The organism is Martinezella multihospitum, assembly GCF_900094585.1.
Classification (GTDB): domain Bacteria; phylum Pseudomonadota; class Alphaproteobacteria; order Rhizobiales; family Rhizobiaceae; genus Rhizobium; species Rhizobium multihospitium.
The window spans coordinates 634,530-746,874 of sequence record NZ_FMAG01000001.1 but is presented as its reverse complement, the minus strand read 5'-3'; the positions used below and the strand labels follow the sequence as shown (position 1 = coordinate 746,874).

107 protein-coding genes (1 of these 107 running past the window's edge) are annotated in these 112,345 nt (G+C 60.3%); 61 read left to right on the top strand and 46 right to left on the bottom strand.

The features are described 5' to 3' along the window. The 5 genes from GA0061103_RS03380 to melA form a co-directional block, all read right to left on the bottom strand. Positions 1-750: the beginning of an ABC transporter ATP-binding protein gene (locus GA0061103_RS03380; protein ID WP_092707073.1), read on the bottom strand. 921 nt of this gene lie to the left of the window's left edge; 750 of the gene's 1,671 nt are visible here — the first part of the coding sequence; it begins with the start codon at positions 748-750; its stop codon lies off the left edge, out of view. A 13-nt stretch (positions 751-763) separates the two neighbouring features. Continuing rightward, positions 764-1,891 (bottom strand): ABC transporter permease, encoded by a 1,128-nt coding sequence (locus GA0061103_RS03375; RefSeq protein WP_092707071.1) that lies wholly within the window; start codon positions 1,889-1,891, stop codon positions 764-766. Beyond that, positions 1,891-2,901 (bottom strand): ABC transporter permease, encoded by a 1,011-nt coding sequence (locus GA0061103_RS03370; protein WP_092707069.1) that lies wholly within the window; start codon positions 2,899-2,901, stop codon positions 1,891-1,893. Before GA0061103_RS03370 ends, GA0061103_RS03375 begins: the two co-directional genes overlap by 1 nt. A gap of 157 nt (positions 2,902-3,058) precedes the next feature. Then, complete coding sequence (locus tag GA0061103_RS03365) at positions 3,059-5,146, bottom strand: ABC transporter substrate-binding protein (RefSeq protein WP_092707067.1); 2,088 nt, start codon at positions 5,144-5,146, stop codon at positions 3,059-3,061. 134 nt (positions 5,147-5,280) lie between these two features. After that, positions 5,281-6,747 carry an alpha-glucosidase/alpha-galactosidase gene (gene melA / locus GA0061103_RS03360; protein WP_092707065.1) on the bottom strand — a complete coding sequence of 489 codons (1,467 nt, stop codon included), beginning with the start codon at positions 6,745-6,747 and terminating at the stop codon, positions 5,281-5,283. Between the two features lie 211 nt (positions 6,748-6,958). Between melA and GA0061103_RS03355 the strand changes: the two genes are divergently transcribed. Beyond that, positions 6,959-7,861, top strand: a complete 903-nt coding sequence (locus GA0061103_RS03355; RefSeq protein ID WP_092707063.1) for a helix-turn-helix transcriptional regulator — start codon at positions 6,959-6,961, stop codon at positions 7,859-7,861. 197 nt (positions 7,862-8,058) lie between these two features. Then, on the top strand, positions 8,059-10,302 hold the full coding sequence (locus GA0061103_RS03350) for a glycoside hydrolase family 2 protein (RefSeq protein ID WP_092707061.1): 2,244 nt from the start codon (positions 8,059-8,061) through the stop codon (positions 10,300-10,302). A 21-nt stretch (positions 10,303-10,323) separates the two neighbouring features. Here GA0061103_RS03350 and GA0061103_RS03345 read toward each other — a convergent pair whose 3' ends face one another. Beyond that, a complete protein-coding gene (locus GA0061103_RS03345; protein WP_092707059.1) occupies positions 10,324-11,235 on the bottom strand; it encodes a GntR family transcriptional regulator in 912 nt (303 codons plus the stop codon). Between the two features lie 319 nt (positions 11,236-11,554). On the opposite strand from GA0061103_RS03345, the gene GA0061103_RS03340 reads away from it, so the two are divergent. The 4 genes from GA0061103_RS03340 (at position 11,555) to GA0061103_RS03325 (ending at position 16,392) form a co-directional block, all read left to right on the top strand. After that, on the top strand, positions 11,555-12,574 hold the full coding sequence (locus GA0061103_RS03340; protein WP_092707057.1) for an aldo/keto reductase: 1,020 nt from the start codon (positions 11,555-11,557) through the stop codon (positions 12,572-12,574). A 178-nt stretch (positions 12,575-12,752) separates the two neighbouring features. Continuing rightward, positions 12,753-13,742, top strand: a complete 990-nt coding sequence (locus GA0061103_RS03335) for an ABC transporter substrate-binding protein (protein ID WP_092707055.1) — start codon at positions 12,753-12,755, stop codon at positions 13,740-13,742. A gap of 95 nt (positions 13,743-13,837) precedes the next feature. Beyond that, a complete protein-coding gene (locus tag GA0061103_RS03330; protein WP_092707053.1) occupies positions 13,838-15,388 on the top strand; it encodes a sugar ABC transporter ATP-binding protein in 1,551 nt (516 codons plus the stop codon). A gap of 32 nt (positions 15,389-15,420) precedes the next feature. Beyond that, on the top strand, positions 15,421-16,392 hold the full coding sequence (locus GA0061103_RS03325; protein ID WP_092707051.1) for an ABC transporter permease: 972 nt from the start codon (positions 15,421-15,423) through the stop codon (positions 16,390-16,392). A gap of 276 nt (positions 16,393-16,668) precedes the next feature. On the opposite strand, the gene GA0061103_RS03320 is transcribed toward GA0061103_RS03325, so the two are convergent. From GA0061103_RS03320 to GA0061103_RS03305, 4 genes are all read right to left on the bottom strand, one after another. Next, positions 16,669-17,676 (bottom strand): acyltransferase family protein, encoded by a 1,008-nt coding sequence (locus GA0061103_RS03320; protein ID WP_092707049.1) that lies wholly within the window; start codon positions 17,674-17,676, stop codon positions 16,669-16,671. Beyond that, a complete protein-coding gene (locus tag GA0061103_RS03315; protein ID WP_092707047.1) occupies positions 17,673-18,965 on the bottom strand; it encodes an O-antigen ligase family protein in 1,293 nt (430 codons plus the stop codon). The genes GA0061103_RS03320 and GA0061103_RS03315 overlap by 4 nt, the downstream gene beginning before the upstream one ends. Before the next feature lie 8 nt (positions 18,966-18,973). Beyond that, a complete protein-coding gene (locus GA0061103_RS03310; RefSeq protein WP_092707045.1) occupies positions 18,974-20,248 on the bottom strand; it encodes a polysaccharide biosynthesis/export family protein in 1,275 nt (424 codons plus the stop codon). 84 nt (positions 20,249-20,332) lie between these two features. Continuing rightward, a complete protein-coding gene (locus GA0061103_RS03305; RefSeq protein WP_092707043.1) occupies positions 20,333-21,013 on the bottom strand; it encodes a sugar transferase in 681 nt (226 codons plus the stop codon). A 729-nt stretch (positions 21,014-21,742) separates the two neighbouring features. On the opposite strand from GA0061103_RS03305, the gene GA0061103_RS03300 reads away from it, so the two are divergent. Next, positions 21,743-22,033 carry an exopolysaccharide production repressor protein gene (locus tag GA0061103_RS03300; RefSeq protein ID WP_092707041.1) on the top strand — a complete coding sequence of 97 codons (291 nt, stop codon included), beginning with the start codon at positions 21,743-21,745 and terminating at the stop codon, positions 22,031-22,033. A 101-nt stretch (positions 22,034-22,134) separates the two neighbouring features. Next, positions 22,135-23,145 (top strand): glycosyltransferase family 2 protein, encoded by a 1,011-nt coding sequence (locus GA0061103_RS03295; RefSeq protein ID WP_092707039.1) that lies wholly within the window; start codon positions 22,135-22,137, stop codon positions 23,143-23,145. Between the two features lie 12 nt (positions 23,146-23,157). Here the strand turns inward: GA0061103_RS03295 and GA0061103_RS03290 are convergent, their stop codons facing one another. Both GA0061103_RS03290 and GA0061103_RS03285 read right to left on the bottom strand, forming a co-directional pair. After that, positions 23,158-24,102, bottom strand: coding sequence for a polysaccharide pyruvyl transferase family protein (locus tag GA0061103_RS03290; RefSeq protein ID WP_092707037.1), 945 nt, complete (start codon positions 24,100-24,102; stop codon positions 23,158-23,160). Between the two features lie 86 nt (positions 24,103-24,188). After that, positions 24,189-25,148 carry a glycosyltransferase family 2 protein gene (locus GA0061103_RS03285; RefSeq protein ID WP_092707035.1) on the bottom strand — a complete coding sequence of 320 codons (960 nt, stop codon included), beginning with the start codon at positions 25,146-25,148 and terminating at the stop codon, positions 24,189-24,191. 649 nt (positions 25,149-25,797) lie between these two features. Here GA0061103_RS03285 and GA0061103_RS03280 point away from each other — a divergent pair. The 8 genes from GA0061103_RS03280 to GA0061103_RS03245 all read left to right on the top strand — a co-directional run bounded on the left by GA0061103_RS03280 (position 25,798) and on the right by GA0061103_RS03245 (position 35,376). Next, a complete protein-coding gene (locus GA0061103_RS03280) occupies positions 25,798-26,952 on the top strand; it encodes an acyltransferase family protein (RefSeq protein WP_245304642.1) in 1,155 nt (384 codons plus the stop codon). Positions 26,953-26,956: 4 nt separating this feature from the next. Beyond that, positions 26,957-27,763: an endo-1,3-1,4-beta-glycanase ExoK gene (gene exoK / locus GA0061103_RS03275; protein ID WP_092708581.1), complete on the top strand. Its 807-nt coding sequence runs from the start codon at positions 26,957-26,959 to the stop codon at positions 27,761-27,763. A gap of 106 nt (positions 27,764-27,869) precedes the next feature. Further along, positions 27,870-29,078, top strand: coding sequence for a glycosyl transferase family 1 (locus GA0061103_RS03270; protein WP_092707033.1), 1,209 nt, complete (start codon positions 27,870-27,872; stop codon positions 29,076-29,078). Then, positions 29,075-30,073 (top strand): glycosyltransferase family 2 protein, encoded by a 999-nt coding sequence (locus GA0061103_RS03265; RefSeq protein WP_092707031.1) that lies wholly within the window; start codon positions 29,075-29,077, stop codon positions 30,071-30,073. The genes GA0061103_RS03270 and GA0061103_RS03265 overlap by 4 nt, the downstream gene beginning before the upstream one ends. Continuing rightward, positions 30,070-31,008, top strand: coding sequence for a glycosyltransferase family 2 protein (locus GA0061103_RS03260; protein WP_092707029.1), 939 nt, complete (start codon positions 30,070-30,072; stop codon positions 31,006-31,008). The genes GA0061103_RS03265 and GA0061103_RS03260 overlap by 4 nt, the downstream gene beginning before the upstream one ends. Continuing rightward, positions 31,005-32,030 carry a glycosyltransferase family 2 protein gene (locus GA0061103_RS03255; protein WP_092707027.1) on the top strand — a complete coding sequence of 342 codons (1,026 nt, stop codon included), beginning with the start codon at positions 31,005-31,007 and terminating at the stop codon, positions 32,028-32,030. Before GA0061103_RS03260 ends, GA0061103_RS03255 begins: the two co-directional genes overlap by 4 nt. A gap of 4 nt (positions 32,031-32,034) precedes the next feature. After that, the gene (gene galU / locus GA0061103_RS03250) at positions 32,035-32,940 is read left to right on the top strand and encodes a UTP--glucose-1-phosphate uridylyltransferase GalU (RefSeq protein ID WP_092707025.1); all 906 of its coding nucleotides are present in this window, start codon (positions 32,035-32,037) and stop codon (positions 32,938-32,940) included. A gap of 84 nt (positions 32,941-33,024) precedes the next feature. Beyond that, positions 33,025-35,376: a polysaccharide biosynthesis tyrosine autokinase gene (locus tag GA0061103_RS03245; protein ID WP_092708578.1), complete on the top strand. Its 2,352-nt coding sequence runs from the start codon at positions 33,025-33,027 to the stop codon at positions 35,374-35,376. Here GA0061103_RS03245 and GA0061103_RS03240 read toward each other — a convergent pair. From GA0061103_RS03240 to cbiE, 5 genes are all read right to left on the bottom strand, one after another. After that, on the bottom strand, positions 35,373-36,269 hold the full coding sequence (locus tag GA0061103_RS03240; RefSeq protein ID WP_092707023.1) for a DMT family transporter: 897 nt from the start codon (positions 36,267-36,269) through the stop codon (positions 35,373-35,375). The genes GA0061103_RS03245 and GA0061103_RS03240 overlap by 4 nt on opposite strands. A gap of 130 nt (positions 36,270-36,399) precedes the next feature. Then, entirely contained in the window at positions 36,400-36,960 is a 561-nt protein-coding gene (locus GA0061103_RS03235) for an NADPH-dependent FMN reductase (protein ID WP_092707021.1), read from the bottom strand. A gap of 269 nt (positions 36,961-37,229) precedes the next feature. Next, positions 37,230-37,667 carry a nickel-responsive transcriptional regulator NikR gene (gene nikR / locus GA0061103_RS03230; protein ID WP_092707019.1) on the bottom strand — a complete coding sequence of 146 codons (438 nt, stop codon included), beginning with the start codon at positions 37,665-37,667 and terminating at the stop codon, positions 37,230-37,232. Between the two features lie 79 nt (positions 37,668-37,746). Further along, complete coding sequence (cobM, locus tag GA0061103_RS03225) at positions 37,747-38,505, bottom strand: precorrin-4 C(11)-methyltransferase (protein ID WP_092707017.1); 759 nt, start codon at positions 38,503-38,505, stop codon at positions 37,747-37,749. 19 nt (positions 38,506-38,524) lie between these two features. Next, complete coding sequence (cbiE, locus tag GA0061103_RS03220; protein WP_092707015.1) at positions 38,525-39,766, bottom strand: precorrin-6y C5,15-methyltransferase (decarboxylating) subunit CbiE; 1,242 nt, start codon at positions 39,764-39,766, stop codon at positions 38,525-38,527. Here cbiE and GA0061103_RS03215 point away from each other — a divergent pair. Beyond that, positions 39,750-40,520, top strand: coding sequence for a cobalt-precorrin-6A reductase (locus GA0061103_RS03215; RefSeq protein ID WP_092708575.1), 771 nt, complete (start codon positions 39,750-39,752; stop codon positions 40,518-40,520). The genes cbiE and GA0061103_RS03215 overlap by 17 nt on opposite strands. Here the strand turns inward: GA0061103_RS03215 and GA0061103_RS03210 are convergent. The 6 genes from GA0061103_RS03210 to GA0061103_RS03185 all read right to left on the bottom strand — a co-directional run bounded on the left by GA0061103_RS03210 (position 40,484) and on the right by GA0061103_RS03185 (position 45,788). Further along, positions 40,484-41,248 carry a precorrin-3B C(17)-methyltransferase gene (locus GA0061103_RS03210; RefSeq protein WP_092707013.1) on the bottom strand — a complete coding sequence of 255 codons (765 nt, stop codon included), beginning with the start codon at positions 41,246-41,248 and terminating at the stop codon, positions 40,484-40,486. The two genes, GA0061103_RS03215 and GA0061103_RS03210, sit on opposite strands and share 37 nt — an antisense overlap. Continuing rightward, positions 41,245-41,982 carry a precorrin-2 C(20)-methyltransferase gene (locus GA0061103_RS03205; RefSeq protein WP_092707011.1) on the bottom strand — a complete coding sequence of 246 codons (738 nt, stop codon included), beginning with the start codon at positions 41,980-41,982 and terminating at the stop codon, positions 41,245-41,247. Before GA0061103_RS03205 ends, GA0061103_RS03210 begins: the two co-directional genes overlap by 4 nt. Next, positions 41,979-42,611: a precorrin-8X methylmutase gene (locus GA0061103_RS03200; protein WP_092707009.1), complete on the bottom strand. Its 633-nt coding sequence runs from the start codon at positions 42,609-42,611 to the stop codon at positions 41,979-41,981. The genes GA0061103_RS03205 and GA0061103_RS03200 overlap by 4 nt, the downstream gene beginning before the upstream one ends. Before the next feature lie 2 nt (positions 42,612-42,613). Continuing rightward, positions 42,614-44,041 (bottom strand): precorrin-3B synthase, encoded by a 1,428-nt coding sequence (gene cobG, locus GA0061103_RS03195; RefSeq protein ID WP_092707007.1) that lies wholly within the window; start codon positions 44,039-44,041, stop codon positions 42,614-42,616. Between the two features lie 69 nt (positions 44,042-44,110). Continuing rightward, complete coding sequence (gene cobF, locus GA0061103_RS03190) at positions 44,111-44,887, bottom strand: precorrin-6A synthase (deacetylating) (RefSeq protein ID WP_092707005.1); 777 nt, start codon at positions 44,885-44,887, stop codon at positions 44,111-44,113. Positions 44,888-44,951: 64 nt separating this feature from the next. Continuing rightward, on the bottom strand, positions 44,952-45,788 hold the full coding sequence (locus GA0061103_RS03185) for an AraC family transcriptional regulator (RefSeq protein WP_092707003.1): 837 nt from the start codon (positions 45,786-45,788) through the stop codon (positions 44,952-44,954). Positions 45,789-45,907: 119 nt separating this feature from the next. Between GA0061103_RS03185 and GA0061103_RS03180 the strand changes: the two genes are divergently transcribed. Beyond that, positions 45,908-47,104 (top strand): MFS transporter, encoded by a 1,197-nt coding sequence (locus GA0061103_RS03180; protein WP_092707002.1) that lies wholly within the window; start codon positions 45,908-45,910, stop codon positions 47,102-47,104. A 123-nt stretch (positions 47,105-47,227) separates the two neighbouring features. Here the strand turns inward: GA0061103_RS03180 and GA0061103_RS03175 are convergent, their stop codons facing one another. After that, positions 47,228-48,478 carry a D-amino acid dehydrogenase gene (locus tag GA0061103_RS03175; protein ID WP_092707000.1) on the bottom strand — a complete coding sequence of 417 codons (1,251 nt, stop codon included), beginning with the start codon at positions 48,476-48,478 and terminating at the stop codon, positions 47,228-47,230. 31 nt (positions 48,479-48,509) lie between these two features. After that, on the bottom strand, positions 48,510-49,643 hold the full coding sequence (alr, locus tag GA0061103_RS03170; RefSeq protein ID WP_092706998.1) for an alanine racemase: 1,134 nt from the start codon (positions 49,641-49,643) through the stop codon (positions 48,510-48,512). Between the two features lie 124 nt (positions 49,644-49,767). Between alr and GA0061103_RS03165 the strand changes: the two genes are divergently transcribed. Beyond that, positions 49,768-50,232, top strand: coding sequence for an Lrp/AsnC family transcriptional regulator (locus GA0061103_RS03165; RefSeq protein ID WP_092706996.1), 465 nt, complete (start codon positions 49,768-49,770; stop codon positions 50,230-50,232). A 34-nt stretch (positions 50,233-50,266) separates the two neighbouring features. Here GA0061103_RS03165 and GA0061103_RS03160 read toward each other — a convergent pair whose 3' ends face one another. Next, on the bottom strand, positions 50,267-52,066 hold the full coding sequence (locus GA0061103_RS03160) for a PAS domain-containing sensor histidine kinase (protein ID WP_092708572.1): 1,800 nt from the start codon (positions 52,064-52,066) through the stop codon (positions 50,267-50,269). 277 nt (positions 52,067-52,343) lie between these two features. Then, positions 52,344-53,228, bottom strand: coding sequence for a LysR substrate-binding domain-containing protein (locus GA0061103_RS03155; RefSeq protein ID WP_092706994.1), 885 nt, complete (start codon positions 53,226-53,228; stop codon positions 52,344-52,346). Positions 53,229-53,467: 239 nt separating this feature from the next. Between GA0061103_RS03155 and GA0061103_RS03150 the strand changes: the two genes are divergently transcribed. After that, positions 53,468-54,787: an MFS transporter gene (locus GA0061103_RS03150; RefSeq protein WP_092706992.1), complete on the top strand. Its 1,320-nt coding sequence runs from the start codon at positions 53,468-53,470 to the stop codon at positions 54,785-54,787. Between the two features lie 131 nt (positions 54,788-54,918). Here the strand turns inward: GA0061103_RS03150 and GA0061103_RS03145 are convergent, their stop codons facing one another. After that, on the bottom strand, positions 54,919-55,968 hold the full coding sequence (locus GA0061103_RS03145; protein WP_092708569.1) for an ornithine cyclodeaminase: 1,050 nt from the start codon (positions 55,966-55,968) through the stop codon (positions 54,919-54,921). Between the two features lie 144 nt (positions 55,969-56,112). Here GA0061103_RS03145 and GA0061103_RS03140 point away from each other — a divergent pair, with 144 nt between their 5' ends. Beyond that, the gene (locus tag GA0061103_RS03140) at positions 56,113-56,550 is read left to right on the top strand and encodes an Lrp/AsnC family transcriptional regulator (protein ID WP_092706990.1); all 438 of its coding nucleotides are present in this window, start codon (positions 56,113-56,115) and stop codon (positions 56,548-56,550) included. Positions 56,551-56,586: 36 nt separating this feature from the next. On the opposite strand, the gene GA0061103_RS03135 is transcribed toward GA0061103_RS03140, so the two are convergent. Then, positions 56,587-56,844, bottom strand: coding sequence for a hypothetical protein (locus GA0061103_RS03135; RefSeq protein WP_092706988.1), 258 nt, complete (start codon positions 56,842-56,844; stop codon positions 56,587-56,589). Between the two features lie 247 nt (positions 56,845-57,091). Between GA0061103_RS03135 and GA0061103_RS03130 the strand changes: the two genes are divergently transcribed. Then, positions 57,092-57,439, top strand: coding sequence for a hypothetical protein (locus GA0061103_RS03130; protein ID WP_092706986.1), 348 nt, complete (start codon positions 57,092-57,094; stop codon positions 57,437-57,439). A gap of 89 nt (positions 57,440-57,528) precedes the next feature. On the opposite strand, the gene hutC is transcribed toward GA0061103_RS03130, so the two are convergent. Then, positions 57,529-58,284, bottom strand: a complete 756-nt coding sequence (gene hutC / locus GA0061103_RS03125) for a histidine utilization transcriptional repressor HutC (protein ID WP_092706984.1) — start codon at positions 58,282-58,284, stop codon at positions 57,529-57,531. A 193-nt stretch (positions 58,285-58,477) separates the two neighbouring features. Between hutC and GA0061103_RS03120 the strand changes: the two genes are divergently transcribed. The 6 genes from GA0061103_RS03120 to solA all read left to right on the top strand — a co-directional run bounded on the left by GA0061103_RS03120 (position 58,478) and on the right by solA (position 64,310). Beyond that, positions 58,478-59,317: a transporter substrate-binding domain-containing protein gene (locus tag GA0061103_RS03120; RefSeq protein ID WP_092706982.1), complete on the top strand. Its 840-nt coding sequence runs from the start codon at positions 58,478-58,480 to the stop codon at positions 59,315-59,317. A 101-nt stretch (positions 59,318-59,418) separates the two neighbouring features. Beyond that, complete coding sequence (locus GA0061103_RS03115; RefSeq protein WP_092706980.1) at positions 59,419-60,144, top strand: ABC transporter permease; 726 nt, start codon at positions 59,419-59,421, stop codon at positions 60,142-60,144. Between the two features lie 10 nt (positions 60,145-60,154). After that, positions 60,155-60,859 (top strand): ABC transporter permease, encoded by a 705-nt coding sequence (locus GA0061103_RS03110; protein WP_092706978.1) that lies wholly within the window; start codon positions 60,155-60,157, stop codon positions 60,857-60,859. 22 nt (positions 60,860-60,881) lie between these two features. Next, a complete protein-coding gene (locus GA0061103_RS03105) occupies positions 60,882-61,658 on the top strand; it encodes an ABC transporter ATP-binding protein (RefSeq protein ID WP_092706976.1) in 777 nt (258 codons plus the stop codon). Then, positions 61,655-63,160 carry an HAL/PAL/TAL family ammonia-lyase gene (locus tag GA0061103_RS03100; protein WP_092706974.1) on the top strand — a complete coding sequence of 502 codons (1,506 nt, stop codon included), beginning with the start codon at positions 61,655-61,657 and terminating at the stop codon, positions 63,158-63,160. The genes GA0061103_RS03105 and GA0061103_RS03100 overlap by 4 nt, the downstream gene beginning before the upstream one ends. Before the next feature lies 1 nt (position 63,161). Continuing rightward, positions 63,162-64,310, top strand: a complete 1,149-nt coding sequence (gene solA, locus GA0061103_RS03095) for an N-methyl-L-tryptophan oxidase (protein WP_092706972.1) — start codon at positions 63,162-63,164, stop codon at positions 64,308-64,310. A 20-nt stretch (positions 64,311-64,330) separates the two neighbouring features. On the opposite strand, the gene GA0061103_RS03090 is transcribed toward solA, so the two are convergent. Continuing rightward, the gene (locus GA0061103_RS03090; RefSeq protein ID WP_092706970.1) at positions 64,331-64,825 is read right to left on the bottom strand and encodes a cytochrome b; all 495 of its coding nucleotides are present in this window, start codon (positions 64,823-64,825) and stop codon (positions 64,331-64,333) included. A gap of 208 nt (positions 64,826-65,033) precedes the next feature. Beyond that, positions 65,034-66,449, bottom strand: a complete 1,416-nt coding sequence (locus GA0061103_RS03085; RefSeq protein WP_092706968.1) for an aldehyde dehydrogenase family protein — start codon at positions 66,447-66,449, stop codon at positions 65,034-65,036. Between the two features lie 95 nt (positions 66,450-66,544). On the opposite strand from GA0061103_RS03085, the gene GA0061103_RS03080 reads away from it, so the two are divergent. Together GA0061103_RS03080 and GA0061103_RS03075 are read left to right on the top strand one after the other, a co-directional pair. Continuing rightward, positions 66,545-67,459, top strand: a complete 915-nt coding sequence (locus tag GA0061103_RS03080) for a LysR family transcriptional regulator (RefSeq protein WP_092706966.1) — start codon at positions 66,545-66,547, stop codon at positions 67,457-67,459. Between the two features lie 94 nt (positions 67,460-67,553). Next, positions 67,554-68,171 (top strand): O-methyltransferase, encoded by a 618-nt coding sequence (locus GA0061103_RS03075; protein ID WP_092706964.1) that lies wholly within the window; start codon positions 67,554-67,556, stop codon positions 68,169-68,171. 50 nt (positions 68,172-68,221) lie between these two features. Here GA0061103_RS03075 and GA0061103_RS03070 read toward each other — a convergent pair whose 3' ends face one another. Then, on the bottom strand, positions 68,222-68,980 hold the full coding sequence (locus GA0061103_RS03070) for an alpha/beta fold hydrolase (RefSeq protein ID WP_092706962.1): 759 nt from the start codon (positions 68,978-68,980) through the stop codon (positions 68,222-68,224). 50 nt (positions 68,981-69,030) lie between these two features. Then, positions 69,031-70,803, bottom strand: coding sequence for a cytochrome c biogenesis protein DipZ (locus tag GA0061103_RS03065; protein WP_092706960.1), 1,773 nt, complete (start codon positions 70,801-70,803; stop codon positions 69,031-69,033). A gap of 358 nt (positions 70,804-71,161) precedes the next feature. Here GA0061103_RS03065 and GA0061103_RS03055 point away from each other — a divergent pair, with 358 nt between their 5' ends. The 3 genes from GA0061103_RS03055 (at position 71,162) to GA0061103_RS03045 (ending at position 74,386) form a co-directional block, all read left to right on the top strand. After that, on the top strand, positions 71,162-72,214 hold the full coding sequence (locus GA0061103_RS03055) for an alpha/beta fold hydrolase (protein ID WP_092706956.1): 1,053 nt from the start codon (positions 71,162-71,164) through the stop codon (positions 72,212-72,214). Between the two features lie 112 nt (positions 72,215-72,326). Further along, positions 72,327-73,067 carry a response regulator gene (locus GA0061103_RS03050; protein WP_092706954.1) on the top strand — a complete coding sequence of 247 codons (741 nt, stop codon included), beginning with the start codon at positions 72,327-72,329 and terminating at the stop codon, positions 73,065-73,067. Next, positions 73,064-74,386 carry a sensor histidine kinase gene (locus GA0061103_RS03045; protein WP_208603476.1) on the top strand — a complete coding sequence of 441 codons (1,323 nt, stop codon included), beginning with the start codon at positions 73,064-73,066 and terminating at the stop codon, positions 74,384-74,386. The genes GA0061103_RS03050 and GA0061103_RS03045 overlap by 4 nt, the downstream gene beginning before the upstream one ends. Before the next feature lie 52 nt (positions 74,387-74,438). Here the strand turns inward: GA0061103_RS03045 and GA0061103_RS03040 are convergent, their stop codons facing one another. Beyond that, positions 74,439-74,669 (bottom strand): hypothetical protein, encoded by a 231-nt coding sequence (locus GA0061103_RS03040; RefSeq protein WP_092706952.1) that lies wholly within the window; start codon positions 74,667-74,669, stop codon positions 74,439-74,441. A gap of 178 nt (positions 74,670-74,847) precedes the next feature. Between GA0061103_RS03040 and GA0061103_RS03035 the strand changes: the two genes are divergently transcribed. The 6 genes from GA0061103_RS03035 to GA0061103_RS03010 all read left to right on the top strand — a co-directional run bounded on the left by GA0061103_RS03035 (position 74,848) and on the right by GA0061103_RS03010 (position 78,499). Continuing rightward, the gene (locus GA0061103_RS03035) at positions 74,848-75,264 is read left to right on the top strand and encodes an organic hydroperoxide resistance protein (protein ID WP_092706950.1); all 417 of its coding nucleotides are present in this window, start codon (positions 74,848-74,850) and stop codon (positions 75,262-75,264) included. Between the two features lie 118 nt (positions 75,265-75,382). Beyond that, a complete protein-coding gene (locus GA0061103_RS03030) occupies positions 75,383-75,526 on the top strand; it encodes a hypothetical protein (protein WP_167376515.1) in 144 nt (47 codons plus the stop codon). 52 nt (positions 75,527-75,578) lie between these two features. Continuing rightward, complete coding sequence (gene minC / locus GA0061103_RS03025; protein ID WP_092706946.1) at positions 75,579-76,310, top strand: septum site-determining protein MinC; 732 nt, start codon at positions 75,579-75,581, stop codon at positions 76,308-76,310. 29 nt (positions 76,311-76,339) lie between these two features. Further along, on the top strand, positions 76,340-77,155 hold the full coding sequence (gene minD / locus GA0061103_RS03020) for a septum site-determining protein MinD (protein WP_047631741.1): 816 nt from the start codon (positions 76,340-76,342) through the stop codon (positions 77,153-77,155). After that, complete coding sequence (minE, locus tag GA0061103_RS03015) at positions 77,152-77,412, top strand: cell division topological specificity factor MinE (RefSeq protein WP_075856156.1); 261 nt, start codon at positions 77,152-77,154, stop codon at positions 77,410-77,412. The genes minD and minE overlap by 4 nt, the downstream gene beginning before the upstream one ends. A 307-nt stretch (positions 77,413-77,719) precedes the next feature. Further along, positions 77,720-78,499, top strand: a complete 780-nt coding sequence (locus GA0061103_RS03010) for a polysaccharide deacetylase family protein (protein ID WP_092708564.1) — start codon at positions 77,720-77,722, stop codon at positions 78,497-78,499. Between the two features lie 12 nt (positions 78,500-78,511). Here the strand turns inward: GA0061103_RS03010 and GA0061103_RS03005 are convergent, their stop codons facing one another. After that, entirely contained in the window at positions 78,512-79,120 is a 609-nt protein-coding gene (locus GA0061103_RS03005) for a TetR/AcrR family transcriptional regulator (RefSeq protein WP_092706944.1), read from the bottom strand. Positions 79,121-79,231: 111 nt separating this feature from the next. Between GA0061103_RS03005 and GA0061103_RS03000 the strand changes: the two genes are divergently transcribed. The 3 genes from GA0061103_RS03000 to GA0061103_RS02990 all read left to right on the top strand — a co-directional run bounded on the left by GA0061103_RS03000 (position 79,232) and on the right by GA0061103_RS02990 (position 83,726). Next, entirely contained in the window at positions 79,232-79,921 is a 690-nt protein-coding gene (locus tag GA0061103_RS03000; RefSeq protein ID WP_092706943.1) for a PspA/IM30 family protein, read from the top strand. Positions 79,922-79,958: 37 nt separating this feature from the next. Continuing rightward, positions 79,959-80,240 (top strand): YiaA/YiaB family inner membrane protein, encoded by a 282-nt coding sequence (locus tag GA0061103_RS02995; protein ID WP_092706941.1) that lies wholly within the window; start codon positions 79,959-79,961, stop codon positions 80,238-80,240. 90 nt (positions 80,241-80,330) lie between these two features. After that, on the top strand, positions 80,331-83,726 hold the full coding sequence (locus GA0061103_RS02990; RefSeq protein WP_092706939.1) for an acyl-[ACP]--phospholipid O-acyltransferase: 3,396 nt from the start codon (positions 80,331-80,333) through the stop codon (positions 83,724-83,726). A 97-nt stretch (positions 83,727-83,823) separates the two neighbouring features. On the opposite strand, the gene GA0061103_RS02985 is transcribed toward GA0061103_RS02990, so the two are convergent. The 3 genes from GA0061103_RS02985 to GA0061103_RS02975 are packed head-to-tail and all read right to left on the bottom strand — an operon-like array spanning position 83,824 to position 87,067. Then, positions 83,824-84,837, bottom strand: coding sequence for a sensor histidine kinase (locus tag GA0061103_RS02985; protein ID WP_092706937.1), 1,014 nt, complete (start codon positions 84,835-84,837; stop codon positions 83,824-83,826). After that, entirely contained in the window at positions 84,837-85,541 is a 705-nt protein-coding gene (locus GA0061103_RS02980; RefSeq protein WP_092706935.1) for a response regulator transcription factor, read from the bottom strand. The genes GA0061103_RS02985 and GA0061103_RS02980 overlap by 1 nt, the downstream gene beginning before the upstream one ends. 17 nt (positions 85,542-85,558) lie before the next feature. Beyond that, positions 85,559-87,067 carry a DUF4153 domain-containing protein gene (locus GA0061103_RS02975; RefSeq protein ID WP_092706933.1) on the bottom strand — a complete coding sequence of 503 codons (1,509 nt, stop codon included), beginning with the start codon at positions 87,065-87,067 and terminating at the stop codon, positions 85,559-85,561. Positions 87,068-87,761: 694 nt separating this feature from the next. Between GA0061103_RS02975 and GA0061103_RS02970 the strand changes: the two genes are divergently transcribed. The 3 genes from GA0061103_RS02970 (at position 87,762) to GA0061103_RS02960 (ending at position 91,310) form a co-directional block, all read left to right on the top strand. Continuing rightward, a complete protein-coding gene (locus tag GA0061103_RS02970) occupies positions 87,762-89,570 on the top strand; it encodes a diguanylate cyclase (RefSeq protein WP_092706931.1) in 1,809 nt (602 codons plus the stop codon). Between the two features lie 106 nt (positions 89,571-89,676). Continuing rightward, positions 89,677-90,750, top strand: a complete 1,074-nt coding sequence (locus tag GA0061103_RS02965; protein WP_092706929.1) for a serine hydrolase domain-containing protein — start codon at positions 89,677-89,679, stop codon at positions 90,748-90,750. Further along, complete coding sequence (locus GA0061103_RS02960; RefSeq protein ID WP_245304641.1) at positions 90,681-91,310, top strand: GNAT family N-acetyltransferase; 630 nt, start codon at positions 90,681-90,683, stop codon at positions 91,308-91,310. The genes GA0061103_RS02965 and GA0061103_RS02960 overlap by 70 nt, the downstream gene beginning before the upstream one ends. A 3-nt stretch (positions 91,311-91,313) precedes the next feature. Here the strand turns inward: GA0061103_RS02960 and GA0061103_RS02955 are convergent, their stop codons facing one another. After that, entirely contained in the window at positions 91,314-92,135 is an 822-nt protein-coding gene (locus GA0061103_RS02955) for an AraC family transcriptional regulator (protein WP_092706925.1), read from the bottom strand. 294 nt (positions 92,136-92,429) lie between these two features. Between GA0061103_RS02955 and leuA the strand changes: the two genes are divergently transcribed. After that, a complete protein-coding gene (gene leuA, locus GA0061103_RS02950) occupies positions 92,430-94,103 on the top strand; it encodes a 2-isopropylmalate synthase (protein ID WP_092706923.1) in 1,674 nt (557 codons plus the stop codon). A 79-nt stretch (positions 94,104-94,182) separates the two neighbouring features. Here the strand turns inward: leuA and GA0061103_RS02945 are convergent, their stop codons facing one another. From GA0061103_RS02945 to GA0061103_RS02930, 4 genes are all read right to left on the bottom strand, one after another. Then, entirely contained in the window at positions 94,183-95,808 is a 1,626-nt protein-coding gene (locus GA0061103_RS02945) for a saccharopine dehydrogenase family protein (RefSeq protein WP_245304640.1), read from the bottom strand. Continuing rightward, positions 95,805-96,224: a thiol-disulfide oxidoreductase DCC family protein gene (locus tag GA0061103_RS02940; RefSeq protein ID WP_092706919.1), complete on the bottom strand. Its 420-nt coding sequence runs from the start codon at positions 96,222-96,224 to the stop codon at positions 95,805-95,807. The genes GA0061103_RS02945 and GA0061103_RS02940 overlap by 4 nt, the downstream gene beginning before the upstream one ends. Before the next feature lie 228 nt (positions 96,225-96,452). Beyond that, complete coding sequence (locus GA0061103_RS02935; RefSeq protein ID WP_092706917.1) at positions 96,453-96,707, bottom strand: GCG_CRPN prefix-to-repeats domain-containing protein; 255 nt, start codon at positions 96,705-96,707, stop codon at positions 96,453-96,455. 173 nt (positions 96,708-96,880) lie between these two features. Further along, positions 96,881-97,783: a phosphatase PAP2 family protein gene (locus GA0061103_RS02930; RefSeq protein ID WP_245304639.1), complete on the bottom strand. Its 903-nt coding sequence runs from the start codon at positions 97,781-97,783 to the stop codon at positions 96,881-96,883. A gap of 402 nt (positions 97,784-98,185) precedes the next feature. Here GA0061103_RS02930 and GA0061103_RS02925 point away from each other — a divergent pair, with 402 nt between their 5' ends. The 6 genes from GA0061103_RS02925 to GA0061103_RS02900 all read left to right on the top strand — a co-directional run bounded on the left by GA0061103_RS02925 (position 98,186) and on the right by GA0061103_RS02900 (position 103,171). Then, positions 98,186-99,136 (top strand): helix-turn-helix domain-containing protein, encoded by a 951-nt coding sequence (locus tag GA0061103_RS02925; RefSeq protein ID WP_092706914.1) that lies wholly within the window; start codon positions 98,186-98,188, stop codon positions 99,134-99,136. A 156-nt stretch (positions 99,137-99,292) separates the two neighbouring features. Next, positions 99,293-100,801: an aldehyde dehydrogenase gene (gene adh, locus GA0061103_RS02920; RefSeq protein WP_092706912.1), complete on the top strand. Its 1,509-nt coding sequence runs from the start codon at positions 99,293-99,295 to the stop codon at positions 100,799-100,801. An 80-nt stretch (positions 100,802-100,881) separates the two neighbouring features. After that, complete coding sequence (locus GA0061103_RS02915; protein WP_208603475.1) at positions 100,882-101,274, top strand: DUF779 domain-containing protein; 393 nt, start codon at positions 100,882-100,884, stop codon at positions 101,272-101,274. 94 nt (positions 101,275-101,368) lie between these two features. After that, positions 101,369-101,965: a DJ-1/PfpI family protein gene (locus GA0061103_RS02910; RefSeq protein ID WP_092706908.1), complete on the top strand. Its 597-nt coding sequence runs from the start codon at positions 101,369-101,371 to the stop codon at positions 101,963-101,965. Positions 101,966-101,985: 20 nt separating this feature from the next. Next, on the top strand, positions 101,986-102,336 hold the full coding sequence (locus tag GA0061103_RS02905) for a ribbon-helix-helix domain-containing protein (protein ID WP_004124790.1): 351 nt from the start codon (positions 101,986-101,988) through the stop codon (positions 102,334-102,336). Positions 102,337-102,589: 253 nt separating this feature from the next. Next, entirely contained in the window at positions 102,590-103,171 is a 582-nt protein-coding gene (locus GA0061103_RS02900; RefSeq protein ID WP_092706906.1) for a hypothetical protein, read from the top strand. Here the strand turns inward: GA0061103_RS02900 and GA0061103_RS02895 are convergent. Then, the gene (locus GA0061103_RS02895; protein WP_092706904.1) at positions 103,145-103,783 is read right to left on the bottom strand and encodes a TetR/AcrR family transcriptional regulator; all 639 of its coding nucleotides are present in this window, start codon (positions 103,781-103,783) and stop codon (positions 103,145-103,147) included. The genes GA0061103_RS02900 and GA0061103_RS02895 overlap by 27 nt on opposite strands. Positions 103,784-103,844: 61 nt before the next feature. Here GA0061103_RS02895 and GA0061103_RS02890 point away from each other — a divergent pair, with 61 nt between their 5' ends. The 4 genes from GA0061103_RS02890 to GA0061103_RS02875 all read left to right on the top strand — a co-directional run bounded on the left by GA0061103_RS02890 (position 103,845) and on the right by GA0061103_RS02875 (position 107,797). After that, entirely contained in the window at positions 103,845-104,765 is a 921-nt protein-coding gene (locus tag GA0061103_RS02890) for an alpha/beta hydrolase family protein (protein WP_092706902.1), read from the top strand. Positions 104,766-104,905: 140 nt separating this feature from the next. Continuing rightward, entirely contained in the window at positions 104,906-105,223 is a 318-nt protein-coding gene (locus GA0061103_RS02885; protein WP_092706900.1) for a zinc ribbon domain-containing protein YjdM, read from the top strand. A gap of 228 nt (positions 105,224-105,451) precedes the next feature. Next, on the top strand, positions 105,452-106,441 hold the full coding sequence (locus tag GA0061103_RS02880) for an aldo/keto reductase (protein WP_092706898.1): 990 nt from the start codon (positions 105,452-105,454) through the stop codon (positions 106,439-106,441). 129 nt (positions 106,442-106,570) lie between these two features. Beyond that, positions 106,571-107,797, top strand: a complete 1,227-nt coding sequence (locus GA0061103_RS02875; RefSeq protein ID WP_092708562.1) for a multidrug effflux MFS transporter — start codon at positions 106,571-106,573, stop codon at positions 107,795-107,797. A gap of 44 nt (positions 107,798-107,841) precedes the next feature. Here GA0061103_RS02875 and GA0061103_RS02870 read toward each other — a convergent pair whose 3' ends face one another. After that, positions 107,842-108,540, bottom strand: coding sequence for a RibD family protein (locus GA0061103_RS02870; protein WP_092706896.1), 699 nt, complete (start codon positions 108,538-108,540; stop codon positions 107,842-107,844). A 191-nt stretch (positions 108,541-108,731) separates the two neighbouring features. Here GA0061103_RS02870 and GA0061103_RS02865 point away from each other — a divergent pair, with 191 nt between their 5' ends. The 5 genes from GA0061103_RS02865 (at position 108,732) to GA0061103_RS02845 (ending at position 112,125) form a co-directional block, all read left to right on the top strand. After that, on the top strand, positions 108,732-109,625 hold the full coding sequence (locus tag GA0061103_RS02865) for a LysR family transcriptional regulator (RefSeq protein ID WP_092706894.1): 894 nt from the start codon (positions 108,732-108,734) through the stop codon (positions 109,623-109,625). Positions 109,626-109,870: 245 nt separating this feature from the next. Next, positions 109,871-110,878, top strand: coding sequence for an aldo/keto reductase (locus GA0061103_RS02860; protein ID WP_092706892.1), 1,008 nt, complete (start codon positions 109,871-109,873; stop codon positions 110,876-110,878). A gap of 165 nt (positions 110,879-111,043) precedes the next feature. Then, complete coding sequence (locus GA0061103_RS02855) at positions 111,044-111,223, top strand: CsbD family protein (protein ID WP_092706890.1); 180 nt, start codon at positions 111,044-111,046, stop codon at positions 111,221-111,223. A 48-nt stretch (positions 111,224-111,271) separates the two neighbouring features. Next, complete coding sequence (locus GA0061103_RS02850; RefSeq protein ID WP_245304637.1) at positions 111,272-111,616, top strand: BON domain-containing protein; 345 nt, start codon at positions 111,272-111,274, stop codon at positions 111,614-111,616. Continuing rightward, the gene (locus tag GA0061103_RS02845; protein WP_092706888.1) at positions 111,613-112,125 is read left to right on the top strand and encodes a DUF992 domain-containing protein; all 513 of its coding nucleotides are present in this window, start codon (positions 111,613-111,615) and stop codon (positions 112,123-112,125) included. The genes GA0061103_RS02850 and GA0061103_RS02845 overlap by 4 nt, the downstream gene beginning before the upstream one ends. The last annotated feature ends 220 nt before the right edge of the window (positions 112,126-112,345 follow it).

The window sequence follows — 112,345 nt, the reverse complement described above, 5'->3', positions numbered from 1 at the left end:
CATCACATAGACATAGTCGGAGAATTGCCGCACGACCGTCAGATCATGGGTGATCAGGATCACCGCCATGCCGAGCTGCTTCTGCAGATTGCGGATGAGGTTCAGGATCTGCGCCTGCACGGTGACGTCAAGCGCCGTCGTCGGTTCGTCGGCGATCAGCACGTCCGGATCGTTGGCGAGCGCCATGGCAATCATCACACGCTGGCGCTGCCCGCCGGAAAGCTGATGAGGATATTGCTTCAGCCGTGCTTCGGGATCGGGGATCTGCACCTGCTTCAGCAGGTCGAGCGCCCGCTTCTCGGCGTCGCGGCGGCTGACTTTGCGGTGAACCCGGATCGCTTCGACGATCTGGCTGCCGATGGTGTAGATCGGATTGAGCGAGCTCATCGGCTCCTGAAAGATCATCGATATCCGATCGCCGCGCAGCTGCCGGCGTGCCCGCTCGGAGAATTTCAGCACGTTCTTGCCGTCGTAGTGAACAGTGGATCTCTCCGAAACAACGGCACGTTTGGTCAAGAGCCCCATCACCGTGCGGGCGGTTACCGATTTGCCCGAGCCGGACTCGCCGACGATGGCGATGGTCTCGCCGCGATAGAGCTGGAAGGAGATGTCCTTGACGGCGTCGACGATGCCATCCTCGACCTTGAATTTGACAGCGACGTTGCGAGCATCGATGACAGGCGCCACGGTCTTACCGGCGGCATCATGCCTGATGTCGGGAGCGAAGGGATTGACGAGTGCGAGAGCCATATCCGTTCTCCTCTCAATAGGGGTCGATTGCGTCGCGCAGTCCATCGCCCAGCGCATTGAAGGCGAAGACGGTGACGAGAACGAAGGCGACGGGTGAGAGAATCCAGGGATAGGAACCTATGACCGAATAGGTCGAGGTGTCCTGCAGCATCAGGCCCCATGAGATCAGCGGCGGCTTGACGGCAAAGCCGAGGAAACCGAGGAAGGACTCCAAGAGCACCACGCTCGGGATTGCCAGCGTCACCGTGACGATCACGTGGCTCATGACGTTCGGGAAGATATGCTGCAGGATGATGCGTCGGTCAGTCGCGCCGACTGCCATGGCAGCCCGGACATAGTCGATCCGCGCCAGCGCCAGGGTCTTGCCACGCACCTCGCGCGACATCTGCGCCCAGCCGAGCGCCGACATGACGATGATGACGAAGGCGAGGAAGACGTTGGTCGGCGCCGTCACCGGGATCAGCGAGGTCAGCGCCAGATAGAGCGGCAATTGCGGGAAAGCGAGCACCACCTCGACGAAACGCTGGATCCAGGCGTCGAGCGTGCCGCCGAAATAGCCCGATATCATGCCGACCGTTGTCCCGACGATAGTGACGATGGCAACGACCGTCAGCGCGATCATCAGCGAGATGCGCGAGCCGTAGATGGCGCGCGACAACACATCCCGGCCGAATTTGTCAGTGCCAAGGAAATGCACCGGTCCGCCGTCGGTCGTGCCGAAGAGATGGCGGTTACCGGGGATCAGGCCGAAGAGATAATAGGGGTCTCCCTTGACGAAGAAGCCCAGCAGGCGCGGATGGTCGTAGTCCGGTCCGACGATCGGCTGGAAGGTGACGGGATCGAGATCGCTGGTTTCGGTAAGCGCATAGACCCGAGGCTGGAAGACGAAATTGCCGTCCTTGTCGTGAAAGCTGATGACCTGCGGCGGCGCAAAGCCGGTATCGGTCGCCTTCGGATCGAGCGGCGCGACGAACTCGGCGAAGATCGCCATCAATAGCAGCAGAATGACGAGGGTGAGGCCACCCATGCCGGTCCAGGAGCGCTTCAGGCGGCGCCAGACCAGCGCGATATAGCTCTCGTTGCCGCTCTTGCGCTGGATCTTCTCTTCGGGCGGGGGCGGGGAGTTGCTGAAGGCGAGCATTAGTAGATCCCTCCCTGTTGACGCACACGGGGATCGAGCAGGGCAAGCAGGACATCGGCGATGATGTTGCCGACGATGAGGGTGGCCGAGAGCACCATCATGAAGGTTGCCGTCACATAGACGTCGCCGACCGCCATAGAGCCTACGATCGCCGGGCCTACGGTTGGCAGGGTGAAGATGATCGCGGTTTCGATCTCGCCCGTGAGCATGTAGGGCAGAACCACACCCTGATACATGATGAGCGGATGCAGCGCGTTCGGCACGGCATGGCGCATGACGACGGCGCCGCCGGATAGGCCCTTGGCCCGCGCCGTCTCTACATATTGGGCATTCAGCGTATCGAGCAGATTGCCGCGCATGATGCGCATGTTGTAGGCAAGCCCGCCGAAGGTGGCGATCGCGACGACCGGCCAGACGTGTTTGACGAGATCGACGAACTTGCCCCAGGACCAGGGCGCTCCGCCATATTGCGGCGAGAAGAAGCTGCCGATCTCCGAGACATTGAGCTGGAAGACGAGGATGTAGACGATGATCAGCGCCATCAGGAAGCGCGGCACCGTCATGCCGAGGAAGGAGACGCCGGCGAGCAGATTGTCGATCCAGCTATATTGCCGGGTCGCCGCCCAGATGCCGAAGCCGATGCCGAGAATGGAGGCGAGGATGTGGCAGACCAGTGCCAGGGCAAGCGTGCGTGGCAGGCGTTCGCCGACGACATCGGCCACCGGCTTGTTGTAGACCATGCTGTAGCCGAAATCGCCCCTGGTGACGATGCCGCCGATCCAGTTGAAATACTGAACGACCATCGGCTTATCGAGGCCGTGTTCCTTGCGATAGGCCTGCGCCTGTGCATCGGCCTGCTCGAAGGACGCGCCGCCCTGGTTCATCAGCTGCGAGCGGATGTAATCGGCATAGTCGCCCGGCGGTGCCTGGATGATGGCAAACGTCACCACGCTCAAAATAAGGAGCACGGGGATCGCGGAGGCTATGCGCACGAGCAGGAATCGCAACATGGAACGGTTCGCTTCTCTTGATGCGGGCGACAATTGCATTCCGTTGGAATGACATGCACCGGCGGTTCACTTTTCCCGGCGATAGCTCATCGCTGGATGTTTCAGATCCCCTGGCAGCTGGCCTCATGCCGGCCGCCAGGGGGTGCTTCATATGACCTTATTTGATCGGGCCGGCGCTGCCCGGGGCACCCGGAAGCTGCTGCGGGAACAGCTCGTATTTGCCCTGCTTGTCCGCAGCCACCCACAGGCGCTCGCGGATGATCGAATCTTCCGCCCAGTTGAACAGGAAGATCGGCGTGCCCGGAGGAACGTTGGAGAAGCGCTTGTTGATGATAAGCGCACCGGGATATTCGGTCAGGCCGATATTGTAGAGATGCCCGGTCGAGAGCTTCTGGAACTGCTTCATCAGAGCCACGCGCTCGTCATTGTCCTTCGACGTCGTGAACTTGTTGACGATATCGACCATGTCCTTTTCGAAGGGCATCAGGTCCAGCTGACCGCTTTCCGGGGCGCGGTGGTTCCAGCTGGTGCGCGGGCCGACCGGCGCAAGCTGTTCCGTATTCTGCACGACCGAGGCAAGTTCTGTACTGTTGCGGCGGACCATCCAGTCGAAACGGCCGCTATAGTTGGCATCGTCGCGCTTCGGCCCGACGAGCGAGTTTATGATCACCCGAAGTCCGAGCTTCTCCATCTGGCTGACGACACCTTCGGCAAGGCTCTTGTCGGTGGTGTAGTCGCTGCTGACGAGAAGCGTGATCTCGACATCCTTGCCGCCATTGACGCCGGCCGGGAAGTTGACGATGCCGTCGCCGTCGGTGTCCTTGAGCCCGGCCTTGGCAAGCTCGGCCTTGGCTGCGGCGAGATCGAACGGATAGTAGACCGTGGAATTGCGATCATAGAAGCTGCTGCCCGAAGACAGGCCGCCGGGATAAATCGCCGTGAACGGCCCCTTGACCAGCGATTCCCCGAGCGCCTTGCGATCGAGCGCCATGGTCACGGCCTTACGGAAATCCTCGTTGCGGTTGAGCTCGCGCACGGCCTGTGCGCGATCATCTGGATTGCCCCAGCCATTGGCCGAGAAATTCATCTGCAGGTTATAGCCGATGAGGCGGGGACCGAAGGCGAGACGAGCTGGAGCATCGGGCTGCGCCGCACGCTTCAGCGAGGCGACGAAGTTTTCCGGCTGCTCAAGGTTCGAAAGATCGGCGGAGCCGGCAACGGCCTGCACGTCGCGGTCGGCCCAGGTCGAGAGCTTGTAGTGCAGCTCGTTGAGGTACGGCAGCTGATTGCCCTTCTCGTCGACCTTCCAATAATAGGGGTTGCGGCGCATGACGATGATATCGTCGGAGCGATATTCGACCGGCACCCAGGCGCCCATCACCGGAATGTTCATGTATTCCGGCGGGAAGGCGTTCTTGAACTGGTCGTAGGTGTTCTTCGAATATTTTGGATGCTGCGGCTTCAGAATATGCGACGGACCCGGGCAGAAGTTCGGGTAGGCCATCGTGTAGAGATATTGCTTCGGGAAGGCGTCCTTGAAGGTCCATTCGATCGTGTAGTCGTCGACCTTCTTCAGCGTTGTTCCCTCACCGAAGGCTTCCGGCGATGCGCCGCCGCCGAGCGGCGAGACGTTCGGATCGATGACCTCGTCTTCCCAATAGAACATGATGTCGTCGGCGTTGAAGGGCACGCCATCGGACCATTTCGCCCCTTCGATCAAGTGCATGGTGAGCTTATGACCATCCGGCGACCATTCCCAGCCCTTGGCAAGGTTCGGCAGCGGCTCGGTATCCTTTGCCTGCACCTGGAAGAGCGGTGCTGTGCGCGTCAGGCACTCGGACAATCCGATGTCGATGCCGCCCCAGCCCTGAGTCTGGCCGGCGCCATAGTTCCAGCCTTCCGGACGGCCGCCGATGACATGACGCAGCGTGTCGCCATAGACGCCGATGCCGTCGGGCATGTTGCCGGTCTTGAAGACCAGCGGCTCTTTCGGCAGGCGATCCTTGACGGGCGGCAGCTTGCCGGTCTTGACGAAATTGTCGGTCACCCAGGAAGGCTCGTGATATTCGGGCAGCGCCTTGAACTCCAGAATGGAGCTGCGCTCGACATATTTGATCTTTCCTTCCGCCGGGAAGACCGGTGGCACGGGTGGCACTGTCGGCTCGGCAGCATAGGCGCTGATGGCGATCGCGGATGTGGCAATCGTCAACGCGGCGAGAAGGCCGATCGGTCGAAAATGTCTCATCTTGTTCTCTCTCCCAAAATCGCGAGCGTTCCGTTCGAGGCCCCGCGTTCCTCCATTGAAGCGGAAGATGGATGCTGCGGCGGAATATCCCCTAGAACCTCGCCGCAGCCCTTATCTTCCGATCCGCATTTGCATCAGCCAGCCTGTTTCAGGGCGGCTTTTTCTGCACGCAGCTCCTCGATCGAACGGACATTGCGGCTGGCCGCACCCTTCCAATCGCGCGTCTTGACCTTGCCGCGCGACAGGCGCTCCTTCGCCTCGTCCACAGCATGGGCGTATTGCGGCAGCCAGCGCGCTTCCGCGACGACCATTTCGTCGACCATCTGCCAGACCTCCTCCGGTGTGGCGACGGCGCCGACCAACGGGTCGTGCAGGACGGCGAGCTTCAAAAGATCGATATCGCCGCTAATGGCGGCATGGACCGACATGCGCTGAACGTTGATCGAGGACATGCAGGTGGCGGCGCAGGCTTCGGGCAGCGTGATGCCAGCCACCATGTTGATACCGAAGCGGTCGACGAAACCTGGCGACTCGATGATGGCATCGGCAGGCAGGTTGGTAATGACGCCATTGTTCTTGACGTTGAAATGGCCGCGATAGACGCGGTTGGTCTCCAGCGCTTCGAGAATGTGGCTGGCATGCTCGTTGGAGCGTCTGCTGGCATCGATCGGCTGGGAGGCGCTGTCGAGGATCTGCTGGAATTCCGTCTCGAACCAGTTGCGCGTCTCGGTGGAGTGACGCAAATAGCCGCCGGTCTCGCCATGGATCCAGTCCGACATGTCGATCCATTTGTTGATCTCGTCGGGACGCTTGCGATACCAGGGCAGGTATTCGGACAGGTGGCCGTTGCTCTCGGTCGAATAGACACCGAAGCGTTTCAGCACGTCGATGCGCAGCTTTTCCTGCTGCGAGAAGACCGGATGCGCCTCGAAGGCGGCGATCAGCTCGTCCTTGCCGATCTTGCGGCCGTTGAGGCGCAGATCGACGAACCAGGTCTGGTGGTTGATGCCCGAGCAGATATAGTCGAGTTCGCTCTTGTCCTTGGCGCCAAGAACCTCGGCGATCTGTTCAGCGCCATGCTGCACACCGTGGCAGAGACCGATCGTGTCGACCTTGCCGTATTCGATGGCCGCCCAGGTGTTCATTGCCATCGGGTTGGCATAGTTCAGGAACTTGGCACCGCTCTCGGCAACTTCGCGGATATCCTTGCAGAAATCGAGGATGACCGGAATGTTGCGCTGGCCATAGAGAATGCCGCCGGCGCAGATCGTATCGCCGACGCACTGGTCGATGCCGTATTTCAGCGGAATGCGGATATCCTCGGCGTAAGCTTCCAGGCCGCCGACGCGCACGCAGCTGATAATGTAGCGCGCTCCTTCCAGCGCCTTGCGGCGATCCGTGGTGGCGGTGACGCGCGTCGGCAGCTTGTTGGACTCGACGATCCGGTCGAGGATCGCCTTGATCATCGTCAGATTGTGCTCACTCATGTCCGTCAGCGCGAATTCGACGTCGCGGAACTCCGGCACGCAGAGAATGTCGGTGAACAGCTTTTTCGTGAAGCCGACGCTGCCAGCGCCGATAATAGCGATTTTGAAACTCATGATCCTCACCTTCAAGTCGGTCGAACGCGCAGCGGCAGGGAGACAACAGCATTTTTCGGCCCATGATCGCATCGGTTGCGAGACAGGCCGAAATCGTGGCTTTTCCTCCAATCGCCGGTCCTCTTCGGCGGTCAAGCGCTGTTTTCTGGCGGGATTATGCCTATAATCACCGAGGCGACCAGAGAACTATTATGCTTTTGAGGGTAATTTTGTGCTGCAGGAATTGATTGATAACGGACAGGTCATGCGGACGGTTTCCCTGCCGCGTGGACGCCACCGACTGCATGCCATGCCGACGAGTGCCGGCTATGAAATCAGGCAGGACGAATCCTATGATTGGGATGGGCGCCGGCGCGGCCAGACGCCGTTCACGGTGCTGCAGCACACGATCAGCGGCACCGGGCGATTGCGCTATGAGAGCCGCAACTATCGCGTGGATACCGGCGATACGCTTCTGGTGCTGGTGCCGCACAATCATCGCTACTGGCTGGAGAAGGGGGAGCGCTGGGAGTATTTCTGGATCTCCATGAATGGCGAGGAGGCGCTGCGCATCCATCGCCTGATCCTGGCTGCGGCCGGTCCCGTCCTGAAGCTGCAGCAGGCGACCATCGATCATCTGGCCGATTGCAGCCTGCGGCTGGTCAAGGGTGCCAAGACGCCGGCCTCGGCCTCGGCCATCGCCTATGAGGCGGCCATGGTACTTTATGACGACGTCTTCGGCTCGCATGCCTTTGCGGCCGATCGTTCCGTCATGCAGATCGTCATCGATCATATCAATGCCAATCTCGACAAGCCGCTGCCGGTAGGCGAGCTTGCCAAGGTAAGCGGCCTCAGCCGCGCGCATTTTTCGCGAATCTTTGCCGAGAGCGAAGGCGTGCCGCCGGCGGAATTCGTGTTGCAGCAGCGCATGCAGCGCGCGGCGAAGCTGCTGACGAAGGCCGCCTTCATTCCGGTCAAGGAAGTTGCGATCATGTCCGGCTTCGACGATGCCAATTATTTCTCGAAGGTGTTCCGCCGCATCTACGGCATCAATCCGACGGAGTTTCGCACAACCGGCATGTATGCCGCGGTGCGCAGCCCGGTGGAGGAGACGAAGAATGCACGGAACCGATAGATCCGTGATAGGTCGGCATCCCTGCTATCGCTTGCTTGTCTTGAAAATGGAAATCCGCCAACCGGTCGCATTGCGCAACGGCGGCGAGCCTGTATAGATATCGCCCCGCGGCGTCCCGCCTGCCTCGCCGCGCGCCTGACTTCCCAGCAACATCTGTTCGTCATCCGATGCGACGGGCTTAATCGATAGGATTGAATATGCGTTCTGTTGTCGCCTTCAACGAATCCTGGACGTTTCATGAAGGTTTTTCGCCTGAGACTATCGGCCGCCCGCAGGAAGGACAGAGTGTCACGCTCCCCCATACTGCCGTCGAACTGCCTTTCAACTATTTCGACGAGAAATCCTATCATCGCGCCTTCACCTATCAGAAGATCATCAACTGGGATGAGACCTTCGCGGGGCGCGAAGTATCGCTGATCTTCGATGCCGCCATGGCCGACGTCGTCGTGTACCTGAACGGCGAGGAGATCGTTGCCCACAAGGACGGCTATACGCCTTTCGAGGCGCGCCTGACCGAACGGCTGCGCAAGGGCGAGAACCTGATTACGGTCAAGATTGATGGCAGCGAGAATCCTGAGATCCCGCCTTTCGGTGGCCGGATAGACTATCTCACCTATGCGGGGATCTATCGCGATGTCTGGCTGAAGGTTGCCGCTCCCGTCTCGGTCGCCAACGTCAAGATCGAAACGACAGATGTCCTTTCGGACCGTAAATCCGCGACGGTGCGCTGCGACATCTCCAATCCGCAAAATCTTGCATTCAAAGGCAACGTGAAAGTTACGCTTCGATCTGCCGACGGGGCAGCCATCGCTTCGGGTGAAGCTGACACATCAGGTGAAAGCGTGAAGCTCAGCTTCGCTGGTCTTGCAGGCCTTTCGCTTTGGGACCTCGACAATCCCGTCCTCTATTCGGCCGAGGTGGAGCTTACAAGCGATCTCGGGATGGACCGTCTTGCCACGACATTCGGCTTCCGTACGGCGAGTTTCACAGCGGAAGGCTTCCTGCTGAACGGCAGGAAGCTGAAGCTGCGCGGCCTCAATCGCCATCAGGCTTTCCCCTACGTCGGTTATGCGATGGGCCGTTCGGCCCAGGAGCGCGACGCCGAAATCATGAAGCGCACGCTGAAATGCAATATCGTGCGCACCTCGCACTATCCGCAGTCGAAATGGTTCCTCGATCATTGCGACCGCATCGGCCTTCTGGTCTTCGAGGAAATCCCCGGCTGGCAGCATATCGGCGATGAGGAGTGGCAGCAGGAATCGATCCGCAACGTGCGTCGCATGATCGAGCGCGACTGGAACCATCCTTCGATCGTCATCTGGGGCGTGCGCATCAACGAGTCCCAGGATTCCCATGACTTCTATGCCGAGACGAACCGCCTGGCACGCGAGCTCGACCCGACGCGTCAGACTGGCGGCGTTCGCTACATCACCGAGAGCGAGATGCTCGAGGACGTCTACACGATGAATGATTTCATCCTCGGCAATGAGGAACTGCCGGGCGCCAACCGGCCGCGCACGCCACTCCGGCACCAGCAGGAAAACACCGGTCTTTCCAAGGACGTACCCTATCTGATCACCGAATTCGGCGGCCATATGTATCCGACGAAGATCTACGATCAGGAGCAGCGCCAGGCCGAGCATGTGCGCCGTCATCTGGAGGTCCTGAATGCCGCTTATGGCGACCCGTCGATATCAGGCGCCATCGGCTGGTGCATGTTCGACTATAACACCCACAGCGATTTCGGCTCGGGCGACCGCATCTGCTATCACGGCGTCATGGACATGTTCCGCGAACCGAAATTCGCAGCCTATGTCTATGCCAGCCAATGCGAGCCCTCCGAAGAGATCGTGATGAAGCCGGTGACGATCTGGGCGCGGGGCGAGCGTAATATCGGCGGCGCCCTGCCGCTGATCGTACTGACGAACTGCGACGAGGTCGAGCTGCGTTACGGCTCGTTGACCAAGCGTCTCGGCCCGGACCGCGAGACCTTCCCGCATCTGCCGCATCCTCCCGTCGTCTTCGATCACCGTTCCTTCACTCCGGACGAGCTCGGCGTATGGGGGATGGAGTGGGAAGACGTGCATTTCACTGGTTACATCAATGGCAAGGCAGTGGTGGAGCAACACATGGTCGCCAATCCGCTGCCGACGTCGCTGCAGATCGAGGCCGATGCCGATACCTTGCGTGCCGGCGAACGCGATACGGTGCGTGTCATCGTGCGTGCGCTCGATCAGGCCGGCACGCGTCTGGCTTTCCTCAACGAAGCCATCACGATCGAGGTCGATGGCCCTGGCAAGATCCTCGGACCGCAGACGGTAGCATTCCAGGGCGGCACCACGGGCTTCTGGTTGCAGGCAACCGGAGATGCCGGTGCGATCAAGCTCGAAGTCTCGTCCCCGCGCTTTGTCAGCCAAAGCTTGAGCTTCACTGCAAAGTGAGCGAGCAGCCGGCTCTTGCCGTCAGGCAACGGAGCCGGCAACTTCGCCCGCACCCTGGGGGATCGACTGCAGCAGCGTCTGGCGTGCCGAGGCGAGATGCCGGCGACAAGCCGCGTCGATCCTTCGCTGGTCGCGCGATTGCAGGGCTTCGATGTAGTCGAGGTGTTCGGTTACGGCGCGGGCGTTGCGCTCGCGGGCATACGCCTTGTTCCACTGATAGTGATAGTGAAAAATGATGGCGATGACATCGTAGAAATCGGCGATGAAGCGGTTCTTCGAGGCGCGATGGATGAGAAGGTGAAACTTTTCGTCGAGACGCGAAAAATCGCGGTAATGCGCGTCGAAATCCTTGAGCAGCTCGTGGTGTTCCCGTTCGATCGCCCTGAGTTCCTCCCAGGCGCGATGATTGGCAGGCAGGCGACCGAATTCGGCGGCTGAATGCAGCTCGAACATTTCGCGCACGTCGGCGAGCTCAAGCGCAAATTCGCTGGTGAAACCCTTGAGGATCCAATGGCTGTTCGGCCGCTTTTCGATCAGGCCGAAGCGGCTGAAACGAATGAGGAATTCGCGCACGACCGAGGTGCCGGTGCCGATCTCGCGCGCCAGTTCCAGCTCGTTGATCTGCATGCCGGGCTGGGCTTCGTCTGACATGATGCGCATCATGAAGCTGCGCTCGATGATGTCATGTAGTGAATCGGTTTCTTCCTTCGGGAAGAAATCGCCCTCCGTCGGCGGGCGCAGAACCGTCTTCTGCCGCTTGTTCCAGAGAATGATGCCGGCGTCACTTAGACGCATGAGGATCGCCCGCGCCGTGCTGCGGCTGACGCCGAGTTCGGCGGCGATTTCCGGCTCGCTCGGCAGCTCGGTATCGGGCTTCAGGCGCGCCGCATAGCGATTGTACGCCTCCTTGAAGAGCGTGTTTTGCCTTGCCATTTCCCCCTCGCGTATCGTCGCCGCTCTTTACCGGCGGCGCTGTCTGAACCATGATCGAATGGCAGTCAATTGCAGGAGTGTTGACGGAACGCACTGGCCACCTTCCTCCAAGGCGTCAGGCGATTTGCTCGTTGACACCAAAATGTTTATTGTAGATAAAAAACAAAATCAATTGGTGGATGGACTATCGGGAGCTGACCGCCACCAATGATGAAGGAGGAATGGGAGCGGCCGGCCTAGGATCACTTCGACATGGATCCAAGATCGCCGGAAATGCGCTCTTCTGAAATTGCGTGACGGCCATCACAAGGGAGAGGTGATGCGAAGAAGAACAATCGGCAGGACAGGCCTCGAGGTCACGGAGATCAGCTTTGGCGCTGCGGCGCTGGGTGGTCTTTATCGTGCCTGTCCGCGCGATCAGGCAATGGCGACTCTTCAAGCGGCCTGGGATAGCGGCATTCGCTATTTCGATGTTGCGCCCTGGTATGGCTTCGGCCTCGGCGAGCGCCACGTCGGCGATTTTCTGCGCGCTCAGCCTGAAGACAGCTATGTGTTGTCGACGAAGGTCGGTCGTCTCATGCGCCCGGTGCCGACCGACAAGGTGCCGAATTACGGCTATGTCGATCCTCTGCCCTTCGATGCTGATTATGATTATTCCTATGACGGCATCATGCGCTCGGTCGAGTTCAGCTATGCCCGTCTGGGACTCAATCGCATCGACATTCTCTATGTCCACGACATCGGCGGTTATACCCACGGCAAGGCGCTGAACGAGCGTTACCTTGGGCAGCTCCTGGGGTCGGGCTTGAAGGCTCTGGAGGAGCTGAAATCGTCCGGCGCGATCAAGGCCTATGGTCTCGGCGTCAACGAAGTGCCGGTCTGCCTGGATGTGATGAGTGCGGCCGACATCGACTGCATTCTGCTTGCAGGCCGCTATACCCTGCTGGACCGTTCCGCGGTTGCCGAGCTGCTCCCGCTTTGCGAGAAAAAGGGAACGTCGCTGGTCGTGGGCGGTGTCTTTAACTCCGGTATTCTGGCGACCGGCCCTGTGCCCGGCGCGCATTTCGACTATCTGCCGGCGACGCCGGATATTCTGGCCAAGGTGGGGGCGATGGAGGAGATCGCCCGCAAGCATGGTCTGCCGCTTGCCCAGCCGGCGCTTCAGTTTCCGCTGCGCAGCCCTTGCGTGGCTTCGGTGCTGATCGGTACGGCGAAGCCGGAAAGTCTTGTCCGCAACATGCAGCTCGTGGAGCCAAGGCTTCCCGACAGTCTCTATGCGGAGTTCGAAGGTTTGACTGTGGTTGCGCCGCCGTTGGGAGACGAGGCGGTCAGAGTCTAGCAGATTGGGAGCTATCGAGCCGTCGGGAGAGACGGCTTCGAAGAGGAGGAAAGCCTGTTTTGGCGTCGGTGGCCTTTCCGCCGCGCGATGCGTGATGCCGCAAGGCGTTGCGATACCGAGCCGTAAGCGTTCAGCGGCGGGTGTGCAGGAGAACAGAGCGCGTTGAGAGGAGAAGCAGATGAAAATTGCCAAGTCACTTCTGTCCCGCCGCAGCTTTACCGGCCTTGCCGGCGCTGCCATCATAGCGATGGCGATGCCCGTGCAGTCCTTCGCGGCCGACGTGACCATCCCGATCATCGTCAAGGATACGACATCCTTCTACTGGCAGATCGTTCTTGCCGGCGCCCGCCAGGCGGGCAAGGATCTCGGTGTGAAGGTGCCGGAACTCGGCGCACAGTCGGAATCCGATATCAACGGCCAGATCAGCATTCTCGAAAACGCCGTTGCCGGCAAGCCGGCCGCCGTCGTCATTTCGCCGACCGAATTCAAGGCGCTCGGCAAGCCCGTGGATGAAGCCGCCAAGTCCGTGCCGGTCGTCGGTATCGACTCTGCCGCCGATTCCAAATCCTTCGTCTCGTTCCTGACGACCGACAACACGCAAGGCGGACGCATCGCCGCTGACGGCCTTGCCGCAGCCATCAAGGGCATGACCGGCAAGGAAGAGGGTGAGATCGCCATCATCACCAGCCTGCCGGGCGTCGGTTCTCTCGACCAGCGCCGTCAGGGCTTCCTGGAAGAGGTCAAGAACAAATATCCGGGCCTGAAGGTCGTTGCCGATAAATATGCGGACGGCCAGGCCACGACCGGCCTCAACATCATGACGGACCTGATCACGGCCAATCCGAAGCTTGTCGGCGTCTTTGCCTCCAACCTTATCATGGCCCAGGGCGTCGGCCAGGCCATTGCCGAAAACAAGCTCGGCGACAAGATCAAGGTCATCGGCTTCGACAATGACGACAAGACGGTCGGCTTCCTGAAGTCGGGCGTTCTTGCCGGTCTCGTGGTGCAGGACCCGTATCGCATGGGTTATGACGGCATCAAGACGGCGCTCGCTGCTTCCAAGAAGGAAAAGGTCGAGGCCAATGTCGACACCGGCGCCAACCTCGTCACCAAGGCGAACATGAGCGATCCGAAGATCGACGCGCTGTTGAACCCGAAGGTCAAGTGAGGCTTGAGGCCGCGCCCGTGCGAAGCGGGCGCGGCCTTTTCGTCTGGCCGCTTCTCCGAGGTGGTCGCGTGGCGATGCGAGAGGGAGGAGACCTCATGACGAGCCTTGAAGAAATCAGCCACCGGCACGACGATACCGTCAAGACGGAAGCAAACCGCATTCCGCCAGGCTCACCCATCCTGGAACTCAAGGGCTTGCAGAAGCGCTATGGCTTCGTCGAGGCGCTGAAGCCGGCGACCGTCACGTTTCTGGCCGGGGAGATTCATGCGATCGTCGGCGAAAATGGGGCGGGAAAATCGACGCTCATCAAGCTCCTGACCGGCGTCATCACCAGGACGGCGGGCGAGATTTTCTGGTGCGGGCATCCTGTGGCGCTCGCAACGCCCAATGAGGCGATCGCCCGCGGTATTAATGCGGTGCATCAGGAGGTGGTACTCTGCCCGCATCTGACGGTCGCTGCCAATCTTTTCCTTGGCGATGAAGTCAATCGTTTCGGCTTGATGCGCAAGAAGCAGATGGTGGCGATGGCGCAGACCGTGCTCGATGATCTCGGCTTCGGACTGCCGGCCGGCGAACTTTTGAGCTCGCTCACGATCGGCCAGCAGCAGCTGGTCGCAACCGCCAGAGCCGCGATGCGCGGCACGCAATTTCTGATTTTTGACGAGCCGACGGCCTATCTCACCCGCCAGGAATCGGCGCAGCTGTTCAAGCTGATCCGCCGCCTGCAGGGCGAGGGCGTGACGATCGTCTATATCAGCCACCGCATGGAAGAGGTGTTCGAACTGGCCGATCGCGTCTCGGTCTTGCGCGACGGCACGCATGTCGGCACTCGAACGATCGCCGAAACTAACGAGGACGAGCTGATCAAGCTGATGATCAATCGTTCCATTGAGCAGATCTACCACAAGGAGGACATCCCGATCGGCGATACCATCCTCGAGGCTCGCGGCCTTTCCGGACCTGGCTTCGAGAATGTTTCGCTCAGCGTCCGCGCCGGCGAGATCGTCGGCCTTTACGGGCTGATCGGAGCCGGCCGCAGCGAATTCGCGCTTGGTCTTTATGGACGCCAGCCGCTTTCTGCAGGGGAAATCTACTGGCAGGGGCGCAAGGTCGACATCCGCAACGAGCGTGATGCGATGGAGCTCGGCATTGCGCTGGCGCCGGAAAGCCGGCGTGATCAGGGGCTATGCCTCAATCTGCCGATCGGGCTCAACATCAATCTGCCGGTGTTTCGGCGGCTGAGCAGCGGTCCGATCATCAATAACAAGAGCGAAGCGGCCAATGCCGACAAGCAAATCCGCGATCTCAGCATCAAGACACCGAGCCGGCGAGTTCTGGTTTCCGCCATGTCCGGCGGTAATCAGCAGAAAGTGGTCATTGGCAAATGGCTGAGTCACGGTGCCAAGCTCTTCATTTTCGACGAGCCGACCGTCGGCGTCGATGTCGGAACCAAGGCGGAGATCTATCGGCTATTTGCCAAGCTGCTGCACGCCGGCGCCGGCATCATCGTTATCTCCTCCTATCTGCCCGAGGTCTACGAACTCGCCGATCGTCTGCACGTCTTCCGCCACGGCCAGCTGGTCGCCAGCCATGATTTCCATGCCGCGACGCATGAGGAAGTCCTCGGCGAGGCGATCGGCGTCTGAACAATAAACAAGTCTAAAGAGGGAGAACAAAAATGGCCGCGAATACGACAGAAGGCCCGACCGTTGCGCCGCGGCGCAAGATGAACATCCTCTTCAGCTTGACGCTGATCCTGCTATTGCTGGCACTGTGGATTGTGCTTGGACTCTGGACCGACAAGTTCTGGACGCCGCTCAATATCACCAATCTGATGCGTCAGGGCTCGATGACGGCCATTCTTGCGCTTGGGCAAACCTTCGTCATCATCACCGCGGGCATCGACCTTTCCGTCGGCGCGATCGTCGGCTTCTGCACTGTTATCATCGCCTGGCTCCTGCAGGCCGGGTTTCCAGTCTGGGCGGCCATCCTCATCACCTTGCTGTTCGGGGTCCTGATCGGGGCGTTCCACGGTTTCGGGATCGTGCGCATGGGCCTGCCGCCCTTCATCATCACGCTCGCGACACTGACATCGCTTCGCGGCATCGGCCTGCTGATTACCAACGGTTCGACGATCAACATCGTCAATGACGATTTCACCAATTTCGCCGTCTCGGATTTCTTAGGGATACCGAGCCTGTTCTGGATGGTGATCCTGGTGGCGATCCCGGCCGTGATCTTCCTGCATCTCAGCCGCTGGGGCCGCTATCTCTTCGCCGTCGGCTCCAATCGCGAGGCGGCCCGGCTTTCCGGCGTCAACGTCAACTGGATGATCTATCTCGCCTATATCCTGTCAGGCACATGTGCTGCCTTCGTCGGCGTTCTGCTTGCATCGCGCATCGCTATCGGCAATGCCACGCAGGCCGATGGCTGGGAGCTGCAGGCCATCGCCTCGTCGGTCATCGGCGGAACCAGCCTCTTCGGCGCAGTCGGCACCGTCTATGGCCCGCTAATCGGCGCCTTCATCCTGGCGACCATCAACAACGGCGCCAACCTGCTGAACCTGAATTCCTTCTGGCAGCGCATCATCACCGGTGTCCTGATCATCGTCATCGTCTATTTCGATCAGCTGCGTCGCCGGCGGGCCTAGAGCAGGTACAGGGCAAGGCATGGAGCGACAATCGAGCGGGACGCTATCCCGTTCGATTGTCGCCATGCTTGTCGTCAGGGAAGGTCACTTTGGAGCGCCGTGGGCACCCGACGTATCCGGGCAGGCTCCGGTTTGGACGCTCGCAGGCAGAGGCAGGCATCAGTCTGCCACACAAGCTACGCCGGAATCGACGGTATGCCCTTTAGGAGATGTTTTCCGAGGCGTGTCGTCAAGCATCCGCGAGCGTGTGCGCACGGGTTGTGTGGAGCACGGGCCTCAGGCCGGCGAGGGGCGCGATCTCTGCCAGCTCAGGTTCTTCAGAAGATTGCGCAGCGGCTTTTCGACGGCTTCGTAGGCGCAGATGCCGAGAATGGTGCCCGCGATGACGCCGACGAAGGTAATGGCATCGGAGGGTATCTGCATCGCCGCCATCAGCTTGACGACCACTGAAATGGCTAATGTGTGCCAGAGGTAGATCGAATAGGAACTGTTGCCGAGATAGGTAAGGAGGGGGATGGAGGGCAACTTGCCGCTACGCTCCACCGACACCATGCCGAGCACGAGGGCAACGGCGAGCGGCCCGCAGGTCACCTCGTTGAAGTCCAGGCCGAGAATCTGGATCGTGGCAAAGCCGGACAATGCGACGGCGATCAGGGCAAGGCCGAGGCCTGTCCCTGGCACATGTCCGGATAGCCAGAGGCGCCCGAGGATTGCGCCGGCGACGAATTCCAGGATGATCGGCCGCGTATAGGTCAAAAGCAGCGGCGACTGTGGATCGATGATGCTGCCGGCGAGAACGAAGGCGAGAAAGATCACCGTCATGCTGGCAAGCCGCAGCCGCTGCGGCAGAAACAGGCAAGCCGCGAAGATGACGTAGAAGAACATCTCGAAATTCAGCGTCCATCCCTGCACCAGAACCGGCCAAATCTCGCCATCGCTCGTGCTTGGCGAGCGAACGGGAATGAACAGCAGCGAGCCGAGGATGTGACTTGCCGTCAGTTTCATGTTCGGAAACAGGCCGATGGCGGCACCGGCGATCATGATGGCGGTCACGATCCAATAGGATGGCGCGATGCGCTGCAGCCGGTCGAGCGCAAAGCGCAGCGGCGTCACCGGCCGGCGCTCGCTCATGGTCCACATGATGAAGCCGCTGATGACGAAGAAGACGTCGACGCCCGCGGCTCCGATGCGAAAATGGCCGCCGCTGCGCTCGGCTGCGTGAAAGAACACTACGGCGAGCGCGGCGAAGGCACGGAGATATTGAATGCCGTAGAGTGTCTTCATTGGCCCGTTCGCGGCTCCCAGTTGACAGGCGGCGCGAATGGTATCTGCTCGTCCATCCGCGATGGCGTGTTCGCTGGCATACGCGCTCGCATGGAGAGCTTTCCTGCTGTGAAGTAGAACAGGAAGGACCCGACATGGTACGGATTGAGAATATCGATCTCGACGAAGGAGCGGATCAGCAACAGGGTCGCGACACCCAGAAGAATGTAGGATTCATCGTTTCTGATGTCGCTCAGAAAGCGGCTGATATGGCCGATGAAAGCCGTCAGCAGGATCGAGGCGAGCAGGAAGACGCCGATGAGTCCGGTTTCGACCGTGGTTTCGATATAGGTATTGTGGAAATGGAAGCCGGCGCGGGAGGCGATAAAAAACTCGTCCCATAGTCGCTCGGGCTCCGAGAAACCCTGGACCCAGTAAGCTTGATAGCCGACGCCGAAGAAAGGGTTCTGCTGCGCAGCAGCAATGCCTTGCTGCCAAAGATAGGTACGCCCGGTGAGCGTGGAATCCTTGCCAAAGGCACCGAGAATAAGATCGACCGCACCAAGATAAACGCCGGCAACTGCAAGGATGACGCCGGAAACGGCCGCTGTCACAAACAGCCTTTTACGCTGCTTGGGCGACAGATACAGGATGACACGCAGGCTGATGCATAATGCTACGACCAGTCCCGTCGTCAGCACCGATGTTGCCGATGCCGAAGCATGGAGGCAATAGGCGGATAGCAGGCCGGCAAATCCTGCACCCAGCATCCAGATCCGACGTTCGCCAAGGACGAAGACGGCTGCGAAGGCGAAGTAGATGCCGAGCGAGGCATAAAAGCCGAGCTGGTTCTTGGAATCGAAGGCGCCGACGAAGCTGTAGCTTCCGTCGATCGGATCATAGGCGTAATAGCCGAACAATATCGAATAGATGAGTACGATGGCGGTGCCCGCGATCGCGCCGCGCGTCAGCGTGCGGATATCGAGCGTGCGCATGGCGACCAAGGCACAGAAGATATGCGTCATGTACTGGATCGCCGCGCGCGCCGTCGTGGAGGGGACGACCGACCAGAAGATCGACAGGCAGGTGAAAACGCCGAACGCGAAGAGCCAGAGCTGTCTGTTATAACTGCCGAGCACATTCCGGTAGTCCATCATGACCAGCGGAAACCAGAGGGCATAGTAGAGCAGAATGGAGGGCTGGCCGAAACGCGAGGAATAGGCAAAGACGAAGAAGGAGAGAGCAATCGCCACCGCGCCATAGGTGGCGTTGCTGCCTGGACGCACAAAGATCGATTTGGCTATCCGCATCGACTTTCCTATCGGATGGCAAGGCCGGTATTGACCTTGATCAGGTCGCCCGGCAGTACCTGCGTATTTTCCTGCGCCTGGATTTCCTTCGACTGGCCGTTTTCGTCACGAATGATCGTGTAGGAGATGCTCACGCCCGGTCCGCTTGGATCGAGGTTGCCGGCGTCGGCGGATTGGGCCACGGCTTCCTGCATGAGCGATTGGCTGGTCGACAGCTTGAGCTGCAGCGTTTCCAGCTGTGTGTCCGTATCCTGCATGTCCTGAGCCAACGAGCTCTGCCAGTCGTTGTGCAGAGTAATCTCGTCCTGATTGGCCTTGTTGATATCCTGTTTGGCTTTCAGGGACGCGGTTTCCGTATCGAGAAGCGTCGCTTCCAGATCCGAGGCACGTTGTTCAGCGGAGATCCTGCGAGAGGCAAGCTCCAGCCCGCGCTCGGTCAGGCTTTCGACTTTGTCGCGGTCGGCCTTGGCCAAATCAAGCTGACGACTCTGCGTGTCGTTCTTCTTCGAGAGGGCCTCGACTTCGTTCTGCAAGAGCGCCTTCAAATCTTCCAGGGATTGCAGCTGCGTTTTCATGCGCTTGCTGCGCGTGTCCATCAGCGCTTTCTCGCTTGCGAGCAGATCTGCCGTTTGGGGCAATTGCTTGAGCTCTGGCGGCACATCGATATCATCCTTGCCAGCCAACTCGGCCAGCAGGCGCGCCTTGCGCATCAACAGGCGACTGCGCTCCGCCATATAGACGACGGCGTCGCCCTTGGCATTGATGAAATCGCGCGCAAAGCGCTGCCCCGCATCGGCACGGCGCATGCCGCCGCCGAGGCTTACGGCCTTCAGCACGGTCAGGCTGGGTACGAACGGATATTCACCCGGATTCTGCACTTCTCCCGAAAGGTAGATCGGCCGGAACAGCGACATTTCAACGGAAGCTGATGGGCGATCACGCAGGCCGAACTGCTTCTGCAGCCCGAGGCCGATGGCGTCAGCGATCTGATCGGTCGTCTTGCCGACGGCCGGCATATCTCCGATGAAGGGAATGGATATCGAGCCGGAAGGGCCGACCGTGTAGTCGCCCGAGATGGTGGACCAGTCACGAACGGTGCCTTCGGCGGTCTGCCATTCGGCGACGCGCACATGCAGCTTGTCCATGACGCCCAGATGATATCCGGGAAGGTTTTCGGCCGAGGCCGAGACGGAAGCTGCGCAAAGGCTGAGAGCAACGATGGTTGCGCAGCGCAGCGATGTATTGACGCGTACAAGCCTCTTGGAAGGCCGAAATTCAATCATGCAGGATCTTCCCTGTTATTGGTAGGCAACCCGCAAGACGCGGGAAAACCGCAGGAAACCTCCCGCGGTATCTGTCAGTCATCATCAATAGCTGCCGCGCGAGAGGCAGACTGCAGGAATGGTTTTGGCGATGATCACCATGTCGCTGCTGAGCGACCAGTTCTTCACATAATGCGTGTCGAAGGCGACACGGCTTTCATAGGAGACGTCGTTGCGGCCGCTGACCTGCCACAGACCGGTTAGGCCCGGACGGGACTGCAGATAATAGATTGCCGCGGTCTCGTAGCGTTCGAGCTCGTCTTCCACGACCGGGCGTGGTCCGACAACGCTCATTTCGCCGCGGATGATGTTGATGAGCTGCGGCAGCTCATCGAGGCTGAGTTTGCGCAGGACGGCACCGACGGTGGTGACGCGGGGGTCGTTCTGCAGTTTGCGCGTTGCGCGCCACTCTTCCATTGCCTTCGGATTGGCCTGCAGGTGGGTATGGAGCACCTTGTCGCCATCGACGACCATGGTGCGGAACTTCAGGCAACGGAAGGTCTTGCCATTATGGCCGATACGGCGATGACCGTAGAAAGCGGGGCCGCGGTCTGTAAGTTTTACCAGCAGCATCAGCATCAGAAAGAGCGGGCTGATGAGAACCAAAGCGAGCATAGCGGTAGAGACGTCGAAAACGCGCTTCAGTACTCCACCAGTGGGCGGAAAGACGTCGCTTTCCGCGGCGCTGAAAAAAGCCGATGTGGCCGATCTCGTCGCAGACTTCATAGAGAAAACTCCATTCATGTTGACGATTGGTCGGAAATTCTCGGACGCGTAATTAGAGCCGGGATGATCGGAGTGTAGGTTCCGATTTGGACTTTTTAAGCCAAACTTTTGTAGCGATATGACATGGCGGTATATATTTACCGCACCAATGGTGACTTGGTTTAAATCAGTGATCGGTTATAGATGGGTTCTACTGTATCGTGTTGCGTATAATGGCACGGTTGACAGCTCTGTAGCGTCATAGTCGACCCTTTCCAAGGATGTTATAGGCACCGAACGGTAAGTTGTTCATTATCATCGGCTTCGATAGCCTGTGTTCGGTTTCCCCTCAGCTATATGCCATCCTGATTTCTTCATAGGATATATTGCGCTGCAGCAATATTTTGCGGTGCACATACTGAGATCTGGTTTTTCAGGACTTTGTAATAAAAGTTGATTGGATTGACGCTGAAACCATAGAGGTGCGGTTGACCGCGCGCCTCGCTTAAATTGCATTATTTCATTACATCTCCATATAATTGCAAAGAGAAAGATGAACAAATTCAATTGTAATTATAATCGAGGTGTAGTTTTAACAGGCCCGGCATTAGGGTCGTCTCAAATCGCAACGGATCATCGTGACTTGGTTGAATCTCAATGAATCATAAAATATATTTGAGTTTCAGGTCTGATAAGGGAGGAAAGACCTTGATCGTTTTTTATATGATGGCAGAGCGGGCGAGGTAGATTATGTATGCGCCCCGCGTTTTCATCAGCATGTTGGGCACGCTGATCGTATTTGCCATTGCAACATATTTTCTGACGAACTCGCTTTCGACCACTTTGATCGAGACGGTCATCTGTGCCGTTCTTTTGCAGATCGGCTATTTCCTGGGCGTGCTCTACCTTGTCTGGAAAGAGCGCAAGGCGCACGAGGCCCTGTCGAGCGAAGACAAGGTGCCGGCATCGGGCCAGGAGGACAGTAAGGTCGCCGGTCTGTCCGCCTCCAGTTTAAAGCGGTCGGAGCCGTTCAATCCCTGAACCGGCCCTGAGCCGGATCGGCGATCAGATCTTTTGATGGTCCGGCGGTTGTCGGATCAGAGCCATGTCCTAAGTCTCCGCCTGAACCATTGGAGGCTGACGTGACCGACAGTGCAGAAAAAAGTGTCTGCGTAATCATTGCCGCGAAGAATGCCAGCGACACCATCGGGCTGGCCGTTGCCTCAGCTCTTCGGGAGCCGGAAGTGGCGGAAGTCGTCGTCATCGACGACGGTTCTACGGATGGAACCGCCGCCGCGGCGGCCAAGGCCGATGACGGCAGCGGCAGGCTGACGATCCAGGAATTCGAGAAGAACCGTGGTCCCGCCGCAGCACGCAATCACGCGATCGAGATATCCAAGGCCCCGTTGATCGGCATTCTCGATGCCGACGATTTCTTCTTTCCGGGGCGTTTCGCTGCGCTGCTTGCCGCTGACGATTGGGATTTCGTTGCCGACAACATCGCCTTCGTCAATGCGGACACCGTTCCTGACGCGCATGCACGGCTCGATCATTTCGATGCGAAGCCGCGTTTTCTCGATCTTGCTGCTTTCGTCGAGGGCAATATTTCCAAGCGCGGCGTGCGCCGCGGTGAGATCGGCTTCCTGAAGCCCTTGATGCGGCGCTCCTTTCTGGATGCACATGGCCTGCGTTACAATGAAGCGCTACGCCTCGGCGAGGACTATGACCTTTACGTCCGCGCGCTGGCAAAGCGCGCACGGTACAAGATCATCCATAGCTGCGGTTACGGCGCGGTCGTGCGCAGCGATTCCTTGAGCGGCCGGCACAAGACAGAGGATTTGCGCCGCCTCTATGAGGCTGACCGGACCATTCTTGCCAAGGGCGGGCTTTCTTCAGAAGATGCTGCGGTGATCCGCCGTCATGAGCAGCATATTCGCGATCGCTACGAGCTCAGGCATTTCCTCGACATCAAGTCGCAATCGGGGCTCTTGTCCGCCGCGGTCTACGCGCTTTCGCATCCCTTCGCCGTTCCGGCGATTGCCGGCGGCATTCTGGCTGATAAGACCGAGCGCTTCCGCAAGCGGAGCGGCGCGCCCATTGCCCATGCCGGTGCAAACGGCCTGCGCTATCTTTTGCAGGCCGCTCCGAAATAGCAGTATCGCGGCTTACAGATAATCGCGGCGAACGCCTTCGACTGCGTTGAGGAGGCGCTCCTTGCAGGCGGCAAGCGCGCTGTCCTTGCTCAGCTGCGGCCTTGCCTTGCTCGCCTGCCACAGAGCCAGGGCGGAAGGCATGGCAAGTGCCTGCTTTGCCATGACGCGCAGCGTGGTCTGCTCGGGATCCGCAAGCATCACGTTTTCCCCGTAGCGCTGCTTTCCGAGCTCGTCTGCTGCCAGCTTGCTGCGCTCGAAGCCGACGCCCCAGAACTTCGCGCCCTTGGCGATCGCCTCGGCGCGGGTCGAAACGGGAATGTGCTTCGGCTGGTAGGTGACGCCGAGCGAGCGGGCCCAGTCGTTCCATTTGAAGCTGTTGATGGAGCGCGAGGAGCTGACGGCAATCCATGGAACGCGGAAAGCATCGGCAAGGATGGCGCCGTGCATGGATTCCGCAACGATCAGTTCGGAGGCGGCAATCTCGCGGATCACGGTCTTCGCCTCGCCGCGGGGGTCGAGATAGGAAAGGCCGACGGTCTTGCAGATTTCAGGCCAGAGCCCGGCGGCAGCCGATTCCCAATGCGGAATGAAGGTGCGCTTGCCGTTTTTGGAAATGTTCTGGAATTCGGGCATTTCCGTCACCAGGACGGCGGGATCGACAATGCCCATCGTGGCAGGCAAGCCGGCCTTTTCCGCTGTCAGCGGGCCGCGTACGCTGCGGATATCCCATTGCGATGTGTCGCGCATGTCGGGAAGGGAGCCATAACCGAAACCACTGCCGATGACGAGTTTGCGTCCCTCGGCGGGCAGGATCTCCGTGTTGAGGACGGTTCCGACGCCGACCAGCAATGTTTCCTTGTGAACATCGCGAAGGCCGGGAAGTAGGAAATCCCAGAGCCAGAGATTGAGATCGTCACCGAAATTGCCATGGGTGGATTCCCAGTGGAACGGCTTCATACAGGACTCCTTGCTGATCCAAACGATAGCGGGGCATGCCGTGGCTCTTCGATGCGGCATGCGCAGCTCATGCTGCGCTGCAAAATCTAGGGCGCGAGTTTGCCCACGGCAAGCTGCATGACGCTTTGTAAAATCGCCGGGTCGCGCAAAGCCCATTTTGCCAGCAGTCCAAATTGCGGCATACGCCGCTGCCGCATCTGTCGCGCCTGGCTCCAGAGCGCCTGCCGCCGGGCGCGGTTTTTATAGAGACGGATGGACTCGACATCCTGCGGCCGCCGCGAAAATCTCTGCTCCAGCGTGTTGAGCGCCGTCCATGTGTTGAATTGCTGACGCAGGAATTGCGGAGAATCATTGTCGATGCTGTGGAAGATGTTCACGCCTTCGCCACGCAGTGCACCGGCATTTTCGCACAGCAATACCCGCTTGGCTGCGAGAATGCAGTCGCAGAAGAACAGGACGTCCTCTGCCGCCAGCCGCAATGACGGCTCGAAACGGATCTTTTCGAAGAGCGGACGCCCGATCACCATGCAGGACATATGCAGAAAGCTCCAGTCCTGCAGCATGACGCTGGCGATGTTCGGGATTTCGACAACTGCGGGCCTGTCCGACAATCGTATCGTATCGGCTGACTTCCCGAGTTCGGCGATGCTGAAATGATAATAGAACTCCTTGCCGCCATCGATGGAGTCCCAGTAGCAATCGGCATTGTAATGGGTCAGCGTTCCGAAGGCGTTGCTGAGATGCTCCGGCGCCCATTCGTCATCGGAATCGAGGAAGGCCACGAACCGGCTCTCGGCCGGCACGCTGTTAAGGCCGGTATTGCGCGCCCCGCCGGGACCTGCGTTGGCCTGACGGATCACACGGATGCGCTTTCTTTCCTCGCTGCTCAGCGACTGCAGCTCGTCTTCTGCCGGAAGTGGCGATGCATCGTCGACGATGAGGATATCGAAATCCTGAAATGTCTGCCCGGATATCGATTTCAACGCGCGCAGCAGAACGCCGGTTTGCTTCTGATAGAACGGAATAACAATCGTGATAGACGCCATTTTCCCGCCTTTACGGTTTTGATTCAGGGGCTTGCGGTCTCATCCCCGAGGGCATGATCATTGGCTTTCCAACGGCATCCGCGACAATTTTTCGGCCGATTGACCCATAACGGAGGTCGTTGTGACGCCAACAGGTAGCGTCCAATCGGTGTCGAGCAATGTTGAGAAACGAGATTTTCTGAAACTTTATCCGAGCGCGGCAGCATCCAGACCATCCCGCCGAGGGATCATTGTGACACATTGCGCGCCATGATCGTACGCCGATGCACCCATGAGGGGAGCGATGTGAATCGCTTTTCTTATAGGGATTGAAATGCTGTCGCATTTTGGTCATGGTTCGCCTACCAAACTCTGCTGCGCTGCAAAAAATCTTCACCTTCCAGTAAAAAAACAAAGCGGGTCGAACCCTTCGCCGGAAATCGGCATCGAAAGATCGGGCGGGCGTCTAAGTGCCTTTTGCAGCAGGGCTTTTCTCCAATTCAAATCGATTATTCCATGCTCAAAGGTATACAAACCGGGGTTTTCAGCACTGATCCGCATATGATTTTTTACTCATTTTTGCTGCGGTGCCATATTCCCTTTCCGAAGAGCGCCCTAGGTTAACTCTGCGAGCTCTGCTCTGCTCTGTTTGAAATGGCTGCGAGGGGGGATGCAGCCCGAAGAAGGGGTGACAGACATCGTGAATGTGACTGCCAACGTGTCTTCGCGGATAAACCTCATGCGTATCGTGCTCATCTCGGGCATAATCTTTGTCCATATACCGTTCGATCCGCATAGCAGCCCGTTCAACGGTGCCTATGGCTTTTTCGATTGGCTGCGAGTGTTCCTGCGTGACAGCTTGTTCCGTGTAGGTGTTCCCTGCCTGAGCGTGATCTCCGGATACTTGCTGTTTCGTAATGGAAAGGCACCGCAGAGCTATACAGAAACCATTAGCCGGAAGACAAAGACAGTTATTTTGCCGTTCCTGTTATGGAATAGCGCGTTCTTCCTGTTCGTACTTCTTCTTCAGTATTACGGTATCGGTGATGGATATCTGCCGGATCTGTCGGAAGCTAATTCACATACGATATCGAATCTCCTGCTCGCTATCGACGGTGAACCGATAAATCTACCGCTCTATTTCTTGCGCGATCTTTTTGTTTGTATTTTGCTGTCGCCGGTGCTGGCTTTTCTTATTCGTCGTGCTCCGTTACCGACGTTGGTCTTTCTGCTCTTGCTTGCAGCTTGGCCCATATCTATCGGAATCGTGCTGCGGAATTCGATCCTCTTCAGTTTCAGCTTCGGAATCTACCTGAGCCTCCATCGTATCGACGTGACGCTCATAGATCGCTATGCCGCCCTGATTGCGCCTGCCTTCTTTGCGCTTGCAGCGCTTCTGGCAACGGCTGCCTACATGACAGGGCCTGGGCTGCCGTTATGGCTTGAGGTTTGTCGCAATCTGATGGTGTTGGTGGGCATTCCTGGATTCTGGGCAATATCGGCAATCTTTATCCGCAGCCGGATCGGACGGGGTCTGGCAGGAACCGGCAGCCTCAGCTTCTGGATTTTTTGCGCCCATTATCCGCTGCTCTTCTGTCTCTGGGTTCTTTGGAACCGCGGCGGCAGCGAACTCTATCCGATTTTCTATCTTTTGGCTGCTGCACTTGCCTTGCTGCTGCTGCCCCTGACCAACGGCATGGCGCGCTACGCCCTGCCAAGCTTCCACAACCTGCTGACTGGCAGCCGGGTACGCCCGCAAGCCGAAATCTGTGCTGTCCAGAATCGCGCCGCCGAAGATCGGCAAGTGCGTTCGAAGCGAAGGTGATGCCATGACGACATCGAAAAGAAGTTACATGCAAAGACTTGGTCTTGTCTCAATCGCGCTCATCAGCGCGTGCTTCCTGCCGCAGGGCGTGTCCGCCCAGGATGACCAGGCGACCAGCCAGTCATTCGTCGACAATTTCGAACATCTGGATACCGGCCGCTGGTATATTTCCGATGGATGGAACAACGGAGCCTATCAGAATTGCACCTGGTCGCGAAAACAGGTGAGCGTCAAGGATGGGGCGCTGCAACTGCAGTTCACCCAGACCAAGACCGGCGATCGCAATTATGCTTGCGGCGAAATCCAGACGATGAAACGCTACGGCTACGGCACCTACGAGGCGCGTTACCGCACAGCCAAGGGGCCTGGTCTCAACTCTGCCTTCTTCACCTATATCGGCCCAACCGATAAGAAGCCGCATGACGAGATCGATTTCGAAGTACTCGGCAAGAATCCCGGCCAAGTTCAGCTCAACCAATATATTTCCGCCAAGGGCGGCAACGAAAAGCTGGTGCCGGTTGCAGGTGGGGCCGACCAGGGTTTCAACGATTATGCCTTCGTCTGGGAAAAGGATCGTCTGCGCTACTACGTGAACGGCAAGCTCGTTCAGGAAGTCACCGATCCTTCGAAGATACCGACGAACGCGCAGAAGATCTTCTTCAGCCTATGGGGCACCGATACGCTCAGTGGCTGGATGGGCAAGTTCGCCTATGGCGGTGAGCCGGCAACCATGGAGATCAAGCGCGTCGCCTTCACTGCGCCGGGAGAGAAGTGCCTGTTCCCGGAATCGATCACCTGCAAGCTCGATTGAACATGGCCGGCCGCGTGGTATCCCGCGCGGTCGGTTGCAATGCCACCATGCAACACCAACCACACAAGGCGCCCGGTCCTGGCCAGGCGCAAAAGCGGAAATTTTGATGCTGCATATACTGTACTTTGTCCATGACCTTGCCGACCCGGCTGTGCGCAGGCGGGTCCTGATGCTGCAGGCCGGCGGGGCGCTCGTAACGCTCGCGGGGTTCCGGCGCGACGACAATGCGCTGGCTGCCATCCATGGTGTCGAGCCGATCGAACTTGGCAAGACGCAGGATGCCCAGTTTGCGCAGCGTATCGCCGCGGTGGCCAGATCGGCGGCGAAACTGCGTGGTGCGCTGCGCTCGGTCGCAAGGCCGGACCTCATCATCGGCCGCAATCTCGAAATGCTGGCGCTGGCCAATCGCGCCAAGTCCGTTTTCGGCGGCGATATGCCGATCGTCTATGAATGCCTCGATATCCATCGGCTCCTGCTGCGCGACGATGTCGTGGGCAGTGCGCTTCGCAGTGCGGAACGCCACTTCGGTTCGCAGGCGGCATTGCTGGTGACCAGCTCGCCAGCCTTTATCGAACGTTATTTCCGCCCGCGCTCCGGGCTGCACGTGCCGGTCATGCTGCTCGAAAACAAGGTGCTGGCGCTTGAGCCTGCAGCGCGCGCCATCGCATCGGCCGCAAGGCCGCCGGCTGCGGGCAAGCCATGGAAAATAGGCTGGTTCGGCGCTCTTCGCTGCCGCAAGTCGTTGGCTTTGCTCGATCAATTCTCGCGTCGGATGGAGGGCCGTTTCGAGGTCGTCCTGCGGGGCCGCCCGGCCTATTCCGAGTTCGACGACTTCGATCGCACCGTCCGCGATGCGCCCTTCATGCATTTTGCCGGCGCCTACAAGAACCCCGAGGATCTTTCGGCGATCTACGGGGAAGTCCAGTTTTCGTGGGCCATCGACTTTTTCGAAGAAGGTCTGAATTCCAGCTGGCTGCTGCCGAACCGTCTCTACGAAGGCGGCCTCTACGGCACCGTGCCGATCGCGATCAAGGGGACCGAGACGGCAAGATTTCTCGCGAGCCGAAGGATCGGGCTTACGCTCGACGAGGCTGATGCCGAGCATCTGGCGGCGCTTTTGAGTGAGATGGACACGAAGCGTTATCTCGCCGCTTTCGAGGCCGTGGCGTCCCAGGATCGCAAGCAATGGATGATGGATCGCGCCGACTGTCAGGGACTGGTGCAGCGGCTGGCGTCGCTGACGCGCGCCAATGAGCAGATTGCCGAAGTACAGGCCCTCCCACAACTGCATCGCAATAGAGGTGGATTGCAATGACGACCGAAAGCTCAGGGGACATGCGCTGCATAATCGTTATTCCTTGCCTCAACGAGGAAAAGCATATCGAGCCGCTGATCGGCAAACTCGGGCAGGCTCTGGATGAACTCGACGCCAAGATCGTGGTGGCTGATGGCGGCAGCACCGATCGCACGCGCGAGATCGTCCGGGATATAGCGCTGAGAGATTCGCGCGTTCTGCTGCTCGACAATCCGAAGCGGCTGCAGAGCGCAGCGATCAATCTCGCCATCGAGACGTTCGGCGACGATCATGAGTATTTTATCCGTATCGACGCCCATGGCGATTATCCGGACGATTACTGCCAGACGCTGGTGCAAGAGGCCGGTGCGACGGGCGCGGATTCCGTCGTCGTCGCCATGCGCACCATGGGTTTCAGCGCCTTCCAGAAGGCGACGGCCGTCGCTCAGAACTCCAAGCTCGGCAACGGTGGCTCCAAACATCGCGAAGGAGCCAAGGGCGATTGGGCGGAGCATGGGCACCATGCGCTGATGCGCGTTGCCGCCTTCCGCGCCGTCGGCGGTTACGACGAAAGCTTCAGCCACAACGAGGATGCCGAGCTGGATTATCGGCTGAACAAGGCGGGGTATCGGATCTGGCTGACCGACAAGACCGCCATGACCTACTATCCGCGCGCTAGCGTCCCGACGCTCTTCAAGCAATATCTCGGTTATGGCCGCGGCCGCGCGCGCAATATTCTCAAGCATCGCAGCATGCCGAGCCTGCGCCAGATGCTGCCGCTTGCGGTCGTGCCGATTTTCATCGGTGCCTTCCTGGCGGTCCTTAACTGGATTGCGGTTATCCCGGTTGGTCTGTGGGCCGTCGCCTGCATCGCCTATGGTTTCTGGATCGCTCTCGGCCAGAAGAACCCCTACGGTCCGCTGGCCGCAATTTCCGCCATGGTCATGCATTTCGCCTGGTCCATGGGCTTCTGGATGGAAGTTTTCAGCTTCCGCAATCGCAGGGTCGCGTCATGACACAAGTCCATCGACGCCCGATAAAAATCGACATAGCGGTCTGCACCTATCGACGGGCAGAGCTCGATCAGACGTTGCTGTCGCTTGCCGTGCTCAGCGTCCCCACAGGTGCGGTCATCCGGATCATCGTTGCCGATAATGATGTGACGCCGAGCGCGCGGGGTCGCGTCGATGCCATGCGTACGGCCGTGCCCTTCGAGATCACCTATGTCCATTGCCCGGCTTCGAACATCTCGATCGCCCGCAATGCCTGCCTGGATCATGCCAGCGGCGATTTCCTCGCTTTCATCGATGACGACGAGACGGCGTCGGAGGATTGGCTGACCGAAATGCTCATCATGGCCGATACGACCGGCGCCGATGCCGTTCTCGGACCTGTCCAGGCCGTGTACGCGAATATCGCTCCGGCCTGGATGCAGCGCGGCGACTTCCATTCGACGCTGCCCGTCTGGGTCGCGGGAGATATTCTGACCGGCTACACCTGCAATGTGCTGCTGCGCCGCAGCGCACCTTCGCTTGCCGGACGGCGGTTCAACATCGCGCTTGGCCGCAGCGGCGGCGAGGACACCGAGTTTTTCACCCATATGCACAAGGCCGGCGGCAAGATCGCCTTTGCCGAGGATGCGCTGGTCTATGAACCCGTCCCCAATGGGCGTGCCACGGTTTCCTGGCTGTCGAAGCGCCGATATCGCATGGGCCAGACGCATGGGCGCATGCTGCTGGAAGGCAAGGGCGGTTTCGGGCGCTGGCGTGCGATTACGCTGGCGGCCACGAAATCCGCCTACTGCTTTGCCGCTGCCGCATTGCTGTCCGCCTCTCCCATCAAGCGGCATCGCTATGGCCTGCGCGGCATCATGCATGCCGGTGTTGTCAGCGGCCTCTTCGGAGTTCGCGAAATCGAGCAATACGGAAGTCTGGAGAAAGCACCGCAATGACGGATTTCATCCCCGATGTCAGTTTCGTCATCGCCGCCTACAACGCGGAGGAAACGCTTGAGCGCGCCATCGACAGCGCCCTCGCGCAAGGTGCCGTCAGCATGGAAGTCATCGTCGTCGATGATTGCTCGACGGACGGCACGCGCGAGATTGCCGGCAACCATCCCGATCCCCGGGTGCATCTCGTTGCCATGGCCCGCAATGGCGGTCCGGGCGCTGCCCGCAATGCCGGGCTCGATGCGGCCCGGGGCCGCTGGGTAGCCGTGCTCGATTCTGATGATGCCCTGCGTCCTGACCGCATGGCCCGCCTGATCGCCAGGGCGGAAAAGGCCGAGGCGCAGATCGCGGTCGACAATCTCGACGTCATCCGTGAGGACGTGGGCACGATGCTGCCGATGTTCCCGGAGCCGATGTTGGCACGTATGCCGACGCTGACGCTGGCAAAATTCATCGCCTCGAACATGATTTTCCAGTCGGAGCACAATTTCGGCTATATGAAGCCGGTCTTCGAGCGAGCCTTCGTCGAGAAGCATCGTCTGCGCTTCGATGAGACCCTGCGGATTGGCGAGGATTACATTTTCCTCGCTTCCGCTCTCGCTCGCGGTGGCGCCTGCGTCGTCGAGCCGACCGTAGGCTATTTGTATTACATTCGCGATGGGTCGATCTCGCGTGTTCTCAGGCAAGACCATGTCGAAGCCATGCTTGCCGCAGATACCAGATTCTTCGCCGAACATCCCTTCGGGGCCGCTGCTCTTGCCGCACAGCGGCGGCGCACGCGCAATCTGAAGGACGTCATCGCGTTCCTGAAGCTGGTCGACAGCATCAAGGAACGTGAATTGCAGGCGATGCTCAAGATCGCATGCCTCAACCCGCGGGCCGTACGCCATCTCAGCATGCCGATCTTTGCGCGTTTTCGTCGGTTGGCCGCATCTCTGCGGAGCGGTCGCCAGCCGTCGCCTACCTCCCAACTTTCCTCCCCCCTGCCTAACATGGGCGCAGGCCCTCACTCTAACAAAGGATAGAGCCATGGACCCCAAACATCGTGTGAGAAAAGCAGTCATCCCGGTTGCCGGCAATGGAACGCGCTTCCTGCCCGCCACCAAGGCGATGCCAAAGGAGATGCTGACGATCGTCGATCGTCCGGTCGTGCAATATGCCGTCGATGAAGCCATCGAAGCTGGCATCGAGCACATCGTCTTCGTCACCAGCCGCAACAAGTCGGCGATCGAAGATCATTTCGACGACACGCCGGAGCTGATTTCTTCGCTGCAAAAGGCAGGCAAGAGCCACCAGGTCAGCGAGCTGGAACGCCTCCTGCCGCGGCCGGGTGCTGTCAGCTTCACCCGCCAGCAGGCTCCGCTCGGCCTCGGCCACGCCGTCTGGTGTGCCCGCGACCTGATCGGCAACGAGCCCTTCGCGCTGCTTTTGCCCGACATGCTCTGCTACGGCATTCGCGGCTGCATGGCCGGCTTGATGGACCTCTACAATGAGACCGGCGGCAACATCGTCGCTGTCGAGGAATGCGCTCCGGAAGAAACCTCGAAATACGGCATTATCGGCAAGGGCGAGTCCGTGCGCCATGGCTTTGCCGTGACCAAAATGGTCGAGAAGCCGCATCCGTCCGAGGCGCCTTCAAACTTTTACCTCAATGGCCGTTATATTCTGCAGCCCGAGATCTTCGACATTCTGGCCCGTCAGGAGCGCGGTGCCGGCAATGAGATCCAGCTGACCGACGGCATGCTGCGCCTTTCCGAGACGCAGTCCTTCCACGCTCAGGTCTATAACGGTCGCACGTTCGACTGCGGGTCCAAGCACGGCTTCATCGAAGCGAACGTCGCCTTCGCGCTCGCTCGCTCCGATATCGGCGGCTTGGTCTACGACTCGATCCGCAACATGGTCGTCTCGCACGAAGCGCAGATGACCGCCGCTTAAGCCTGTTCACATTGTGGCCTGCGGCCGGTAAGGCCGCGGGCCATGGCTATTGTTCATTCGGGCTTCTCCGACAAGGTGGTCGCCATGCATCAGAAGAACTTCACTTTCCACAGCGCTCTTCCGCAAGCGGAGTCGCAGGATAGCTTTATCGATCTCGACCGGCTGATGGCCGTCGTGATCCGGCGCATCCGCACCATCATTTTCGCCGTGGCCGCTTTTGTCATTCTGGCCGTCGCCTATCTGCTCACTGCAACATCGAGCTACACCTCGATGACGCAGATATTGCTTGACGAGACCATGACGAAATATGCTGAGGATCAGCCGCCGGCGGCCAGCAGTCAGCAGGCGGACATGGAGATCGCCAGCGCGGTCGAAATCCTCAAATCAAACGAGATGGCCTTGCGCGTCGTCGATACGGCGGGCCTTTCGGACAACAATACATTGCTCAATCCGCCGGTGTCTCCGGCGGCGTTGCTCAAATCCGGCGTCAGCCTGATCGTCAGCGTCTTCACGCCCGGCCGCCCGCCGATGACGCCCGAGGAGCAGCGGGAGGCGCAGCGTCAGAAGGTGGCTGCCGTTCTGCAGGACAATCTGAAGGTCGAGCGCGTCACGCGCAGCTCGGTCGTAGCCGTCTCCTTCAGTTCGACGGACAAGCGTCTCGCCGCCAAGGTTACGAGCGCTTACGCCGACGCCTATCTGACCGACCAGCTGAACGCCAATTTCGACGCGACCGAACGCGCTTCCGTCTGGTTGCAGGAACGCTTGAACGACCTGCGCCAGCGCGCCCAGGAGGCTTCGCTCGAAGTCGAGAAATACAAGGCCGACAACGGCCTGACGTCAACCGGCGGCGAACTGATGTCGGAACAGCAGATTTCCGATCTGAACAAGCAGCTGATCATCGCCCAGGCCGATACGGCCAGTGCAGCCGCCCGCTACAATCAATATAAGTCGATCATCGACCAAGGCCCTGACAACGCCGTCAAGAACGCGACCATCTCGTCGAGCTCGACCGACAACTCGGTGCTGCAGGACTTGAAAACGCGCTATCTCGCCGTCGAAAAGCGCGAACAGGACGTCACGCAGAATTTTGGCGCCGATCATCCGCAAGCCGTCGCGCTCAAGGCCGAGCGGCAGGATATTACCCGGCAGATCTATCAGGTGCTTCAGCAGCTGACTGCCAGCTACAAGAACGAGCTTGATGTCGCGCAGTCGCGGGCGGAGTCGCTGCGCGAAAGCATCGACAAGGTCGTCGGCAAGAATTCCGAGGCCAACAAGTCGCTGGTTCACCTGAATGAGCTGAACCAGAAGGCATCGGCGCTGAAGACGCTTTACGAATCCTATCTCGGCCGCTTCGAGCAGGCGACCCAGCAGCGATCCTTCCCGATAGCTAAGGCACGCGTCATCTCGGTTGCCGGGGTGCCGACCGCGCCGTCCAGCCCGAAGAAGACGCTCGTCATGGCGCTCTCGGTCATCCTCGGTCTGATGGTTGGCTGCGGTGTTGCCGCGTTCCAGGAGTTCCGTGACCGCTTCTTCCGCGTCGAGGCCGACGTGCGGGCTGCTCTCGGATTGAAGTTCCTGGGCTATCTGCCGCTGCTCGGTCAGCAGAGCAAGAACAACAAGAACAAGAAGAAGTCACGCAAGGCCGATGCCGGAGCGGAGCCGATAACGGCGGAAGAGGGAGAAAACGGTGTCGCCTTCGAGCGCATGATGCGCATCTCCGTCGAAGCGCCGCGTTCGATCTTCGCCGAGACCTTGAGGAATGCGAAGCTCGCCAGCGACGTGATGCTGCAGGGTCGTGCTGACCGTGTCATTGGCGTCGTCTCGGCACTGCCGGGCGAAGGCAAGTCGACGACGGCAGCCAATTTTGCGGCGCTGCTTGCAAGCAGCGGCAAGCGCACGCTGCTCATCGATGCCGACTTGCGCAATCCGGGCCTCAGCCGGACGCTGAAGACGCCGCCGCAGGCCGGCTTGATCGAGGCTGTGCTGGGCGAGGTGCCCTGGACGAATGCCGTGAAAGTCGATCCGCGCACCAAGCTTGCCATTCTTCCGGTCGCCGTGCGCGATCAGCTGCTGCACACCAGCGAACTTCTCTCCTCGCAGGGCATGCAGCATCTGATGGAAAATGCACGCAAGATGTTCGACTACATCATCGTCGACCTTGCACCGCTTGGTCCCGTCATCGACGCAAAGGCCTTTGCGCCGCAGGTCGATGCCTTCCTGCTGGTGACCGAATGGGGCGCAACGCCGACCAATCTGGTGCGTGATGTTCTCGAGCAGGAGCCGCAGATCAACTCGCGCATCCTCGGTGTGATCCTCAACAAGACCGACATGTCGGAACTGCCGCGCTACAGCGATTTCGGCGGAACGGAGCGTTACCGGCAGAAATATGTGAGCTACTACACCGAGGCGCAGCCGCGCGCTCAGGTCGATGCTTAGCCTGCCGATGCCTTGCCGGTCTTCAGTCTGGTTCTCGCCAGGGCATGTTCGCGCCAGATCGTGAATATGCCCGCCGCAACGACGATGAGCGCGCCCAGGATCATGGGCGCGCTCAGTTTTTCGCCGAATATGGTGACGCCGATAATGGCGGAGAAGACGAGCTGCAGATAAGTCAGGGGCTGGATGACCACCGCGTCAAGCATGTCATAGGCGCGGATGAGGAAATAATGGCTCGAAACGCCGGTCAGGCAGAGAATGCCCATGAAGATCCAGTCATGCGGGGCAAGCGATGTCCAGAAGAACGGCCCGATGCAGCTCATGGCGACCGCGCCTACCACGCCCGTATAGAAAAAGCTGGTCATGGCGCCGTCCTCGCGGCTGACATAGCGTGTCAGGACGACATAGAGCGAAAATAGCAATGCGCCGAAGAGCGGCACGAGGAAGCGCGTGTCGAAGACGCCGCTTTCCGGCTTCAGGATCAGCAGCACGCCGACAAAGCCGAAGCAGATCGCCAGCCATCGCCGCCAGCCGACCTTCTCGCCGAGGATCGGGATGGACAGCAAGGCCACCATCAGCGGGCCGGATGAAAAGATCGCCTGCGAATGGGCAAGGCCGACGATGACGAAGGACGAGATGGCGACGACGATCTGCGCGGCGAGCAGCAGGCCTCGGGCAATCTGCAGGACAGGGCGCTTGGTCCTGACGTTACGCCGCAGGCCGCCCGGTGCACGCGAGGCCATCGCGACAGCGAAAAGCATGAAAGCCCAATAGCGGATCATCGCCACCAGAAGCGGCGGATAAGCACTGACAAGGTGCTTTGAGATGCCGTCCTGTATGGCAAATATGCTGATTGCCAACAGCGTGAAGACGTAACCGGTACTATTGGATTTCATGGCTTTCGAAGGAAGAAGATGTGCGAGGCCCCGGAGGTGCCGGGACTCGGCACCACGTTCACATTAGGTCATTCATCGGTTCAATCATAGGCTCCATGTTTGCGGTCCGGTCCACCCGCAGAGCCACAGATCAGCCCTTTTTGCGGTCCGCGACGAAAGCCGTGAAGCCATCGATGAAAGCCGCAAGATTGTGCTTCACTTTCTCGTCGATGATCGCCCCATCCACATCAAAGACACTGCCGGCACGCGACACCATGAGCCGACCGCCGAACCAGGCTTCGGCGCCGAGCGTGCGCAACACCGTCAACCAGGCGTTCTGGCTGAGAATGGTGCCGAAATTGCCCGGCGAAGCTCCGAGGACGGCGATCGGCTTTCCGCCGAAAACCTGGGCGATGTCCGTGGAGGGCCGGCTCATCCAGTCGATGGCATTCTTGAAGACGCCTGGGAGCGAATTGTTGTACTCCGGCGTAAACAGGATCAGCCCATCGGCTGAAATGGCGAGGTCCTTGAGCTCGTGTACTTTTTCCGGAATGCCATCCGCAGCCTCGAGATCGGCGTCGTAGAGCGGTACGCCGTGAATGGTGCGGGCGATCAGTTCGACGCCGCTTGGCGCCAATTCGACGGCCGCGTGTAGCAGGGCCGTGTTGAAGGAGCCTTTACGCAGGCTGCCCGATATGCCGAGTATCTTCATCGTTTCCCCCATTTGCCGTGAAAGGAAGACATTTATGCTTCGTCGTCCTTCGTCAAGGCCTAAGGAAATCTTATGCAGTGAGCAGCGACTTCGGCTCGACGGTGCTTGCTGCCCGGGAGGCATGATCCGGATCGGCGCCGAAGCCGATGCTGGAAGCCGCCGGCATCATTGGCCCTGTTGAGCCGCTCGGTTTCGGTTGCTGCTCCCAGGGAGTATTGCCTATGTCATCAGCTCCGACTGAGTAGTCCGCGGGCAACTGACCCGCCGGCTCAGCCATGCGAATGGGTTTCGGGGTGATCTGCGCCATCGTCCGAGGGAATGATGTGCAGGTTCCAGAAGCGTACGCCGCGCTGCGTCACGACGCTGTCGGCAAAGGTCTTTATCTCGTCCACCTTACCCTTCAGCACGGAGACTTCGAGGCAATCTTGTCCGTCGATATGAACATGAAGTGTCGAGACTGAAAGATCGTGGTGATCGTGTTGCGCCGTCGTCAGCCGGCGCGACAGGTCGCGGGTCTCGTGTTCATAAACATAGGCAAGGGCTGCGTAGCATCTCGCTTCCCCGTCTATGGTCGGTTGCGCGCGGGTCACGGCATCGCGGACGAGATCGCGCAAGGTTTCCGAGCGGCTTGCGTAGCCGCGCTGCGCGCTGATCTTGTCGATCGTCTCCAGAAGATCGTCATCAATAGTGATGGTAATGCGCTGCATTTCCTGATCCTCTTTTGCCCAGCGGCTCGCCGCGATCGACTAGAGGAAATTTCGAGGGGATTTGCAACGGTGTCCGGCGTTATTGGCGGCCACGGAAACGACGCTGGTAGGTGGGATCGTAAAGCGAACTTTCGCGGAAATCGCTGGCGGCGAGCGACGGGCCGACGAAGATCAAAGCGGTGCGCTCGATCGGCTCTGCTGCTACCTTTGACTCGATCGTGGCAAGCGTGCCCCGAATAATCCGCTCATCGGGCCAGGATGCTTTGACGACGATCGCAACCGGGCAGTCCGCGCCGTAAAGCGGCGTCAGGTCCTCAACGACCTTTTCGAGTGCGTGGATCGCCAGATGAATGGCAAGCGTCGCCCCGGTTGCGCCGAATTTCTCCAGCGTCTCGTTGTTCGGCATCGGCGAGGCACGGCCTGACACCCGCGTCAGAACCAGGCTTTGAGCAACGGCCGGGATTGTCAGCTCGCGTCCAAGCGCCGAAGCGGCGGCTGCGAAAGCGGGAACGCCTGGGGTCAGCGTATAGTCGATGCCATGCTGTTCGAGCCTGCGGATCTGTTCGGCGACCGCGCTCCAGACCGAGAGATCGCCGGAATGCAGGCGCGCGACATCCTCGCCGGCGGTGGCCGCTTTCAGATACTCCGCCTCGATCTCGTCGAGCGACATCGGCGCCGTGTCGATGATGCGGGCGCCGGGCGGGCAATATTGCAGCAGTTCCGGCGAAACGATCGAGCCGGCATAAAGGCAGACCGGGCACTTGCCGATCAGATCCCGGCCACGCACCGTGATCAGGTCGGCGGCTCCCGGGCCTGCGCCAATGAAATGCACTGTCATCGCTCTACCTCATTCTCAATTATGGCTTGGTCCACGACCATTGCGTCACCGGCATGGCCGGCCGCCAGCCGGTCATGCGGCCGACGGGCGCGGCGCGGGCAATGTCGATGCGGATCAGCGAGCCGCCCCGGCGCGCCTGCTCGGCAAGCAGAAGCGCTTCCATCTCTGTTGTCACGGCATTGGCGACCAGCCTGCCGCCGCTTTTCAATTGGCCGATCGCGGCATCGAGCACGCCGGCATCGCTGCCGCCGCCACCGATGAAGATCGCATCCGGTGCCGGCAGGCCGGTAAGAGCAGCCGGTGCCTCGCCTTCGACAATGGTCAGGCCCGGTACACCGAAATTCGCCGCGTTTCGGCGGATTCGACCGACGCGTTCAACGGAAGCCTCGATGGCAGTGGCGCGCAGCGAGGGATCGGCCAACATCCATTCGATGCCGATCGAGCCGGAGCCGGCGCCGATATCCCAGAGCAGCTCACCGTGACGCGGCGCGAGCGCGGATAGCGTCATTGCGCGGATCTCCCGCTTGGTGATCTGCCCGTCATGCTCGAAAAGCTCGTCGGCCAAACCGGCGCTCAGCGACAAAATCCGCGCGCCGGCTTCCGCTTTGACGTCGATGCCACAGATGTTCAAATCGTTGACGCCGGAGAGGGCAAAATCAGCTGTAGTTTGCCGGGAGACTTTCTCATGCGGGCCGCCCAGTGCTTCGAGAACCGTGAGCTCGGATGGGCCGAAGCCTGAGCTTTGCAGTAGCCTGGCCAACTCGGCGGGACCTTTGCCATCGGATGTCAGCGCCAGAATCTTGCGGCCCGAATGCAGATGCGGCCGGATCAAGTCGATGGGCCGGCCATGGAGCGAGAGAACTGTCGTTTCCTGCAGAGGCCAGCCGAGGCGCGATGCGGCAAGACTGAAGGAGGAGGGAGCCGGAATGACTGTCATTTCAGAAACCGGAATGTGTCGTGAAAGCGTCGCGCCGACGCCGTAGAAGAAGGGATCGCCGGAGGCAAGAACCACAGTCGGTTCTCCGCGCCGGGCAAGCACCGCCTCGACGGATTTTTCGAATGGCGAAAGCCATTGATGCGTTTCGCCTGTTATCAGCGGCCTCATCAGCTCGATGTGGCGTACACCGCCGAAGACCACCGGCGCTTCAGCGATCAGTTGTTTGGCCTCGTCGCCAAGGCCGGCTGGACCGTCTTCGCCGATGCCGATAAGAGTGAGCCAGCGTTGAATGGAAGGTGTCTCAGCCATGGGCAAGGCCCGCATTCTGATCCTGGGGGGTACGACGGAGGCGCGTGCGCTGGCGGCAGCCCTTGCCCCGCGCGCCGATCTCGACGTCATCCTGTCGCTCGCCGGCAGGACGGCCGATCCGGCCCCGCAACCCGTTCCGGTCCGCAGCGGTGGCTTCGGTGGCGCCGAAGGGCTTGCCCGGTATCTTCGTGAAGAGGCGATCGATCTGCTGATCGATGCCACCCATCCTTTCGCAGCCCGCATCTCGGCCAATGCCGCGCAAGCGGCTGCTCAATGCGATGTGACCGCCTTTGCCTTGCGCCGTCCGGCATGGGTGCCGGTCGAAGGCGATGACTGGTTCTCCGTGCATAGCGTTTCGCAGGCCATAGCTGCGCTCGGCGATGTGCCTTTGCGTGTTTTCCTGGCGACTGGCCGGCAAGAGGCGCATCAAGCGAATACGGCGCCGCAGCACCATTACTGGGTCCGCAGCGTCGATCCCGTCGAACCGCCGTTGACGGTACCCAATGTCAGCTATATCCACCGCCGAGGCCCTTTTCGGCTGGCCGACGAACTCGACATGCTGCGACAACATCAGATCGAGATCGTCGTCGCCAAGAACAGCGGCGGTGACGCGACTTACGGGAAGATCGAGGCAGCAAGGCAGCTCGGCATCAAGGTAGTCATGGTCGAGCGCGCGGAAACCGCCGGCCTGCCGGTGGTCGAAACGGTCGACGCTGCGCTCGGTCGGATCGATCATTTCGCCTCTTCCTTGATGAAACGCGGCGTATAGACCAGATCGGGGCGTCCTTCGCGGGCAATCATGCGCGTTTCGGCGGAGCCAATGATGACGCAGGTTGCCATATCGGCCTGTGAAGCCTCGGCATCGCCAAGCCGCGCCACCGTTATGCGCTCGTCGGGACGGCCCGCAGCTCGGCCGAAAATGACCGGGGTGTCCGTAGGCAGTATATCGCGAACGATTTCAAAGGCTTTGCCGAGCTGCCAGGGCCGTGCCTTGCTGATCGGATTGTAAAGCGCGATCACGAAGCCTGCTTCGGCGACGGCGCGGAGACGGCTCTCGATCAGCGGCCAGGGCTTCAGATTGTCCGACAGCGAAATCGCGCAGAAATCGTGGCCGAGGGGCGCGCCGATACGGGCCGCGACGGCCAGCATAGCGGTAATGCCCGGCACAACGATAAGGTCCACCGTACGCCACTCTGCCGGACCATGATCGATCGCCTCGCAGACCGCTGCGGCCATGGCGAAGACGCCGGGATCGCCGCCGGAGACGACGCAGACATTGATGCCGGCTGCGGCCCGCTGCAGCGCCACCTTGGCACGGTCCAGCTCCTCGCGGTTGTCGGATGCCTGGCGGATCTGGTCGCTGCGCAGCGTCAGGCGGTCGAGATAGGGGCCGTAGCCATAGAATTCATGGGCATCGGCGACGGCAGCGAGTGCCTCCGGTGTCGTCTGCCGGGGATTGCCGGGGCCTGTGCCAATAACATAGAGACGCCCGCTCATGGCCTGTTTTCCCAGCCTGGAACCAGGACCAGCGAGAAATACGGCGCTTCGGTATCATCGCGGCTGGCGAGCGGCGTCAGGGCGCTGTTTGCCATCGTGCCGCGCTCGACATAGATGGCTTCCTCCAGCCGGCCGGCGGCGTCAAGCGCGCGGCGGATTTTTGGCAGGTTGCGGCCGACTTTCATGATGACGGCGGCCTGCGTATCGACCAGACGGCGGGTAAGTTCGGCTTCCGCCATCGTTCCCGGCAGCACGGAGAGAACGTCGTCTCCCTGCACCATCGGCAATCCGGCCAGAGACCAGCAGCCGGACATGGCCGTCACGCCGGGTATGACTTCGGTCGGGAATCGATCGGCAAGGCGCACATGCAGATGCATATAGGAACCGTAAAAAAGTGGATCGCCTTCGCTCAGCACGGCAACCGTCTTACCTTCGCGCAGATGCGCCGCCACCATTTCGGCCGAGGCATCATAGAAGGCGGTGATTTGACTGAGATACTCCGGAGCGTCCTTGTCGATCTCGGTCGTGACGGGATAGTAGAGCGGTAGCAGCTTTACGTCCGTTCTCAGAAACTCGCCGACGATCGCCTTGCCGTTGCCGCCTCTTCCCTGCTTGGCGAAGTAGGCGACGACATCGGCGCGCTCGAGAGCCTTGACGGCCTTCACCGTCAGGAGTTCGGGATCGCCGGGGCCGGTGCCGACGCCGATCAACTGTCCGTTGGGAGGCGTGCTCATAGGCCGGGCCTCGCCAGAGCATTAAGGGCGGCTGCCGTCATGGCGCTGCCGCCAAGCCGGCCACGCACGATGGCAAAGGGAACGCCATAGGAGTTTTCGGCCAATGCATCCTTCGATTCCGCCGCGCCGACGAAGCCGACGGGCATGCCGATGATGGCAGCAGGCTTCGGCGCGCCATCGCGCAGCATTTCCAGAAGATGGAAGAGCGCGGTCGGGGCATTGCCGATGGCAACGACTGAGCCGGCAAGCCGATCGGTCCACAGATGCATGGCAGCTGCCGAGCGCGTATTGCCGATCGACTTTGCGATGTCGGCGGTTCGCGGATCCTGCAAGGTGCAGATCACCTCATTGGCAGCAGGCAGACGGGCGCGGGTGACGCCGCGAGCGACCATCTCGGCATCGCAGAAGATCGGCGCACCGTCAGTCAGCGCCTTGCGGGCGGATGCGACGAAATCGGGGGAGAACAGGAAATGTTCTGCAGCTTCCACCAGTCCGCAGGCATGGATCATGCGGACGGCGACATCGGCCTCGGCTTCGGGAAAACGCTTGAGATCAGCTTCGCTGCGGATGATCGCAAAGGAGCGTTCATAGATCGCATCCCCTTCGCGGATGTAGTCATAGTCAGGCATTTTTATCCCTGTCGTAAAGCCGTCGCGATTGCGTCCCGGCCGAGCCGTTTAAGACACTGCTGTGCCGATTCGCCAGCAGCTTTGTTGTTTCGTACCAGTTCCCCGAGCGCGGCCAGCGCCGATTTCAGTCCTTCCTTGTCGATGTAAGCCACGGGCTCTGATGATGATGACCCATTTACGACAATAGCATAGCCCGTTGCAGCACCGACGATGGTCAGCATCGCTGGGGAGGGATGGGCGCAGCCTTTTATGCAGCCGGACAGATGCACTTTGAGCGAACCGTCCAGCAACTCGGCCCCGATTTCGACCAGATCGGCGGCCGCCTGTTTCGTGGCGTAGTGGGCGGAGGCGCATGCGCCGGCACCGGAACAAGGGATGATATAGTTTGCGGGATCATCGGCGCGGGTCCGGAAGCCGCAATCCGCGGCCGCAGCGAGAACGCTTTCGATCCGGTGGTACGGAAGGCCGAGTAGCAACAGGCTGTGTTCGGGGCCTGTCCGTAATTCATGCACACCGGCCATCTCTGCACGGTCAAGAAATCGGATGAGGTCCTGAGCATGGATTTGACCGAAGGCGGCCCGCAATCCGAGTGCGGACTGTTCGTTGTCGAGTGGGATGACGCCGACAGGGGGCACGGATGGGGTAATTTCCCGGCGGGGGAAGCTGGAAAAGACAGCAAACTGCGTTCGAAGAGCAGCAACGTTCAGGTCACGGCCACGGGCGCGAGGTCCGATTGTGGCCAATGTTTTGAGCAGCGTAACGACAGCGGCTATTGCCTGTTCGCTGGGCAAGGCGGCAAGTGGTGTAGCCGTTGCGGCTGTTTCGGCAATTGAGAGCGCCCACGATTGGCCGCCATCATCGGAATGGGTGGCCTTCAGCCGGATATCTGCCGTGAGTTCGTCAAGGACGAGCCGGCCGCCGGCGTCAACGATAATGGCGAGCTTTGCAGCGAGCAAGGGCTTGGGATGAAGTGCATCGATGGCGTTTCGCAGACGCTCGGCGAGCAATCGCGCATCAGCGATCTCCGACGGATCGACGCCACTGAGCGGCGGTACTTCGATGGCGACACCGCTCTCCGGCACGATGCCGGCGCGATCGATATCGGTGGCCAGTCCGGTCATGCTCTCCGACGTCATGCCGCGCAGCTGGAGATTGCCGCGCGCTGTGATCTCGATCAGGCCGTTGCCGTGTCGTCCGGTCGCTTCCGCCAGGGCGCGTAGCTGCGCGACAGTCAAACCCGGCGTCGATGGCCGCAGACGTACGAGCAGACCGTCGCCCGTCTGCATCGGCGCGCTCAAGGAGGGGCAGGCGCCACGAACCAGGGAGGGCAGGGATGACGCAACGCCATCCCCAGCAGCCTCTCCCTTAGAGAAGCACGCTTGTTCCTCCACTGTCTGCGCGTCGGTCGCAACCATAGAACTGCCCTTCATAAGAGACATGTCCTTGCACAAACCGGATCGGCGGGCAAATGTTTTGGCCCACGATCCCTAGCTGCGCCCTTACGCGAGATCGTCGAAGTCCTGTCCTTTGCGCATGAGATAGATATCCATGATCCACCCATGTCGGGCACGGGCTTCGGCCCGTGTTGCAAGAATTTGCTCGGAAACGTCAGCCAGCCTGCCGGCGATGATGATCTCGTCCTTGGTGCCGAGATAGGCTCCCCAGTAGATATAGGCATCGGGGTCATCGATCTTGCTGAAGGCCTGCTCGCCGTCGAGCATGACCACCGCCGTTTCGGCAATGCCGGGAAAGCTCTCTGCCAATCGCCGACCTGTAGTGATCTGCACCGGCTTGCCGACGAGGTTGAGGGGGATGCGGTGACTTGCCGTCAGCGCCTGGATGCTGGTGATGCCGGGAACAACGCTATAATCGAGAGCGACCTTGCCGCGACCGACGACACGCTCAAGGATGCGCAACGTGCTGTCGTATAGGCCCGGATCACCCCAAACGAGGAAGGCAGCGCTCTGGCTTTCCGCCAGGTGTTCCAGAAACAGCCGCTCATAAGTCGCGGAAACCGCGTCGTGCCATTCATCGACGCTCTGCACATAGCTGCGGTCCGCCGTCTGGCGTGCGGGCACATCATAGCTAACGTAGCGCGTGGCTGGATTGGTGACATAGCGCTGGCAGATCTCGTGCCTGACGTCGGCAAGCTCGGTCTTGGCCGCGCCCTTGCTGGGAATGAGGATGACATCAGCTGCATTCAGCGCATTGATCGCCTGCACGGTCAGATGTTCGGGATTGCCCGTGCCGATACCGACGATGTGAATATGCCGCATATGCTTTGCCCTCGCTCTTCAGCGCTGTTTGCCGGAAGCGTTCGATCATTTCAAGAGCAGCCGTTCACGCCGATTGCTGATCGAAGGTCCAGCGGCTAGCCATGTAGCTGCGCGGCGATGTGCCGAGCATGCGCCGGAACATGGTGGTAAAGGCCGCCACGCTCTCATAGCCCGCCTCAAGCGCGACATTAGTCACGGGCTGGCCTTCTGCGAGCTGTGGGAGGCAGGCGAAGACACTGGCCTGCTGGCGCCAGGTGGTGAAGCTGATGCCGGTTTCCTTGCGGAATTGCCTGGTGAAGGTACGGCGGCTCACCGAAAGCTTTTCTGCCCAGTCGTCCAGTCTGGCATTGGGCGATGGGTTGGAGAGATAGTCTCGGCAGAGCGCGGTCAATCGGCGGTCGGACGGGAAGGGCAGGCCGAGCGGGCGCTCCGGCAGCGTTGCGATCTCCTCCACCAGGAGGGATAGGACAAGCTTGGCTTTCCGATGGGTGACGGGCGCCTCACGCAGCCGAATGGCTTCGAGCAGCAGGCTGCGGGCGAGGTCCGTCACTTCGACGACGCGCGGTGCTTCATCCTTCGCCGGCTGGCTGCGCTGCGTCACGTAGACGGATTTCATGCTGACGTCGCTCAAGATCTCGATCGAATGTTCCATTCCGACAGGGATGAAAAGGGCGTGACCTGGCGGCACCATCCAGCGGCCGCGAGCGGTCATGATCAGGGCGACACCTGAGAAGATGCAAAGCAATTGTGTGCGGCGATGATGATGCCAGGGAACGGTGTAACCCTGCGGCGGCTCGGCGCTATGGACGAGCACGTCGGCTGGCGATTCCTCCATCCAGCGCATGTTGCGGACATGGTCGTCGTCGAGGGTTGCCAGCAACTGTTTCGATAGCTTTTCCATTTTGGCCCAATCGAGAAACTATTGGACCAAAACACGAAAGAAGGACACTCGCAAGGCGTGTTAAAGCCGGATCAAATAATATCGTCGGCAGACCTCGCCGACGCAGGAGGATTCCTCACATGGTTGCGGAAGTTGCGGGTACGCAGGCCCGATATCAAAAGACGACGATGTCGATCGTCATGGCGGTCAGCACCTGTCATCTGCTGAACGATACGATGCAATCGCTGCTGACGTCGCTCTATCCGATGTTCCGAGAGAATTATGCTCTCGACTTCGTGCAGATCGGCCTGCTGACGATGATGTTCCAGATCACGGCCTCGCTGCTGCAGCCGGTGGTCGGTATCGTCACGGACAAGTGGCCGATGCCCTATTCGCTGCCCGTCGGCATGGTCAGCACGTTCCTGGGTTTGCTGCTACTCGGCTATGCCGGAAGCTTTGGCATGTTGCTGGTCGCCGCCAGCCTGATCGGCTTCGGTTCGGCCGTCTTCCATCCGGAGGCGTCGCGCGTTGCCCGTCTTGCTTCCGGCGGCCGCCATGGCCTAGCGCAATCGCTCTTCCAGCTCGGCGGCAATGCCGGCTCGGCCATCGGGCCGTTGATCGCTGCATTCTTCGTCCTGCAGCATGGCCAGAAGAGCGTCGCCTGGCTTTCGGTGCTCGCCGTCATCGGCTTCATCGTCCTCAGCTGGGTCGGCAACTGGTTCATCAATCACCGCCGCCAACAATCGGCACGTCCCGCCCCGAGCCGCGCCTTGCCGATTGCGCGCAACAAGGCAATGTGGGCGCTTGCCATTCTCATCCTGCTGACGGCGACGAAGAACGTCTACATGGCGAGCATCTCGAGCTATTTCACCTTCTACGTCATCGACAAATTCCATCTCGATGTCCGTGACGCACAGCTGATGCTGTTCTTGTTCCTCGGCTCGGTTGCCGTCGGCACGATCATGGGTGGCCCGGTGGGCGACAGGTTGGGCGCGCGCTTCGTGATCTGGTTCTCGATCCTCGGCGTCATCCCGTTTGCGCTGTTGATGCCCTATGCTGATCTGTTCTGGACTTGCGTGCTGACCGTCGTCATCGGGCTGATCTTCGCGTCGGCCTTCCCGGCGATCGTGGTCTTTGCGCAGGAGCTGATCCCCGGTCGTGTGGGATTGATCGGCGGCATTTTCTTTGGCTTCGCCTTCGGAGCCGGTGGCCTCGGTGCGGCCGCCCTCGGAGATTTTGCCGACACGCACGGCATCTCCTTCGTTTACACGATCTGCTCGTATCTGCCGTTGCTCGGTCTGTTCACGATCTTCCTGCCGCGAATCCCGCGGCATTGATTGATATCGGCTGCATAACTGCTGCCTCTACGAACAGCCCCTCACCCTAACCCTCTCCCCGCTTGCGGGGAGAGGGGACTATCCCATAGCTGCAGAAAGCGATGGCGGATGAGGCGTGCTTAATCAGGCGTAGCGGCTGATCGCGAGATCGGTCGCGTCGATGTCAGGCTTGCGGCCGCTGACGAGGTCGCTGATGACGCGCGCCGAGCCGGAGCTCATGGTCCATCCGAGCGTGCCGTGGCCGGTATTGAGGAACAGGCCCTTGATCTTCGTCGGCCCGATGACCGGCGTGCCATCAGGCGTCATCGGACGAAGACCCGACCAGAAGGAGGCCTTGGCGACGTCGCCGCCAGGGAAGAGATCGGTCACGGAATGCTCGAGCGTCTGCCGCCGGGGGAGGCCGAGGTCATTGGTATAGCCCGAGATCTCCGCCATGCCGCCGACGCGGATGCGATCACCGAGACGGGTGATCGCGATCTTGTAAGTCTCGTCCATGACGGTCGATTCCGGCGCGCGTGACGCATCGGTGATCGGGATCGTCAGCGAATAACCCTTGACCGGATAGACGGAGAGGCTGATGCCGAGCGGCTTCAAAAGCAGCGGCGAATAGCTGCCGAGCGCGACGACGATCGCATCCGCATCCATGCGTCCACGATCGGTAACCACGCCACGCACTTGGCCGCCCTGTACGTCGAGTCCCTTGATCGTCGTGCCATACTGGAACTGGACGCCAAGCTCGATCGCCTTTGCAGCAAGTGCGTTGGTGAACTTGAAGCAGTCGCCGGTCTCGTCCTTCGGCGTCAGCAGCCCGCCGACGATCTTCCCGCGCACATGCTTAAGTGCCGGCTCGACGCGGATGCAGCCGTCCGGATCGAGCACTTCATACGGGATGCCGTCCGCGGCAAGAGCCTTGACGTCCTTGGCGGATGCATCGAGCTGCGCTTGCGTGCGGAAGAGCTGCAGCGTGCCCTGCATACGCTCGTCATAGGCAATGCCCGTCTCTTCGCGGACCTGGGCAAGCGAAATACGGCTATAGTCGGCAAGGCGCAGCATCCGGCTCTTGTTGATCGCGTAGCGTTCCGAGGTGCAGTTCGACAGCATCTTGACGAGCCATGAAAGCATGGCGCCATCGACCTTCGGGCGCAGGATGAGCGGCGCATGGTGCATGAACAGCCATTTGATCGCCTTCATCGGAATGCCGGGAGCGGCCCAGGGCGAGCAATAGCCGAAGGAGACTTCGCCGGCATTGGCAAAGCTCGTCTCCAGCGCCGGCCCCTGCTGCCGGTCGATGACCGTCACTTCGTGGCCGGCCTTGGCAAGCTGATAGGCTGACGTCACGCCGATGATGCCGGCACCCAGAACGACGACTTTCATGATGTCCTCAGAGACTTGAGAGATGGGAAGGTCAGCGATATTGACGGTGGAAGCGATGGCCGAGACTGGTCAGGATTTCATAGGAAATCAAGCGGGCGTCGCGCGCAAGATCATCCACGGTCTGATGATCTCCAAGAACTTCCACCATGCTGCCGAAAGAGAGTGCGCCTTCGGACAAGGCGCTGATGTCGATTGTCGTGCTGTCCATCGACACGCGGCCGACGATCGGCAGACGGATGCCGTTGTAGTAGACAGCGCCGCGGTCGCTGAGGCTGCGCGGCAGGCCATCGGCATAGCCGGCGGCGATTGTGGCAAGCCGTGTCCGGCCTTTCGTCACATGCGCGCCGCCATAGCCGACGCGGGCGCCTTCCGGAACGGTTCGGGTCTGCACCACGGCGACCTCGAGCCGGACCACGGCTTCCATGGGGTTGGCAACGCCGCTCGTTGCGGCGCCACCATAAAGAGCGATGCCCGGCCGCGCCATCACGCCATGAAAATCTCCGCCGAGGAAGATGCCGCCGGAATTCGCGAACGAAACGTCATAGCCAGGAAATTCCGCTGCGACACGGCGCATTTCGGCAAGCTGGTCGGCATTTTGGCTGTTGCCGACATCATCGGCAGAGGCGAGGTGGCTCATGACGAAGAAAATGTCGATGGCGTCGGATGCCCGCAGGTGAGTAGCGACAGCACCCCTGTCTTCCGGCGGTATGCCGAGCCGCGACATGCCGGTATCGAATTGCAGAACCGCAGGCAGTCGCCGCTGCAGAGAGCGCGCGAGGTCTGACCATTGCTGCAGCTGATCGAGAGAATTGATGACAGGCACGATACCGCCATCGGCGCAAGCTGCCTCGTTGCCGGGCAGCAGGCCGTTCAGCACGAAAATCGTCGCGTCGCCGGACAATTGCGGGCGCAGTCGCAACGCTTCGATGAAGTGAGCGACGAAGAAATAGCGGCAGCCGCGACCGTAGAGCGCTTTGGAGACCTGGGCAGCGCCAAGCCCGTAGGCGTCGGCCTTCACAACAGCGGCCGTGCGTGCGGGCGCAACGATAGTGGCGAGTTTGTCGTAGTTCCGGCACAGAGCAGCCAGATCGATCGTCAGAGAACCACAGGCCCCGCTGTCGATCGCCAGTTTTGGCGCCCGGGAATTCACAATGCTACCGTCCATATCCGCCCTCGCTTTCCAAGTGCAGATTATTGAAACGATCGTGAAATTGCTCATCAAATAGTGATTGATAATTGTGTAATTGCATCGATATTGAAACGATCTGCGAATTTTTGAAAGAATCCACATGGCCGCTCTTGATGCGATCGATCGCAATATTCTCCGTCTGCTTCGCCTCGATGCACGTGTCAGCAACGCCAAGCTGGCAAGTGAGGTGGGGCTATCGCCATCGGCCTGCCTGCGGCGCATCAAATTGATGGAACAGGCGAGCGTGATCCGGGGCTATACGGCTCTGGTGGACACGTCCCAGGCAGAGGCATCGATCGCCGTCATCATCAACATCACGCTCGAGCGGCAAACGGAGGAGCATCTCGATCGCTTCGAGGCGGCGGTGCGCAAACATCCCGAGATCAAGGAATGCTTTTTGATGACAGGCGGCTCCGATTATCTGCTGCGCGTCGAGGTCGCCAATCCCGGCGACTTCGAACGTATCCATAAGGATATTCTGTCGACCATGCCGGGAGTGCTGCGAATTCATTCGAGTTTCTCGATCCGCAATGTGCTGGCGACGCGGCCGAAGGGCATGCGTTGAATAGGCCGATATTGCTTCGGTACAGGGCGCAGCGTTACTCTTCTGCCGTATTGTGGCTTTGATCCCAGCCGATGCCCGCCGCGGCATCCACCTCGCAGATCAAGCCGCTTGGCTCGTAACGGACTTGGACCTTGCCGCTCAATTCCGCCGCCAGCAGGCTTTCGATCAAGCGGGAGCCGAAGCCCTTGCGGGTCGGGGCTTTGACGGCCGGCCCTCCCGATTCCTGCCAGCGCAGCTTGAGCCGGTCGGTCTCGCCCGTTTCCACGGACCAGGTGATCGCAACGCGGCCATCTGCCACTGAAAGCGCGCCGTATTTGGCGGCATTCGTCGCCAACTCATGCAATGCAAGCGATATGGAAACGACGGCTCTCGGCGCGAGCTTGATCGCCGGCCCGGAAATTTCGAACCTGTCCTTCGGATAGGGGGACAGCGCCTGGGCAATGACGGCGGTCAATTCCGCCTGCTCCCACTGGCCGTGGATCAGCAGATCGTGGGCGCGTGCCATGGAGGAGAGCCGCGCCTCGAATGTCTCGACGGATGCCTTGTCCACATCGTCCCGCCCGAGCGTTTGACGCGCAATGGCCATGACGGTTGCGAGCACATTCTTGACGCGATGGTTGAGCTCGCCCACCAGCACGGTCTGCAGGCGCTCAGCCTCCTTCTTGACGCTGTTGTCATGGGCGATCTTCGATGCCCCTATGATGCGGCCATAGGCGTCATAGATCGGGGAGACGCTGAGCAGCACATCGACAAGTTCGCCATTCTTGCAGCACCGCTTGGTCTCGTAGGGTTCGACCTTCTGGCCAGCTCGGATCTGCGCAAGGATCGCCGGCTCCTCTTCGCTGCGATCGTCCGGAACGAGCATCATGACCGAGTGGCCGATGGCCTCTTCGGCCGAATGGCCATAAAGCCGTTCTGCACCGGTGTTCCAGCTGGTGATCACCATGTTGAGATCGGTGCTGAGGATGGCATCATCCGACGAGGCTATGATGGCGGCCAGACGCTGTTCCACCTGCTGGACTCGTTTGCGTTCGGTGATATCCGTGACGACGCCGGCAACCCGTCGTATCAGTCCTGAATCATCTCGCAAGCCGGAAACCGAGTTTGCCACCCAGACGAGGCTGCCATCCTTGCGGATATAGCGTTTTTCGATCTCGAAGCTCTCGCCGGTTGCCATCATCGTTTCGAACATGCGGTTGTTCTCGCGCAGATCGTCCGGATAGGTAATGTCATGCATCCGCATGCCGAGCAGCTCGGTCTCGGAATAGCCGACGATCTCGCAGAAGCGCTCGTTCACCAAAACGAAGCGGCCGTCCAGCTCGCATTGAGCAATCCCCGTTGCCGATTGCGAGATGACGGCGCGAAACCGCTCTTCGCTTTCGCGCAGGGCTTGATCCGCACGAACCCGTTCCGTGGTTTCATTGACGATACAGAAGACGCCGAGCACCTTGCCGTCCGCATCGCGAACAGGCGAGTAGGAAATGTCGAAGTAAACCGTTTCGGGATAGCCGTAGCGCTCAATGTAGAAGGGCCGGTCCTTGGCGGCGACCGTCTTGCCATCGTGAAGAACGGAATGCAGAAGCGGTTCGAGGTCGCTCCAGAGCTCGGCCCAGTTTTCCCGCGCGGGATGGCCCAGGGCCTGGGGATGCTTGTCGCCTATCGTCGGCGCATAAGCGTCATTATAAAGCGCGACAAAGTCGTCGCCCCAGAACATGACGATCTGGGCCTGCGCGGAGAGCATGATATCGACGGCAGCGGTAAGGCATGGGGGCCATGCCGATTTCGGGCCGAGGCTGGTCGCTGCCCAGTCGAAGCCAGAGATAAGCGCTGCCATCTCGTTGGTGTGACTTGCCAGTTCGGGCACGATGTTCAGGATGCATCCTCTCTTGAGCGACCGCAACCTGCGAGGATTGCCCCGTTCCGCTCATGCTTGCGAAAATTCATAACATATTCTCCGTCGCGAAGTGCAGAGAGAAAATCCGCTGATTTCAATGTATTTTAAGTGACATAAGCGAATTTCCGCCCCGAATGTTTCGGGCTGCTCAAAGCGGATCCGGGTAACAGGCCTTCATCTTGGGCGAGCTTCACTTTGACCCAGTTTGAGGGAGCTGTCAGGTGTCCGGCCTTGCATGCATTTCGGCCGTCAGCCATCTTTCGAGCGCCAGCGCATCCGGCCTTCCGGCAATGTGCGGCGCGATCCAGAGCACCATGCGGCGCGGGCCTGGCAGGAAACCGAAGGGTGCCACCAGCCGCCCGGAAGCGAGCTGATCGAGCACGAGCATTTGTGGCACGACCGCCATGCCGAGGCCGCATGCCGCGGCCTGGATCAGCAGATAGAAATGATCGAAGGCCGCCTGTGGCGTCAGACGTAGATCCGACTGCCCGGCTATGGCCTGCCAGTCCCTCCAGGCTTGCGGTCGTGTCTGCGTCGAGAGGATCGCCGCATGTTCCATATCATCGGGACGCAAAATGCCGGAGCGGTTCAAATATTCCGGCGAACAGACAGGGCCGATGGCCTCGCCGCCGAGCTCCCGGATGATCGCATCCTTCGGCGGATCGATGACGCTCGAGCGGATGGCGAGACTGATCTTGTCCCGGACGAAATCGACCTGGTCGTAGTTCATGTTGAACTGAAGGGCGATATGCGGATGGCGCTCGTGGAACTGGCCGATGCGCGGAATGATCCATCCCATCATGATCGAGGAAGAGCAGGAGAGCGTCAGCGGGCTCGGGCGGACACGCTCGACGCTCGCCTGCATCAGGCCGAAAGCGCTCGCCAGCCCTTCCGCAAGCCGCGATCCCTCCGGCGTCGGCTCCGTCGAATGCGCGCGGCGGGTCACGAGGATGACGCCGAGCGTCTCCTCCAGCCCGCGAATATGCCGACTGATCGCGCCATGCGTAACGCACAGCTCGTCGGCGGCCAGTGTCATCGACTTGTGCCTGGCGGTGGCTTCGAATGCCTTCAGCGCATTCAATGATGGGAGAGGGCCGCTCATTCTTTCGATCCCGCTATCTTATGATGTGATTTTTCCTCACATGATGGGGAGATTAAATCGTTTGCCTGCAACTTGTCCATCCCGTTAGAGATCAAGGTCATTCGAAGGCGCATGCGGCCGAAGGCAGGAACTGGAAGGGAAATCGGAGTTTCCGTTCTGTCAGCGACGCAAGCGGATCGCTGCGTCGTAAAGATTTCAGCACGGGGGAGGGATTTTCATTGCAGCCCGTAAATCAGGAAATGTCACAGGTCGAGCGCTCGGCCATATCAAAGGTTTCGAAGCGGCTGGTGCCGTTCATTGCCTTGATGTTCTTCATCAACTTCCTTGACCGCACCGCGATTTCCTTCGCCGGGCCGAACGGCATGACAACGGATCTGGCGCTGACGGCGGCACAGTTCGGTTTTGCCGCCGGTATCTTCTTCTTCGGTTACATCGTTCTCGAAATCCCGAGCAACCTCGCGCTTCACAAATACGGCGCGCGCCGCTGGCTTGCCCGTATCATGGTGAGCTGGGGCGTCGTGGCACTGTTGTTCACCTGGGTATCGAGCGCGACGGAGCTCTATGTGCTGCGCTTCCTGCTCGGCGTTGCCGAAGCCGGCTTCTTCCCGGGGGCGATCCTGTTCTTGAGCATGTGGGTGCCGGCCAGGCACCGCAGCAAGATTCTGGCACTGTTCTATCTTGCCCAGCCGCTGACAACAGTCGTCGGCGCGCCCTTTGCGGCCATGCTGATCCAGATGCACGGTCTCTTCGGCCTGGAAGGCTGGCGCGTCATGTTCTTCGGCGTTGCCATCCCGGCTGTCATCGTCGGCATCATCACCTGGTTCTACCTTGCGGATCGGCCGGATGATGCGAAATGGCTGACCCAGGCCGAGAAAGATTGGCTGAACCGGGCGCTCGCAGGCGAGGAAAAGGCAAAGGCGGCTGCGCATGGCAAGATGACGGGCCTCGCCTTGACGGATGGCCGCGTCTGGCTGCTATCGGTCATCTATTTCGGCCTGATCTACGGTCTCTATGCGCTTGCCTTCTTCCTGCCGACGATCATTGCCGGCTTCGAAACGAAATTCGGCACCAAGTTCGATGTCTTCGACAAGGGCTTGATCACGGCCGTTCCCTATCTGCCGGCAGCCGTTGCCCTGTACTTCTGGAGCCGCGATGCGTCCAGGCGCGGCGTACGGCCGTGGCACATCGGCATTCCGGCCCTGGTTGGCGCCTTCAGCATCCCAGCCGCGCTCTACATGGGCTCGCCGGAAGCGACGATCGTCATGATCACGTTGACGGCCTGCGCGATCTTCTCCGCCCTGCCGAATTTCTGGGCCATTCCGTCGCGCTTCCTGACCGGACCAGCTGCTGCGGCCGGCATCGCCCTGATCAACACGATCGGCAATATTGCGGGCTTTGCCGCGCCCTATGTGACCGGTGTCGTCAAGGATGCGACCGGCCTTTATGAACTGCCGATGTTCATCGTCGGGGCGCTGATGCTGCTGTCGGCGCTGCTGGCTTTCTCGTTGAATGGTCGTGTGCGCGAGCCGGAATTGATCGCCTCCGGCAGCAAGGGCTGAAATCGCCCGGCCTTAGGAAGGGATGTGTTTCGATGGCGGTCGTAAAAGCGGCCGCCATTGTCTTTTCCTAAAGTGCTTTGTTCTCGAACAATTCCGGACGGAAAGCGGCATGCACTTTTCCTGGAATGGCTTTAGGCTGCCCGCAGCAGCATGCCGAAGAGATCGCGCGGATCGTCCGGATCGGCGATGATGTCGAGCTTCTGGAAATAGTCCGTGCCGGCCAGCTTTTCGCGGACGTAGCGCAGGGCGGAGAAATCCTCGATCGCGAAGCCGACGCTGTCGAACAGCGTGATCTGCCGGTCGCTGCTGCGGCCCTTGGCGCGACCGCTCACGACCTGCCAGAGTTCGGTGACCGGATAATCCGGGTCCATCTGCTGGATTTCGCCCTCGATGCGCGTCTGCGGCGGATATTCGACGAAGGTGTCGGAGCGCAGCAGGATATCGCGGTGAAGTTCCGTCTTGCCGGGGCAATCGCCGCCGATGGCGTTGATATGCACGCCGGCGCCGACCATGTTGTCGGTGAGGATCGTGGCATATTGCTTGTCGGCCGTGCAGGTCGTGATGATGTCGGCACCTTCGATGGCGGCCTGGGCCGAGGTGCAGGGTACGAGCTTCAAGCCGGTCTTTGCGAGATTGCGAACGGTCTTTTCCGTTGCTCTGGGATCAATGTCGTAAAGGCGGACTTCCTCGATACCGAGCACCGCCTTCATCGCCAGCGCCTGGAATTCGGCCTGCGCGCCATTGCCGATCAGGGTGAGGCACAGCGAATTGGCCGGCGCCAGATGCTTTGCCGCCATCGCCGAGGTTGCGGCCGTGCGCAGCGCCGTCAGCAGCGTCATTTCCGTCAGCAGCACGGGGTAGCCGGTCGAAACCTCAGCCAGCAGGCCGAAGGCGGTCACGGTCTGCAGGCCCTGCGCCATGTTCTTCGGATGGCCGTTCACATATTTGAAGCTGTAGACTGCCCCATCCGAAGTCGGCATCAGCTCGATGACGCCGTCATGCGAATGCGACGCGACGCGGGGCGTCTTGTCGAAGAGGTCCCAGCGGCGAAAATCCGCTTCGATGGCGTCCGTGAGTTCGATGAGCACGGTTTCGATGCCGACATGATGGACGAGCCGCATCATGTTCTCGACGCTGACGAAGGGAATGAAGGCTCTTTCCGATGGGAGCGGTGCGGACATTCTCGTATCCTCGATGGAAATCATTTTCCCATAGGGTACCAAGCGGATCGATTGACTGAAATCGCAAAACTGTGTCAGTTTTGGTATGGGTTTGCACAAATTGCCCATAATTTTTGACGGAATGAACAAAATCAGGGTCGCGTGATGACGCTCGCCAAATATATTCCCGATGATCTCGATCGGCGTATCATCGCTCATCTGCGCGCCGATGGCCGCGCTTCGCTCTCCAAACTCTCGGATGCCTTGGGTGTTGCGCGCGGCACCGTGCAGAACCGTTTGGACCGGCTGATGGATACGGGCACGCTGCTCGGCTTCACCGTAAGAGTTCGGGAAGACTATGAGGAGCAGACCGTGCATGCCGTCATGATGATCGAAGTCGTCGGAAAATCGACGACGCAGGTCATCCGCAAACTGCGCGGCCTTCCCGAAATTTATTCGTTGCATACGACCAACGGCAATTGGGACCTGGTCGCCAATATCCGCGCGACCAGTCTGTCCGACTTCGACCGCGTCTTGCGCGAGGTGCGGATGATCGATGGTGTTGCGAACAGCGAGACCAGCCTGTTGCTGAGCAGCCTGTGATGGGCGCCTTAAAGGTTGCCGCCCGTGAGTGGCCCGTCATGAACGGTGGGCGCGCAATATGCGCTTCCAGAGGGTGCCGCCGAGGAAGCGATTGAACAGGATGAAATAGGCGACGATAAGAACGAAAAGCAGCAGCGCCGGCGGGCCATCGAGCTGGAAGCCGTCCGCGGTTCTGCCACCAAAGATAGATGCAATAATGTAGCCGAAAACCAGAAAGGCGGTCAGGAAGTCGAAGACGGCGGCAAGCACGATGCGCCAGGTGGCTGGCTGCGCTGCGGGTTTTGTGTCGGACATTGTTGGACCCAATCCTATTCGCAAAAGACGTCGGCGGGAGCGCGCGGGCCGCTAGCCGACGGACCACATCACCGATACATCCAATGCGGCAGAGCTTTGTCAATCGCGCAGGCGGTCATAGCCGATGCGGCGAGCCGTTTTGTTTGTTCTCGGCGGAGATCGGCATCAGCCAGCGGAGCCCGAACGGAGGCGCAGGCAGGCCGTGCCGTACAGCTTGAAAACTCGCGGCTTGTTGTTATGATTTCGTATGGAACTTACTTTGCTCGCCCACGCCCTTGCCTGGACCGTGCTCGGTCTGATCATCGTGACCACGGTCGTCCCGGTCGGGACGAAGTACCCGTTCATGGCAATGGCGAGCATCGACAGCGTCATCCCGTTCGGCCTTTTGGGATTTCTGTTTGTCATGGCTTACCCCGAAGACCGCCGCATCATTGCTCTTGTGTGCATATTGGTCGCAGCTGCAAGCGAGTCACTCGCGCTCATCCTACCGCAGAAGTGCCTCAGGATCGAGCGCGCGATCTTGAAAGTGCTTGCCACGGTATCAGGTCTGCTTTTGGGCGCATTATTTATGGAGTGCATGCTGCAGGCATCGTAATTTGCTGACGGCATATCAGACCATTCGGCCCCTTTTGCATCCCTTGCGCTTTCTCAAAGCGAACGAATGTTCATATCTTCCATATACAACTATCGGTCCGATGGTTTGCCGCTTTGGCTCTCCAGCCGATAGCGATGTCCCGGGTAAACCAGCCGTGCCGTAGAGACGATGCCGCGCGCCGACCATGTGCGCCTCCAGATTGTCAGGCAGGGTTCGGTCTTCAGGATTGTCAGCAGCTTGCATTCCCAGGCTTGCGGCATGACGGCTTCGACGACATGTTCCGAGCCGCTCAGGGGGGCGACGGCTGAAAGATAGGCGTTCGGCGTCATGTCGGTGAAATCCTGCTGCAGATAGTCGGGCGCGGCGTCCGGATGGACATGCCGGTCCTCGATCTGCACCGGCACACCGTTCTCGCTGTGCACGATCAGCGAATGGAAAACAGGCGATCCGATGTCGAGTTCCAATGCGTCGGCAATGTCGGGCGATGCGGCCTCCTGGGCGAGCACGATCACCGTTGCCTGGTGGGAATGGCCGCGTTCGGCGATTTCCTCGGCGATGTTGCGGACCTCGAACAGGGCCGATGCGCCCTTGCGCTCGGCGACGAAGGAGCCGACGCCCTGGATGCGAACGAGCTCGCCTTCATTGGCCAGTTCGCGCAGCGCACGATTGGCCGTCATCTTGCTGACGCCAAGCTCGACCACCAATTCGTTTTCGGAGGGAACGCGATATTTGGGTGGCCACTCGCCACTATGAATGCGGTCGAGTATCATCTGCTTGACGCCGGCATAGAGGGGTGCGGCGTCATTTTCCGCCAGTTCGCGTTTCATCTCGCCGGAACGCTTCATTGCCTATTCCCTTTGCACCGAGTGAATCTGCCTCGAAAACAACTTTCCCACTTGCATATCATAAATTATCACATATGGTACCCTATACAACCTCGCAATCAATCCTAAAATTTAATTGGGAAAGCGGGCAAGCCGGCGAAGATCGGTAGGAAGTGCTGCAAGGCCTGTTTCAACCTCAGAGGAGCTCTACACAATGAAATTCAGCGCAATTCTCTTGTCAGGCGTCGTGGCTGCCGCCGCTTTCGCCGCGCCGGCCGTCGCCAAGGACTGGAAGACGGCAACGATCACCCTGGAAGGTGCCTACGCGCCGTGGAACATGACGAACGCCGACGGCACGCTCGGCGGCTTCGAACCGGAGCTTGCCAAGGTTCTGTGCGAGCGCGCCAAGATCGACTGCAAGCTCGTCGCTTCCGATTGGGACGGCATGATCCCGGCGCTGAACGCCGGCAAGTTCGACGTCATCATGGATGCCCTGTCGATCACCGACGAGCGCAAGCAGGTCATCGGCTTCACCATTCCTTATGCCGCGACGCCCGCTGCCTTCGCAACCGCCAAGGATAGCCCGCTTGCCAACGCTGCCGGCACCGGCACCACGATCAAGATGACCCCCGGCCAGACCGGCGTCAAGGAAATCGACGTGCTGAAGGAAGCCTTCAAGGGCAAGACCATCGGCATCCAGGCCGCAACCGTCTATGCCAAGTTCGTCTATGACAATTTCGGCTCGATCGCCACGATCCGCGAATACAAGACCGGCGCCGACCGCGACCTCGATCTGCAGAACGGCCGTATCGATCTCGGCTTCGACGACGCGGTCTATTTTGCGAACGCCTTTGCCAGTGCCAATGACTCGCTCGCCTTCACCGGTCCGGAAATTGCCGGCTCCATCTGGGGCGCGGGCGAAGGTCTCGGCATCCGTCAGGCTGATACCGATCTTGCAGATAAGTTCAACGTAGCGATCAAGTCGGCTCTTGCCGACGGCACCATCAAGACCCTGTCGATGAAGTGGTTCAAGGTCGACGTCAGCCCGGAATGATCGGCGCGGCCTTCGGGCTGTTGCTCTCGGTCTCCGGCTTTGCGGCCGGAGACCGTATGATATCCTGACGCCTGAAACTGCCACGGACAGGGATTGGATCTATGGCAAGCTTGCAATTGCTGGGCTTCGGCTCGAACGGATGGGGCGCGCTGCTGCTCGTGGCCGCATTGATGACGCTCGCCGTCACGGCGACGGCCCTGGCCATCGGAGCGGTGCTCGGCGCGATCGTCGCCTTCGCCAAGCTCTCCGGAAGCGTGGTGCTGAAGACGCTCGGCAATATCTACACGACGGTCTTCCGTGGTGTTCCCGAGCTGCTGATCATCTATCTAATCTATTTCGGTGGCTCGTCGGCTGTGACATCGATTGGCAAATGGCTTGGTTACGAGGGTTTTCTTGGCCTGCCGTCCTTTGCCGCAGGTGCTCTCGCCGTCGGTATCATTTCCGGCGCGTATCAGGCAGAGGTTTTCCGTGGCGCCTATCTCGCCATTTCCAAGGGCGAGCTTGAGGCCGCGTCTGCAATCGGCATGCATCGCGGCTTGCGCCTGCGCCGCATCATCATTCCGCAGGTCTTCCGCTTCGCCATTCCTGGCCTTGGCAATGTCTGGCAGCTCAGCCTCAAGGATTCCGCTTTGATCTCGGTGACGGGCCTGGCGGAATTGATGCGCACCAGCCAGGTGGCTGCCGGCTCTACCCGCCAGTATTTCCTCTTCTTCATCGCCGGCGGCATTCTCTATCTGATCCTGACCAGCCTGTCGGATCGCGTCTTCAACAGGGCGGAACGTCGCGCCAATCGCAGCATGCCGGCTGCGACCATCGGCCAGGCTTGAGGAGGAAGGCATGGACATCGATTTTCTTTCGAGCACGATGGTCACACTGCTGAAGGCAGTGCCGATGACTTTGCTGCTGTTCTTTCTGTCGATCCTCTGCGGCGGCATTCTGGCGCTCGTCATCGTCGCCATGCGCGTCAGCGGCAATCCGATCCTGTCGGGCTTTGCCAAGGGGTACATCTTTGTTTTCCGCGGCTCGCCGTTGCTGATCCAGATGTTCCTGATCTTCTACGGCCTGGCGCAATTCTCCATCATCCGCTACTCCTTCCTCTGGCCGTTCCTGCGCGAGCCCGTCGTCTGCGCAATTTTGTCGCTGGCACTCTGCACCGCCGGCTACTCGGCCGAGATCTTCCGCGGCGGCATTCGTGCCGTCTCGCCGAAAGAGATCGAAGCGGCGCGTTCGATTGGCATGTCCGGTTTCCTGCTCGTGCGCCGTATCATCGCGCCGATCGCCTTCCGGCATGCGCTGCCGGCCTATTCGACCGAGATCGTGCTGATGATGAAGTCGACGGCGCTTGCGAGCCTCGTCACGGTCTGGGAGGTCACGGGCGTTGCCCAGCGTCTGATCTCGCAGACCTACCGCACGATGGAAGTCTTCATCTGCGCCGCGATCATCTACCTCGTGCTGAATTTCGTCATTCTGCAGGCCATGGCCCTGCTGGAATATTCTCTGTCCCGCCATCGCCGCGCCATCCCGCCGGCGCTGAAGGCCTAAAGCTTACTGGAGCAGGCAAATCATGCCAGGTGTCACCCGACTTTCCGTCCGCAACATCCGCAAGAGCTTCGGTACCCATGAAGTCTTGCGCGGCATTTCCCTCGATGCTCAGGATGGCGATGTGATTTCGCTGCTCGGCGCTTCCGGCTCGGGCAAATCGACCTTCCTTCGCTGCATCAACCTCCTCGAGATTGCCACGGATGGCGAGATCTGGGTGGATGGCGAGCAGATCCGGATGATCCACAAGAATGGCAAAAGCTACCCGGCGAGCCACAAGCAGGTGGATCATATTCGCTCCGAACTCGGCATGGTGTTCCAGAGCTTCAATCTGTGGTCCCACATGACCATTCTGCAGAATGTGATCGAGGGGCCGGTTCATGTCCTGAAGCGTCCCCGCGCTGAATGCATTGCCGAGGCCGAAGTGCTGCTGGAAAAGGTCGGCATTGCCGACAAGCGCCACGCCTATCCCGCCCATCTCTCCGGTGGGCAGCAGCAGCGCGCGGCGATTGCCCGCGCGCTTGCCATGAAGCCGAAGCTCATGCTGTTCGACGAGCCGACCTCGGCGCTCGATCCCGAGCTTGTCGGCGAAGTGCTGCGTGTCATGCGCTCGCTTGCCGAAGAAGGCACGACGATGCTGGTCGTTACCCATGAAATGAGCTTCGCCCGCAATGTCTCCAACCGCGTCGTCTTCATGAAGGAAGGGCTCGTCGAAAGCACCGGCACGCCGGATGAGATGTTCGGCGGCGGCGCATCGCCTGCCTTCCGCCAGTTCATCGGCCATTTCGGAAACGGGCAATGACCGTCACTATCGACAAGCTATTGTCCTGGCGCGACGTTGCGCGCGTCGGTGGCGGCGAGCCGCTTTCCCTTTCCGATGCAGCCTGGGAGCGGGTTGCCAAGGCAAGCCGCATCGTCCAGCGCTTCGTCGAAACGGGCGTGCGCGCCTATGGCGTCAATACCGGTGTCGGTGCATTGTCTGATACGGTTGTTGATCGCGATTCCCAGAGCCGGCTCTCGCGCAACATCATCCTCAGCCATGCATGCGGCGTCGGCCCGCTTCTACCGGCGCGCGAGGTGCGCTCGATCATTGCAGCGCAGATTGCCAATTTTGCCCATGGCCATTCCGGCGTGCGGCCCGAAATTGTCAGGCATCTGGCTGCGTTTCTCGAACATGACTGCATTCCGGAAGTCCCGTCCAAAGGCTCCGCCGGCTATCTCACGCACAATGCCCATACCGCTCTCGTCCTGATCGGCGAGGGCAGGGCTGCCGTGAAGGGCAAGTCGATGAGCGGCGCCGAGGCGCTTGCGGCGATCGGTCTGCCTCCCCTGGTGCTCGGCGCCAAGGAGGGCTTGAGCCTCGTCAACGGCACGGCCTGCGCCACGGGACTGTCGGCGCTTGCCGTTTCCCGCGCCGAGCGTTTGCTCGATTGGGCCGATGCCATCGCCGCGCTGACGCTCGAAGCCGTAGGCTGCCAGATGGCGGCTTTCGATGAAAAGGTGCTTGCGTTACGCCCATCGGCCGGCATCGCCAAGGTCGGGCGCAGGCTTCGCAGCCGCTTGAATGGCAGCGGCCTCGTTGCTGCGGCTCTGGGGCGGCGGACGCAGGATGCGCTGAGTCTCCGGTCGGTGCCGCATGCCCATGGCGCGGCCTGGGATGTCTTCGAAGAGACCGCTCGTATCGTCGATCAGGAACTGGCTTCCGTCACGGACAATCCGGCTGTTTCCGGTACGCCGGAGCAGCCCGTCGTCTCCTCCGAAGCCCATGCTGTTGCACCTGCCCTTGGCCAAGCGGCTGATAGTCTCGCGATTGCGATCGCCCAAATTGCCGCGATGAGCGAGCGGCGGACGGATCGCCTCGTTAATCCGCTTGTCAGTGGTCTGCCGCCATTCCTCGTGAGCGATGCCGGCAGCCATTCCGGCTTCATGATTGCGCAATACACGGCGGCTGCACTCAGCAACGACAACAGGCGTCTGGCGGCACCCGCATCGCTCGACGGCGGCCTGACCTCCGGCCTGCAGGAGGATTTTCTGGCCCATCCGACAGCGGCGGCCAACAAGCTGCTCACGATCCTCGACAACGCGGAATACATCCTGGCGATCGAACTCATGGCCGCCGCACAGGCGCATGATTTCCTCGTTTCGAAGGGCAAGAGGGCGTCGGGAACGGAACATGTCCACGCAGCTGTCCGTTCGTGCGTGCCCGTTTATGGCGACGACCGTCCCTTGAATGCAGATATGGAAGCCTTGCGGGCCATGATCGCTACGGCCGCACCGCCGGCTGAAAGTGGAGCTGGAGCATAAAATGTCTGCGGAATTCGATGTAGTCGTCATCGGCCTCGGTGCGATGGGGAGCGCTGCCTTGTCTTTTGCTGCAGCGTGCGGCGCAAAGGCGATTGGCATCGAGGCCCATTTCCCGGCCCATGCGCTCAGTTCTTCGCATGGCGATAGCCGTCTGATCCGCCTCGGCTACTTTGAAGATCCGTCCTATGTTCCCCTGCTCAAGCGCGCCTATCAGAATTGGCGCTCGCTGGAGGCAAGGCTGCGCGCCGAGATCCTGACGGTGACTGGCGTTCTGCAGATCGGAGCGCCCGACAGCAAGATCGTCAGCGGCACACGCGCCTCCTGCGATATGCATGGATTGCCGCATGAGATACTCGATCGCGACGCCATGAAGCGGCGGTTTCCGGCGTTCGCGCTTGAGGAGGGCGAGGTCGGCCTGCTTGATCCGCAGGGCGGTTATGTGCGCCCGGAAGCGGCGATCATGGGCTATCTGAAGCTTGCGGCGGAAGATGGCGCGATCCTGCATTTCGGTGAGCGCGTTATTGCCGTCGAGCCAGAGGATAACGGCGTGACCGTCATTTCGACGACCGGACGATATCGCGCTAGAAAAGTGATCGTCGCAACCGGCGCCTGGATTGCCGAGCTGGTGCCGCAGTTGAAGGCGCACGCGCAGCCGATCCGGCAGGTGGTCGCCTGGTATCAGCCGAAAGATGGCTTCGTTGCCGAACCCCAGCGCATGCCTTGCTTCCTGCGGGATGAAGGAGCGGAAGGCTCCTATTTCGGCTTCCCGGCGATCGGCATCGATGGCGTGAAAATCGGCCGCCATGCGCATTTCCGCGAGGCGATCGACCCGAGAATGCCCAATCCGCCGGTCAATGATGCCGATACCGACCTGCTCGACAGTTTCGCCCGCAAGCGCTTGCCGAATGCCGCGTCATATCGCGTGCGGGCGACGACCTGCCGTTACACTATGCTGCCGAGCGAGGATTTTCTCATCGATCTTGTGCCCGGACAGCCGAATGTGGTGGTCTCGTCCGCCTGCTCCGGTCATGGCTTCAAGTTCACGAGCGTCGTCGGCGAGATTCTCGCCGATCTGGCGCTTCAAGGCGGCAGCGGGCTGCCGACCGCTCTCTTCTCCTTCGAAAAGCACTTTGGCGGCCAATTGGCTTAGCCGCCAATTTCGCAGATGGTCTAGCCGATCGTCATGCGTCGCAGGACATCCGATTTGAAATAGAAGTGCTGAACAAACGCTCCGAATATGTGCAGTACGACGACGATCCAAAGCAGCGTCTTGATCGGGCCGCCATGGACGAAGGCCGCCGTATCGATACCGAAATAGTAGGCTGCCATTCCCGATAGGGGCATTGCGAAGATCAGTGCATAGAGCAGGAAATGCGTGATGCTTGCGATGTAATGCAGAAATGCGGGCTGATTGTCCGGCAGCGCCGGGACATCGGACACCAACCTCAGGCCAAGGCGCACGATAGCCAGCAGCAGGATCGCGATGCCAGCATAGGCATGGATATTGGCGCTGGCGACATCGGCCGGTGTTGGCACCTGGCCATGCCGCACAAGACGCCGCCATGCGTTCATGCCATCGGGAAACAGGAGATTGAAAAAGATGAGAATGGCCATGAGCCAGTGAAGAATGCGTTGCGGAGCAGAGTAGGTCGATCTGGCAGGCATCGGGTCTCCTTAAATTGGAATTGTTCTAAAGGTAGAACATGATTCTAACGAGAACCTGAATACGAGCCTTGTCCAGCGTGCTTCGTTCGGCAGCTTCATATCTTGGCGCGTCCCTGGCGGCATCCTGAGGGCGCTCGCTTTCGCGCCCGGCTGGGGAAGCTGCCCCGGAAAGCCGTTAAGCTTCTTCGGGACTTTGGGTCTCCTCACGTCAGCTCAGCACGGCGCGCGGCTCAAGAAATGATTCCAGCCCGTAGACGCCGAATTCGCGGCCGATGCCGGATTGCTTGAAGCCGCCGAAGGGAGCCGCCGGTTCATGCGGCGCGCCATTGATGACGACGCGACCCGCATCGATGCGATCCGCCATCCGCTTTGCCCTGTCGATATCGGCGGAGAAGATGTAGGCCTGCAAGCCGTAGACGGTGTCGTTGGCGATTTCGAGGGCGTGTGCATCGTCGCGATAGGGGATAACGCACAGTACTGGTCCGAAGATCTCCTCGCGCGCGATCCGCATGTCGTTGCTGACGCCGGAGAAGACGGTCGGGCGGGCAAACCAGCCGCGGTCGAGGCCTTCGGGGCGTCCCTCGCCGCCGACGATCAGCCGGGCGCCTTCCTCCTGGCCGAGGCGGATATAGGACTGCACGCGCTCCCACTGCTTCCGGCTGACCATCGGGCCGATGCTGACGGTAGGATCGATCGCATCGCCGACCTTCAGCGCCGCAACGGCTTTTCCCAATTTGTCATGGATTTCGGCGAGACGGCTTTCCGGTGCTAGAATTCGGGTGCCGGCAATGCAGGCCTGGCCGCTATTGGCAAATCCGGCACCCAGCACTTGTGGGATGACGACATCGAGATCGGCATCGTCCAGAATGATGTTCGGGCTCTTGCCGCCAAGCTCGAGCGTCACGCGCTTCAGGGTCGCGGATGCGGCCTGTAGGATCGCCTGGCCCGTCGCTGTCGAGCCGGTGAAGCTGATCTTTGCGATATCGCGATGGGCGCTGAGGGCTGCACCGACCACATGGCCGTAGCCGTTGACGATGTTGAAGATGCCGTTCGGCAGGCCGGCCGCGTGTAGGCATTCGGTGAGGAGCTGCGTCTGGATGGCGCTCATCTCGGAAGGCTTGATGACCATGGTCGTGCCGGCGGCGATAGCTGTGGCAAGCTTGTTGCAGATGAAGCCGTAATTGCTGTTCCACGGTGTGATCGCAGCAGCGACGCCGGCGGGCCGCATCTCGATTTCTGCATGGCCTATGCGGCGACGAAACTCATACGTCTCGAGCGTCTTTGCCATTTGCAGAAAGCTGGTCGCGGCATGCGGCACCGAGAAGCCGATGAAGGGCGCCGGCGCACCATATTCCTCGCGCATGGCATCGGTGAGGTCCGAGACACGCGCCGCGACGGCTTCATGCAGGCTCTGCAGCATGGCGATGCGCTCGGCCTTTGAGCTTTTCGAGAGGCTGGCGAATGCCGCCTTTGCGGCCCGCACGGCGTCGTCGACATCCTGCTCGTTACCGAGGCGTACGGTGCCGATCTGCTCTTCGGTGGCTGGATTGAAAAGCGGAGCTTCTTCCTTGCCGTGCGGCTGAAGGAAGCGGCCGTTGATGTAGATGGTGTCTATTGTGCGCATCACGCGTCTCCTTTGTCTTCACGGGAGAGATAAGATGCGCTATCTGTTCGGTCTAGCAGGACAAATATGGACAGGCTGATAAGGAAAATCGCGCAATGAAGGCAAGCCTGGCGGAGCTCGAAGCGATCGCCGCCGTCGCCCGCCACGGCGGTTTTCGCGCGGCTGCGCGTGAGCTCGGCATGTCGTCGTCGGCGCTCAGCCATGCCGTTGCGACGCTGGAAGAGCGGATGTCCGTGCGAATTTTCAACAGGACGACGCGCAGTGTCACCCTGTCGGATGCCGGCGAGCGCTTCGTGGCGGAGGTGGCGCCGGCGCTGACGGCGATCGACAAGGCGATCGAAAATGCCGGCATGTCTTCGAGCGCGGTGTCGGGCACGCTGCGTCTCAACATGGCGCCCGGTGCGGCACGCATGCTTCTGGTGCCGCTCATCCTCGAATATGGCCGGCGCTATCCGAATGTCGAGGTCGACATCGTCACGGACAATGCACTGGTGGATGTCATTGGCAAAGGGTTCGATGCCGGGGTGCGTCTTGCCGAGATGATTCCGTCGGACATGGTGGCAATCCCCATCGTCCCGACGATACGCTCGCTTGTTGTCGGCTCGCCAACCTATTTCCGCGATCGACCGCGCCCGCGCGTGCCTGGCGATCTCCTGCAGCATCGCTGCATCCGTGCACGAATGGGAAGCGGCAAGATCTACCGCTGGGAATTCGAGCGGCGTGGGGAGGCGCTGCTGATCGATGCGCCGGGAAACCTCATTCTCGACGAGGGCGATCTGATGCTGAGCGCCGCGCTTGACGGCGCGGGGCTTGCCTATATCAGCCAGCCTTCCGCTGCCGATCACATTGCGAAAGGTAACCTGATCCCCGTGCTGGAGGATTGGACACCGCCTTATCCTGGTCTCAACCTCTACTTTGCCCAGCGCCGGCAGATGCCGGCAAGGCTACGCGCGCTGATCGATCTTATCCGCGAACAAAGCGCTTCCCGCGCGGTGGCGGCGAAAGATTAAGTTTTGGACATGTCCGGCGATAGAGCTTGAGTGGTGATGTATCGAGGGATAGCCATATCGCTCAAACCGCAATTGCACCGAAGGCAAGCGTGTCATGGACCAGAAGATCGAAGCCGTTCTCGAAGCCTATCATGAGCTTATCCGCGAGGAGCACAGCAAGCCGAGGGAGATGCCGCCGGGTGGCCGCGATGGCGGTCAGGATCGCCGGTTACGGGCGGTCGGGCCGGAGACGGGCCGCTTCATTAACATTCTGGCGAAGAGCCTGAAAGCGCCCACCATTCTCGAGCTCGGCACATCCTTCGGCTATTCCGGCATCTGGCTGGCGGAGGCCGCGCGCGCCAGCGGCGGCAAGCTCATTTCCATGGAGCTGCATGCCTACAAGACCGAGTTTGCGCGGGAGATGGCCGAAAAGGCGGGTCTGTCGGAGCATATCGATTTCCAGATCGGCGACGCCGTCGAGATGATCAAGGCGCTGCCTTCGGGTGTCGATTTCATTCTCGTCGACCTGTGGAAGGATTTGTACATTCCGTGCCTTGAAGCCTTCTATCCGAAGCTCAATCCGGGCGCGATCATCGTTGCCGATAACATGTTCATGCCCGGCAATGAGGACGTGAAGCGCTATGGTGAGGCAGTTCGTGCCAAGCCGGGCATCACCTCTGTCCTGTTGCCCGTCGGCTCCGGGATCGAAGTCAGCCGATACGATCCCGCATAGGGATCGGATGCCGGCGGCGGCCCATTCATGGGACCGCCGCCCACCAGAGTTTACTTGCCGGCGTCCTTGGCGGCCTTTTCGATGACGGCAGCCACCTTTTCCGGCTGCGAGGCGAAGACGGCATGGCTTGCCTTGATTTCGGTCACATCGCTGCCGGCACGCTTGGCCATGTCGCGCTCCAGCTCGGGATTGATGGAGCGGTCGTTGGTCGCAACGACCGTCCAGCTCTTCTTCACCTTCCAGGCGGGATCGCCGACCTTGGCAGTAAACGCGGCCTTCGACGCAAAGACCTGTGATTTCGCCAGGAAATTGGCCTCATCCTTCGGCAGGTCGCCGGCAAAGTCGGCGGCAAATGTCGCCGGATCGAGATAGAGATACTGGCCGTCCTTGGTTTCGCGAATGTTCATGCTTCCAACCGGCTTCGAGCTTGCGAGGCTGATCAGGCTTTCGCCCTTGTCCGGCTGAAACGCCGCGACATAGACGAGGCCGGCCACGTCGGGGCGATTGCCCACTTCGGTGATGACCATGCCGCCATAGCTGTGGCCGACGAGCAGGCTCGGGCCGTTCTGAAGGTCGAGCACGCGATTGGTGGCGGCGACATCGTCGGCAAGCGAGGTGATCGGCTCCTGTACGACCGTGACGTTGAAGCCGTCCTTTTCGAGGATATCGGCGGTCTTGCGCCATCCCGAACCGTCGGCGAGAGCGCCGTGGACGATGACGATATTCTTGACCTCGGATGCCTGGGCCGCGAATGCGATGGTGCTTGCGGCAAGGCCAAATGCGACGATGGAAAGAAAGCGGGTATTCATGAGTATGACTCCTGTCAGTTGCGGTTCATGCTTGGGGTGAAGAGGGCATTTCAGCCGAAGGTGAAGGCGTAGGCCTGCACCCCGGGATCGAGAAAACGGATATCGAAGTTGCGTGCCGAGACGTCACCCGATTGGCGGACCAGCTGGTAGAGCTTGGTGGCAGTCACGGTGCCGTTGCCGTCGGCGTCGATATCGGAACCGTGATCGGCGCCGGGTGGCTTTCCGTCGACGGTCACCTGAAAGCGGATCGGCTTCCCGTCTGTCGAAGGCCCGAGGACGAGGTGCAGGTCGCGGGCGCTGAAGCGATAGCTGATGCCGCCACCTGCCTTGTTGAGGGATGCCTGCTCAGACCCGACGGTCCAGGTGCCGGCCAGTCCCCATTGGTTGAGGCCGGGATTGGCAACGGAGTAGTCCGCCGTGGTGTCTGCCTTCAGGCCTTCGGGCGAGACGAAACCCGTCGCCTGGCTATAGCCGACATAGGTTTCGCCGGAGCGGATGTGGCCGAGGTCGGGACTTGCTTCCGCACCCTTTGCATCCGGAACGACCGGGCCGCTTTGCGCCATGTCGCTACCTGCTTCGCGCAGAAGGTCTTGGATCGCCTGTTCGGTCTGGCGATAATTGCCCTCGCCGAAGTGCTGGTAGCGGATCTGCCCCTTGGCATCGATCAGATAATGGGCAGGCCAGTAGTTGTTCTCGAAGGCGCGCCAGATGCGATAGTCGTTGTCGATTGCAACGGGGTAGCCGATCTTGAAGTCGGCGATCGCCTTCTTGACGTTGTCGACATTCTTCTCGAAGGCGAATTCCGGAGCATGGACGCCGATGACGACAAGGCCTCGATCCTTATACTTTTCCGCCCAGGCACGGACATAGGGAATTGTGCGGATGCAGTTGATGCAGGAATAGGTCCAGAAGTCGACGAGCACGACCTTGCCGCGAAGCTGAGCCGTTGTCAGCGGCTCAGAGTTCAGCCAGGTGACGGCGCCATCGAGCGAAGGCGCAGCACCTTCGACGGGAAGATCGCTGTGGAAGGGCCGTGCTGCATCGGTGGCAACCTTCATGGCGGTGTTGCTAGCGACTTCAGTGGCGGGCGTTTCAGTCTTGCTGTGCAGCCGCTCCAGCAGAGCCTGCTCGAAGGAACCGGTGCTGGCATAGGAAAGGCGAGCCAGCAGGCCGGTGTCGAGGCCAAGGGCGATGGCTGCAACGCCGGCGAGAACGGTAGCGCCGGCGAACTGGCGGATGCGCTCGCTGACGCCGAGGGATTGCTTCATGCGGGCAAAGATCTTACCGCCGGCAAGCAGCGCAACGGCAAGCGAGGTGGCGGCACCGGCGCCATAGGCCAGCAGCAGGAAGGTCGTCTGCAGATTGGCGCCCTTCAAAGCCGCACCCGTCAGGACAAGACCGAGGATCGGGCCGGCACAGGGCGCCCAGAGCAGGCCGGTTGCAATGCCGAGCACGAAGGAGCTTTTGACGCTTGACGTTGCGCCCTGCGCACCGGCGGCGTTCAGCAGGTTATTGCCGAGGTTGACAGCCGGGCGCGATAGGGCGCTGGCGATGCGCGGCGAGATCAGGCTAAGGCCGAAGAGGCCGAGCAGGACGATGGCAGCGAGGCGACCATATTCATTGGCGCGGATCGCCCAGGCGCCGCCGACCGAGGCAAGGGTTGCGACGAAAGCAAAGGTTAGCGCCATGCCCGCAAGCATGGGCAGCGTGCTTCTAACGAAGGGCTGTCCGGCGCGGGCAAAGACGAAGGGGAGGATGGGCAGGATGCATGGACTTAAGATCGTCAGCGCACCGCCGAGATAGGCAATGATGAGAAGCGTCATCGTCTTGTTCCTTTAGAAGCGATTGACCGGCTGCGAACGGCGGCGTGCCGTGCTCAGCAGTGACGCCATCTGCCGGTGGCGACGTATCTCGAATGTGTCTGATTGGATGCGAGAATGTACCGAAACGTCGATGTCTCCGGCTTCGATACATTGCGATACAAACTGATCGGCGCGACGCGATTTCGCCGCCGCTTCAGGCGCTGGCAGGCCTTGATCAATCAAAGGAAGTGGATTGTATCAGACTGTATCTTGGCGGCCGGAAGCTACACAGGCATTCAAAACGAGGCCATCGACGACACATCGGCGATACATGCGGCTGGCTTTCTTAAGCCCACGATCCAATGCACAGGAGAGATAGATGTCCGAGGAAATCAACCACACCCGCCGCCGCTTTTTTGGCATGGCCGCCATCGCCGTTGCAGCCGCCGAATTCGGCCTTCCGGCCATTGCTGGCGCTGCCGAGCAGAAGCCGTCCGCTTCGACCTTGTCAACCGTCAAGGCCGGCAGCCATACGTCCTTCGAAACGCTGAAGCAGATCAATGCCGGCGTGCTCAACGTCGGTTACGCCGAAGCCGGCCCGGCCAATGGCGCGGTCGTCCTGCTGCTGCACGGCTGGCCCTATGACATCTACAGTTTCGTTGATGTTGCACCGCTTTTGGCTGGTGCCGGCTATCGCGTCATCATCCCCTATCTTCGCGGCTATGGCAGCACCACCTTCCTGTCGAAGGACACGCCGCGCAACGGCCAGCAGGCAGCCCTTGCCGCCGACATGATCGCGCTTCTCGATGCGCTGAAGATCGAAAAGGCTGTCATTGCCGGTTACGATTGGGGCGGCCGCACCGCGGATATCATGGCGGCACTCTGGCCGGAACGCTGCAAGGCGCTGGTCTCGGTCAGCGGCTATCTCATCGGCAGCCAGGAAATCAACCGCAAGCCGCTGCCGCCGAAGGCCGAGCTTGCCTGGTGGTATCAGTTCTATTTCGCCACCGAACGCGGCCGCCTCGGCTATCAGGAAAACCGGCACGAATTCGCAAAGCTGATCTGGCACACCGCTTCGCCGCAATGGGCCTTCGATGACGCCACCTATGACCGTTCGGCGGCCGCTTTCGACAATCCCGACCATGTCGATATCGTCATCCACAATTATCGCTGGCGCCTCGGTCTCGTCGAAGGCGAGGCGAAGTTCGATGCCTATGAACAGAAGCTTGCTGCAGGACCGGTGATTTCGATCCCGACGATCACCATGGAGGGTGACGCCAACGGCGCACCGCATCCGGAACCGTCGGCCTATCGCGGCAAGTTCTCCGGCAAATACGAGCATCGCACCATCACCGGCGGCATCGGGCACAATCTGCCCCAGGAGGCACCGCAGGCTTTCGCCCAGGCTGTGATAGATGTTGATCGGTTCTAGTTCAGCGGTAGTGTTCGGAAGGGCGCCGGCGTAAGCTGGCGCCCTCTGCCGTTGGCGCCAAAAGGATGAATATTCGTAGCTTGATGCTTACGATGATGAGTGGGAAATCAAAATGGATCATGTCGACCATATCCTGATCGTGGATGACGATCGGGAAATCCGCGAACTGGTGTCGAGCTATCTCAAGAAGAATGGCCTGCGGGCGACGACGGCTGCCGACGGCCGGCAGATGCGCAGTTTCCTCGAGGCCAATTCGGTCGATCTGATCGTGCTCGACGTGATGATGCCGGGTGATGACGGCCTGGTGCTGTGTCGCGAGCTTCGCGCCGGAAAGCACAAGGCGACGCCTGTCCTGATGCTGACGGCCCGCGACGACGAAATGGACCGGATTCTCGGGCTCGAAATGGGTGCGGACGATTATCTGGCAAAGCCTTTTGCCGCCCGCGAGCTGCTTGCCCGCATCAAGGCGGTTCTCCGGCGCACCCGCATGCTGCCGCCCAACCTGCAGATCAGCGAAGCCGGCCAGATGCTGGTGTTCGGCGATTGGCGGCTGGATACGGTCGGCCGCCATCTGCTCGACAAGGACGGTACGGAGATCACGCTCAGCGGCGCCGAATATAGGCTGCTGCGCGTCTTCATCGACCATCCGCAGCGCGTGCTCAATCGCGACCAGTTGCTGAACCTGACGCAGGGGCGCGACGCGGATCTGTTCGACAGGTCGATCGACCTCCTTGTCAGCCGTCTGCGCCAGCGCCTGGGGGATGATGCGCGTGAGCCGATGTATATCAAGACGGTTCGGTCTGAGGGTTATGTCTTCTCCGTTCCGGTGGAAATTGCGGAGCTGCGCTCATGAGCATGCCAGGCCTCTCGGCACAGGCCCCGTGGTGGCCCAGCACCCTGCGTTCGCGCATTTTTCTGATCCTGCTTGCCGGGCTGGCGATCGCCTACGGCCTGTCCTTCAGCGTGCTTTATATCGAGCGCTATATGTCGGCAAAGGCCGTCATGCTCGGCACGTTGGAGAGCGATGTCGCGACCTCGATCGCCGTGCTCGATCGCCTGCCGGCGGATGAGCGGGCGAATTTCGTCGATTGGCTCAGCCGCGGCAATTACAATTTCGAGCTGGGCAACGGCCTGCCCGGCGTGCCCGATACCTCGGTCCGTGGCGGGGAAATCGCCGCCAAGATCGAGGATGCCATCGGCCATCGTTTTCCCATCCACATGGAATCGATACCAGGCCCGGTCATGCGCCTGCAGGCGCATCTCAATCTGAGCGACGGCAGTCCGGTGACGATCGACGTCACGCCGAAGGGAATCATGCCGATCGCGGCGTGGCTTCCCTATGTCTTCGTGGTGCAAATGCTGCTGATCGTACTGTGCACCTGGTTTGCCGTGCGGCAGGCGATCCGGCCGCTCGCCGAATTTGCCGCCGCCGCCGATGCCCTCGATCCGAACAGGAAAAGCCCGGCATTGAGCGATCGCGGACCGAGCGAGGTGGCGCACACCGCCAGGGCCTTCAACGCCATGCGTGACCGGATCGCGCATTATCTCGAGGAGCGCGTGCAGATTCTCGCCGCCATTTCGCATGATCTGCAGACGCCGATCACGCGCATGCGCCTGCGCGCCGACATTGCAGACGATTCGCCTGAGAAGACCAAGCTGCTGCAGGATCTCGGCGAGATCGAGCGCCTCGTGCAGGATGGGATAGCGTATGCGCGCAGCGCCCATGGCAATGGCGAGAAAAGCGCGCGCATCGACCTTGCCTCCTTCATCGAAAGCATAAGCTACGACTATCAGGACACGGGAAAATCCGTAGGGATTCTCGGCCTGATCCACGGGACCGCGACGACGAAGCCGCACGCCTTGCGTCGCATCCTCACCAACTTCATCGACAACGCCTTGAAATTCTCAGGCGCTGCGGAAATCGCCGTGGAGCGACGGGATACGGGACAAGTCGCGATCACCGTTCTGGATCGCGGGCCGGGCATTCCACAAGATCAGATCGAGGCGGCGATGCAGCCCTTCTTCCGGCTGGAGCAGTCGCGCAATCGCAACACCGGCGGCACCGGACTCGGGCTGGCGATTGCCCAGCAGCTTGCCCAGACGCTCGGCGGCTCCGTCAGGCTCTATAACCGCGAAGGCGGTGGCCTGGCGGCCGAAGTGGTCATTTCCTGATCGCTCGCGGAGAGGATTTTTAGGAAGTGGCTTCTGCTAGGTTGGACAGCGGCTAAATCCATCCAAACAGCCAGGCCAGCAGCATGATAATCGCTGCCAGTGCCAGCCAAAGCAGGATCCGGTCCCTGGATAGCCGCCTTGCATCCTCTCTGGAAATAACTCGATATGCCTCGGTCTGAATCTTCTCCGCATCTCCGTCGAGGTCACGCGTCTCGAAATGTTGTTTGGTCTCGTTTTGCCCCAAGTGCGTCTCCGACTTCGCCGTTCCTGTTTTCGGCCCCATTTGCGATCTTCAGGATCTTTGTAAGCCTTTGTATCCGGCCTGTCAGGGCCTACGTTTTGTAACACTTCCGGCGATTCTGGAAACATGCCGGATACGTCGATCCATCAAAAACAACTCCGTCAACAGACGTTGCCCCGCAAGACACAACAGAGCGGGCAACGCAACAAAGGAGTGTTCCATGACCAAGATCGACAAGGTTCTCTACACCGGCAAGACCCACACCATCGGCGGCCGCGACGGCTTCGCCCGCAGCGATGACAACCAGCTGGATGTCAAGCTTTCGCCTCCCGGCAGCGCCCATGCCGGCACCAATCCCGAGCAGCTCTTCGCAGCTGGCTGGTCGGCTTGCTTCATCGGCGCAATGGGCCTTGCCGCGGGTAAGCGCAAGATCAAGCTTCCCGCCGATCTCGCCGTCGATGCCGAAGTGGACCTCGGCACCACCGAAGGCGCCTATTTCCTGCAGGCGCGCCTCACCATCAGCATGCCCGGCATCGAGCTCGAGCTCGCCCGCACGCTGGTCGAGGAAGCCCACCAGACCTGCCCCTATTCGAAGGCGACTCGCGGCAACATCAATGTCGAGCTGAAGCTCGCCTGAGAATCACGCAAGCGCCAATATTGCGCGCTGCTCCGGAAGGTGCGGCGCGCAGAATCGTTAATTTTTATCACATCGAATTTCAGGCAAGGCAGATCATGCCTTGCAGCTGGAGGATCACATGAAGGCCATCATTCTTCTCCTTGCAGGAGCTGCGATTTTCGCCGCTCCATGCGTCTACGACCCCAGCTCCAACGAGCCTTCGGCGCTTGCGAGCGTCGCCGTTTTATGGGGCGGCTCGGGCCTGAATGGAGCCCCGTATTAACCAGTTGTTAACCATATGAGCGGTACACAGGATCAACGATTTATTCACATAGATGACCAAAGTGCTAACAGACGCTCGTTCGATCCGTATCAAGGGCCGCTCATTCCTTGCGGTCATGCTTTCGCCGGATCTTCCGCTGGACCAGTGGTTGACCAGGCTTGACGACCTTGCAGCCCGTTCGGCCGGCTTCTTTCTAGGCCGGCCGGTGGTACTCGACATCACCGACCTGCCGATCGACAAGGCGCAGCTCAAGGAGCTGATTGCTGAGCTTTCGGCCCGCAATGTCAGCATCATGGGCATCGAAGGCGGTCGCCCGTCGATGTCAGGACCCGGCATGCCGCCAATCCTGAAGGGCGGGCGTCCGGCTGCAGATTTCGAAGTCTCCGAGGCCGAGCCGGTCGTGGAGCGCCGCAACAGCGAGCCCAAGGCGCCGCCGCCGGAAGTTCGTGCCGTCACGCAGTCGCTGATCATCCGCGAGCCGGTGCGCTCCGGCCAGTCGGTGATCTTCCCCGAGGGTGACGTTACCGTCATCGGGTCGGTGGCCTCCGGTGCGGAAGTCATCGCCGGCGGCTCCGTGCACATCTATGGCGCCCTGCGCGGCCGCGCCATGGCAGGCTCGATCGGCAATGCCTCGGCGCGCATCTTTTGCCGCAAGCTCGAGGCCGAGCTGCTGGCGATCGATGGAATTTACAAGATGGCGGAAGACATATCACCCAGCCTGCGGGGACAACCTGTCCAGCTCTGGCTGGATAACGAAACGATCATGGCTGAAAAACTAATCTGAGCCGAAGCGGGCCAAAACAGGAGAGCGAGATGGGCAAGGTAATCGTCGTCACATCGGGCAAGGGCGGAGTTGGAAAAACAACTTCGACGGCCGCATTGGGGGCTGCTCTGGCACAGAGAAACGAGAAGGTCGTCGTGGTCGATTTCGACGTCGGCCTGCGCAACCTCGACCTGGTCATGGGCGCGGAACGCCGCGTCGTCTACGATCTGGTCAACGTCATCCACGGTGACGCCAAGCTGCCGCAGGCCCTGATCCGCGACAAGCGGCTGGAGACGCTCTTCCTGCTGCCGGCTTCGCAGACCCGCGACAAGGACAATCTGACGCCCGAGGGTGTCGAGCGCGTCATCAACGAGCTGAAGAACTATTTCGACTGGGTCATCTGCGACAGCCCGGCCGGCATCGAGCGCGGCGCGACCCTTGCCATGCGCCATGCCGACGTCGCCGTGGTCGTCACCAATCCGGAAGTCTCTTCGGTACGCGATTCCGATCGCATCATTGGCCTGCTCGACTCCAAGACGCTGAAGGCGGAACGCGGTGAGCGCATGGAAAAGCACCTGCTCTTGACCCGCTTCGATGCCGCCCGCGCCGAACGCGGCGACATGCTGAAGGTCGACGACGTGCTGGAGATCCTCTCCATCCCGCTGCTCGGCATCATCCCGGAAAGCACCGATGTTCTGCGCGCCTCGAATCTCGGTTCGCCGGTGACGCTTGCCGACGCGCGCTGCGCGCCGTCGCTCGCTTACTTTGAAGCCGCACGCCGTCTTGCCGGCGAGCAGGTGCCGATCACCATCCCCGGCGAGAAGCGGGGTATCTTCGGCAAGATCTTCGCAAGGAGGGCCGCATGAGCATTTTCGGACTGTTCCGCAAGCAGAGATCTGCACCGATGGCGCGCGAGCGCCTGCAGATCCTCCTTGCCCACGAGCGCGCCTCTGTAGGTTCGGATCTCGTATCCGTGCTGAGAGAGGAAATCCTCGCCGTCATCGCCAAGCATGTGCAGGTCGATCGCGACAAGGTGCAGGTCAAGATGGATCGCGACAAGGACGTCTCCATGCTGGAGATCGATGTCGAAATCCCGCGCGACGCGGCCTTGCAGGCCGCCTGACGAAAGGTCAGCGCCTGTAAAATGTGCGAATTCTGTCACATGGAACTCTCGTGTGACAGAATTGCTAAAATTTTCGCATCTGGCTCTTGCAAAGGGCCTGATTCGCGATTATCTGCACGCCATCACCTGTATCGATGGCCTGCCGTGCTGACATTTCTGTGTCGAGCCGGTGTTCGCTGTCCGGGTCAATAAGCAAGGGCGCTCCCCAGCAATGGGTGGAGCGCCCTTTGCTTTTGTAGCGATCGTGGCGCTTTTCTTGTCCGGAGCGATATGCCAGTTTGCTGCAATCATGCGGGAGGCGGCAGGCTTGGGCAAATTGAATTCTCAAGGGAATATAGCGTTCAGGTGGCTGCTTGCCAGCATCTTCCTTGCCCTTAGCGCCATTGCTGCTCCGGCTGCCGACAAGACGATCTATCTGACATTCGACGATGGTCCGTTGCCGGGGACGCAGAATGTTCTCTCCGTGCTGGCCGAGGAGAATGTGCCTGCGGCCATGTTCATGGTCGGCCTACATGTGGAAACAATCCCCGCCGGCCGCGACCTGTTGGCTGAAGCCAGGGCGATGTCGCTGGTGACGGTCGGCAATCACAGCTACAGCCATGCCAATAATCGCTACAGGCGGTACTATTCCAATACCCAGGCCGTTGTCGCCGATATGCTTCATGCCAATGAAGTGCTCGGCCTGACGCCGATCGTGAATGCGCGACTGCCGGGCAGGGATGTCTTCCGGCTCCCGACCGTTTCGAGGGAGGATCTATCTATCAACGTCGCTCAATGGGAGCGCGAATGGCTGGACTACGAGCTTGTCGCTGAAGCCGGGTTCTATCTCTACGGCTGGGATTTCGAATGGGTGCATAGCGACGATGGCAAGCCGGTCCAATCGGTGGACCATCTGGTCAACGAGATCGACCACCTTTTTCAGTATGGCCGTTTCACGCAACGCGGAAAGATGATCCTGCTGATGCATGACCAGATGTTTCAGGACCAGTTCAACGGCCGCGAAAACCTGCAATCCCTCATTCGCAAGCTGAAGGAGCGCGGCTATGCTTTTGGCGACATCAAGAGCTACGCTTCGTCGAGTCCCTGATCCGAATTCCGCCTAAGCCCGCCGTGCTGTGGCCCCGGCAGCAAAAGTCAGGATGAAGTCGTCGAGCTCCTGTTCCAGGCTTTCGATCGGCAGACCGACGAATCTCCCTTCGATGCTGATGCTGACGACGCCATGCACGGCACCAAACAGGGTTCTCGCGCGGATGGCGCGTGCCGTCTCCGACATGTTCGGCTGCAACTCCGCGAGCGGCTCGGCAATGACGCCCATCAGGAACATATGCTCTTCCAGATGCCATTCCGGGCTGGGGCGGTCATCCGGAGGCCGATGGTCGAACAGCGCCTTCCATAGATTGCGATGGGTGACCGCAAAGCGCAGATAACCACGCGCGAGATTGCGCAACCGGTCCGTCGGTGTGTGATCCTTGACTTCCGCCAGCGTCAGCGACGCTTCCAGCACCTTCAGCGTCGCCGAGTTGACGTGAATGACAAGATCATCGAGATCGGCAAAGACGGTATAGAGACCGCCAAGGGCACAGCCGACATCCTGTGTGACGTCGCGCGCCCTGAGGTTTGAGAGCCCGTCGGCTGCGATGCGATTGCGCGCTGCGTCGATCAGCCTGAGCTTCAGGTCCTCGCGCCTTTCCAGGGTTTTTCTCGCCATTAACTATTCCAATCCGATTTTTTGAACATCGTTCAAAATTTTTCTTGAACGATGTTCACGGTTCTGGCATACATCGTTTTGTGAACATCGTTCATAAACGGGAGACGACAAATGTTCAATTCAATTCTGACGCTCATTCGCGGTCGGGCCTTCGATGCGGAGCAGGCGTTCATCGATCGGAATGCCGTGCCTCTGCTGGCGCAGCAGATTCGCGAGGCGGCCAGCGCCATTCAGTCGGCGCGGCGGGCAGTGGCGATTGCCATCGCGCAGAATGAGCAGGAAAAGAGCCGCCACGCAGCGATCGTCGGCCGCATCGCGGATCTGGAAACGCGCGCCGTTGCCGCCCTGCAGAAGGGTAGCGACGCACTTGCGCGGGAGGCGGCCGAGGCGATCGCCCAGCTAGAAGCCGAGCGGGATGCTTCCGAGAAGGCTCAGGCGCAATTCGCTCAGACGGTCAGCAAGCTCAAGGCAACCGTGCATGCATCGGAAGCGCGCCTGCAGCAATTGCAGCGCGGCGAACGCCTGGCGCGCGCCACCGAGCAGACACAGAAGCTCAACGCCGCCTGCGACGACAATTCCGGCCTTGCGACGCTTGATGACGCCGAGGAAACGCTTGCCCGCCTTCAGGCCTATCAGAGCCGCTGCGAGATCGCAGCTTCGGCCATGAAGGAAATGGACGCGGCAAGCCGGCAGACGGCCATCATCGAAAAGCTTGCCAATGCCGGCTTCGGCGCACCGCTTGGCCCTTCGGCCGACGACGTGCTTGCCCGACTGCGCGAGCGCATGAATTCAGCAGCCTGAAACCGAATACATCGAATACATTTGAGAGGATACGATCATGAACGACAGCTTCCAGAAGCATTCCCAGGCTTGGGTCAGCTTTTCCTATATCTCTTTTGCCGCCGCCGCATTTATGCTCCTGGTTGGCCTTTACATGATGCCGATCGATCTCTGGGGCAAAGGCTATCTCGCCATGGGCATCCTGATGCTGGTGCAGACGGCGGTCAACGTCACCAAGACGATCCGCGACAACGCCGAGGCCGACAGGTTGATCCGCAAGGTAGAGGATGCTCGCACGGAAAAGCTGCTGGTTAAGTTCAATCGCGACGATCAGGACTAATCTTTATTAACGGTGCCACAGGGTTGTATCCGCATTCAACCTTTGCGTAACAACTCTGTGGCGTCCTATTGGCCGAACGAGGGATACGCCATGCAAACGCACCTGATGAGATCGAGGAAATTCGCGCCGCTGTTCTGGACGCAGTTCCTCACCGCCTTCAACGATAATTTCCTCAAGCAGACTCTGGTTTTCGTCATTCTCGCGCAGATGGCGACGGAGGGTGCGGCGCTGGTAACGCTTGCCGGCGGCATTTTCATCGTGCCGTTCCTGCTCTTGTCGGCGATTGCCGGCGAGCTTGCCGACAAATACGACAAGGCCAAGATGGCCGAGCTTCTGAAACGCTGCGAGCTTGGCGTCGCGGCAATCTCGGTCGTCGGCATCGCTTTCTCCTCCATCTGGATCCTGATGCTTGCCCTTTTCGGCTTTGGCGTCATCTCCTCGCTCTTCGGGCCGATCAAATACGGCATCCTGCCGGATCATCTCGCAAATCGGGATCTGCCCAAGGCCAATGCCTGGATCGAGGGCGGTACCTTCATCGCCATTCTCACCGGCACCATGGTTGCCGCGGTCGCCTTCCGCGAGGGCGAGAACGTCTGGATCTTCGGGCCGATGATGATGGGGCTCTCCATTCTCTGCTGGTTTTCCGCCCGCCTGATCCCGGCGACCGGTTCCAAGGCGCCGGATCTCGTCGTTGACAAGAATGTCGCCCGCTCCAGCTACAGGCTCGTCAACGAGCTTCGTGCCGACAGCCGCATCTGGCGGGCATCGCTGATGAACTGCTGGTTCTGGTTCGTCGGTGCCTTCATCATGTCGATGCTGCCGGTCATGGTCACGGATATTCTCGGCGGCTCGGAAATCGTCGTTCCTGCCTATCTTGCGATCTTCGCCATCTCCGTCGCCATCGGTTCGGCCATTGCCGGCTGGATGGCTGCCGGTCGCATCGTGCTCTTGCCGGCACCGATCGGCATGCTGATCGTCGCGCTCTTCGGCCTCGATCTCGGCTGGAATCTCTGGGGCCTGCAGTCGACCAGCCACGCCGAAACCATCCTTGCCTTCTTCGCCGGGCCGAAGACGATCCGTGTCGCCATCGATCTCGCCGGCATGGCGATCGGCGGTGCCTTCCTGGCGGTCCCGACCTTCTCGGCCATGCAGAGCTGGGCCAATGAGGATCGTCGTGCCCGCGTCATCGGTGCCTCGAATGTGCTCTCCGCTCTTTTCATCGCCGTGGGCCTGGCGCTTGTGGCGGTGCTTCAGGCCGTGGGTCTGTCGATCCCGGTCATCATTCTCAGCATCTCCGTCCTCAACGTGGCGATCGCCTGGCTCATGCTGAAGATGCTGCCGACCAATGCCTTCCGCGATCTCATCTCCATCATCTTCCGCGCCTTCATGCGGCTGGAAGTGGAAGGTCTGGAAAACATCCGCAAGGCAGGCCCCGCGCCGATCATCGCGCTCAACCATGTGAGCCTGCTGGACGGCGCTCTGGCGCTTGCCATCACCGAGGAAGAGCCCGTCTTTGCGATCGACACTGCATTCGCTAGGAAATGGTGGGTGCGGCCGCTTTTGAAGATGTGCAAGTTCCTGCCGCTCGACCCGACCAAGCCGATGGCAACGCGCTCGCTGATCAAGGTCATCCAGGATGGCAGCCCGGTCGGCATCTTTCCCGAGGGGCGCCTGACCGTCACCGGCACGCTGATGAAGGTCTATGACGGTGCCGCCATGGTTGCCGACAAGACCGGTGCCATGATTGTGCCCGTCCGCATCGACGGTCTGGAAAAGAGCTATGCCTCCTATTTGACGTCGAGCCATGTTCGCCGCCGTCTCTTCCCCAAGGTCAAGGTGACGATCCTCGAGCCGGTCAAGCTCGACGTTCCCGCAGAACTCAAGGGCAGGAAGCGCCGTATCGCCGCCGGCGCCGCCCTTTATCAGATCATGTCGACGCTGATGTTCCGCACCGCCGATACGAACAATACCGTGCTTGGCCGCGTCATCGAAAGCGCCCATGAATATGGCGGCAAGAAGCTCGCCGTCGAGGATCCGTTGTCCGGCAAGCTCTCCTATGCCAAGCTTCTGACCGGTGCTGCGGTGCTGGGTGCGAAGTTCAAGAAGATGTTCCCAAACGAGAAGACGCTCGGCGTCATGCTGCCGAACGCCAACGGTACGGCTGCGACCGTGCTCGGCGTCATGTCGGCAGGCAAGGTTCCGGCCATGCTGAACTTCACGGCCGGTGCGGCCAATATCCTGTCCGCTTGCCGGACAGCGGAGGTCAAGCATGTGCTCTGCTCTCGCGCCTTCATCACGCAGGCCAAGCTCGGCCCGGTGGTCGACGAACTTGAAAAGCAGGTGACGTTCGTCTGGCTGGATGATCTGCGCACTGAGGTCACTTTCCTCAACAAGATCGTCGGCCTCCTGCGCAAGTACCGGCCGCTGGTCAAACGCAGCGCCGACGATCCGGCCGTCATCCTCTTCACCTCCGGTTCGGAAGGGGCGCCGAAGGGCGTGGTGCTGACGCACCGTAACATCCTCTCGAATGCTGCCCAGGCCGCCTCGCGCATCGACTTCCACCCGGGCGACAAGGTATTCAACGTCCTGCCGATGTTCCACTCCTTCGGCCTGACGGCGGGCACGATCCTGCCGCTGGTCTCGGGCGTGCCGGTATTCTTCTATCCGTCGCCGCTGCACTATCGCATCGTGCCGGAGTTGATCTATGTCTCCAACGCCACCATCGTCTTCGGCACGGATACGTTCCTGAACGGCTATGCCCGCACAGCCCATCCTTATGACTTGCGGTCGATCCGCTATATCTTCTCCGGCGCCGAACCGGTGAAGGCATCGACCCGCGAGGTCTATATGGAGAAGTTCGGCCTGCGTATCCTGGAGGGCTATGGCGTGACCGAGGCTGCCCCGGTGATCTCGCTCAACACGCCGATGTATAACCGCACCGGAACGGTCGGCAAGATCATGCCGGGCATGGAATGGAAGCTCGAACCGGTTCCTGGCATCGACGAGGGCGGCCGCCTTCTGATCCGCGGCGCCAATGTGATGGCCGGCTACCTGCGCGCCGACAATCCCGGCGTTCTCGAGCCGCTGCCGGACGGCTGGCACGATACCGGCGACATCGTCACCATCGACGAGGATGGTTTCGTCAAGATCCGCGGCCGAGCCAAGCGCTTCGCCAAGATCGGCGGCGAGATGATCTCGCTTGCTGCGGTGGAAACCCTTGCCGCACAGCTCTGGCCGGGCGCGTTGAGCGTCGTTTCAGCCGTGCCTGACGCCAAGAAGGGCGAACGCCTCGTGCTCCTGACCGATGCGCCGGATGCGACCCGAAGCGATTTCCTCGCATTCGCCAAATCGAAGGGCGCCACCGAAATGATGGTTCCCGCCGAAGTGACCGTCGGCAAGGTGCCGGTTCTCGGCTCCGGCAAGGTCGATTTCGTGACGGCGCGAGCCATGGCTTTGGAAGCTCAGGCGCAGTCACAGGCGGCGTAAGCTACCGATCTTGAAACAGTAGAGCGGCCGATGGTTTCAGCCTTCGGCCGTTTTTTGTTGTTGCCGTCAATTCATAGTGGGGTGCACCAATTCCGCTTCAAGCGGCAATTGGAAGGATGATCAGAAACGCAGTGCCGTCCTTGCTGCTCTCTAGCAACTCGATATTGCCGCCATGCGAGGCGAGCATCGCGCGGACGATGCCGAGCCCCATGCCCGTGCCGCCATCCTCGCGCCGCGTCGAGAAGAAGGGTTCGAAGATGCGTTCGCGGTTCCCGTCGGCAATTCCGCGACCATTGTCGCGAATTTGGATCGTCATCCTTCGCCCCTCGTCGCTTGCCTTGATCGCAAGGGTCGTGGCGCCGTTTTGAAACGCGTTCTCTGCCAGATTGGCAAAGATGATGCCGGCGGCCTCGCCAGGGAGCGCCAGCATCTCGTCGGCACCTCCCTCACTGATGACGGAGAGTTGGCGAAATTGCATTCCGAGCTGGGCAACGATATCGCGAAGGCTGCTTGTACCCTGCTCGGACGGTAGTTCGGCTTTCGCCAGCTCCCGCAGCCGGGACAACAGCCTGTCCAGCCGTTCAGTATCGGCGATGATGTTTTCGAGGAAGCGGTTGCGCTGCTCCCCGCTCATCGGATTGCTGTCGTCATCGTCGCGCAGCAGTTCCGCTGCACCCTTGATGGAGGTTAGCGGCGATTTCAGCTCGTGCGAAACATGGGTGGCGAAGGAGCGGACGTAGTCGGAATGGTCGACCAGCTTGCCGGCGAGATCGAGAAAGCTCTGTGAAAGGGTTGCGACCTCGCGCGTGCCGTAGATTTCGAGCGGCCGGATTGCGGATCGTCCGCCGCGGGCGATCTCGTCCGTGCGCACGATCAATGCGTTGATCGGCACCGTCAGCGTGCGCGTCAGCACATAGGCGACGACCAAGGTCAGGATCAGAACGGCGGCGAGGGTGGCAATCTCGGCCGGCGCCATCGCGCCTGAGGCGGCGCGCACGACGCGAAACCAGATGATCGTGAGCATCGGCAGCAGCATCACGGTCAGAAGTACGGCGTAGACGATGAGGGCGAGCGGCGGCCGCCATTTCGACTTCACCCGCGGCGCACGCATCAGACGCTTCCTTCCGCTGGTGATGTCAGCTTGAAGCCGATCCCATGCACCGTGGCGATGATGCCCTTGCCGCCGGCGGCCGAAAGCTTGGCGCGGAGATTGCGGATATGGCTGTCTATGGTGCGGTCGGCGACCTGCATGTCAGCGCCATAGGCCGCCTCCATCAGTTGATCACGGCTGAAAACGATCTCGGGGCGCGACAGCAGCGTATCGAGGATCGAGAATTCAAGCGCCGTCAAAGTGAGCGGCACATCGGCGAGACTGGCGGTGCGGCCACCGCGATTGAGCCGCAGCGATCCCACGGACACGGGGCCATTGGTCGCATCCGGCTCCGAGCCATGACCGCTGCGCTTCAAGATGGTCCGGACCCGGGCAACCAGCTCGCGCGGGCTGAAGGGTTTGGTGACATAATCGTCGCCGCCGATTTCCAAGCCCAAAATCCTGTCGATTTCCTCGTCGCGCGCCGAGAGAAATAGGATCGGAAGGTTCGATGTCTTGCGAATGCGGCGGCAGACCTCCAGCCCATCCATGTCAGGCATACCGACGTCGAGAACGATCAGATCGAGACCGCCCTTGTGAAAGGCCATCATGGCCTCGGTGCCGTTGCGTGCAGTCGTCGTCTTCATGCCGGCGCGATCAAGCGCGAAGCAGATCACGTCGCGAATATTCGGTTCATCGTCGGCGACGAGGATACGCTGGGCCATGCTATAAGGGTCCTGGTTCACCCGTTCGTTTTCTTCGTTTCCGCCTGATCTTGCAAGAGTTGCGTCTGCTTGAGGTAGTCGTCGAGGCGGGCGTCGCGATATGTCCAGCTTCGCCAGTCGCGCGAGCGGCCGAGATGCTGCCTTAGTAGTGTTTCGCGCACCCTGCGAGCATCCATGTCGGCAGGCAGCGATGCCAGGTAGGTATCGAGCGCCGGAATGGCGGCAGGACCAAGCGTCGAGAGATAATCGAGATCAAGCACGACGCCTTCGCCCGATATCTCGCGGCTATGGGTGACATTGAAGCGGGCGATGAGGGCGGGAATATCGGCGAGTGCGGTGGCGTCGAGCGTGAGAACCAGCATCGCAGAGCTTAACGCGATCAGCCACTCGTTAGAGCGGCGAAGCAGGATGCGCAGGAGAATGAGGAAGAGACCGACAGCAACAAGCCCCATCCAGATGCCGGCGGCAACACGCAGTTCCGTCAGCGAATAGGTTTCGACATAGAGATCGAGCCGCAGAATGGAGGAAAGGCAGAGCAGAATGTTCTGCGCGATCCAGAGATGCACCAGGCCGCGAAGCAGGGGACTTCTGTCGCCCGGACCGCCCCGCCGCATGGCGGCAAGCACGAAGATGGCAGCGAGGATTGCGGTGAGCATCAGCGGATAGGCGCCGCGATGGGCATATTCGGCATGGCTCATGCCATCGGGCAGGCTGGCGCCGCCCCAGAGATAGGCGAGATCGAGCAGCGTCTGCACGGCAAACAGCGCATTGAAGACGATGAGCGAACGCAGCAACGCACTATGGCCGAACAGCACGTCTTCGGCTCCGATGACGATATCAGGGACATCGCGTCGGCGAGGGCGGCGGCGCATGAGGCATGGACGAAGCAGCAGGGACAGGAAGGCTGCAACGGCAAGCCAGAAGCCGATGCGCCATATGCTCAACAGTTGCAGCGGGAAGGTAAGGTCGATGCTGCGAAGCGTCTTGTCGATCAGCGGATTGGCGGCGGCGAAGAGGGCAAGAAAGCCGGCGGCAAAAATCAGTGGCATGATCCAGTCGCGAAGGTGATGCCGGACGCCGCGCGGCGACGGCTTCTGCAGGCGCTGCAGCCAACGATAGCTCGCGCTGCGGAAAGGCCGCGCCGGCACGTCCAGAAGGAAGCGGAGCAGCACGAGCGGCAGGCGGGGCCATTGCAAGGGGATCAATCCGCCGGCGCCGAGCGAGATCAGGCAAAGGCTGAGAAGGCTGATTGCGATGCCCATCCAGGAGGTGGTCTCGGCAAGCGGCATGGACGCGACAAGGCCGAGGGCGACAAGCGCCGCGATTTTTGGAATGGATTGCCTTTTCCTCGAGGAGATCAGCAGACCGGCGGCAACGGTATCGGTGAAGATAAACAGATTGAGGCCGGGCTGCCTGTCGAAAAGCAGAAGGTCGGCCAAGGCGAGAAGGGCAATGAATGTGAGGAATTTGCGATGGGATTTGTTTGTGGAGTTTGAGGGAAGGGCTGCTGCATCGGACAGGCTCATCGGCATCGGCTCCGTGCGAGATGTTCGGCGAAGGATATGATCTTGGCTCCTTGAGCGGGCGGATCGGCTTGAGGGTGACGATCGTCCTTGAGCCACCAGCCTTCCTTGAGAAGGCTGCGTGGCAAGCGGGCGGGCGGTGCTGTGATTGTCTCGGGCGTGTTGTTCATGGCGCGACGATGGCGCCCGTCTTTGCAGAATCTGTGCAGAAGCCGAGGAGCTATTCAGGAAAATGGGTTAGGTTGGAAAGTTCAAATCATCGCACTTGTATGAGATCTGAACAACAATTGCCGGGCGCAAGGCTAATCTTGGCAGGATAAATTTTAGCGTTGCGTGAAAGATGTCTCAAAATGGGGCAGTCACTTGTGGAACTTAAGCATGTGTTTCCCAGCTTCCAGTCAGCCTATGGATTGCCGGTCTGAAAATCGATTTGTTGGCGCGGCTGTCGTACTCACCCCTGACGACAGCCGGGAATCTCGGAAGCGGCCGTTCGGTCGCAACCGGGGTTCTCGTCAGAAGATCGCGACGCCCACAGCTCTCCGCGCCGCGCGATGCAGACGGGGGTTCGTGCCTGTGCGCCTGGATTAAGCTTTCCACGCCGCATATTCTCGCTTGATCCCGTGGCTGGATGTCATAATTGAGGGCCCGGCAAGGCATGTACTTTAGGAGTGTCTGAAAAGGGCGCAGAGGACGGCAGATGAGAATTACCACAATTACGAATTGGGCCTACGGCATCACCGTGGTCCTGACCGTGCTGTCCGCTGTGGCGTTCATTCTCTCTGCCCGAAGCGCGACGCAGGAACGACAGGCCGTCGAACAGCATCTACTGTTGAACAGCATGGGCGAGGAGCTTGCACTCGGCGCCGAAGAGACGACCGACGAAGCTCGTCTCTATGTCATGCGCGGCGAGGAGAGGCATCTGGATGCCTTTACCGTCGACGAAGGTGAAGAGCGCCGCCGCGACACCGCTATCGACAACCTGCGCGGCCTTGGCCTTCCCGATGCCGAGCTTCAGGTCGTCGAAGAGGTGGCAGTCAATGCGCAGGCGCTCGATAAGGTGGAGGCGGCGGCGGTTGCCGCCTATACCGGCGGCAATCAGACCGGTGCGCGCGACACGTTGTTCGGCCCTGAACACGAGCGCGTCCAGGCGGCACTGCTCAACAGTGTCAATCAGTTTCGCGCCCTGGCGACGGCCCGCACCGAGGCGGCCTTCCGTTCCGCGCAGGCACGCAGCGATCTCTGGGCCGATATCGCGAAAGTGATGCTGGCGTTGACTGCGGTCATATTCCTCGGCGTGCTCTATTTCATACTGCGGCGCCGGGTGGCGCTGCCGCTAGTGCGCATGACAGGGATCGTCAACCGGCTGGCGAAACAGGACTATGCCGTCGAAGTGCCGACCGACCGCCGCCGTGACGAGATCGGCGAAATGAACGATGCCATACAGATCTTCCGCGAGAACGGTCTGGAGCGAAACCGTCTCGACGCCGAGCGCAAGCGCGATCTGGAGACCAAGGATCTCATCCTGCAGATGATGCATCGCCTCCAGGCCTGCTATGCCCAGAACGAGCTAGCCGAAGTCGTCGCGCTCTTCGTGCCGCAGATCTTTCCCGGCGTTGCGGGATGTCTCTACACGATGAATGAAAGCAGGACGACGCTGAGCGAAGTCAGCCGGTGGCTGGAGCCAGAACATACCGAGCCGTCCTTTGCCGCTTCCGCCTGCTGGGGCCTGCGCCGTGGCCGCCCGCATGTCAGCCATGTGGCGGATACCGATATTCCCTGTCAGCATCTGGATCACTCCGGCGTGCCGGGTCTTTGCGTCCCCCTGACCGCGCTCGGCGAAGCGATCGGCCTGCTTTATTTCGAGGACCGCACGAAGGATGCGACGGCCGCCGATGCGCCGCGGCTCTATCTGGAACTGATCGCCGAGAATATCGGCCTTGCCATCGCGAACCTGCAGCTGCGCGACCGGTTGATCAATCTCGCCGTGCGCGACGCGCTGACAGGCCTGCTCAACAGGCGCTCTCTGGACGAAGCGCTCAATAATCTTCACAGGGATCAATCCGCCCGCACGGTCATCTGCATGATGATCGACATCGATCACTTCAAGCGTTTCAACGACGAATTCGGCCATGATGCCGGCGACGAGGTGCTGCGACACGTCGGGCAGATCGTTGCCGACACGGTTGGCGAGGTCGGTACGGTCTACCGCTTCGGCGGGGAGGAGTTGACGGTCATCGCCACGGATATGACCGACAACGAAGGTTTTGCGCTTGCCGAGAGGCTACGCACGAGCGTGTTCGGCACGCCCTTTTCTTATCGGGCGCGGATTGTCGGCCCGCTTTCCGTCTCCGTCGGCATTGCCTCTTCCCCGGTTTCGGGGCCGACCACGACGCTGATCAACCGTGCCGACGGCGCTTTGCTGAAAGCAAAGCTGAATGGCCGCAACAGGACGGTGGCGGCGTTTGTCGTGGAGGCGGACGGTGAATTGCGGGTAGAACGGGGCTGATTTCGACGGACGACAGCAGCGGCGAAATGTGGTGCGATCGCCTTGCTGAATACATGCTTGGATTGTAGCCTGAACTGAAAGTCGCATAACGGAGGAAGGCGATTTCATGGCCCTGACGCAGAGCAATTCAACTTCGTCACCTGACTGCGAAACCTTGCAGGCCATGGGCTTTGATCCTGGGCTCCGTCGCAAGTTCGAAGCCGGTATCGAATCCGGCCTGCTGCGCGATCTGCATGTCGTGCTTGCCGCTCGTTCCGGGCGTGTATGTCTGGAATATTATGCCGTTGGTTCCGACGAAAATTGGGGAGATCCGCTCGGGGATGTCGCCTTCGACGCGGATACGCTGCACGATCTTCGTTCGGTCACCAAGAGCATTGCCGGCCTTCTTTATGGCATCGCGCTCGACAGGGGATTGGTGCCGCCACCGGATGCATCGCTCTACGAACAGTTCCCGGAATACGGCGATCTCGCCCGAGATCCTGCGCGCGCCAAGATCACTGTCGGCCATGCCCTGACGATGACGCTGGGGATGGAATGGGACGAGGATCGCCCCTATACCGACCCGCTGAACAGCGAAATTGCGATGGAGAACGCAGAGGACCGATATCGTTTTGTTCTGGAGCGTCCGATGATCGCCGAGCCGGGAACGCGCTGGATTTATTCCGGCGGCAGCGTTGCGCTTGTGGGGGCGATCATCGAGCGCGGCACGGGCAAGCGCTTGCCCGATTTCGCGCGAGAGGTTCTCTTCGAACCGCTGGGGATTGCAAAATTCCATTGGAACGCCGGGCGTGACGGCGTGGCGTCGCCAGCATCCGGGTTGCGCCTGACTGCCCCCGATTTGCTGACGATCGGCATGCTTTTCCTCCAGAAGGGCGTATGGAACGGCCAACGGATCGTCTCGGAAGAGTGGGTCGCGCAATCTCTCGCGCCGGCGATTTCGACCGGGGACGGTTTGAGCTATGGCAGACTGTGGTTCTCGGGCGATGCGCCGGTGCCGGCGTTTGATGGGCCGCGCCCATGGTATGCCGGCTTCGGCAATGGCGGGCAAAGGCTCTGGCTGATGCCCGATGCCGGCATTGCAGCCGTCATCTATTCCGGCAAGTACAATGCATGGGACGCCTGGATCACACCCACCCGCGTCTGGCGCGAGATCATTCTTGCCAATCTGCTGAAAGCGTAAAGATGGCTCTTTCACAAGTCGAGTTTCCCACACTTGTAACCGAGCGACTGCGGCTGCGCGAAGCGAGCATGGATGATCGCGACGATTTCCATGCACTGATTTCGATTGCAGAGGTCACACGGTTCTCGAATTGGGTTGATGCGCCGAAAATGGCGCAGATCGAGCGCTCTTTGCGATGGATGATCAAAATCTTCCCCAAGGGAGCGGGCTGTTCATGGATCATCGAGGATCGGGTTTCCGGCCGTTTGCTCGGGGCTATCCGTTTTAACAGTTTCGACAGGCGCGCCAGATGTGCCGAGCTGGGATATGAATTGCATCCCTCGGCCTGGGGCAAAGGGTTGATGAGCGAAGCGGCACGCGCTGTCGTCCGATGCGGCTTCGACGCTTTTTCGCTCAATCGCATCGAAGCCTGGACATTGCCGGGAAACACCGCATCCGACCGGGTTCTGGAAAAAACGGGCTTCCAATATGAGGGCACGTTGCGGCAGAAGGCGCGATTCAAAGAGGCCTTCCACGATTTCCGCATGTTCGGCTGCCTGGCTGGCGACCGGCAGAACTAGCCCCTAGTCGGTCCCCTGGCTGGTTTCGCCGGCCAGTGTTGCGGATTGAAAATAATCCCGGGGCGAGCGGCCAAGGGAACGCCGGAACATGGCCGAGAAGGCGCTAGGGCTCTCATAGCCGCAGTCCAGCGCCACATCGAGAATGGTCCGACCTTCCGCGAGCAACGCGAGAGCCTTCAACATGCGTGCCTGCTGCCGCCACCGGCCGAAGCTTAGTCCTGTTTCTCGCTGAAACAGCCGCATGAGCGTCGCCCGGCTCATATGCAGCCCATTTGCCGCCTCTTCAATCGAGATTGTGCTCGCAAGATCGCCGAGCAAGGTTTCGCAGAACGCCGCAAGTGCCGGATGTTTCGGTAGCGGTAGCTTGAGCGGTTGAGCCGGCAGGAAAGTGATTTCGAGAAGCAGCAGGCGAATGACTGCATCCGCGATTTCCTTGTGATCGGGTTTATCGACGAGGCCGGCAAGCCGCAGGATGAGCTCGCGCAGGAGCGGGGTGACTTCCACCACCATGCACTCTTTCGGCAGGGCATCCCTGCCGTCGGGATCGATCAGCAACGAGCGAAATTGAACGCTCGTATGGCTGGCCGTCACATGCTCGAGATGTGGTGGCAGCCAGACCGCGCGGCTCGGCGGTACGACCCAGGTGCCGCTATCCGTGGTCAAGGAGATCACGCCGCTGACGGCGTAGAGCAGTTGCGCCTGCTTATGGCTGTGGCGAGAACTGGTGAAGCGATGATCATCATATGCGATGACGGCGACGCCTTCAGCGACATCGGTGCCGTGCTGCAGATAGGCTTGATCCTTTTGCGACGATAATTGATCCATACGCGTGAGAATATCAAAGATATCGGCGGTAACCTAGAGTTCCTTTCCCCGCAGGATATCTCTTTTCGTGTCTGCCTCATCCCACAATCTGCATCGATCGGATCGGCCGCATCACGCTGTCGTCGTATCGCAGTACGCATGGATAGGCGTCACGGCCACATTTATCGGACGTAATTCCCTTCAGCTTTCCGTTGCATTGCGACTTAGCCGCGGTCGTCGGGCCTGACGGCATCCCGGCGACCGTAGGCTGCTGTCCGCTTTTTTCAAATCTACCGACACGCAACGGAACGGATCATGCTGAAGAATCCCGAAACCAAATATCGTCCCTTTATCTCGCCCATCGAATTGCCGGATCGGCAATGGCCGAACAAGCGTCTCGCCAAGGCCCCGCGCTGGCTCTCAACGGATTTGCGCGACGGAAACCAGGCGCTCGCCAATCCCATGGATGTCGAGCGCAAGCTGCGCTTCTACGACATGCTGCTCGCCTCCGGTTTCAAGGAGATCGAGGTCGCCTTTCCGTCCGCTTCGCAGATCGAGTTTGATTTCGTCCGTGCGCTGATCGAGGAGGATCGTATCCCCGAAGATGTAACGATCCAGGTGCTGACCCAGTCGCGCGCCGATCTCATTGCCCGTACCTTCGAATCCCTCAGGGGCGCTCGTAAGGCCATCGTCCATCTCTACAATGCGACCGCACCGCTCTTTCGCCGCGTCGTCTTCGGCATGGAACGGCACGAGATCGTCGACCTCGCCATCAGCGGTGTTACCACAATACTACGGGAAAGCCTGAGGCAGCCGGAGACTGACTGGACCTTCGAATATTCGCCGGAAACCTTCTGCTTCACCGAGCCGGATTTCGCGCTCGAAATCTGCGAGCGTGTGCTCGATGTCTGGCAGCCGACTGCGGAGCGTCCCGCCATCCTCAACCTGCCGGCAACGGTGGAAGTGGCGATGCCGAATGTCTATGCCGACCAGATCGAGTGGTTTTGCGGCCATATTTCGCGGCGCGACGCCGTCGTCATCAGCGTTCATCCGCACAATGACCGCGGCACGGCGGTGGCTTCGGCCGAACAGGCGCTGCTGGCCGGAGCCGATCGTGTCGAAGGCTGCCTCTTCGGCAATGGTGAGCGCACCGGCAATGTCGATCTGGTAACGCTGGCCTTGAACCTCTACACGCAGGGTATCGATCCCGGCCTGACCTTTCTGTCGATCCGGGACGTGGTGAAGACGGTGGAATATTGTAACGGCCTGCCCATCCATCCGCGCCATCCTTATGCGGGCGAACTCGTGCATACGGCCTTTTCGGGTTCGCATCAGGACGCGATTCGCAAGGGATTTGCCGCGCATGAGCGGCGCAATGACGGCGTATGGGAAATGCCCTACCTGCCGGTCGATCCCGCCGATATCGGCGAGAGCTACGAGGCGGTCATCCGTGTCAACAGCCAGTCTGGCAAGGGCGGGGTGGCCTGGGTGATCGAGCAGGACAGGGGCTTGAAGCTGCCGCGCGCCATGCAGGTCGATTTCAGCAGGCGGGTGCAGCTCCTCGCGGATGAGATCAAGCGCGAACTGGCGGCCGAAGACATCTGGAAGGCTTTCGTCCACGCCTATTATGTTGACGATTTCGAGCGCTTCGAACTTGTCGATTACGAAGGTGGTTTTCGCAGGGGAGCCAGTGCGGAGCGCATCTTCACCGGTCGGATTCGCCATGACAATCAGGATGTTGTCGTCAGCGGTCGCGGCAATGGGCTCGTTTCGGCGGTGCTTGCCGCGATTGCCGAGGCTTTCGGAGTGGAACTGAGCGTCATGGACTATCAGGAGCATGCACTGCGTCGTGGCAGCGATGCGAAAGCGGCCGCCTATCTGCAATGCGTCCAGCCGGATGGATCGCAGGTCTTCGGTGTCGGCATCGATGATGACGTGGCAACCGCAACCGTCAAGGCGGTCCTCAGCGCCGCAAGTGCGGCCGGCTGACGATTGTCCGTTCCGCTCGCGCTATCGGCTGCAAATCGGCCGATAGCTTGTCGGCTTGCGGCCAGGAGGCCGGATTGGATCATTCGATTGGCTGCAGCCAGCCCCGATAGTGAACGACGAGGCCGATGAACGGCAGGGCAATCGGTACGTCGAACTGGAAGCGATCGTCCTCCGCCCATTCAAGGGCGGTGCTTTGCGGCGCCAGAAAGAGCGGTAGCGGAACGCGCAGCAACGACCAGTGTCGCATCTCCATACTGAGCCCGTTGCCACGGATGGGAAGATCGAATGCGAAGCGGAAGGGGCCGAAGCGTTCGACGAGGCGGCCATTCTCTTCGCTCAAATGGCTGAGGAAGCGCTGGCCGGAAAAATCCCGCGTCCATTCTTCGATGCCGTTGTTTTCCTCAAAGGAGACATGCAGCGCGTGCTTCCCGGCTGCGGGAAAGCCGAATATTTTCGCGACGAGCCGGGCAAGGGGCGAGCGCCCGCAGGTGACGACTGCCTCGCCCCTGGCGCCGCCATCGCCGAAGACCGCGTGCATGGCGAGCACCGGCTCTGAAAGATGCTCGAAAGCAGGACCCATGACACGCTGATAGAGCGGCGTATACGGCGCTTCCGTCGTTTCCTCGGTGATTGCCAGATCGCGAAACAAGCTCCGGAAATCCTCAAGCGACAGGAGCCCGCCGGCGTGACGGGCGCCGGGCAAAAGACGGTCGTCGCGCAAGGCCCGCGCCAGCAACTGCGCTGGAAGCGTGGGAATTTCCACGCCGTCGCCATTTTCGGCAATCAGAGTCCAGCGGCGAGCCTTTATGGCGCCTTGCTCAATCCCCTTGATCTCGATCGTCACGGCCGAGCGCGTTGTGCCAAACCATGCCGTCAGGCGTTGCAGCAGCAGCAGAAAGCGGCTGATCCTCCTCGGTGATGCCAACCAGCCCCATACCACCGGCCAGGACAGCAGCCAGAGCGCCAGCGTCTGGAAGGCGAATTCCGGCCCGGCCCGGAACGTGACGCTCGGTCGCCCGGCGGTGCTATCGACCAGCAGGTCGTGATCCGGCACGTCGGCAAGCGCCACCAGCCGGCGCAGGGGGCGATGGCCGGCGACCGCATAGGTTTCGCGCTTCAGCATGTGCCACCCGGTTGCCTCCTGCCAGCGCCGGCCGCGCCAGAGCCGCACCGGCTTGCCGACGTAACTCAGGATTGCCGATGCGACCGAAGCGCCGGCGGTCGCCCGATTGGAGGCACTGATCGACATTTCTATCGAACGAACTTCCTCAATGTCTCTGGCAAGGTCCGCGACCACGGCACCGGAAAGCGCCGGCACGCTCGACGCACCCGAGATGACGGTGACGCCGGCAGTCTTTGCTTGTTCGTCAAGCGAACCGATCGCACCGACGAAATCGCGCGCATCGGCAAGATCGATGTAGTGGACGCCGGCCTTTATGCAGGCTCGCGGAACTCTGTCATCGCTTTGCTGGAAGGGGCCTGCCGCATCGATCAACAGAAAGGGCCTGTGCTCGCCGAGTATCGCAGAGATATCGCTATTCCGATCGGCTTGCAGCGCAATCGCATGTGGCAGTCGCGCGGCGAGTGCCTTTGCGGCTTCAAGATTGCGTCCGGCGACCAGAACCTCGAAACCGTCGCCGGCAAGGCGCCGTGACAGCCGCGCGCCGAACCCGCCATAGCCGCCGAGAACGAGAATTCTTTTCAAAGGATACGGCTCGCCTGCTCTGGTGTCGGCAGCCAGCATGTCTCCCGCTTGCCGAAGATGCGGTAGCGATTGCGGGCAAGCCAGTGATAGATCGGGTTGCGCAGCATGCGGGGCACGATGCGCAGCACGGAAATCGCCTTCCAGGGCCAGCCGAGACCGGCATAAATGGCGAGCACCGCGTCGCTGTCGCGTAGCACCGTTGCGCCGTCGACGATGATGAGGCTGTCCGGATCGGCGGGGTCCATGCCGCAGCGGCGATAGAGGGCGATGCCGGTTTCATTCTGCATGGAGGCAAGACGGAAACGGCCAAGACGATCGTGACGCAGCACGAACTGGGCATTGGCGGTACACAGGACGCACATCGCGTCGAAGACGATGATCGGCCCTTGATAGTCGCTGATAGTGCTTTTGCTCATGCTGGCGGCGTTGTTTTCCGTGAACCGGTCTGGCCACAGCTTTGACCAGTTGCATTGCCGCCGTCAATTGCACGTTTCTGTGGGCTGCCATGTCAAACTGACAAACGACCGTGAGCTTTGCATCGCAGGGTTAGGCCGTGGAGGGATCGAGAAAAGCAGGCCGATCGATCTGTCGATTGGCACGCGGCCCGATCTCCGCGATCGGGCCGCGCATCGCGGAAGAGCGGCTTAGCGATAACGCCAGCCACCATGCCACCACTCGCGATGCACCCAATAGCGATGCCCATCCCAGTAGCCACGGCCAGGATAGAAGATGCCATAGGCCGGAACCGCCGGCACGACGACCACAGGCCGTCCATCCGGGCGGCAATAGCCATATGGTCCGCGATGCCAGCCGATGCCGCATCCATCGCGGGCCTCGGCTGGCGAGATGGCCGCAAAGCAGGCGGTCGCGGCAAAAGCCAGCAAAATGATCTTTTTCATGATGTCCTCATTCGTCCTTGAAGAGCTTACGCTGTTATCCCTTCAGCGCTTAAACGGCGGCAGTCGGCAAATCCGTCGCTGTATAGCGATGATTTTGCATCCGGATGCGAAAGGCCGGTATCAGCGGCGCCGAAGCGGACAGGCGATGCAGAAGAGCTATACTCGCCGCGGGATCAGGATCGAATTTCAAGAGCTCGGGATGCGAGGCGAGCTTGCGTCGGGCACGATTTCGCCGCAGGCACCGTTTTCTTGCCGATGATCGGCATGCGCCGGATCAAAGCGCGCAGCACAGCCAGAATTGCCTTGTATTGTTCCCCCGGGCACAGGCGACCACTGGCATCATAGGCGAAGAGAAGACGCCGCCGCGCGAATGCGTGCGCCAGCCACAGGGCAAAAGCGACGCCGACCCCCCAGCCCATCAGCGTGTCGCTCGCCCAATGCGCGCCAACCCATTGCCGCGACAGGCAGATCAGCACGCCGATCGGCATGAAGACGGGGCGAAGGCGCGGAAAGACCAGCGCCAGCGACATTGCCATGGCGCCTGCCGTTGCCGAATGGCCTGACGGAAAGGAGGCGAAGTCGGCGTGGAAGGCAAAGGGCCGGAAAGAGAAGGCGCCGTTCGTATCCAGGAGTTCCGGCCTGGCGCGGCCGATGATGTTCTTGGCAAGCGAGTCGACAATGCCGCCGCCGGCGACAGCAAGGAAGACGAAGGCAGCCGCAGTGGCGATGAGATCCGCCCCTGTTCGTATGGATTTCCGCAGTTTGTGCGCGGGCGCGAGGATCGCAAATATCAGCAGTGCTCCGCTGAATGAGAGCACCAGAAGCCCGGTGCCGAGGCTGCTGATCCACTTCGCCGTCCCCCGCAATTGCGCGGGAAACGATTTCATCCAGATGCCCAAGGGATAATCGGCCGCCCACATGACGAGCAATGACAAGGCGAGGAAGATGGCGACGATAACGATCGGGCGCTCAAGAAATGCGCGATTCGCAGGAGGCTTGATGGTCGGGGTTTTGAAGAAGCAGTGAAGGCCGCCAACCATTCGTCTGCGACCGGTGTCGGCGGAACGCCCCAGCATTTCTTTTATGGCCTCTCGGCCTCGCTGCCATGCCTGCATAAAGCCGACTTTCCATCGCTGTCGAGACAGCCGCTCGTGGAGCTGGGCTCACCAATCGCCTTCCGCTCCGTTTCCCTTGGAAAAAGCTGCTACAGCAACACGCTGACAGCCGCCTGAAAGGTCGCGATTGGCGGGTCAGATCTCGGTTGTGTGGACGACAAACCAAAATGCACGGCATCTGCCAGGCCGCTTCGATTGTCGGACTGTGCAGTTGTGGGCTGAAGGGATGGTGGCGCCGAAAAAGACCGTATCGTCAACGAGATAGCCGCTGCTTCCCGCGATCTCGGCCGGAAGTCGCTGGTAGGATTGCGTCAATGGCCTTTTTTAGCGACAATTGGGATAGCGTTCGGTGGGAGGAGCCAAATGCACGACTATTCCGCGCATGCGGATCAGGTTTATGCGTCGGCGCAATCGACGGCGGCGAGTTCTTCGGTCGTTGCTTCGTGGCGGCGGTGCATGGTCATGCATCGTCTGGTGCCGGAAGAGAAGCGCTTGCCGATGCGCTTGACCAGCCACGAATTTCAAACGGCGCTGGAGAGATCGGAACGGCTAGTTGCCGAAGCCGCCAATGAATTGGATCGCCTGTTTCTCGCGGTTGGCAAGGCCGGCTGCTGCCTGCTTCTGACCGATCGCAACGGTATCGCGCTGGAGCGCCGTGGCGCTGCCGGCGACGACAAGGAGTTTCACAATCTCGGCCTATGGACAGGCTCCGTCTGGACCGAGGCGAGTATCGGCACCAACGGCATCGGCACGGCGCTTGCCGACGAGCGGGCCGTGGCGATCTTTCGCGATCAGCACTTCTTCTGCTCCAACATCAATCTCAGCTGCACCACGGCACCCATTCGTGATCATCGCGGCCAGCTTGCCGGCGCGCTCGACATTTCCACCTGCCGCTACGACGTGAATGATGCGACATTGGCGATCCTGTCGCAGACAGTGCGGGACGCAGCAGTGCGCATCGAGCTCAATCTTTTCCGCAGCGCCTTTGCCGGCGCCCGCTTCGTCATGGTGCCGACGGATACGGCATCCACCTCGGCGCTATTGGCCGTCGACCGCAACGACCTCGTGCTTGGTGCAACCCGGGCTGCGCGTCTCGCGCTGAGGCTCGACGATCATCGTATAGCGGCGGGAATTCCCGCGTCCGATGTTCTGCGCGAGCAGGGGGCTGCACAAGAGGATCTGATGGAGGTGGAGCGAGCTGCGTTGCTGCGGGCTCTTTCCCGCGCCAGCGGCAATGTCTCGCAGGCGGCAGCCGCACTCGGCATGAGCCGTTCGACGCTGCATCGGAAGATGAAGCGGCTCAATCTGCATTGAAGCGCCGATAGAGGCATATTCGCCCGTCCAGCTGTCGCAGAGTTGCGACACTGTGCGCTGCAGCATGGCATGGCGGCCCTACCGCCCAAGGGCCGATGCACTCAGACTTCTCCCATTGGGTTCGTTGATCGAACCTGCCGACCAAGGGAGGATGGCATGCTGCATCAGAAGATCGTGGAATCTCCGTTCAAGCTGAAATATGGCAACTATATCGGCGGCGAGTGGCGCGAGCCGATCGGCGGCAAGTATTTCGATAACCTTACGCCGATTACCGGGGGCAAGATTTGCGAAATTCCCCGCTCCGACGAGAAGGACATCAACGCTGCCCTCGATGCCGCCCATGCGGCCAAGGACAAATGGGGCCGGACATCGGTTGCCGAGCGCTCCAACATCCTGATGAAGATCGCCCAGCGCATGGAAGACAAGCTGGAAGTGCTGGCCCAGGCGGAAAGCTGGGACAACGGCAAGCCGATCCGCGAGACCATGGCAGCCGATATTCCGCTCGCCATCGATCACTTCCGTTACTTCGCCTCCTGCATCCGTGCCCAGGAAGGCTCGATCGGCGAGATCGACCACGACACAGTCGCCTACCATTTCCATGAGCCGCTCGGCGTCGTCGGCCAGATCATCCCCTGGAACTTCCCCATCCTGATGGCAGCCTGGAAGCTTGCGCCTGCGCTTGCCGCCGGCAATTGCGTCGTCATCAAGCCGGCCGAGCAGACCCCGGCCTCGCTTCTGGTCTGGGCCGAGCTCATCGGCGATCTGCTGCCGCCGGGCGTGCTCAACATCGTCAACGGTTTTGGCCTCGAGGCCGGCAAGCCGCTGGCAACGAGCCCGCGCATCGCCAAGATCGCCTTCACCGGCGAGACGACGACCGGCCGGCTGATCATGCAATATGCCAGCCAGAACCTGATCCCCGTCACGCTGGAACTCGGCGGCAAGTCGCCGAACATCTTCTTTGCCGATGTTGCGGCCGAAGATGACGACTTCTTCGACAAGGCGTTGGAAGGCTTTGCGATGTTCGCGCTCAACCAAGGTGAGGTCTGCACATGCCCCAGCCGCGCGCTGATCCAGGAGTCGGTCTACGACCGCTTCATGGAGCGTGCCGTCAAGCGCGTGGAAGCGATCAAGCAGGGCAATCCGCTCGATTCCGCAACCATGATCGGTGCCCAGGCATCGAGCGAGCAGATGGAGAAGATCCTCTCCTATCTCGACATCGGCAAGCAGGAGGGAGCCGAGGTGTTGACGGGCGGTGCGCGCGCCGATCTCGGCGGCGAGCTGTCGAGCGGCTATTATATCAAGCCGACCATCTTCAAGGGCCACAACAAGATGCGTGTGTTCCAGGAGGAGATCTTTGGCCCGGTCGTATCGGTCACGACCTTCAAGGACGAGAAGGAAGCGCTCGAAATCGCCAACGACACGCTCTACGGCCTCGGCGCCGGCGTGTGGACCCGGGATGGCAATCGCGCCTATCGCTTCGGCCGTGAAATCCAGGCCGGCCGCGTCTGGACGAATTGCTATCACGCCTATCCGGCCCATGCGGCCTTCGGCGGCTACAAGCAATCGGGCATCGGGCGCGAGACGCACAAGATGATGCTCGATCACTATCAGCAGACCAAGAACATGCTGGTCAGCTACAGCCCGAAGGCTCTCGGTTTCTTCTGAGTTCTCCCAACGAAGCCAACAAGGCTCCCGGCTGCGGCCGGGGGCCTGCAAGCATTTGTATCGCATGATGGAGGATGGTCATGGACGATAACGGATCGGAACCGCGCGTGCTTGCGACCGACAAGGCGCTCGAGCTTATCCGCGAGATACAGCAAGACCATCCCGATATCCTGTTTCATCAGTCGGGCGGCTGCTGCGACGGTTCTTCGCCGATGTGCTATCCGGCAAATGAGTTCATGATCGGCGACAATGACGTCAAGCTCGGCGAGATCGGCGGCGTGCCCGTTTATATCAGTGGCAGTCAGTTCGAAGCGTGGAAACACACGCAACTGATCATCGATGTCGTGCCCGGTCGCGGCGGCATGTTCTCCCTCGACAACGGGCGGGAGAAGAGGTTCCTGACTCGCTCGCGCCTCTTCGGCGGCGGCGAGGCTTGCGCTGTTCCGGATATTGGTCGCTCGCCGGCGCAGTGAAGAAACGTCAAAAACGGCGTGTAGTATTCGCCTAATACCCGCCATCTCAAGCGCTTTGCTAGAGTGCCAGGGTTGGTTTTGAGGGAGGAAGACGATGCCAGCAGCAAAGATCCTGATGATTACAGGTGATTTCACCGAAGACTACGAGACCATGGTACCGTTTCAGACACTGCTTGCCTGCGGCTATACGGTCCATGCCGTTTGTCCCGGCAAGAATGCCGGTGAGATGGTGGCAACGGCCATCCACGATTTCGAAGGCGATCAGACCTATTCCGAGAAGCGCGGCCATAATTTTGCGTTGAACGCGACATTCGCCAGCATCCGCGCCGAAGATTATGACGCGCTCGTCATTCCGGGCGGCCGCGCGCCGGAATATCTGCGCCTGAACACCGACGTCATCAAGGCCGTTCAGCACTTCTTCGAGGTGGGGAAGCCGGTTGCCGCCATTTGCCACGGTGCCCAGTTGCTGGCCGCGGCCGGTGTCCTCAAGGGACGCACCTGCTCGGCCTATCCCGCCTGCCGTCCCGAAGTGGAGCTTGCCGGCGGCATCTATGCCGACATCGCTATCAATGATGCGGTCGCCGACGGCAATCTCGTCACCGCACCGGCATGGCCGGCACATCCGTCATGGCTGCGTCAATTCATGGCCGTGCTGGATGCCAACGCATTGTCGACAGCAAACGCCGCCTGAAACTTTGAGGGGAGATGCGCATGTGCGAATTGTTCATCAAGGCCGATGCCAGGCTCTGGGAAAGCACGACGCGCTCCCTGCGCATCGATGGCATGGTGACCAGCGTGAGATTGGAAAATTTCTTCTGGTCGAAGCTGGAGGAAATCGCGCGGCGTGACGGCATGAACGTGGTGCAGCTGATTACCAAACTGCACCATGAATCCATCGATGCTGGCCACGATCTCGGCAATTTTACCTCGTTCCTGCGCGTCTGCTGTGCTCGCTATCTCGACCTGCAGCTTGCCGGCGACATTTCCAGCGATCTCTCCCAGCCGATTGCCGGCGTCGATGCGCCCGCCATCCTTGGGCGAGAGCGCCTGAAGTATCATTGAACGCACCGGAGGGACGTGCCTGTGTCGAGGGGCGGCCGCGACGCGTAAGGCCGGCTTAGGCATCGATCCGATGCGGAGCTGGCTTTGCCGCGGAATGCAACTTTTGGAAGGTTGCTCATCTGATCCTTATATCCTGGGTTATTCAAGCCTTAACCAATCTGCGGTAGTGTCCGATGCATCGACTATCGCATGAGGCATAGGGCTTTGCGTCAGCCTTCCATGAAGGAGAGGTTCAGGCGCGCGAGGATTTGCGATGACGCCAATTTCCAATATGCCTTCGACGGCCCTGACAATTCTCCAGCAATTGAATAAAAGTGCGACACTATCCCAGCGCCCGCAGCCCGGCGCCGACACACTTATCGCAGTGGCAACCGGTCAGCCCGACAAAATAGCCGCGTCGAAGCAGCCGACACCGGCGCAATCGAAGATTTCGGAAGCGATGTTCAGCATGAGCGGGGACAGCATTACGAAACAGAAGCTCGACCTTATTGAACGCACGGGTAAGGCTTTGGGCATTGAACGGAGCAATTACCTTTCCATGGATGACTTTGTTGCAGCCATGAAGAAAGCCTACGGCGAAATAAAAGTTCAACCTGGCGGGATGGGTGTTATCCATGGATTGGAAAAGGAGCTTGGCCTCGACAAGCTTGGCCTGTCGCTTGAAGATGTTATCAATAGCGCAACGGACGGTGGTGACAACGACAAGGTGACGCGCGCGCTCGAAAAGCGATCGCATAAGGATGAGGACAAGAAGGACGACGATAAACAGACAAGCCAGGAGGTCGTGGTCGATCAAGCTGCCGCTAGCCTATACGGTCTCTTGTCTTTCAGCTGATTTGGCGTGATCAGAGTGCTGCGCGGCATTTGCACTGCTGATGCTGCCCCTGATAAGATCAGATACCGCATCTGCCGCCGTTTCCATGTAGCTCGGATCGCGATGGAGTAGGACGACCGAGAAAGAGCCGTCAAGGAGCAGCATGATCTGGCGCGCGAGCGGCAAGGCATTGTTGCCCGCACCCGCCTCCGTTAGGGCCGATCCTAGCCACTCCTCAACACGCTTCTTGTGAGCACGGGCCGCAACCAGGGCCGGATGGCCAGGGAGGTTGATGAGTTCCACCGAAGTCCGCAAAAAACCACAGCCCTTCCATTTGGCACTGCGCGCCGATTGCGCCAGCTGGCGGAAAATGCCTGCGACTTTCTCCGGGACATCGCCTTCGGTTTCTTCGAACCAGCGTTTGAAGAAGGAGAGGTTCGGCTCATCGCGCGCTTGCAGGTGGGCGGCGATCAGGTCGTCCTTGCTGCGGAAGTGATAGTAGAGTGTGCGCTTGGTGACGCCGGCCTTTTTAGCGATGGCGTCCACACTGATCGCGCGGATGCCGTCTTGATGGAAGAGTTTTGCGGCGGCCTGAAGAATGCGCTCGCGTGTCGGCAGGGACCTGTCTCTCATGTCTCAAAGTATACCGGGTAGTGAATATACACAACGCCGCGATCGTCCCATCTTACCGCCCATGAACCAGCAATCGCGTCCATCTTCGAACGAAAACAGCCTTTCGATTTCCATTCCCTGTCGGGATGGCGTCGTTCTCGGCGGCAATCTTTGGCTGACGGAGACGAAGAGGCCGGAAGGTAGCGTCATCATCAATCCGGCAACCGGTGTCCTCGCGCGCTATTATCACCGCTATGCGCAATTCCTGGCGCGGCATGGGTTCGATGTCCTGACCTTCGATTATCGCGGCATCGGCCAGTCGCGTCCGCAACGGCTGCGTGGATCTCACTACCGCTGGCAGGATTGGGGCGAGCAGGATTTCGATGCCGCGCTTCGGCTGATGGCCGACCATCGTCGCAACGGTCCCCTTTTGGTGGTGGGTCATAGCGTCGGCGGATTCCTGCCGGGATTGGCTGAGAATGCTCCGGAGATCGACAGGATGCTGACAGTCGGAGCTCAATATGCCTGGTGGGGCGATTACATGCCGAGTAGGCGGGCCGCTCTGTTCCTCAAATGGCATGTCGCTATGCCTGCAATGACTGCGCTCTGCGGTTATTTCCCGGGCCGGCGGCTAGGCTGGCTGGAGGACCTGCCGAAGGGCGTGGCAAATGAGTGGAGCTTTCGTGGCCCCAGGTTCGAGCGCAGCCATCCTGCGGGCGAGAGGAGGGAGGTGCTGCGGCGAATGAGCGCCGTCAAAGCATCGATCCTGGCCGTTGCCGTTTCGGACGATGAACTTGGCACCGTACCGGCAATTCGCCGCACGCTGAATTACTATAACGGCGCGCAACGCCAGTCGGTGCTGCTCCGCCCGGCTGATTTCGGTCGGGACGCGATCGGCCATTTCGGCCTGTTTCACGATAGCCATGCCGCCGGTTTCTGGGTCGATACGCTGTCGTGGCTTCGGGAGGGCCGCAATCCCTGGCCGGCATCAGAGCTGAAATAGGAAAGCCGAGTGTCCGCATCGGCTGTTCGCTCCGCGCTTGTTGCATAGGATGATTGTCTCGGGTAGACGCCATTTACAGATCATGAATGAGATGAAGGTCAGGCGTTTGGCGACCTTGGAATGCTCGGAAAACCTGTAGAATGGAGTTTGGTATGACCAGCCAGAATGACGAATATATCTATGACGAAGTGACCGGCGAGTGGCGGCCTGCTGCGGAGATGGCAGCGGCTGCGACCGCTACCGAGTTTGTCGTTCACGATGCAAGCGGCAACGTCCTCGCCGATGGCGACTCCGTCACCCTCATCAAGGATTTGAAAGTGAAGGGCGCCAATCAGACCTTGAAGCAAGGTACCGTCATCAAGTCGATTCGACTGACCGACAATCCTGAAGAGGTCGATTGCCGTTACGACGGGATCAAGGGATTGGTTCTCCGCACCGAATTCATACGCAAGCGCTAGAAGAATTCGGCCCGTTATCGCGAGACGGATCAATTTTCGATGGACGGCCGTGTTCCGGGCGGAAATCCAGGACGTGCCTTTGAAGGCCTTTACTGGCGCCAGACCAATGGCATATTGATGAACGTCGAATATAGCTTCATGCTGATTATGCCGCCTAATCACTAGGTGCGGCCTCCCATATCTTATGCGCATCGAACCCGAAAAGCTTGCGATGGCAGGAGAGATGCGATGAAGAAGCGTGTACTTGGAAAAAGCGGTCTTGAAGTTTCGGCCCTGGGCTTCGGCTGCATGGGCTTGAACTTCAGCTACGGTCATGCGCTGAGCAACGATGACAGTATCAAGCTCATACGTGATGCGGTCGAGCGCGGTGTGACCTTCTTTGACACCGCCGAAATCTATGGCCCTTTCACCAATGAGGAGATCGTCGGCGAGGCGCTGAAACCCGTCCGCGATCAGGTCGTCATCGCCACGAAATTCGGCTTCAGGATCGAGAACGGCAAGTCGAACGGCTTCGACAGCCGTCCGGAAAATATTCGTGCCGTTGCCGATGCTTCGCTGAAGCGGTTGGGAATCGAGGTCATCGATCTCTTCTACCAGCACCGTGTCGATCCGGAGGTACCGATCGAGGATGTGGCCGGCGCGGTGAAGGACCTGATCGCGGCGGGCAAAGTGCGGCATTTTGGTTTGTCCGAACCCGGTGCGCAGACGGTGCGCCGCGCCCATGCGGTACAGCCGGTAACGGCATTGCAGAATGAGTATTCCCTTTGGACGCGCGGCCCGGAAACCAACGGCATCCTGAAGGCTTGCGAGGAATTGGGCATCGGCCTCGTCGCCTACAGCCCACTCGGCAAGGGCTTCCTGACCGGCGCTATGAGCAAGGATACGCAGATCGGTGAGAATGATTTCCGCCGCATCCTGCCGCGCTTCACGCCTGAGGCGATGGAAAAGAACCAGGCGCTCATCGACCTTCTGAAGCAGATAGCCGGCCGAAAGCACGCAACGACCGCTCAGATTGCACTTGCATGGCTTCTGGCGCAAAAGCCCTGGATCGTTCCGATCCCGGGCACGACCAAGCTGCACCGCCTGGAAGAAAATCTTGCGGCTGCGGATGTGGAGCTGAGCGCTGCCGAACTTGCCGAAATCCAGCGCGCTGCCGCGGAGATTGCAATCGAAGGCGAACGCTATCCGGAGCAATTGATGAAGACCACTGGCCGTTGACCTGATGGGAGTTTTCGAGGCCGCCTTCCGGCGGCCTCTTTCAAGATGAAATCGAACCTGGCGCAGGTCGTCGCGGGCGCATACCGTGCCGCCGCAAACGGTCTTGCGCCCGCCAGTGCGGAAATAGCGATGTCGACTTTGGAAGAACCGGCAGATGTGGCCGGGAAGAAGGCTGTGCGCCATGGGTGGCGCGTTCTGGCGATACTGAGTGCATTGATGGGCTTCGCATCGATCTCAACAGACCTTTATCTCCCGGCAATGCCCGAGATGGGGCGGGATCTCGGTGCCGATGCCGGGTCGATCGAGCTGACGGTCTCGGGCTTCCTCATCGGTTTCAGCCTCGGCCAATTGCTCTGGGGGCCGATCGGCGATCGCTACGGGCGAAGATTGCCGATCGCCGTCGGTCTCCTCTTCTTCATCCTCGGCTCCGCCGGATGCGCCATGACGACGAGCGCGGAGGCCATGGTCGCGTGGCGCGTCGTGCAGGCCGTGGGTGCCTGTGCCGGCGTGGTCCTTTCCCGCGCCATGGTTCGCGACCTCTATGCCGGCGACCGGGCGGCACAGATGCTTTCCACCCTGATTACCGTCATGGCGATTGCGCCGCTGCTTGGCCCGATCGTCGGCGGCCAGATTCTCGCCTATACAGGCTGGAGGGCGATTTTCTGGACATTGGTCGGCGTCGGAATTTTGACGCTTGCGGCGCTCTTCACCCTGCCGGAAACGCTTGATATCGAGCGGCGCAATCGGCAACCTCTGATCCACGCGCTGGCGGGTTATGGCAGTCTTCTCGCGGACCGGCGACTGCTTGCCTATGCTGGCGCTGGCGGCTTCTTCTATGCTGGCATTTATGCCTACATCGCCGGCACGCCCTTCGCCTATATCTCCTACCATCATGTCCTGCCCGGGCTGTATGGCGTGCTCTTTGCGGCGGGCATTTTGGGTATTATGGCGACCAACGTCCTGAATTCCCGTCTCGTGATGCAAGCTGGAAGCGCGCGGCTGCTGAAATGGGGTGCTCTGGGTGCCGCGCTGTCTGGAACGATCTCCGCAGCGGCAGCCTTGACCGGTTTCGGCGGACTGTGGGGTCTTGCCGTTCCCCTGTTTGTCTTCGTTTCATGGTCCGGATTGATCGTTGCAAACTCCATAGCGGGAGCGCTCGCTGATTTCCCGGAACGCGCGGGCGCAGTCTCGGCTCTTGTCGGTGCCTTGCACTATGGCAGCGGCATTTTAGGCTCCGCCTTGGTCGGCATACTCGCGAATGGCACTCCCTGGCCGATGGGGCTCGTGATCGGACTTGCCGGCATCGGTAGTTTTGCTTGCGCTCGCCTTTTGTCGCCTGTTCGTCATGTCGGTTAAGCGATCGCAAGCTTGCCGGGCAGGCATGTGAAGGCGACGAGACGTCAGCTGGATGTAACCGCGTAACGTAGATAAATTGCCCCATACGCCAGCGGCTCGCAGCTCTTGAGCGAGAGCCGGACCTTACCGGCCAAGCCTTCCCCGCCATATTCGACGATGCTCTGGCTTGCCGCGCGTCCATCGAGAACAGGCGCGATGATCAGGCTGATTTCATCGACGAGACCGGCGGCAAGGAAAGAGCCGTTGATCCCCGCGCCGCCTTCCAGCAGCAGGCGCTTGATGCCGAGTTCGCGCTCCAGCGTGTCCAGCATGGCGGAAAGGTCAGGCTCGGCTTGTGCGGAGACGATGTAGGAAACACCGTCGTGTGCGAGTTCTGCAAGGTGGCTGTCCGGCACCTCGCTGCCGAGAAGGACGACGATGTGATCGCCATCGATCTCGTTCCGGGCGAAATGCAGCTTGCCGGAGACATCTATGGCAACAGCGAAATTGGCCGCTTTCCGATTGGCGAAATGGAAGGGACGCGTCATCTTGCCGTGCTCATGCGGCGGATGGGGGTTGCCCTTGCTCATTTCGGCCATCGTGACGCGACCGACCATCCAGGCATCGCCTTCGAGCTTCTCGTGGCAGGATTGGTAGAGCGCCGTCCAGTCGCCGAGCTTGCCGTCAGGGCTATGTGTCCAGCGGCTGGGATGCAGCCCGCCGTCGAGTGACGAGACCATGTGGCAGATGACATAGGGCTTCATGATTGTGCCTTTCCCAGATAATCCGCATTGCTCACCTTCTCCTGGCTGGCAACCGCTGCGCTGGATGTCCATATCCTGCACCTCCTGAGGGAGCTTGCTGTTTTCACGCCGTTTTTCAAGGCACCTTAGACTTGCCGGTCAACTGGGACCATACAATATAAATGGCATATAATTATATCCGGGGCTCATGAATGCAGCGGGAAGAACTGGTCGATCTCAATGCCTTTGCTGTTGTGGCCGAGGAGAGGAGTTTTACACGTGCCGCCGCGAAACTCGGCACGTCGCAATCATCCCTCAGCCATACGATCCGGCGTCTGGAGGCACGGCTGGGCGTGCGCCTGCTGACACGCACCACGCGTAATGTCGCTCTGACGGACGCGGGCGAGCGCTTGCTTGCCACTCTTGGCCCGGCACTCGAAAGCATTGATAGCGAGCTTGCTTCGCTGCGTGAGCTGCGCGAAAGGCCGGCCGGCACCATCCGCATCACCACCTCCGAGCATGCCGCCACCACTATTCTCTGGCCGGCCCTTGAAAGGCTCCTGCCGCAATATCCGGACATCCACATCGAACTCAGCATCGATTCCAGCCTGCGCGATATCGTCGCCGATCGCTTCGACGCGGGCGTCCGGCTCGGCGAGGCGCTCGCCAAGGACATGATCGCCGTCAAGATCAGTCCCGATGTGCGCATGGTCATCGTCGGTTCCCCGGCATATCTCGCCAAGAATCCGCCACCGAAAGCGCCGAACGAACTTGCCGAGCATAGTTGCATCAATCTGCGTTTGCCGAGCTCCGGCGGCCTCTATGGCTGGGAGTTGGAAAAGGATGGACGGGAGCTTCGCGTCCGGGTGGAAGGGCAGCTCGTCTTCAATAATGTCGGCATGATTGTCAGGGCCGTGAAGGCGGGACTGGGTCTTGGCTTCGTCATGGAAGATCATGTTGCGACCGATGTGGCGGAAGGGCGGCTCGTGCGCGTGCTGGAAGACTGGTGTGCGCCGTTTTCCGGCTATCATCTGTATTATCCAAGCCGACGGCAGCCATCGGCGGCTTTTTCTCTGTTGGTCGAGGCGCTGCGTTATCGCGGTTGACTGTTCCTGTGAAGGCTGACCCAAGCCGAGCGCGATCACAAACGATGCACCATCCGGCCGGTCGGCATGCGGCAGAATAGAATTACTCTTCCATCGGCGGGTAGAGATAAAATTGATCGATGCGCAGACGATTATCCGGATTTCCGAATTGTAAAATTGCAAATTGCTGCTTAATTCCTTTGCTTGATGCTCTTACATAGCGTGTAAAGTTATGTGACGGCTGCAGGCCGGCTGGGGGACAATGCATGCATCTCGATGACTATGCCGCACTCGGCCGCTCGGAGTTGCGCGTCAGTCCGCTTGCGCTCGGAACCATGACTTTCGATGAGGGTTTCAACCGGCGTTCGCGTGAAAATCAGCCCGAAGCGGTCTTGGCGCGATATCTTGAGCTCGGTGGCAATTATCTCGACACAGGCAACGGAGCCATGAAAGCGGGCGGCCAGACGGTTGTCGGCGGCTATGTCGCACAAAACTCGATCCAGCGCGACCGTCTTGTCATCGCCGCCAAATTCAATGTCGAGCGGCATGGCGAAAGGCCTGGCCGCAAAGCCGTGATCGCCGGCTTCGAGGAGACCCTTCGTCGGCTGCGTACCGATTATCTCGACCTCTATTGGCTGAACAATTGGGATATACAGGCGCCTTTGGAAGAAATGCTGGAGGCGCTCCACGATCTCGTTCAGTCGGGAAAGCTGCGTTATTTCGGTATTTCGGATACGCCGGCCTGGAAGGTGGCGCATGCCCATCTCCTGTCACAGTCCAACGGCTGGGCTCCGTTCATCGGTTTGCAGATCGAATATTCGCTTGCCGCACGGCTATTTGAAATCGAGCTCATTCCCCTGGCACGCGGACTGGGGCTTGGCGTCGTCTCGCACTCGCCATTGAGTGGCGGTCTCATCAGCGGCCAATATACGCGTTCCAATAATGCGGGCGCAAGAACAGGACATGCAGCGCAATTGGCGCAAAGGCCCGACGAACAGGATCTTGAAATTGTCGATGCCCTGTTCCGCGTCGCCGATGAACTCGGTACGACAACCGCACGCGTCGCCCTTGCCTGGGCAATGGCGCGCCTTGGCGTATCCTCGACGATTATCGGCGTCCATACGCTGGAACAGCTCAATGACGATATCGGCGCGCTCGAGGTCCGGCTTTCGCCCGAGCAGACAGCGACGCTGGATGCGCTTACGATCCCCAATCCCGTCATTGCCCTGCCGCTGCCGTTGCAGAATGCAGCACCTCTTTGCTGCGTAGATTGAACCGCAAACCGTAGCTTGTGCGAGCGGTTGCCGACGCCGGCATCTCTGCCGACGACCGCAATGGCTTCCCTTATCGATTGGCTGGCCTATCTAACCTATTTCATTGTTCATGGTCTCGGCGGAACGCCGATACCTCCTCTTTTGAAAAGCTCAAGGAGATCAGAAATGGACAAGAACCGTGTCAGAGGTGCAGTCAAGGAGGCGAGCGGCTCCATCAAGGAGGCCGCAGGAAAGCTGACGGGAAACAATCGACTTAAGATGAAGGGTGCTGCCGAGAAGGTCGAAGGCAAGATCCTGGCGAAAGTCGGCAAGGCCAAAGACGCCATCAGACACGCGCTTCGCTGACACCAGGCGCGTGTGAAACTTTGCCACCGCGATTTATCGAGGCTTCCAATGCTTTTCCTTGCCAGGTCCCCATCGCTGACGACACCGTTGGATCGTTACGCGACCTGTGCGGCGATCCGCTGTCTGATCGCTTATGCCGAGGGACTTGAGGATTGTCATATCGATGTTGCCGCCATTGAAGGCGCAATCGTTCTCTCCGGCATGGCATCGAACGACGAGGCGCGGCAGCGGGCCATTGCAATAGCTGCCGAATATGCCGGGACCCGCATCGTCAGCAGCATCGCCCTCCGGGCTGATCGCGGCCCTTCCAGCCATCCGCAGATCGAGCTGTCGAATTCCCCTGCGCCGTCCGGGCAGACCGCGGCGCCTAAAACGCCGAAGGAGACGTCATGAAAAAAGTCATTATAGCGGCCGCGGCCATTGCTTTTGCCTTTGGTTCTACGGCTTCCGCTGCCAGCACCCATTCCAAAAGGCAGTCGACACAAGTGGTGTCCGAACCGAAGCAAAGGCTTGGAACGCTGTCCTGCGAGGTCGCCGGCGGCGTCGGCATGATCATCGGGTCGAACAAGGCGATCAGCTGTACATTCAAGCAGAGGGCCGGCAGAGTTGAGCGCTATACGGGCACAATCGGCAAGCTTGGCATCGATATCGGGGTCACCCGCAAGACCTATATGAGCTGGGTCGTCGTCAACACCGCGCCAACGCGTGTCGGTGACGGTGCTCTGGCCGGCACCTATGTCGGTGCTTCGGCGGGCGCTTCCGTTGGCCTCGGCCTCGGTGCGAATGCTCTGGTGGGCGGCAATTCCAAGAATTTTGCCCTGCAGCCGTTGAGCGCGGAAGCGGGAACCGGCCTGAACGTCGCAGCCGGCGTCTCGCGCCTGCAATTGCAGTCTGCGCGCTAGGTCCGGAGTGCGTTTAGAAACCACGTCATGCCCGGACGCGACCTGAGAGTAGGGCCGCGTCCGGGTGTGTTATTCAGTCACTTCAAGCGATATCGAAGCGGTCGGCGTTCATGACCTTGGTCCAAGCCGCGACGAAGTCCTGCACGAACTTCTTCTCGGCATCGGCCTGACCGTAGACTTCGGCGATCGCGCGCAGCTGCGAGTTGGAGCCGAAGACGAG

Excerpts from the sequence above, each read along its gene's own strand:
- GA0061103_RS03370 (WP_092707069.1), bottom strand. The coding sequence starts at position 2,901 with ATGTTGCGATTCCTGCTCGTGCGCATAGCCTCCGCGATCCCCGTGCTC.
- GA0061103_RS03280 (WP_245304642.1), top strand. The coding sequence starts at position 25,798 with ATGCAGCCCGAAGAAGGGGTGACAGACATCGTGAATGTGACTGCCAAC.
- GA0061103_RS03335 (WP_092707055.1), top strand. The coding sequence starts at position 12,753 with ATGAAAATTGCCAAGTCACTTCTGTCCCGCCGCAGCTTTACCGGCCTT.
- GA0061103_RS03255 (WP_092707027.1), top strand. The coding sequence starts at position 31,005 with ATGACGGATTTCATCCCCGATGTCAGTTTCGTCATCGCCGCCTACAAC.
- GA0061103_RS02900 (WP_092706906.1), top strand. The coding sequence starts at position 102,590 with ATGACGCCAATTTCCAATATGCCTTCGACGGCCCTGACAATTCTCCAG.
- GA0061103_RS03285 (WP_092707035.1), bottom strand. The coding sequence starts at position 25,148 with ATGGCGTCTATCACGATTGTTATTCCGTTCTATCAGAAGCAAACCGGC.
- GA0061103_RS03110 (WP_092706978.1), top strand. The coding sequence starts at position 60,155 with ATGGACATCGATTTTCTTTCGAGCACGATGGTCACACTGCTGAAGGCA.
- GA0061103_RS03105 (WP_092706976.1), top strand. The coding sequence starts at position 60,882 with ATGCCAGGTGTCACCCGACTTTCCGTCCGCAACATCCGCAAGAGCTTC.
- GA0061103_RS03265 (WP_092707031.1), top strand. The coding sequence starts at position 29,075 with ATGACGACCGAAAGCTCAGGGGACATGCGCTGCATAATCGTTATTCCT.
- GA0061103_RS03130 (WP_092706986.1), top strand. The coding sequence starts at position 57,092 with ATGGAACTTACTTTGCTCGCCCACGCCCTTGCCTGGACCGTGCTCGGT.
- GA0061103_RS02880 (WP_092706898.1), top strand. The coding sequence starts at position 105,452 with ATGAAGAAGCGTGTACTTGGAAAAAGCGGTCTTGAAGTTTCGGCCCTG.
- GA0061103_RS02865 (WP_092706894.1), top strand. The coding sequence starts at position 108,732 with ATGCAGCGGGAAGAACTGGTCGATCTCAATGCCTTTGCTGTTGTGGCC.
- GA0061103_RS03085 (WP_092706968.1), bottom strand. The coding sequence starts at position 66,449 with ATGCGCACAATAGACACCATCTACATCAACGGCCGCTTCCTTCAGCCG.
- GA0061103_RS03310 (WP_092707045.1), bottom strand. The coding sequence starts at position 20,248 with ATGATTGAATTTCGGCCTTCCAAGAGGCTTGTACGCGTCAATACATCG.
- cobG (WP_092707007.1), bottom strand. The coding sequence starts at position 44,041 with ATGAAGGGCAGTTCTATGGTTGCGACCGACGCGCAGACAGTGGAGGAA.
- GA0061103_RS03150 (WP_092706992.1), top strand. The coding sequence starts at position 53,468 with ATGTCACAGGTCGAGCGCTCGGCCATATCAAAGGTTTCGAAGCGGCTG.
- GA0061103_RS02930 (WP_245304639.1), bottom strand. The coding sequence starts at position 97,783 with ATGCTGGGGCGTTCCGCCGACACCGGTCGCAGACGAATGGTTGGCGGC.
- GA0061103_RS03320 (WP_092707049.1), bottom strand. The coding sequence starts at position 17,676 with ATGAAGACACTCTACGGCATTCAATATCTCCGTGCCTTCGCCGCGCTC.
- GA0061103_RS03035 (WP_092706950.1), top strand. The coding sequence starts at position 74,848 with ATGACCAAGATCGACAAGGTTCTCTACACCGGCAAGACCCACACCATC.
- GA0061103_RS02980 (WP_092706935.1), bottom strand. The coding sequence starts at position 85,541 with ATGGCCCAGCGTATCCTCGTCGCCGACGATGAACCGAATATTCGCGAC.
- minD (WP_047631741.1), top strand. The coding sequence starts at position 76,340 with ATGGGCAAGGTAATCGTCGTCACATCGGGCAAGGGCGGAGTTGGAAAA.
- GA0061103_RS03215 (WP_092708575.1), top strand. The coding sequence starts at position 39,750 with ATGGGCAAGGCCCGCATTCTGATCCTGGGGGGTACGACGGAGGCGCGT.
- GA0061103_RS03040 (WP_092706952.1), bottom strand. The coding sequence starts at position 74,669 with ATGGGGCCGAAAACAGGAACGGCGAAGTCGGAGACGCACTTGGGGCAA.
- GA0061103_RS03000 (WP_092706943.1), top strand. The coding sequence starts at position 79,232 with ATGTTCAATTCAATTCTGACGCTCATTCGCGGTCGGGCCTTCGATGCG.
- GA0061103_RS03245 (WP_092708578.1), top strand. The coding sequence starts at position 33,025 with ATGCATCAGAAGAACTTCACTTTCCACAGCGCTCTTCCGCAAGCGGAG.
- GA0061103_RS03090 (WP_092706970.1), bottom strand. The coding sequence starts at position 64,825 with ATGCCTGCCAGATCGACCTACTCTGCTCCGCAACGCATTCTTCACTGG.
- GA0061103_RS02910 (WP_092706908.1), top strand. The coding sequence starts at position 101,369 with ATGCCAGCAGCAAAGATCCTGATGATTACAGGTGATTTCACCGAAGAC.
- GA0061103_RS03045 (WP_208603476.1), top strand. The coding sequence starts at position 73,064 with ATGAGCATGCCAGGCCTCTCGGCACAGGCCCCGTGGTGGCCCAGCACC.
- GA0061103_RS03365 (WP_092707067.1), bottom strand. The coding sequence starts at position 5,146 with ATGAGACATTTTCGACCGATCGGCCTTCTCGCCGCGTTGACGATTGCC.
- GA0061103_RS02935 (WP_092706917.1), bottom strand. The coding sequence starts at position 96,707 with ATGAAAAAGATCATTTTGCTGGCTTTTGCCGCGACCGCCTGCTTTGCG.
- GA0061103_RS02885 (WP_092706900.1), top strand. The coding sequence starts at position 104,906 with ATGGAGTTTGGTATGACCAGCCAGAATGACGAATATATCTATGACGAA.
- GA0061103_RS03315 (WP_092707047.1), bottom strand. The coding sequence starts at position 18,965 with ATGCGGATAGCCAAATCGATCTTTGTGCGTCCAGGCAGCAACGCCACC.
- GA0061103_RS02915 (WP_208603475.1), top strand. The coding sequence starts at position 100,882 with ATGGACGATAACGGATCGGAACCGCGCGTGCTTGCGACCGACAAGGCG.
- GA0061103_RS03080 (WP_092706966.1), top strand. The coding sequence starts at position 66,545 with ATGAAGGCAAGCCTGGCGGAGCTCGAAGCGATCGCCGCCGTCGCCCGC.
- GA0061103_RS03135 (WP_092706988.1), bottom strand. The coding sequence starts at position 56,844 with ATGTCCGACACAAAACCCGCAGCGCAGCCAGCCACCTGGCGCATCGTG.
- GA0061103_RS02890 (WP_092706902.1), top strand. The coding sequence starts at position 103,845 with ATGAACCAGCAATCGCGTCCATCTTCGAACGAAAACAGCCTTTCGATT.
- GA0061103_RS03325 (WP_092707051.1), top strand. The coding sequence starts at position 15,421 with ATGGCCGCGAATACGACAGAAGGCCCGACCGTTGCGCCGCGGCGCAAG.
- GA0061103_RS02855 (WP_092706890.1), top strand. The coding sequence starts at position 111,044 with ATGGACAAGAACCGTGTCAGAGGTGCAGTCAAGGAGGCGAGCGGCTCC.
- GA0061103_RS03180 (WP_092707002.1), top strand. The coding sequence starts at position 45,908 with ATGGTTGCGGAAGTTGCGGGTACGCAGGCCCGATATCAAAAGACGACG.
- GA0061103_RS02860 (WP_092706892.1), top strand. The coding sequence starts at position 109,871 with ATGCATCTCGATGACTATGCCGCACTCGGCCGCTCGGAGTTGCGCGTC.
- cobM (WP_092707017.1), bottom strand. The coding sequence starts at position 38,505 with ATGACAGTGCATTTCATTGGCGCAGGCCCGGGAGCCGCCGACCTGATC.
- GA0061103_RS02970 (WP_092706931.1), top strand. The coding sequence starts at position 87,762 with ATGAGAATTACCACAATTACGAATTGGGCCTACGGCATCACCGTGGTC.
- GA0061103_RS03070 (WP_092706962.1), bottom strand. The coding sequence starts at position 68,980 with ATGAATACCCGCTTTCTTTCCATCGTCGCATTTGGCCTTGCCGCAAGC.
- GA0061103_RS03210 (WP_092707013.1), bottom strand. The coding sequence starts at position 41,248 with ATGAGCGGGCGTCTCTATGTTATTGGCACAGGCCCCGGCAATCCCCGG.
- GA0061103_RS02965 (WP_092706929.1), top strand. The coding sequence starts at position 89,677 with ATGGCCCTGACGCAGAGCAATTCAACTTCGTCACCTGACTGCGAAACC.
- GA0061103_RS03160 (WP_092708572.1), bottom strand. The coding sequence starts at position 52,066 with ATGGCAGCGCTTATCTCTGGCTTCGACTGGGCAGCGACCAGCCTCGGC.
- GA0061103_RS03075 (WP_092706964.1), top strand. The coding sequence starts at position 67,554 with ATGGACCAGAAGATCGAAGCCGTTCTCGAAGCCTATCATGAGCTTATC.
- GA0061103_RS03050 (WP_092706954.1), top strand. The coding sequence starts at position 72,327 with ATGGATCATGTCGACCATATCCTGATCGTGGATGACGATCGGGAAATC.
- solA (WP_092706972.1), top strand. The coding sequence starts at position 63,162 with ATGTCTGCGGAATTCGATGTAGTCGTCATCGGCCTCGGTGCGATGGGG.
- galU (WP_092707025.1), top strand. The coding sequence starts at position 32,035 with ATGGACCCCAAACATCGTGTGAGAAAAGCAGTCATCCCGGTTGCCGGC.
- leuA (WP_092706923.1), top strand. The coding sequence starts at position 92,430 with ATGCTGAAGAATCCCGAAACCAAATATCGTCCCTTTATCTCGCCCATC.
- GA0061103_RS03200 (WP_092707009.1), bottom strand. The coding sequence starts at position 42,611 with ATGCCTGACTATGACTACATCCGCGAAGGGGATGCGATCTATGAACGC.
- GA0061103_RS02995 (WP_092706941.1), top strand. The coding sequence starts at position 79,959 with ATGAACGACAGCTTCCAGAAGCATTCCCAGGCTTGGGTCAGCTTTTCC.
- melA (WP_092707065.1), bottom strand. The coding sequence starts at position 6,747 with ATGAGTTTCAAAATCGCTATTATCGGCGCTGGCAGCGTCGGCTTCACG.
- GA0061103_RS03300 (WP_092707041.1), top strand. The coding sequence starts at position 21,743 with ATGTATGCGCCCCGCGTTTTCATCAGCATGTTGGGCACGCTGATCGTA.
- exoK (WP_092708581.1), top strand. The coding sequence starts at position 26,957 with ATGACGACATCGAAAAGAAGTTACATGCAAAGACTTGGTCTTGTCTCA.
- hutC (WP_092706984.1), bottom strand. The coding sequence starts at position 58,284 with ATGAAGCGTTCCGGCGAGATGAAACGCGAACTGGCGGAAAATGACGCC.
- GA0061103_RS03175 (WP_092707000.1), bottom strand. The coding sequence starts at position 48,478 with ATGAAAGTCGTCGTTCTGGGTGCCGGCATCATCGGCGTGACGTCAGCC.
- GA0061103_RS03140 (WP_092706990.1), top strand. The coding sequence starts at position 56,113 with ATGACGCTCGCCAAATATATTCCCGATGATCTCGATCGGCGTATCATC.
- GA0061103_RS03055 (WP_092706956.1), top strand. The coding sequence starts at position 71,162 with ATGTCCGAGGAAATCAACCACACCCGCCGCCGCTTTTTTGGCATGGCC.
- GA0061103_RS03155 (WP_092706994.1), bottom strand. The coding sequence starts at position 53,228 with ATGAGCGGCCCTCTCCCATCATTGAATGCGCTGAAGGCATTCGAAGCC.
- GA0061103_RS02845 (WP_092706888.1), top strand. The coding sequence starts at position 111,613 with ATGAAAAAAGTCATTATAGCGGCCGCGGCCATTGCTTTTGCCTTTGGT.
- adh (WP_092706912.1), top strand. The coding sequence starts at position 99,293 with ATGCTGCATCAGAAGATCGTGGAATCTCCGTTCAAGCTGAAATATGGC.
- GA0061103_RS03350 (WP_092707061.1), top strand. The coding sequence starts at position 8,059 with ATGCGTTCTGTTGTCGCCTTCAACGAATCCTGGACGTTTCATGAAGGT.
- GA0061103_RS03115 (WP_092706980.1), top strand. The coding sequence starts at position 59,419 with ATGGCAAGCTTGCAATTGCTGGGCTTCGGCTCGAACGGATGGGGCGCG.
- cobF (WP_092707005.1), bottom strand. The coding sequence starts at position 44,887 with ATGCGGCATATTCACATCGTCGGTATCGGCACGGGCAATCCCGAACAT.
- GA0061103_RS03100 (WP_092706974.1), top strand. The coding sequence starts at position 61,655 with ATGACCGTCACTATCGACAAGCTATTGTCCTGGCGCGACGTTGCGCGC.
- GA0061103_RS02870 (WP_092706896.1), bottom strand. The coding sequence starts at position 108,540 with ATGAAGCCCTATGTCATCTGCCACATGGTCTCGTCACTCGACGGCGGG.
- minE (WP_075856156.1), top strand. The coding sequence starts at position 77,152 with ATGAGCATTTTCGGACTGTTCCGCAAGCAGAGATCTGCACCGATGGCG.
- GA0061103_RS03375 (WP_092707071.1), bottom strand. The coding sequence starts at position 1,891 with ATGCTCGCCTTCAGCAACTCCCCGCCCCCGCCCGAAGAGAAGATCCAG.
- GA0061103_RS03305 (WP_092707043.1), bottom strand. The coding sequence starts at position 21,013 with ATGAAGTCTGCGACGAGATCGGCCACATCGGCTTTTTTCAGCGCCGCG.
- GA0061103_RS03030 (WP_167376515.1), top strand. The coding sequence starts at position 75,383 with ATGAAGGCCATCATTCTTCTCCTTGCAGGAGCTGCGATTTTCGCCGCT.
- GA0061103_RS03165 (WP_092706996.1), top strand. The coding sequence starts at position 49,768 with ATGGCCGCTCTTGATGCGATCGATCGCAATATTCTCCGTCTGCTTCGC.
- GA0061103_RS03330 (WP_092707053.1), top strand. The coding sequence starts at position 13,838 with ATGACGAGCCTTGAAGAAATCAGCCACCGGCACGACGATACCGTCAAG.
- GA0061103_RS03260 (WP_092707029.1), top strand. The coding sequence starts at position 30,070 with ATGACACAAGTCCATCGACGCCCGATAAAAATCGACATAGCGGTCTGC.
- GA0061103_RS03120 (WP_092706982.1), top strand. The coding sequence starts at position 58,478 with ATGAAATTCAGCGCAATTCTCTTGTCAGGCGTCGTGGCTGCCGCCGCT.
- minC (WP_092706946.1), top strand. The coding sequence starts at position 75,579 with ATGACCAAAGTGCTAACAGACGCTCGTTCGATCCGTATCAAGGGCCGC.
- GA0061103_RS02905 (WP_004124790.1), top strand. The coding sequence starts at position 101,986 with ATGTGCGAATTGTTCATCAAGGCCGATGCCAGGCTCTGGGAAAGCACG.
- GA0061103_RS03205 (WP_092707011.1), bottom strand. The coding sequence starts at position 41,982 with ATGAGCACGCCTCCCAACGGACAGTTGATCGGCGTCGGCACCGGCCCC.
- nikR (WP_092707019.1), bottom strand. The coding sequence starts at position 37,667 with ATGCAGCGCATTACCATCACTATTGATGACGATCTTCTGGAGACGATC.
- GA0061103_RS03065 (WP_092706960.1), bottom strand. The coding sequence starts at position 70,803 with ATGACGCTTCTCATCATTGCCTATCTCGGCGGTGCGCTGACGATCTTA.
- GA0061103_RS03270 (WP_092707033.1), top strand. The coding sequence starts at position 27,870 with ATGCTGCATATACTGTACTTTGTCCATGACCTTGCCGACCCGGCTGTG.
- GA0061103_RS02955 (WP_092706925.1), bottom strand. The coding sequence starts at position 92,135 with ATGGATCAATTATCGTCGCAAAAGGATCAAGCCTATCTGCAGCACGGC.
- GA0061103_RS03185 (WP_092707003.1), bottom strand. The coding sequence starts at position 45,788 with ATGGAAAAGCTATCGAAACAGTTGCTGGCAACCCTCGACGACGACCAT.
- alr (WP_092706998.1), bottom strand. The coding sequence starts at position 49,643 with ATGGACGGTAGCATTGTGAATTCCCGGGCGCCAAAACTGGCGATCGAC.
- GA0061103_RS02925 (WP_092706914.1), top strand. The coding sequence starts at position 98,186 with ATGCACGACTATTCCGCGCATGCGGATCAGGTTTATGCGTCGGCGCAA.
- GA0061103_RS03345 (WP_092707059.1), bottom strand. The coding sequence starts at position 11,235 with ATGGCAAGGCAAAACACGCTCTTCAAGGAGGCGTACAATCGCTATGCG.
- GA0061103_RS03240 (WP_092707023.1), bottom strand. The coding sequence starts at position 36,269 with ATGAAATCCAATAGTACCGGTTACGTCTTCACGCTGTTGGCAATCAGC.
- GA0061103_RS02875 (WP_092708562.1), top strand. The coding sequence starts at position 106,571 with ATGTCGACTTTGGAAGAACCGGCAGATGTGGCCGGGAAGAAGGCTGTG.
- GA0061103_RS02985 (WP_092706937.1), bottom strand. The coding sequence starts at position 84,837 with ATGCGTGCGCCGCGGGTGAAGTCGAAATGGCGGCCGCCGCTCGCCCTC.
- GA0061103_RS02975 (WP_092706933.1), bottom strand. The coding sequence starts at position 87,067 with ATGAGCCTGTCCGATGCAGCAGCCCTTCCCTCAAACTCCACAAACAAA.
- cbiE (WP_092707015.1), bottom strand. The coding sequence starts at position 39,766 with ATGCGGGCCTTGCCCATGGCTGAGACACCTTCCATTCAACGCTGGCTC.
- GA0061103_RS03005 (WP_092706944.1), bottom strand. The coding sequence starts at position 79,120 with ATGGCGAGAAAAACCCTGGAAAGGCGCGAGGACCTGAAGCTCAGGCTG.
- GA0061103_RS02960 (WP_245304641.1), top strand. The coding sequence starts at position 90,681 with ATGGGACGCCTGGATCACACCCACCCGCGTCTGGCGCGAGATCATTCT.
- GA0061103_RS02990 (WP_092706939.1), top strand. The coding sequence starts at position 80,331 with ATGCAAACGCACCTGATGAGATCGAGGAAATTCGCGCCGCTGTTCTGG.
- GA0061103_RS03235 (WP_092707021.1), bottom strand. The coding sequence starts at position 36,960 with ATGAAGATACTCGGCATATCGGGCAGCCTGCGTAAAGGCTCCTTCAAC.
- GA0061103_RS02895 (WP_092706904.1), bottom strand. The coding sequence starts at position 103,783 with ATGAGAGACAGGTCCCTGCCGACACGCGAGCGCATTCTTCAGGCCGCC.
- GA0061103_RS03290 (WP_092707037.1), bottom strand. The coding sequence starts at position 24,102 with ATGAAGCCGTTCCACTGGGAATCCACCCATGGCAATTTCGGTGACGAT.
- GA0061103_RS03145 (WP_092708569.1), bottom strand. The coding sequence starts at position 55,968 with ATGTCCGCACCGCTCCCATCGGAAAGAGCCTTCATTCCCTTCGTCAGC.
- GA0061103_RS02850 (WP_245304637.1), top strand. The coding sequence starts at position 111,272 with ATGCTTTTCCTTGCCAGGTCCCCATCGCTGACGACACCGTTGGATCGT.
- GA0061103_RS03340 (WP_092707057.1), top strand. The coding sequence starts at position 11,555 with ATGCGAAGAAGAACAATCGGCAGGACAGGCCTCGAGGTCACGGAGATC.
- GA0061103_RS02940 (WP_092706919.1), bottom strand. The coding sequence starts at position 96,224 with ATGAGCAAAAGCACTATCAGCGACTATCAAGGGCCGATCATCGTCTTC.